A 113,187-nucleotide genomic window follows, 5' to 3' on the forward strand; every position below is an offset into this window, starting at 1 on the left:
CTATATTCCAATTGAATTTCATGTAAAATCGGGATATTATCATACCCAATACGCGGAATTTCTTTCTTTATTTTTCGGGCCTCTTCCACAGCATTCACATATAAATTTGTCATCAAAAAATTACGTTTTTGGTAAAAACGTAACGCATTCATATTATCATTCGTTGTAATGAGCCAAACCTGCTCGTACCGCTCTTCTTCTGCCATTTTTAATACACAATCTACAAGTTTTGTCCCTATTCCTTTTCTTTCTTCAAAGCTATCTAACGATACAATTTCGCACGTATTTCCGGTCACTTCATACGTTATAATTCCAATTATGCTGTCATCTGAGAGCGCAACAAATCCTGGTAACTCTTCTAATTGATGCCCCTTCCCACGTGAAACCATCAATGAACTCCCCCAGTTCTCACACATGAACATTCGGATTGTTTCTTTCATCGATGGCGTAATTTTTTGTATATAAACCATTTCCTCTTTCTCCCCTTTTCTATCATTGTGATACAATGTAAGTGTATCACATGTAACGGTATTTGGAGGATGAGGTAAAGTATGAAACGTTTTTTTGCAGCATTGTTTACTATACTAGGTGCAATAACTGCCCTTGGGATTTTCTTTACAAATAAAGTGATGTACTTAAAGAAAAAAACAGAGGAAGAAGTACTCGAAAGAGAAACGAAAAAACATTTTCGTATAGAAGATTTTGATGCTCTTCAGAAAGAAGAAATTCATATTCCTTCGCAATTCGGATATGATCTTCATGGATATTACATTCCGGCTGGCCATTCCAACAAATTTATGGTTTTCTGTCACGGTGTAACTGTAAATAAAATGAACTCTGTAAAATATGCAAACTTATTTTTAAACAGAGGATATAATGTCGTTATTTACGATCATCGTCGCCATGGTAAAACTGGCGGAAAAACAACAAGCTATGGGTACTATGAAAAACATGATTTAAAATCCGTAGTTGACTGGCTAAAAAGTCGCTTTGGAACAAATATAACACTCGGTATTCATGGTGAATCGATGGGAGCTGCAACACTGCTTCAATACGCAGGACTTGTAGAAGATGGTGCTGATTTCTATATTGCTGATTGTCCTTTTTCTGATTTCTACGGGCAATTACAACACCGTTTAAAAGTTGAATTCCATTTACCTAAATGGCCTTTATTACCTTTAGCAAATGCTTTTTTGAAAGTGCGTGACGGTTATACGATTCGTGAAGTTTCACCAATCGATTGTATAAAAAACATTAATAATCCCGTCCTCTTTATTCATAGTAAAGATGATGATTATATTTTAGCTGATATGACGAAAGCACTATATGAAGCAAAAGAAAACAATAAACAACTTTATATTGCAGAACACGGCGCACACGCTTGCTCTTATAACGAAAATAAAGAAGAATATGAAGCAGCCGTTGATCAATTTTTAAACTCATATGTAAAAGAAACAAAAAACAGGCTTGCATAAGCCTGTTTTTTTATTGCGCTAAAACGTCTGTAACTTGTTCCATATTTTCAGAAATCCATTGCATTGCTTCATCGAGTGTTGGAAATTCTGTCGTTTGAAATGTTACCTCATCTTGAAGTAACCAAACATCCTTTGACTCTTGTCCTACACCTGCAATGGACCAGTGTAACAAACTATATGGATGATTATCATTCAAAAATGATGCCCACGTGCGCTCATTTGCAATATTTCGTAATGTACGTAATTGTTTATCCATCTTTCGTCACCTTACTCTAGTCAGTTATAAAAAACATTATAACACTCTCTTCTCTCCCAAAGAAAGTGTTCATTTGATATTGTCAAGTACTTCTCTTGATTATATGATGAAATTAAGCGTTTGGGAAGGAGGGATAGCGTTGGCTAAAGTACAAATTAAAGTAAATGATAATGGCTCTTTTCGCGTTACAGGGGACGTGGAATTAGTTGATTCACAAGGGAATGTATTCCCAGCAAAACCAGCATTTTCTTTATGCCGTTGTGGTTTATCAAAAAACATGCCTTATTGCGATGCTTCGCATAAAGGAAAATTCGAGTCTGTCGTTAGAGCACCAGAAGCAGAATAATTTCACATGTGACATGCACATTTTTTGTGCATGTTTTTTCTTTTTTACAACTCCGTTACATCCCTTCTCCTTACAACATTTCTCATACTTTTGTCTCCATGCCAGGCCACCTATATTTTCACACAATTCTTCACATTCGAATATTTTTTACTAGCCTTTTTTCTTTTTTGTGCTATAATTTGAGCAAACAACATCCTTCGGGGTCGGGTGAAATTCCCAACCGGCGGTGATGAAGTGCAAACTTCTAAGTCCGTGACCCGTTTTCAACTCGAAAACGGTGGATCTAGTGAAACTCTAGGGCCGACAGTATAGTCTGGATGGGAGAAGGATATGTTTTCTAGTAATTTTATATAGCGAATACACTTTTATTTCAGTATGCATATTTTTATAGATTCAATTCAAATCTATATATATGTTTTATTTTGTATACTTTTCTTTCTATACTGAAATAAAAAGAGACGACTAGCGCTTGAAAAATTTGATATTTTGCTAGGTTTTTTCCTTATGCCCAAATATCAATCATCGTTAGGTTTCTTTCCTATACTTTCGTATTCGAACTATATTTCTAGAAATCACGTCTCCCAAACCTCAAGGATATTAAATCCTTGAGGTTTTTTGATTTTTTCAGGAGAGGTGAAGAGAATGACAGATCAAGAATATATGAGGATTGCCCTGCAGTTAGCAGAAGGAACTTCCGGACAAACAAGTCCAAATCCTATGGTTGGTGCTGTTGTTGTAAAAGACGGAAACATCGTCGGTATGGGTGCTCATTTACGTGCTGGTGAAGAACACGCAGAAGTTTATGCTCTTCATATGGCTGGTGAAAAAGCAAAAGGAGCTACCGTTTATGTAACACTTGAACCGTGTAGCCATTTTGGAAAAACACCACCTTGCTGTGAATCGCTCATCAAAAAAGGAGTCAAACGGGTTGTAATTGCTACTCTTGATTGCAATCCTCTCGTTTCTGGTAATGGAAAAAGAAAATTAGAGGAAGCTGGCATCGAAGTAACGACCGGTGTTCTGGAAGCAGAAGCAGTTTTATTAAATCGCTACTTTTTTCACTACATGAAAACGAAACGTCCATTTGTAACAATAAAAACAGCGATGAGCTTAGACGGAAAAACAGCAACTGTTACTGGTGAAAGTAAGTGGATTACAGGTGAAGAAGCTCGAGCTGATGTTCACCAATACCGCCATATACATGATGCAATTCTCGTTGGAGTGAATACAGTTATAGCTGATAATCCGCATTTAACAACAAGAATTCCTAACGGGGGTAAACATCCTATACGCGTTATTTTAGATACTCATTTACGAACGCCACCATCTTCTCATGTCATAACAGATGGTTTAGCACCGACATGGATTTTTGTCGGTAAGGATGTAAATAAAGAGAAAATAGCTTCTTATGAATCTGAAAATATAGTGATATCCCAAATGAAAACGAAGCAAATTGAAATTGAGGACCTCCTTTTCTTACTTGGGGAGAAGCAAATTCTTTCTCTATTCGTTGAAGGAGGACAATCGATTCATGCAAGCTTCCTACAAACAAAGTATTTCAATGAAATTGTAACTTATATAAGTCCCAAATTAATTGGCGGGAAAGATGCCCCTACTTTATTTGGCGGAAATGGTTTCACAGCATTACAAGATGCACTTTCCTTGAAAATTCAAGAGATGAAACAAATTGGCGATGATATAAAAATTGTTGCGAATGCCCGAAGTGAGGTGACGAAATGTTTACAGGAATTGTAGAAGAATTAGGAACGATTGCAAACATGCAACAAAGCGGAGAAGCAATGAAGTTAACGATCCACGCAAATAAAATTTTATCCGATGTTCACTTAGGTGATAGTATCTCGGTTAACGGTATTTGCTTAACTGTAACGAGTTTCACAACAACTTCATTCACGGTGGATGCAATGCCTGAAACGATGCAGTCTACGTCACTTCGCATGCTTAAACCGCACTGTAAAGTAAATTTAGAACGTGCAATGGCTGCAAACGGACGATTCGGTGGACATTTCGTTTCAGGACATATCGATGGCACCGGAACGATAGTATGTAAAAAACAACACTATAATGCCGTCTATTACAAAATAGCTATTGCTGATGAATTATTGCACTATTGTTTGCATAAAGGATCCGTTGCTGTTGATGGAACGAGTTTAACAATATTTGATATAGACGAATCTTCCATTACAATCTCACTCATCCCGCACACAGTAAGTGAATCTGTTATCGGAGAAAAAAATGCTGGTGACATCGTAAATATTGAGTGTGACATGATTGGTAAATATATCGAACGCTTTATTTCTAAACCTGTAAAACGAACAGGTTCAATGAGCGAAAGCTTTTTACAAGAAAACGGATTTTTATAAGGGGGAAGCATGATGTTTCATCGTATTGAAGAAGCTCTAGAAGATTTAAAAAAAGGGAAAGTCGTGATCGTATGTGATGATGAAAACCGTGAAAATGAAGGCGATTTTATCGCTTTAGCAGAGTATATTACGCCAGAAACAATTAACTTTATGATTACACATGGGCGCGGCCTCGTTTGTGTACCAATTACGGAAGAGTACGCAGAACGTCTACAATTAGAACCAATGGTCGCTCATAATACAGATTCGCATCATACTGCATTTACAGTGAGCATTGATCATGTTTCTACAACAACTGGGATTAGCGCTCACGAACGTGCAACTACGATACGAGAGTTGTTAAATCCTGCATCAAAAGGTGCTCATTTCAATCGTCCTGGACATATCTTTCCATTAATTGCGAAAGAAGGCGGTGTCCTGCGCCGTGCTGGTCATACAGAGGCTGCTGTCGATTTAGCACAGCTTTGCGGAGCAGAACCAGCTGGCGTCATTTGCGAAATTATTAATGAGGACGGTACGATGGCACGCGTACCTGATTTACTACAGTGTGCAAAACAATTTGATATAAAAATGATTACAATAGAAGATTTAATTGCTTATCGCCGCCACCATGAAACATTAGTGACGCGAGAAGTTGAAATTACATTACCTACAGATTTCGGTACTTTCCATGCAATTGGCTATTCTAATTCATCAGACTCGAAAGAACATATCGCACTCGTAAAAGGTGATATTTCAACAGGAGATCCTGTACTTGTACGCGTTCATTCAGAGTGCTTAACAGGAGATGTATTTGGCTCGTGCCGCTGTGATTGCGGACCACAACTCCATGCTGCACTTGCTCAAATTGAGCGTGAAGGAAAAGGCGTTCTTCTTTATATGAGACAAGAAGGACGAGGCATTGGGCTTCTGAATAAGCTTCGCGCTTATAAGTTACAAGAAGAAGGGTTCGATACTGTAGAAGCAAATGAAAAGCTTGGGTTCCCAGCGGATTTGCGTGATTATGGTATCGGCGCTCAAATTTTGAAAGATTTAGGTTTACAACATTTACGATTATTAACGAATAATCCGCGAAAAATTGCTGGCTTACAAGGTTACGATTTAGAAGTAATCGAGCGTGTCCCATTGCAAATGCCAGCAAAAGAAGAGAATAAAACATATTTACAAACGAAAGTAAAAAAATTAGGACATTTACTAAACTTATAATTAAGGGAGAGATTTATTATGGTATTCGAAGGTCATTTAGTTGGTACAGGATTAAAAGTTGGGGTTGTTGTTGGACGTTTTAATGAATTTATTACAAGTAAGTTACTTGGCGGAGCTTTAGACGGATTAAAGCGTCACGGTGTAGAAGAAGCTGATATCGATGTTGCTTGGGTGCCTGGCGCATTCGAAATTCCTTTAATCGCTAAAAAGATGGCGAATAGCGGGAAGTATGATGCTGTTATTACGTTAGGTACTGTCATTCGCGGCGCGACAACACATTATGATTACGTTTGTAATGAAGTTGCAAAAGGTGTTGCCTCTTTATCACTACAAACAGACATCCCAGTTATTTTCGGTGTATTAACGACTGAAACAATCGAGCAAGCGATTGAACGCGCAGGCACGAAAGCTGGTAATAAAGGCTATGAATCCGCCGTTGCTGCAATTGAAATGGCTCACTTATCAAAACAATGGGCATAAAAAAAGAGGCTGCGGCCTCTTTTTTTATTTCTTTACTTTTTTCCGTACATCTTTTATTAATTCGTCCATTGTTTTTCCTTCTGTTTGTATACGAAGCGTTTGTGCTGTTCTCCATACATTCTCTCTTTTCTTCGCTTCTTCTATAAGAGTAATTTCTTTTCGTACTTCCTTTAAATCTTTTCCTTCTGTTTTCAATCCAAAATGTTCAGCTTTCGTTCGAAAATGTTGTTCAATTCGTTGTTGCATCTCTTTTTGTTCAGGATTTTCGGCGGCCTTAACTGGATCAGCACTTATCGCTTTTAGTAAAATGAGACAAGTCATAATCGCTAATATATATTTGTGCATGTAAAATCCTCCAACCCAATATAAATTACATATTTACTATGTACAATTGGCGCTTGGAAAATTCGTCCACCAAAATTCTTTTTTTCACTCAAAAATCAATAGTATCAAGCTTTCACAACTATTTATTACATTTTATTTACAAAAAAGCAAACTCTTTTACAAGTTTGCTTTTTTCTATCTTATAGTGCACATTCCTCAATCTCAAATCCTAAATCTTCAATCATACCCCAGTCTGCAGTTGGTTCTTGTCCTGCTGTCGTTAAGTAGTCTCCAACAAAAATAGAGTTTGCTGCAAATAAACCGATTGGCTGTACAGAACGTAAATTAATTTCACGCCCTCCTGAAATACGAATTTCTTTCGTTGGGTTTACAAAGCGCATCATCGCCAGCACTTTTAAACATTCTACTGGAGTTAACTCCTTTTGCCCTTCAAGCGGCGTACCCTTTACAGCAACAAGGAAATTACATGGAATTGAATCTGCATCTATACGTTGTAATTCGAATGCAATTTCAGCACGCTCTTCTATTGTTTCTCCCATTCCGAAGATTGCGCCAGAGCATGGTGAAATACCTGCTTGTTTCGCTTTTTGAACTGTATCAACACGATCGTCATACGTATGAGTGGAGCAAATGCTTTCGTAATTATTCGCATGTGTATTTAAGTTGTGGTTATAACGATGTACCCCCGCTTCCGCTAAACGTCCTGCTTGATCTTCGTTTAAGAAACCTAAACAACAACAAATCTTCAAATCTGTCGTTTCACGAATCTCCTTAACTGCTCCAATTACGTGATTCACCTCTTTATCCGTCGGACGACGACCAGATGCCACAATACAATATGTACCCGCTTTACGGCGAATTGCTTCATGCGCTCCTTCTACAATCTTTTCCTGCGTTAGCCATGCATATTTATCAATCGGTGCTTCTGAAATAATAGACTGTGAACAATATCCGCAATCTTCAGGACATAAGCCAGATTTCGTATTAATAATCATATTTAATTTTACTTTCTTACCAAAGTGGTGATGGCGAATGATGTAAGCAGCATTCATAATTTCTAAAACTTCTGTCTCATCAGCTTCTAATATCGCTATTGCATCCTCTTTCGTAATCATTTTGTCTTCTACTACGTCATATGCAAGTTTTTTCCAATCCCTTTTTGTTTGTACTTGTTTCATTTCATCTCTTCCCCTCTTTTGTTATATGCATAAATAAAGCTTGATACGTCGCCATTATCCCTTCATTTTCCGTGAAGTCCCTTTCGTATATGCGAAGCATCGCACGAAAGAGTGAGGGACTTTGACAATATGATTCTTCATTACTATTGGTTGCTCCTACTTTACGAATAGAATGTAGAAACTCCCTAACTTCTGTAAATCTCTCTATGTAACATGTTTCAGAAACATGTACATCCCCTGTTTCTATCTCACAAATATGGCGCAACTGATTTTTCGAATAAAATCGTTGCCCAATCGATGTTTCATTTTGTATATTTTTTTCTTCTTTCGCCCGCTGGAACGAAGCATGCAATTCTTGAAATGTTTCCTGTCCAAACGTTGAAAAGAGTAATATTCCATCTATAGACAAATGATGAAATAAATTTCTTATCACTTGTTTTAAATCATTTAGCCATTGAAATGTGGCATTTGAAATAATGACATCATACGTTTCTTCTAGTCGTAATCTTTCGATATCCTCACAGTAAAATGTTACATTGTTTACATTTTTTCTAGTTTTCGCGACTGCAATCATACTTTCAGCAAAATCAATAGCTGTAATATGTGCTTTCGGAAATAAGTTTGATAATTGCTCTGTAACATATCCTGTCCCGCATCCAAGTTCTAAAATACGTATCGATGTATTTGCACTATATCGCCGATTCAATGTAGAAAGTAATGAATGTGCCATCTTTTTTTGTACATTTGCATATTGATCGTAGGATACAGATGCCACGTTAAACCGTTTTTGTAGTAACGTTTTGTTGATCATGTCGTATCCCCTCTACAAATTGAATTATCTCATTTCCGCAATATTCGAAATTCGTTACGCATATTGCGTGTCCAGCTTCATTTACTACCTTGAGCGTTGCAGTCTCATTCTCAGCCATACTACGCGCTGCAGAGAATGGACATATTACATCCTGCTCTCCGTGAATAAGTAGTATAGGTACTTTAACTTCTTTCAGTACTTCTCTCATATCTGTTCCTATTAAATAATCTAAACCTAATTGTAAGGACTGAATACAATCACCTTTAAAGTGTTTTATTATATCTTCAAACCTTTTATTCTCTTTCAACTCATCTTTCGTAAACATATTTTCATAAAAACGTTTGAGCGTATCTTCTTTCTTTCTCGCCAAATTCTTTTTCAGCCGTTCTACATGCAAAACATTCCATCCACTCGTATAGTCGCTCGTATTTGTAAATCTGGCAGTACCACCAATTAATACAATACCTTTTACATTAACCTTTTTATAAGCTTGAACTGCCGCTAACGCCCCTAATGACCATCCAACTAAAATTACATTTTCATCCTTTGCTACATCTATTATTCGCCCCGCGAATTCACTTTGTTCTTTCACATTACGCCAATTGATACATTGAACAGAATACCCTTTAAAATACGGCAGAACTAAAGTCCAAACGTCTTCTTCCATTCCCCACCCAGGAATAAAAATAATCTTTAGCTCTTTCATACTAAAAACCCCTCTTCTTTACCAATGCGTATAATATGCTGAATAGCCCAGTTCAAATCAGCTATTGTATGTTGGGACGTAACTGTAAAACGGATCCTTGAACTATTAACCGGAACCGTTGGTGGACGAATTGCAATTGCTGCAATCCCTACCTGTTGCAACCTTTTACTAAACCGTAAAGCTGTTTCATTTGAACCGACTACAATCGGTACAATATGAGTTGAGCTATTCCCAATATCAAAGCCAGCTTCTCGTAAATGGTTTCTGAAATACGCACCATTCTCTACAAGTCTCTCTCTTCTTTCTTTATCTTCTTTTACAATTTCAATTGCTTTTTGTACCGCTCCTAATGTTCCTGGCGGTAATGCAGTAGTAAAAATAAAGCTTCTCATCATATTTTGTAAATACTCTATATAAATTGCATCACCTGTCAAATACGCACCATAACACCCTAAAGCCTTACTAAACGTCCCCATATGTATATCTATTTTTTGAGCAAGATCTTCTTCTATATGAGATAATCCAGCTCCGTCGATTCCATATATCCCACTCGCATGTGCTTCATCAACTATAATGATTGCCCCGTATTTCTCTTTCAGCTCCACTAACTCCCTCAAATACGGAGTATCACCATCCATACTAAAAACAGTATCTGTTACGATTAATTTCCGCTTTTCAGGAGATGCTTTTTTTAACAACGTCTCCAGATGATTTAAATCGTTATGACGATACCTTTTATGCTCTGCCCCGCTTAATATAATTCCATCAACGATACTTGCATGATTTAATTTGTCACTAAACACAATATCGTGACGACTCGCTAATGAAGAAATCACTCCAACATTTGCGGTATATCCACTATTTACAACTAAGGCTTTTTCAGTGCCTTTCCAATCGCATATACTTCTCTCAACCTCTTCATACAGTGAATAATTCCCTACAACAAGCCTTGATGCCGTCGCCCCAGCTCCATATTTTCTTGTGCATGCAATAGCAGCTTCTTTTAACCTTTCATCTCCAGCTAACCCTAAATAATTATTTGATGCTAAATTTAGCATCCTTTTCTCATCTCGAATAAGCCATGTCTCTTCTGCTTTTTCTGTTACATGTAAATTACGATACTGCCCTTGCTCATTTAATTGTTGCAATTTAGATTGAAGATGTGTGCGCCACGTTTGATTCATTTCGGATAAGCTCCTCTAATTTTGAAATCATTATATATTCTTTAGCAGATTCCAAGACTTCTTCTTTTGTAAACTCACCTTCAAAGAATGGTAATAAACCTAAAACCGGTACCCCACTTAGCTCTTCAATCATTTCTTTATTTTCTTGTACTCTTTCCATTTCGCATTCTTTGCAGCCAGATAAAATGACACCTGCTACTGTTAAACCATGTGCCTTTGCATAAGCAATCGTTAAAACTGTATGATTTACTGTTCCTAATGTAGGACGTGCTACTACAATGAGAGGAAGCTGTAATTCTTTTGCGAAATCAATTACTAAAGCGTCCTCTGTATACGGAACAGCTAATCCACCTGCTCCTTCTACAAGCAGACTATTAAACTCTTTCAATCGTTCATTATAGTGATGAGTAATGTCTTTTAACGTTACCGTCCTTCCAGCTCTTTTCATGGCAAGTCTCGGAGCAAGCGGCTCTTCAATAGAATACGGGCAAATTTCATCTTCTTTTGTCGGTACACCTGATAATGCCTTTAACCTTGCTGCATCTCCCTCTGGATTGGATGCAACATGTCCACTTTGCAACGGTTTATATACCCCGATGTTATATCCCAATTCTCTAAATACACCGGCTAATGCACCGGCAACGACAGTTTTCCCCACTTCAGTATCCGTTGCTGTTATAAAAAAACCGCTCATTATTCTCCCTCCGTAACATCCGAGATTGCTTTATACAAAATACGCAACATATCATCAATCTCATCGATTGTAGAAGCAAGAGGTGGCATAAATACAATCGTATTACCAAGCGGTCGCAAGATCATGCCTAGCTCTCTTGAGCGTTTACATACTTGAACACCGACTCTCTCTGTCCATTCAAACGCTTCTTTCGTTTCCTTATTCTTCACAAGTTCAATTCCAACCATTAATCCGCACTGACGAATATCCCCTACATGTTTATATGCAAAGAGTTCTTCTAATTGCGTCGCCACATATTCTGTTTTACGTGCCACTTCTTCTATTAAATTTGTTTTCTCATATAATTCTAAATTCGCAATTGCTACCGCACACCCTAACGGATTCCCTGTATAACTATGACCGTGGAAAAACGTTTTTTGTTCTTCATAGCCTCCTAAAAAGGCATTATAAATTTCATCTGTCGTTACAGTGATTGCAACTGGTAAATATCCGCCCGTTAAACCTTTTCCGGCTGTTAAAATGTCCGGCGTTACATTTTCATGTTCACATGCAAACATTTTCCCGGTACGTCCAAATCCAGTCGCTACCTCATCTGTAATAAATAAAACGTTATATTTTGTACATAAATTACGTAGCCCTTTTAAGTATCCTTTTGGCATTGTAATCATACCGCCAGCACCTTGCATTAAAGGCTCTACAATAATCGCCGCAATTTCTTCATGTTTGTCTTTCAGCAACTCTTCCATTTCTTCTAAATGTTTTTTTACAATTTCCTCCTTATTATTTCCATAAGGAGAACGATATGTATATGGATAAGGCATTTTAATTGCTTCAAATAAAAGTGAACTATACACTTGGTGAAACAAGTCTATTGCTCCTACTGAAACAGCTCCAATTGTATCACCGTGATACGCTTCTTTTAATGTAACAAATCTTTGTTTCTTCCGTTTCCCTTTATGCTGCCAATATTGAAAGGCCATCTTAATTGCAATTTCAACAGCGCTAGAACCAGAGTCTGAATAAAATACTTTCTTCAACCCTTCTGGTACAACTTCAATTATTTTTTCTGCTAATAAAATAGATGGAACATTAGCAAGTCCTAGCATAGTAGAATGGGCAATTTTATTTAATTGGTTACGAATTGCCTCATCTAGTTCCGGTACTTGATGTCCATGAACATTTAACCAAATAGACGAAACACCGTCCCAATATTCATTTCCATTTACATCGTATAGCTTTCTTCCCTCTCCCCGTTCAATAATGACAGGATCTTCTTCTAAATAATCCTTCATTTGTGTAAATGGGTGCCATACATAGGCTTTGTTTTTCTCCGCTAATTCTTCATATGTATAAGATGGTTTGTCAGTCGTACTCTTACTAAAAGTCACAATTGTCACCCCTAATGTTAACTAGTTTATAAATATAGTTAACATTAAATCTAAATGACTGTCAATTATTTTTAAATCAAGTAGTTCTTAAAAAAGAACAACTTATCATACGATAAGTTGTTCTACTTTCCATGTTGTATCTTTCCAATTTCTAAAATAATCTCTTCATCTTTTTTTCCTTCTGTATCAATTCCAAGTTGTTTTGCATGTTCAATCAATAAATCATGGCGCTTCTCAAATCTCACGGTATTTACTTCTTTCGTAACCTCTTCTTTTGTTTTCCCTTCCGTAGAAACCCCTAGTTTCTCAGCTGCTTTTTCCATCAACTTCTTCTCTTCAGTTTCTTTCGCTTTCTTCACTTCTGACTGCTGCATTTGCTTTTGCTTCGCCTGCTCTGATTCAGCTGCAAAAGTCGTGTAAATTCCAGCACTTCCGCCAATGACTAGTAAGGTGATAAAAAGAATTATTTTTTTCTTCACTCTTTCCTCCCCTTTCAAATTCATTATAACGCACATTTTTCAGCGTTAAAACCTATCTCCTTTATTTCCCTAAAAAAATATTACACATTTTTATTGACATGTATGATGAATATATGATAAAAATTTAACTAACATCATATGAATCGGCATTGATAGGATTTAGTAGTATTTCGATTTCTGATTTCAGAGAGCTGGTGGTCGGTGCAAACCAGTACAGAGCGAATTATGAATTACCCCCTGGAGCTTCTTTTGCGAAACGTAAGGAGTAGTGAAAGACGGTTATAGACCGTTATATCTAAAGAGTGGTGAAACGAAACTGTTTCACAATTTAGGGTGGTACCGCGAATTTTTCGTCCCTGCATATATTGCAGGGGCGTTTTTATTTTATTAGCGTATATCATACGACCCTTTATTTCGTGATACATTCATTTCACAAGCTAGGGTGGTACCGCGATTACTTCGTCCCTGCATATTTATATGCAGGGACGTTTTTTTATCCAATCATTTCCTTATCATATTGAAGGATCAACAATTACCGGTAATTTATCACAAAATTCTAAATTTTAGAAGGAAACAAACAATATTGGCGAATTTTATATAAAAAAGAGCTATTTTAGATTACTTAGGAGGGAAAAACAATGGTTTCAAAAATTGAATCTGTTCTATTAACATTATTTATCTTTTTCTGTATTGGCTTTAGTGTTATTCAATTAGAAGTTTCACCACACATCCCAATTTTATTTGGTATCGTGCTTTTATTAGCATTTGGATTTATGAAAAAAATCTCTTGGTCTACTATGGAAAAAGGGATGATTAGTAGTATTTCAGCTGGTATTCCATCAATTTTTATTTTCTTACTTGTAGGCGTATTAATTAGTGTTTGGATCGCTGCTGGAACAATCCCAACTTTAATGGTGTACGGCTTCCAGCTTGTATCTCCTAAAATTTTCGTTCCAACTGTTTTTGTTGTTTGTGCAATTGTTGGAACAAGTATCGGTAGTGCCTTTACAACTGCCGCAACTGTAGGACTTGCCTTTATGGGTATGGGTAGTGCTCTCGGATACGATCCGGCTCTAATCGCTGGTGCAATTATTTCTGGTGCATTCTTTGGAGATAAAATGTCTCCTTTATCTGATACGACAAACTTAGCTCCTGCTGTAACGGGTGTAGATTTATTTGAGCATATTCGTAACATGCTTTGGACAACAGTTCCGGCTTTCATTATTGCTTTTATCGCATTTTTCATTTTAGGAAGCGGCACTGGTGGAGAAGTTGACTTTACAAACTTTATTAGCACATTAGAAAAAAACGCAACGATTTCTATCGTTACACTTATTCCAATCTTATTACTGTTCCTATTTGCATTTAAAAAAGTTCCAGCAGTTCCAACATTGCTTACTGGAATTGTAGTAGGAATTATTATTCTCTTTATTTTTAAACCTAGCACTTCTTTAGCTGATTTAATGAAAATTATGCAAGACGGCTACGTTTCTAAAACTGGTATAAAAGACATTGATAGCTTACTATCTCGCGGTGGTCTACAAAGTATGATGATGTCGATTGCCCTTATTTTCCTAGCTCTTTGTATGGGAGGATTATTACAAGGAATGGGTATTATTACGCAGCTGATGAATATCATCTCTAGCTTCGTTAAAAATAGCACACGCTTAATTATTTCTACTGCTTCAACTGCAATTGGTGTAAACTTCTTACTTGGTGAGCAATACTTATCCATCGTTTTAACAGGACAAGCATTTGCTAATAAATACGATGAAGTTGGTTTAGAGCGTCGTAATTTATCACGCGTATTAGAAGATGCAGGTACAGTTATTAACCCGCTCGTACCATGGGGTGTAAGTGGCGTATTCTTAACAAACGTCCTTAGCGTTCCAACATTCGATTACCTTCCATACGCAATTTTCTGTTTAGCTTGCCCAGTCGTAACGATTATCGTCGGCTTTACTGGATTTGGCCTTTCATGGAAGAAAGAAAAAGCAGTAACAATTTCATAATATACTAAAAAGGATTACCTGAATTGGTAATCCTTTTTATATTTCTCGACTATCTATTTGCTTTCTTTCTTCTAAATAACAGAAGTAATCCCGCTCCAACAAACGCTAAACCTGCCCCAATTGTAGAAACAACACTTGTACCTGTTTTCGGTAAATCACGTTCTTCTTGCTTTTCACTTACAGTTGTTGTTTCTTTTGAGTTTTCATTACCCGTCGTAGTTTGTCCAGCCCCTGCACTATTACCTTCATTTGTTGGTGGTGTCGTTGGATTTTCTCCATTACTACTTTCACCTGTTGGTGATGTCGTTGGATTTTCTCCATTATTTCCTTCACCTGGTGGTGGTGTTGGATTTCCTCCATTATTTCCTTCGCCTATTGGCGGTGGTGTTGGATTCTCTCCACCCGTTTCTTTACCCTCATCGTTCTTCTTCGTTATATCAATTGCATATTTAGCAAATTCATTTTCAGATGGTCCAACGTACGATATTTTCCCATCTTTCTTTATATACTTTTGTGCATTTGGTGAAGAATCGAATGTTGTATTTAATTTTTCCGCAACAATTGGTTTAAACGTCCAATTTTTATCTGCTGCTGGATCAATAACTGGTGTTTCTTGCATATACTTCACAATGATTTGACGTGTTTCATCTTGTGATTGGTATACAACTTCCCCTTTACTTACACCTGGGAACGTTTGGCTACTTCCACGATAGTTATTTGTAGCGACGATGAACTCTTGATTGTCAGCTACTGGTTTACCTTCATACGTCATATTTATAATACGATTCGTATTTGCATTTACAACTTTACCATCTTTATCGTATTTTGCCGGTTGTGTTACATCAATTTCGTATTTTAAGCCATCTAAAATATCGAAGTTATATGTAGGATAGCCTATATTTACTAACGGCTGTTCTTCTGTTTTCTTTGGATCAATTTGATTAAATTGACCTGCAGACATTTCAAGCCATTCTTTCACTTGTGCCCCATTTACTTTTACAGCATATAACGTATTTGGATATACATATAAATCTGCAACGTTTTTAATTGCTAACGTTCCAGCTGGAATGTCCGTATAATATGTAGCACCGTTTCGGCCACCTGCTTTAAATGGTGCTCCTGCAGATAAGACTGGAATTCCTTTATATTTGCTATACTGTCCATTTTCAGCAAATAACTTTTCTACATACCATTTCTGTGCATTTGTCACAAGTTGTACGGAAGGATCATCTTGTACTAATGAGAAATAACTATTAATTGGTGCCGTCGTTTTTCCTACAGCTGTATTTACATAATCAATTGTCGCTTGATGATCATCTTTAATTTCATTAACTAATTTTTCATCAGATTTTACTAATGGGTTCCCTTTACTATCAGCAATCGGACGAAGTTGCGGCTTTGATTGCTCTTTTTGTACTTCCCATTTTCCATTTACCTTTTTCAATTGCATATCAATAATACCTAAGTTACTTCCAAAGACACCAGGCATTACAACTGGAACACCATTAAATACATCCTTCATTTCAGTATGTGAATGGCCCATTAATACTGCATCTACACCAGGAACTTCTGTTAAATAATACGAAGCGTTTTCCATACCTACGTTGTAGCCACTCTTATCAACACCAGAATGTGCTAGTGCAACGATAACATCTGCACCTTCAGCTTTCATTTTTGGCACCATTTTCTTCGCTGTTTCAACTATATCTTTCGCTTTCACTTTTCCTTCTAAATTTGCTTTATCCCAGTTCATAACTTGAGGTGGAACAAATCCCATTACGCCAATTTTCACTTTTTGTTTTTGTCCTGATTCATCTTCTACTTCTTTTTCAAAAACATGATATGGTTTAAAGTAGTTTTGGTCGTTCTCTTCATTATTATCTTTATCATCTTTGTAGACGTTCGAGTTAATAACCGGGAACTCTGTTTTACTAATTACTTTGTTTAAATAGTCTAAACCGTAGTTAAATTCATGATTCCCAAGAGAAATGACGTCATACTTCATTAAATTCATTAAACGATATAATGGATGTGTATAACTAGTATCCACAGGCTTCTTCGGATCATTTATTTTATTCGCTACATAATCTCCAAGCGGTGTCCCTTGTAATGCATCCCCATCATCAAATAGGACAGAGTTCTTCGCTTCTTCACGTGCTTTATTAACAAGTGTTGCCGTTTGTACGAGACCTACTTTATTATCGGTTTTCGTTTGATAATAATCGTAATTCATTAAGTTAACATGAATATCTGATGTTTCTAGAATTCGTAAGTTAACCGTACTCTCCCCAGTTTGCTCATCCGCATGAGCTGTTGTTGGCAATACTTGCGGCGCTATTACACCTATAGCAAGAGTTGCTCCAGCTAGCATTTTTTTTGACTTTTTCACAAAAAATCCCCCTTATACAATTACCAAAAATAATGAAATGAATCTGTCTCTAATCACATACCTTTTTTCTTCTATTAAAGATAAGATTTTCATTTCACCCTGCGCTAATGAGTAGTCCCCTTAAACGCTCGATTGGTGAGACTTTACTTATCGGGAAATAAAGCCCTACTAATTAAAATTTCACCTTATCTGACATAATCATATATAATGTCCTTTCATATCGTCAATATTTTTTGACATACTTCTACAAATTTTCTGTAAAGTTATTGTAAACTTTTCATAAACATATAATATGCCCTTACATTGCTAATACTGCTGAATATGATACAATTACCAATTACAAGGAGGATGAATTATGAAAAAAGTCATCTTAACAATTGTTTGTCTCCTCCTTCTAATCATTTCTTATTCTTATTTTGAAAAGAACGATGAGACAAAACAAAATGAACCCGAAGAAAAAACAGAAAAAACATCTACTCCAAGTTGGATTGATAAGCAAACAAACGAGTCCTTTTATCATCTCGTACTAGGTGATTCACTTGCCAAAGGATATGGATCGACACAAGGGGGATTTGCTGAATTAGCCTCTAGACAAATAGAAGCACAAATTCATAAACCAATAACAGTAGAAAACCTTGGTATAAATGGTCTTACAACAGATCGTCTCGTTAAAAAAGTTCAATCAGAAGATGTAAAACAAAAAATTAGAGCGGCAAATATCATTACAATTAATATTGGAGGAAATAATTTATTTCGTTTAAATCGAGATGTCGGTGTTATAGATGGTATTAAAATGTTAAATAAAGAAAAGGCTCATTTTGAAGCGGATGTAAAAAGTATTGTAAAGACAGTTCGAGATCAAAATCCGGATGCTTTACTCATTCTTTCTGAACTCTATAACCCATTACAACTCGATGACTCCATCGCAAGTTATGCAGATATGTTTTTAGACGGCTGGAATGAATCCGTTTATTCCATTGCAAAAGCAAATCAACCATCTATCGTTTTACCAATTCGCAAATTAATATCTAATGATAAGAAAGAATTACTCTTTGACCAAGTACACCCTAATGACAAAGGCTATACGATTATTGCCGATTCATTTACAAAAAAAGTGTTGGCCTACAAATATTAAAATTCCCATGAAACAATTCTATTTTTATAACATGTCTTTTTTGTTACAATGAGAGTGGAAGGGGGCCTTTATATGGAATCACGCGAGTGGGAACGTATTGTTGATCATCTTCTTTCGCTAGTGCCTCTTTTTTATCGCAAATTTATGCTTCCTGGAGAATTTTCTTCTCAAAGACATATGCCGCCATCACATACACAAGTATTGCTACTTCTGCATGAAAATGGCACATTAGCAGTTTCCGAAATTGGCAAGCGGCTAGCGATTTCAAGGCCTAACATGACACCTCTATTAAACAAACTGATTCAAGAAGAACTAATAGAGCGTCATTATAGCGAAAAAGATCGACGGGTCATTTTAATTTCCCTAACAGCTGAAGGGAAATTGTTAGTAAATCAGTATCAACAATTCATTTTAGACAAATTAAAAGAAAATTTCCAAACATTATCTGAGGAAGAACGTGAAAAACTCATTCACTCTCTTCAAACCATTCAAAATTTAATTTTGAAAACAAACGCATAAAGCTGCTTCTAAATAGAAGCAGCTTTATGATTCGTAATAATTACCGTAATATACATTTGAATATGGCCATGTCGTTAAATATGGTTTTTGTTCTTGCGTAGGCTGTTGTTGTGGTATTTGTGATAATTGCTGTACTTGTTGTTGCCGATATAATTCGTATTGTCTATTCATATCATAAACCGGATAGTAATTTACATATGGATATACTTGAGGTACGTAATAATAATACATTCATTCTCTCCCCCTTTTTCTTAAACATATTCCAAGGAGAAAACGAGTGTGACACTCTTTATATTTGTACGAGCGGTTCTGTCACTCGTTTCTTTCTGTTCTTCAAACGTAACTTACGGTTCTTTTCGTATAGATAATGCACCACGAAATACGAAACTACACCAAACACAACTCCTAAAATCGTCATTCCGATTAATACATACACTTCACTCTGTAATAAACCCTTTAATATCGTAAAAATATGACTTGAAAACAAATCAGATATCGTAAATGGTTCATGATGTATTTTCTGTACATGAAATGGATATATCATTTTCCCTAACGCATACGCAAACGGGAATAAAAATACTGGTAGAAACGATATTTTCCCAATAATATTGCCAATAACCGCAGCAGGAAAAGATCCCTTTGCTAATCGAACAATCGGATAAAATATTACATATACGAGCGACGCCGTATATATGACCAACATCTCTAAACCAAAACCAATCGCAAAACCTAATGATACTTTCTTTGCACCTTCTGGTGATCGAAGCAACTTATAATATTGAAACTTTAATATTCTCCACATCCGCTGGAAAAGCGAATATCTTCTCTTAGTTGTTTTCAAATTCATCATCTCTTTAACTATATTTTTATATGTAGTATGTCCTTACACACTCTGAAAAACAATTTTAGTTTCTTCTTTTATTATAAATGAGATTAAAATGGTTAACTAAATATACATATGACATTTCAATGTAAAAAAGTGCACCTCAAATTGTTATTTATACATAACAAGTGAGGTGCACACCATTTAGGAAAGCTCTTCTACATTTTTAAATAAACTTACTAATAACGCTTTTTGCGCATGCAATCGATTACCAGCTTGCTCAAAAACGATAGACTGTGGTCCGTCTATAATTTCTCCTGTCACTTCCTCTTCGCGATGGGCAGGTAGACAGTGTAAGAAACGATATGTTTGTTTCGCATGCGTAACAAGTTCGTTATTGATTTGGTACGGTTGAAATAAAGTATATTTCTCTTCTTCGCCCTCTTGCCCCATGCTCATCCAAACGTCAGTATAAATGAAATCTGCTTCATTCACCGCTAGTTCAGGGTTATGCAAAATTTCAATTTTCGCTCCTGTTTCTTCAGCAATCGCTAATGCTTTTTTTACAATTTCCTCATTCGGTTCATACCCTACAGGCGTTGCAACAGTCATATGCATTCCGACTTTTGCACTCGCTAACAACAATGAATGACATACATTATTTCCGTCACCTACGTAAGCCAATTTTATTCCTTCAAATGTATTTACTTCTTCATATATTGTCATTAGATCTGCCAATGCTTGACAAGGATGATGATCATCCGTTAAACCGTTAATTACAGGTATACTCGATTCTTTTGCAAGCTCTTCTACATCCGCATGTGAAAATGTACGTATCATGATCCCGTCAATATAATGAGATAATACTTTCGCAGTATCTGAAACGGTTTCCCCTCTTCCAATCTGCATCTCTTTCCCACTTAAAAACATACCATGTCCCCCGAGCTGTACCATTCCCGCTTCAAAAGATACACGAGTACGAGTTGAATGTTTATCAAAGATAAGGCCTAATATTTTTCCTTGTAATAAAGGCTCCTGCTTATTCTTTTTTAAATATATAGCGAACTCAATTAAAGAAATAATTTCTTCTTGCGTCAGTTCTTCTAGTGTTAAAAGATCCTTCGTATTTAATTTCGGTACTTGTACAGTTGACATGAAACTTCCCCCTTATATAATTGATACATTTTTTGTACAAACTACTTTTTTTATCATATATACTGCCTGTTCTAACTCTTCATTCGTCACAATAAGTGGTGGTAATAGTCTTATCACATTAGGTCCTGCTTGTAATACGAGAAGCCCTTCTTTCTCTAGTTGTTCTATAAAACTTACAACTTCATGCTTACACTCAATCCCAATCATAAGCCCCTTACCACGTATATGTTGAATACATTCGGCATGTCGTAATTCCTCTTGCAACTTCTGTAATACGTACTCGCCCTTTTCCTTTACTTCTTTTAAAAACGATGGTTTCTTAGTTATTTGCAACACTTCTTTCGCCGCAGCCATTGCAATATAATTTCCACCAAACGTTGAACCGTGTGATCCTGCAGGAAACGATGTTTCAAGTTCTTTCCGGCCAATCATTGCTCCAACGGGAATGCCATTTCCAAGCGCCTTAGCGGTAGTAACGATATGAGGATGTATTTCCATTTGTTCGTAAGCAAATAATGTCCCAGTTCTTCCAATTCCAGTTTGTACTTCATCTATAATAAATAGGGAACCGGACTTCTTACATAATGTTTCAATCTCTTTCAAAAAGGCTAAGTTAGCAGGTACTACTCCTCCCTCACCTTGAACAACTTCTACCATTACTGCTGCTACTTCTTCATTCATTACCTCTTTCAATGCCTTAATATCATTAAAAGGAATATGTAAAAAAGATGGAAGTAATGGACCAAATCCTTCTTTCACTTTATTTTGCCCCGTCGCGCTCATCGTTCCGAATGTTCTACCGTGAAAAGACTGCTCGCATGTTACGACGAGAGATTTTCCAGTATGCTTGCGCGCTAGCTTCAAAGCTGCCTCATTCGCCTCTGCCCCGCTATTACAGAAAAAAACAGAATGTAACGCTGTATTTTCTGTTAATAATGACGCTACTTCTTCTTGTAAGCTGTTTGTAAACAGGTTAGATATATGCCATATATCATGAAGTTGCTCTTGGACAGCTTTCATAACAGTAGGATGACAATGTCCTAAATTACATACGCCAATTCCTGATGTGAAATCTAAATATTGCTTACCATTTTCATCAACGACTTTCGTTCCACTTCCCTTTACAAGCTCAATATTTCTTCTCCCATACGTTTGAAAAAGATGACTTGTCATACGATACTTACTCCTTTCGTTACCGTCGTTCCGATACACTCTCCCGTAACTTCAGTAAAATCTTTTGTACCGTTCACAATACTTATCTTTTTCACTCCCATTTTTAATGACGCTAGTGCCGCCTGTACTTTCGGAATCATCCCGCCTGTAATAACTCCTTTTTCTATTAAATTAACAATTTCAAATTCATCCGTTTTCTTTACTAACTTTCCTTCATGTAATATTCCATCTACATCTGTAATAAAAATGAGTTCTTTTGCGGATAATGCGGCCGCAATTCCAGCTGCGGCGGTATCCGCATTTATGTTATAAATCTCATTCTCATTTATGCCGACCGGAGCAATAACAGGAATATAATTCAAATGTATTAATCCTTTTAGTAAAGCTGTTTCGACATAACTTACTTCTCCCACATATCCTATTTCTTCGCTGACAGGTTGAACTTGAAGTAAATTGCCGTCACACCCAGAGCAACCTACCGCAAGTAAATTATGCCTTTGCAACTTCATTACAAACTTTTTATTCGTACTTCCGCATAGCACCATTTGAACAATATCCATAACTTCTTTCGGTGTTACTCGTAACCCATCTCTTTTTTCTACTTTGATGTTACAATCTTTTAGTTTGGCATCAATTTCTGGACCGCCACCATGGACAATCACTACTTTATAATTCTGTTGCAATTTCTTTATGCAATCAAAAAACACATCATTTAATTGGTCCAACATACTACCGCCGCATTTTACTACAATATAATCGCTCATCTTCCCTCTCCTTATGTACGATAACAAGCGTTTATTTTCACATATTCATAGCTTAAGTCACAGCCCCAAGCTGATCCCGACTCTTCTCCTAAATGTAAATACACATTAATCATAATTTCATGTTCTTTTAATTTCTTTTTCATTTCCTCTTCAGAAAATATTTGAGGCTCACTATTTTTTAACACAGTAATCGATTGAAGAGTAATATCAATTGTATTTGGATTAATCTCTACTTCACTTTGTCCAATACTGCTAATAATTCGCCCCCAGTTTGGGTCTTCACCATGTATTGCTGTTTTCACAAGACTCGAGCCGACTATTTGCTTTGCAAGTTTCTTTGCCTCTTCATTCGCTTTCGCTCCTAGCACATTTACTTCTATTAACTTCGTAGCACCTTCACCATCTTGTGCAATTTTTTTTGCTAAATCTTCACATACCTTCTGTAAAGCAAATACGAAAGTTTCCCAATCTGTATGTTCCATATTGATTGGTTTCGTTTCTGATAATCCACTTGCCATAACGATGACCATGTCATTCGTAGAAGTATCCCCATCTACCGTAATTTGATTAAATGTATGATTCGTTATTTGTGATAATGCTGTTTGCAATACGTCATGCTCTATATGAGCATCTGTCGTAATAAAACTTAGCATCGTTGCCATATTTGGATGAATCATTCCTGAACCTTTCGCAACACCAGCAATCGTCACTTTCTTCTCATCAATCATCATCTCATAGCAAGTTTCTTTCGTTATAAGATCCGTCGTTAAGATTGCTTCAGAAAAAGAATGAGCTTCATTTTCTTCCTTCGTCGGGATAAGAGTTGTAATTCCCTTTCGGATTATATCCATCGGGAGCGGAACACCAATTACACCTGTTGAAGCTACTGCAACGTAATGTTCTTTCACTCCAAAATGTTCCGCTCCTAATGTGCGCATCTCGTAAGCATCTTGTAACCCTTTCGTTCCTGTACAAGCATTTGCATTTCCACTATTGACGATAATTGCCTGCAATTTCCCCTCAGCTGTTATACTGTCTTTCGTTACTTGCAAGGGAGCTGCTTGTATTTGATTCGTTGTATAAACGGCGGCACATGATGCTGGCACTTCACAAATGATTACACCTAAATCCTTTTTGTCTTTTTTCAAACCATTTGCAGTACCGATTGCCGAAAAGCCTTTTGGCGTTACAATTGAACCATTGTCTAATTTTGTAATAGACTCTACTTTAATCATCATGTCCCCCCTTATAAATAAAGCGGCATATACTGTAAACCTGTTGTTTCTTCTAGTCCCGCTACTATATTTGCATTTTGAACCGCTTGCCCAGCCGCACCTTTCATCATATTGTCTATAACAGATACGACTGTCACTCTTCCTGTTCTTCCATCGTAAGCTATCCCCATATCACAATAATTTGAGCCTCTCACTTCTTTCGGACTTGGAAACTCTCCTTGCGTACGAATTCGAATGAAAGGTGATTGTTCATACGTTTCTTCATATAACTTTTGAAGCTGTTCTCTTTCCATTTCTCGTTTTACTTTCGCATAAAGTGTAATCATAATCCCTCGTGATATCGGTATTAAATGTGTACTAAATGTGATTGGCTTCGTTTCCCTATTACACTCCGCAAGCATTTGCTCAATCTCAGGAACGTGTTGATGCTCATTCACTTTATAAATACACAAGTTATCATATAACTCAGGGAAGTGAGTCATTGTTGTTGGTGTTTTGCCTGCTCCAGATACTCCTGATTTTGCATCAATAATAATAGAATCTTCATCAATTGTGCGGCTACGAACTAACGGTAATACCGCTAATAATGCAGCTGTAGCAAAACATCCTGGGTTTGCAATTAAATTTGCATTTTGTATCTCAGACCTTTTCCATTCACTTAACCCATATACAGCTTCACTAAGAACTTCTTCTTTTGCAGCTGCCCTTTTATACCACTGTTCATATATGAAAGGATCTTTCATACGAAAATCTCCAGATAGATCAATTACTTTTAAACCTACTTCTAATAATTTTGGAGTTAGCTCTGCTGATACTCCTGCCGGGGTTGCCAAAAATACAATTTCTGCTCCCTTCACTATTTCCTCCGCATCAATTTCTTGTAACGTATGAACAAGAACATTTTGAAAATGCGGATATACATTTGTTATACACTCGCCAACTTGCGAAAAAGAATGAAGAGATGCTATCGAAAAATATGGATGTTGCTCTAATAACCGAATTAACTCAATACCTCCATACCCAGTTGCTCCAATAATCGCGACTTTCATATGCCCCTCCTCATATCGATTCTTTAAATTAATTATGATTATAATATTGCATATTTATAAAGTCAATTAAATATTTATAAATTTAACAAACTTAAAAAACTTAATTTTACTAGAAAAACAATCTACACTACCGAATTTTTATACATAAATAGTGTATAGTAGTTTTTTCATTTCACTTAAAGTACAATGAAACAATACATGTATACATACAGGCGGGGAAAAACATGAATGAGAAATTAATTGAGAAAATGATTATAAAAAGTTTTCAGCAATATCAATGTAATCCTATGTCAAATGAGGATCAGGAAATACTTATTAAACATATTCAAACGATAATTCATTCAAATACTGAAATTGATGTATACGAGGCAGTTGAGGATATCGTTTACGATTATGTGACTGGAAAATAAAAAAATAGGAGATTTCCATATGGAAATCTCCTATTTTTTACTTAATGATTTACCTGCAACACGCTCAAATAAACCTGGGAATAGAGCATACAGTTTTGGACCAATGCCCATCCACTTCGGTAAGTTTACTTCACGCTTTTTCGTTTGCATCGATTTTACGATTTGCTCTGCTACATATGTTGGTTTTAACATGTATCGTCCCATATTTTTCACATATGTACCGGATTGATCAGCTATTTCAAAAAAGTTCGTATCTATCGGACCTGGATTAATCGCTGTTACGAAAACATTTGTATTAGACAACTCCATGCGTAAACTATTCGTAAATCCTAATACTGCATGTTTCGTCGCTGCATACGCACTTGATTTCGGAGTTGCAATTTTCCCAGCAAGTGAAGCAATATTAATAATATGCCCTTCGTTTCTTTTCACCATGTAAGGTAGTACCGCTTTCGTACAAGCTACTAGTCCAAATACATTTACTTGGAACATATTTTTCACTTCATCCATTGACGCATCTTCAAACGTTTTAAAAATACCAAATCCCGCATTGTTTACTAATATATCAATACGTCCCACTTCTTGTAATACCTTTGAAAAAACAGATTGTACTTCCGTCTCTTCACTTACATCTAATACATAATAATAGCAAGGCGTATTATAAGTTTCTTTAATTTTGTCCGCTAGCGCTTTTAATTTCTCTTCTGTTCTAGCCATTAATACTGGAGTCGCACCTAGCTCTGCAACTTGCATTGCAACTTGCTCTCCAATTCCACTAGAAGCACCTGTAATGACGATTACTTTATTTTGTAAACGTCCCGTCATTGCTGTCACCTACTTTGCATAATAAATCAATTGTTGCGAAGATTCATCAATCATCACTTGTTGATTATATGCTAAAAAGTCTAATTGTCCAACAGTTTCTGAAATAGTAAGTGGCAATTGCTCCTTATATAATACCGGAAATAGTTTCACACATACTTCAAATGCTGTCATTGGTTTTTCCTTTAATAACTCAAGCACTTTAAACGCACGTGTTTCTTGCTTTTGTAATCTCGTTTCAATAAGTTGTTTCACATTTAGAACATCTTCTCCATGTCCTGATAAAATGCGTGAAATATTCATTTCACTTAAACGCTTTAACGTTTGATTATATTGTAATAACGGGCGTGCCCTTTCTGTTTGTCCTTCATATGGTGGTTCTAATATTGGATTCGAAGAAATATGACTAATGAGAGCATCCCCTCCAATTAGTATTCCATCAGATTCTCTATATAATGAAATATGAGTGGAAGCATGACCTGGTGTTTCAATTACTGTAAATCCAGGCATGGAATCAATACAATCGCCCTCTCTTACAGTATGCGTTAATGATCTATTACAAGAATATTTCAGTGTCTTTGTCGTCAATAACGCCTCGTCTTTCAAAAATGCTGCTGGAACACCAAATTGCAAAGCCGTCTCTCTAAAAAACTCATGATACCACTTTAAAAATTCTGGATTTTGTGTGATCCAAGGCTCGTTCCAAGGATGTCCAATAATGTTCGTCTTCTCAGAAAATATATTTAAAAGCCCACAATGATCAGCATGATGATGCGTAATGACTACTGTTTCAATATCTTCTATCGTATATCCTAATGTACCTAATTGCCTTTCTAACGCATTTCTTGCCTCTTCTGTATTCGTCCCTGTATCAATTAATGTTAACGTCTCCCCCTCAACTAAAAACACATTCACAGTTTCAACTGCAAATGGCACAGGAATCTCCATTCGGTGAATCGCCGTCATGCTTAGCCCCCCTGTCTCTTTCCGGTTCAAAAATGAATACTTCTTCAGTTTACAACTTCTATATATATTTGTCATTATTTTCAGATAAAAAGAGGTGTTTCCTATAAAAAAACGAATGTATGTACATTTATAAGAATTTTAACCAAATTTAAAGGAGGAACATCATGTCTATTCAAAATATTTCCTTTCTCGGTGCAGGCTCTATTGCTGAAGCTATTATCGGTGGCTTGTTACATGCAAATGTTGTAAAAGGCGAACAAATTACTGTAAGTAATCGCTCTAACGAGACAAGGTTGCAGGAGCTACATAACAAATACGGAGTCAAAGGTACACACAATAAAAAAGAACTACTTACTAATACAAATATTCTTTTTCTAGCAATGAAACCGAAAGATGTTGCAGAAGCGCTTACCCCTTTTAAAGAAGACATACATAATAACCTGCTTATTATTTCGTTATTAGCAGGCGTTTCTACTCACTCGATTAGAAGCCTACTTCAAAAAGACGTTCCGATTATTCGTGCAATGCCAAATACATCTGCAGCTATTTTAAAATCAGCTACTGCTATCTCACCTTCAAAACATGCAACAGCGGAACATATTCAAACTGCCATAGCTTTATTTGAAACGATCGGTCTCGTCTCTGTTGTTGAGGAAGAAGATATGCATGCTGTCACTGCATTATCTGGAAGTGGGCCTGCTTATATTTATTACGTAGTAGAAGCGATGGAAGAAGCTGCAAAAAAAATTGGTTTAAAAGAAGATGTTGCAAAGTCACTTATTCTTCAAACGATGATTGGTGCTGCCGAGATGCTAAAAGCAAGTGAAAAACATCCTTCTATTTTACGAAAGGAAATTACTTCTCCTGGCGGAACGACCGAAGCAGGTATTGAAGTATTACAAGAATATAAATTTCAACAAGCACTTATTTCTTGTATTACACAGGCTACACAACGATCACATAATCTTGGGAAAACATTAGAACAACTAACAAAAGAAAAATAAAAAACGGAGCTCAATCTTACTTGAGCTCCGTTTTTTTATAAACATATATTATTTAGTTATTAGTCTTCCCAAAAATCTCTTCTTGCAGACGGCGACCAGTCGGTGTTGCTGCAAGTCCACCTTCAGCTGTTTCACGAAGTGCTACTGGCATCGTTTGTCCGATTCTAAACATCGCCTCAATTACTTCATCACATGGAATGGTACTCGTTACACCAGCTAATGCTAAATCAGCCGAAATCATTGCATTTGCAGCTCCTGCTGCATTACGTTTTACGCAAGGTACTTCTACAAGTCCTGCAACAGGATCGCATACTAAACCAAGCATGTTCTTTAATGAAATTGCCATCGCTGTAGCTGCTTGGTCTTGTGTTCCACCAGCCATTTCAACTGCAGCTGCAGCTGCCATCCCACTTGCTGAACCAACCTCAGCTTGGCATCCTCCCGCTGCACCAGAAATACAAGCATTATTTGCAACAACCATACCGAAAGCTCCTGCTGTAAATAAGAATTCAATCATTTCTTCACGTGTAGGCTGCAATTTTTCTCTTAGTGCAAATAGTACACCTGGCACTGTTCCAGCAGATCCTGCTGTTGGCGTTGCACAAATAATTCCCATCGCTGCGTTTACTTCATTTGTTGCAACAGCTTTACTCACCGCGTCCAAAATTGTATCTCCAGATAAACCTTTTCCGCTATTCATATACGTTTGAACTTTTACAGCATCTCCACCAGTTAAACCAGTTGGTGATTTCACTCCGCGAATACCACGTTCTACTGCTTGCTCCATTACGACTAAGTTCTTTTCCATACCAGCAATTACTTCTTCACGTGAAATACTTCTTGTTTCCATTTCACATTGAATCATAATTTCTGCGATTTTTACATTTTGTTCTTTAGCTTGCGCCACTAGTTCCGCTGCGTTCCGAAACATGGTGTGTCCCCCCTGCAATTATTCCATAATAGTTACTTGACAAATATTTTGTTGCGCGTTTATTTCTTCAATTACTTCATCTGCTAATAATTCATCTGTTTCGATGACCATAAGCGCTCTTCTTCCTTTTTCTTTACGAGAAACACTCATTGTACTAATGTTAATCTCGTGTTTCGCTAGGATTGAAGCTACTGCTGCAATAGCACCGAAGCGATCGTTATTTACAATAAGTAGTGCTGGACTTGTGCCTGTTAATTGAAGATCGAATCCGTTTAATTCTACAACTTCAATTTTACCGCCACCAATTGAGCAAGCAACAACTTCAATTTCTTCTTCACCTTTATACAAACGAATTCTCGCTGTATTTGGGTGAGGTGCATTTGCATCTTCTTCAATGAATTCCACTTCAATTTCGCGCTCTTTTGCTATGTCTAGCGCCTCTGGAATACGTAAGTCATCTGTTTCAAACCCTAATATCCCACCGATCAGTGCTACATCTGTACCATGCCCACGATACGTCTTTGCAAATGATCCATATAATGAAATGCTTACTCTTTCTGGTTCATGACGAAACAGCTGGCGAGCAACTTGCCCCATTCTTGCTGCGCCTGCTGTATGTGAACTTGATGGACCAATCATAACTGGACCAATAATATCAAATACTGAGCGATACTTCATCATAACTCCCCCTAAACCTCTATGAAAAAATTTTTTTACTATTCTATTAAGCTACCAATTCGGTTGCTTTTCCAGTTGTACTACGAATTTATTCTACTGTACGAATTGGATTGTTTTTGAATAATAGTGAAACAATATATCCTGAAATAATACTAGTGACCATAATAAATAAGAAACTTCGCATTACCTTCATTTAAAAATAATATAAGCTAATCCACAATAAAGTCTGGTAGCAATCCAAAGTTTAACACAGAACCACTTACAAGGATAGCATAAACAAGTGAAACTTTAATTAGTAGGGATTTTGTCCATCCCACTAATTATTAGCCCGCAAATAGCGGATAAATTATAATCTGCCCTCATTATAGCTTGTTTTTAATAAAACGCTTACTTTTATTGAATTTTAAAATTTCTGAATAACAATCTGTTTTTACCATTTGTACTACTCGTATGTCGTCTGACTTGTATAACAGTTTTTCTAAATAATCGCTACTATGCATCTTTATCCTATATCTTCCCATCATTAAAACTTTCTGTTTCACCCCAAATAAGTATAAAATGATAACAGTTTTGTTTTTAATTTTTTTAGAAATAAAAAAATGGCAACCTCTTGTCGCCATTTTTTCATACCATTCTTATCTTTCCACTGGAAATAATTTCAAATCCGTAGCTATTTCTGTATTAGAAAATAGCTCTCTTGCCTCTTTCAATAATTCCTTATACGTATCTCCTTGATAACGAGAACTAATATGAGTTAATATTAAACGTTTCGCATTTGCCTGAAGTGCAATACTCGCAGCTTGCTTAGATGTGGAATGGAAATAATCATACGCTTGTTGTTCATCTTCTGCCGCGAAAGTTGCTTCATGAACAAGTACGTCAGCGTCTTGTGCTAGCTCTCTACTCGCTTCACAATATCTTGTATCACCTAAAATGGTAATAACTCTTCCCTTTTGAGGTGGGCCGATAAAATCTTTTCCGTTTAGTATCGTACCATTTTCTAATTCAACTACTTCCCCATCCTTTAAACGTTTAAAGAGTGGACCTGGTTTCACACCCATCTCCAGTAATTTATCGACTAAAAGGGCACCTTGTATATCTTTCTCTATAATACGATACCCAAAACATTCAATACCATGTGACAATCTTTTCGTTTCCACATGAAATTCATTGTCTTCAAACACAGTACCTTCTTCTGTTATCTCAACAATTTCAAGTGGATATTTTACATGTGTCGTACTTACTGATAATGCCACTTCAATAAATTGTTTAATTCCTTTTGGTCCGTACACTGTTAAAGGTGTAGTCCCTCCTTGAAATGAACGGCTTCCTAATAAACCAGGCAAGCCAAAAATATGATCACCATGTAAATGCGTAATAAATATTTTTTCAATGCGGCGTGGGCGTACTGATGTATGTAATATTTGATGTTGCGTCGCCTCGCCACAATCAAATAACCAAGTCTGTCCTCGTTCTTCTAACAATTGCAAAGCAATTGCTGAAACATTCCTTCCTTTCGAAGGAACACCTGCACCAGTTCCTAAAAATACAAATTCCACTTTCTTTCCTCCAGCTCTTTATATAATCTACCTTTCATCTTACGGAATGTTATTTCAAATGGCAAATCGAATTTACATAACCAATCATCTAGACAACTATATAACACGAACATTATACTCAAAAAACTTATCCATCGTTCGTGTTTTGTGTTAAAATGATTATACTACATGTTAAGGGAGCGTTTTATTATGAAAGAAGCATTTCGTTTACAAACTGATTTTTCATCTTCATTTGATCGCTGGGTAAGTTCTTTCGTGTCAGATCACCCAGCACAATTAGAATGGACGACTTTGAAAGAATTAATCCATGAATATACAACAACACATACAAATGATTCGTTACCAACATATATTTCTTCAGCTTTAACATATTACGCACAACGCGTTTCAACAACAAACAGTTCAGAAATTGTTATTTTTGAAAATGCTACAATCTCATAATCTATTATAAAAAGCACTGTAATCAGTGCTTTTTATTTATACTTATTTAGCAAATCATCATATTCCGTCCAAAAATCTGTATACATACTTTGATCGAACTCATCTAAAATTATCTTTTCACTTGAGTTATTAAATAATTTTTTTGCTTGTAGTGCAAAAGAAACAATTTGTGTTCTATAAAAACTTTATAGTAAAAAATTTCACAATTAATTTTAAAAATAAAAGGTGTCATGATATTTACTACGTCATGACACCTCCTACATAAACTTATTTTCTAATTTTTGCTGAAAGGACTTTTCTTGCTTACGTAATAATTGACTACCTCGTTGTAAAATCGGCATTCCATACTTATCATTAATTTGATCAATGACAGCAAGTAGCGGCTCTTCTTTCGCATCTTCTTCAAATGAAAACAAATCTAATTGTTTCACCGATTCTGTCTTCCACTCTATTTCAGTAGCTGTCACACCTAGTAAACGAACGGAATCCCCGTCCCAATGTTGCTTCCATAAACGGGATGCTGCCTGAAAAATATCTCGTTCTGCCCAAATGGCATTTTTCAATTGCTTACTCCTCGTTACTGTGCGTCTATCATGGTATTTAATCATAATTTGAATATTATAGCTGACAAGGGTTCGCTTTTGTAATCTTTTACTCACTGACTTGGATAGCCGTTCTAACATATCAAGTAATTCTTTCTCTTCATCCATATCCTTTGAAAAGGTCATCGAATTACCAACGCTTTTATGTAGTCCCATTTGACTCGGATCAACTTCCCTATCATCCACACCTTTTGCCCGCTGTTGTAAATCAACACCATGCTTTCCAATTTTAGCGCGAATGATATGTTCGTTCCCTTTTGCTAACTGCTCAATTGTTTGTATATGAATATCATTTAATTTTTCAGCTGTTTTTTCCCCAATTCCATGCATCGCTCCAACTGGAAGTGGCCAAATCATTTCTGGAATATCTCGTTTTCGAAGCACCGTAATCCCGAGGGGCTTTTTCATATCAGAAGCTGTTTTTGCTAGGAAAAGGTTTGGAGCAATTCCGATGCTACACGGAAGCTGTAACTCTGCTAATAATGCTTGTTGAATCATCTTTGCTATTTCAAGAGGCGAACCGAGCCCGTAACAATCTGTAATATCTAGATACCCCTCATCTATTGAGACTGGTTGTATTTTGTCCGTAAAACGAGAAAGGATTTGAAACATTTGAAATGAAGCTTCACGATATAATGTAAAGTTAGGACGCCTTACAACTAATTGCGGACATAACCTTTTTGCTTCCCAAAGAGGCATCGTTGTACGTATTCCATATTCTCTCGCCTCATAACTACATGTTATGATAATTCCTTTTCTTTCTTTTTCATTTCCAGCAACCGCTAACGGCTTCCCTTGTAATGATGGGTCATGAGCAATTTCAACAGATGCGAAAAAACAATTCATATCTACATGTAAAATAACACGACCTTTTTTTGGATACATTTCTCGCACAGTACTCACCCCTAATCAGAACGTTCGTTCTTTTATTATATCAAATTTTACACAATAATTATAATAATTACTTGTTCTTTTCTATCATATTCATTGCTATAATTTAAACAAATGGATATATTTGTAATTAGGGGTGATTATTATGAATTCAACTGATAAACTCAATTATACGTTTCTCGTAATTATACTAATCATCGCCATCAATTATTTACTTCTTCCTATTTTTGATATTAACATAGCTGGTTTCCTCCCTCGGCTAGTCCATGTAGTAACAACTTACATACTGCCATGGATTTTCTTGTATTGGCTTATCCGTCTTGTAAAAGCAATTGAATCAAAATAAAAAGCGTGTAAATCACAATGGATTTACACGCTTTTTCTATTATATTACTTCGCTACTTCTTCAATAATTGAAACAACTAATTCTGCTGTTTTCGCTAATTCTTCAACAGGAATCTTTTCATTTGTTGTATGAATTTCTTCATAACCAACCGCTAAGTTAACTGTTGGAATACCGTGTCCTGCAATTACGTTCGCATCACTTCCGCCACCACTTTGGTGAAGAGAAGGTGTACGACCAATTTTTTCAGCTGCACGTTTTGCAACCTCTACAACGTGGTCGCCATCAGCAAATTTAAATCCTGGGTACATAACGTTTACTTCAACGTCTGCGTGACCGCCCATTTCTTTTGCAGTTGTTTCAAATGCTTCTTTCATTTTCGCAACTTGTACTTCCATTTTTTCATTGATTAATGAACGCGCTTCTGCAAAGATTTGTACATGATCGCAAACGATATTCGTTTGTGTACCACCTTCAAAACGTCCAATATTTGCAGTTGTTTCAGAATCAATACGACCAAGAGGCATCTTCGCAATTGCTTTCGCTGCGATCGTAATTGCAGATACACCTTTTTCTGGTGCTACACCAGCGTGAGCTGTTTTCCCGCGAATAATTGCATTCACTTTCGCTTGTGTTGGAGCTGCAACAACGATTTCACCAACTTTTCCATCGCTATCTAATGCATAACCGTATTTCGCTGTAATGCGCTCACGATCTAATGCTTTTGCACCAACAAGACCAGATTCTTCTCCAACTGTAATAATAAATTCAATTGTACCATGAGGGATATTTTTCTCTTTTAAAACACGGATTGCTTCGAACATCGATGCCAATCCTGCTTTATCATCCGCACCTAAAATCGTAGTACCATCTGATACGATATATCCATCTTTAATAGAAGGCTTAATTCCATTACCAGGAACTACTGTATCCATATGAGAAGTAAAGTAAATTGTATCAACACCATCTTTTGTTGCTGGTAATGTACAAATTAAGTTACCTGCACCATGACCAGTAACAGCCATTGTGTCATCTTCAAATACTTCTACACCTAAATCTGTGAATTTCTTTGTTAATACTTTGCAAATTTCTGCTTCAAATTTCGTTTCAGAATCTACTTGTACTAATTCCATAAATTCATTTACTAAACGTTCTTGATTAATCATAAGACTGCGCCTCCTGCACTACCATTATGTATGTAACACTATCAATTATAACAGAATTTCGCAAAAGTTTCGAAATACAAGACAAAAAACAGACGGTTTATATGTCTAGATAACCATCTGCTTTCTATTACTCATTTAACAATACCCAGCGCATATGATCTTCCCACACTCCATTAACCATTAACATCTTCCGAGACACGCCTTCATATTGAAAGCCTATTTTCGTCACTACTTGTATAGATGCTAAATTTCGCGGCATAATCGGCGCTTCTATACGATGTAATTGAAATTCCTCAAAAGCAACTTGAATGGCTTTTCTAAGCGCTTCTGTCGTATAACCTTTGTTTAACTCTGCCTTATCTAATTTATAGCCGAGTACACAAGATTGATAAATTCCGCGAACAATTAAATTAAATGAAATACATCCAATTATTTTCGTATCATCACCCTTTTTAAAAATCCAAAGCCTGATGATTTTCCCTTCTGCGAACTCTTTTCTATCCTTTTGTAACTTTTTCTTTTGATAATCTAACGTAAAAAAATCATTTGGTCTATACTCTTCCCAAGCTTTTAAAAATTCACGATTTCTGTCGTAATATTGAAGAACTTTTTCAGCATACGACTCATCGATTTCCCTTAAATATAAACGATTTGTTTCATATATTTTCATCATCGTATCTCCATTCTTCAGCTTGCATAACAAAAAACTTACACTCCATCATTTTATATATTCTCTACATGCATACAAATTTCCTGTTATACTTTACACACACTTCTCGAATTTTGTCATTTCTCTCCCCTTGTCCACAATATCATTTCTCGTTACAATGATATTGTACTGATTTGCAAGGAGGTATAACGATGCATAAAAAAGCTCAAAAAGTTATGATTTATGTAATGCTAATTTCTATGCTTGTAACAACATTACTTGCTGGCGCGAGTATGTTTTGGTAAAAAGGACGATGTGTTCGTCCTTTTTTTACTTTTTACATATAACAAAATAAACCATCTCGATATCGAGATGGTTTATTTTATATAAAGCACAATCGCTACAATACTAAAGGAAAATGACATTACAAGTGCTATTACAAAACTTGTATATTGTTTCTGCTGAAATGCTCCAATAACAAAAGTAAGATTAAGTAATGCCATACATACAATCGCTACAAGATAAGAACATATATTAAAAGTTGCCAACATGAATGTAATAACAAATAGAAATCCCATAAAAAACTGCATATATGAAAGTTTTGGATTCAAGTACATATGAGCAACCCCTTTATTTAATTTTTATCTTTCTATACTCTCATTAACGCACGGTTATGTACACATGTCAAGACAACTTATTACAATAGAAAAAGCCAACCTTTTCGTTGGCTATTTCATATGCAATGGCTCCTTTTTCTTTTGCCAATTGCTGAAATGATTTTTTCGATTTCACAATCCATACTTTCGTTCCAATTGGAATGCGATCAAACAAATATTCCACATCGTTTTTCTTCATTCTTATACACCCTTGTGAAATATACTTTCCAATTGAACTCGGTTGGTTTGTTCCATGTATTCCATATTTACTTCCATCAGTTCCTCTTGCATTAAATCCAATCCACCTTGACCCAAGTGGATTTTTTGGCGATCCACCTGGAATATCCTTCGCAATGTAATACGGATCCTTTGCTTTCATTACAACATCAAAAGTTCCTTCTGGAGTTAATTCATTCGTTTTCCCTGTCGCTACTGGAAAAACCTTTTGAATCTTTCCATCGTCAATATAAGCTAATTTATTCGTCGCTTTATTTACAATAATAAAAGGATCCCCGGCACGTGGATTATCACCAAGAGGCCAAATAGGCGATAAAGAAAGACATAATATGAAAGAGAGAAGATACGGCATAAATAATTCCTACCTTCTATATAAGTTCTTTTATATTATCCTTTCCCTTAAAACGACTTTTAATGAGTAAATATTGCTCCATTTCATATACAAGTTGAACAAGTTTCGCACGTATCTCAAATTCTTCGCGTGTAACTGGCAATGGCATGTCCCTAAATAATTCTCTCATTTCTTGAAGCTGTCTTAAAGAGATAACCCCAGTACTCTCAGGACTAATGGCATTTCCAATGTTTTCAACTACATCCGCAATCATGTCAGCTTGTTCGTATGTCCATGATAAAGAAGCTGCTAATGGTATCATCCGCTCTAAAATTTCGAACTGTTGCATGCGCATATTAAAGTAACGATAGTAATAGCCATCTTCTCGCATGAATGCATTCTCAAGCTTCTTAAACGATAAATCTCTTGCTTCATTTAGCATATTTTCAGTTTCAATAAGTTCTGCTCCGCTCCAACTACTTTCCCTGTTTCGTAAATAAACGACCATTTCAAACAAAATCGTTTTAAAATTACTTTCTATTTTGTCCTGATACTCTTTCAACTTATTTTCACTACTTGGCATATACATATTCACTAATAAAGCCACGCTAATCCCTATCGTTAATATCGCAATTTCATTTCCAACAATAAGCCATGTAATTTGTTTCAATGAATATAGATGCATCACAATAACTGAACTCGTGACAATACCTTCTTGAATTTTAAGCATTACTGCAGTCGGAATAAATGTAAGTAATAATACACTAATTGCTAGCGGTGTATATCCAATTGTTTCAAAAATACAAAACGCGAATACCATTGATAATACACAAGCTAAAAAACGATGTAACGATACTTGAAGTGATTTACGTTTCGTATTTTGTACACATAATATAACTAAAATACCCGCTGAACTATAAAATTCTAATCCTAATAACTGAGCAATAAAAACTGCTGCGCCTGTCCCTATTGCTGTTTTTACTGTACGGTATCCAATTTTGAACATAGCATTGCTCCTATATGTATAAACGTATTTACAGTTAGTATAAAAAAAGGATGACACAATGTCATCCTTTTCTACTTATTATTCACGTAACCGTTACAGATTACAATATTTTTTGTAAAAATTGTTGCGCACGTTCACTTTTCGGTGCTGCAAAAAATTCTGCTGGCGCACTATCTTCTACAAGTTTTCCACCATCTAAAAAGAGAACACGATCTGCTACTTCTTTTGCGAATCCCATTTCATGTGTAACAATCGCCATTGTCATTCCTGTCGTAACTAATGATTTCATAACTTCTAGCACTTCTTTCACCATCTCTGGATCAAGTGCTGATGTAGGTTCATCAAATAACATCACTTCTGGTTCCATCGCTAACGCTCTCGCAATTGCTACACGTTGCTTTTGTCCACCCGAAAGACGATTCGGGTACGTATCTTTTTTATCTAATAAACCGACCTTTTCTAAAAGTTTTTCGGCTTTCTTTTCAGCTTCTTGTTTCGTTACCCCTTTTACATTGATAGGAGCATACGTAATATTTTCTAATACAGTCATATGAGGAAATAGGTGAAAATGCTGAAATACCATTCCGACATTTTCACGAACGTGCATAATATTCGTTTTTGGATTCGTTACTTCTTCCGTTCCAATCCAAATGTGACCATTTGTCGGTGCTTCTAGCACATTCATACAACGTAAAAATGTTGATTTCCCTGATCCAGACGGTCCAATAATTGCTACTACTTCCCCTTTTTCAATCGTTGTTGTAATTCCTTTTAATACTTCGTTTTTTCCAAATGATTTATGAAGGTTTTCAATTTTAATCACTTTTCTTCATTCTCCCTTCAATTGCCTTCCCAACTAATGTAAGAATAATGACTAACATATAATAAATGAGTCCAACAAAAAGTAATGGTTCAAGATATTTAAACGTCTCGCCACCTACAATGTAAGCACGGCGCATTAAATCCGTCGCTCCTATTACTGTTACTACAGCCGATTCTTTCGTAAGTGTCGCAAACTCGTTCACAAGCGCTGGTAATATATTTTTTAATGCTTGAGGGAAAATGATATTTCGCATCATTTTTCCATATGGTACCCCTAAAGCCATTGCTGCTTCTGTTTGTCCTTTATCAACAGCTTGAATGCCCGCACGGATTACTTCTGACATATATGCACCTGAATTCAAACTAAATGCTAATACAGCTGCTACGAATGCTGGTATTTCATAACCAATTATTTGCGGGACACCGAAATAAATAATCATTAATTGCAATACAAGTGGTGTACCACGGAAAATTGATGTATAAAGATCTGCCGCTATATTTAACGCTCGTATTCTAGCAATTTTGCAAAGTGCTAATAGCGTTCCTAAAATAAATCCTGCTAAAGCTGATACTGCTACAATTTTCAAAGTAACTTCTAAACCTTTTAGTATATATGGTATCGAAGGCGTAATCGCCGAAAAATCTAAGTTCATTCTTTTCATTCCCCTCACAGAAAAGTGAAAGGCAGCTTATTTTCCGCTGCCAAACCATTTCTTCACTAATTTATCCATTTCTCCATTTTCTTGCATTTTTTTAATTACTTTATTAAATTCAGCTGTTTTATCACTGTTTTTCGGAAGGGCAATTGCTGCTCCAACTTCTTCTGGTGCTTCTTTAATTTCAATTCCTTGTAAATCTTTCATTTTCTCTAAATAATTTTTAGCAACTGTGTCTTCTATAATTGCAGCGTCAAAACGACCAGCTTTAATTTCTTGTACGATTTCTGGTATACGGTCACGTCCCTCAACTTGGAAATCTACTTGTTTTTTAAATTCTGCTGCTTTCTCTTCTTGAATAGACCCTGTTTGTACTCCTACTTTTTTCCCTTTTAAATCCTCTACAGATTTAATGTTAGAATCCTTTTTAGAAACGACCATATTTTTCGCAACGAAATAAATATCTGTAAAATCAACATTATTTTTACGCTCTGCAGTTGGCGTCATGCCTGCCATTACGAAATCAACTTTTCCTGAACTAAGAGATGCTAATAAACCACCAAAATCCATATCTTTCACTTTCACTTCATAACCAAGTTCTTTTCCGATATATTTAGCAACATCAACATCAAAGCCGATGATTTCATCACTTTTTGAAGCTTCTACGTATTCATATGGTTTATAATCTGCTGAAGTCCCCATTACGAGTACTTTCTTATTTCCTTTTGTTTCTTTCGACTCCCCATTACTACAAGCGCTGAATATACTTACAATTAAAATAAGTGCAAACGATATTGATAATAACTTCTTCATCTTTCTTCCCCCTAATGATGTATATTTAAAAGTTTAATAGAATATTTATTCGATGTTTGTATTGTATCAGCACTTTTATTTTTATGCAATATATAAAATAAAAATAAATTAAATAACAATATTAATAACGTTTTTTATGTATAAAATGATGCATAAAACAACAGGTCTATGCATATCCCATAAAGTGAAACTTTAATCAGTGGGGGTTTTGTTCATCCCCCACTGATTATTAGCCCTCACCAATCGGGCTTTTACGGGCAGCCCGACCCCCACCTAACTTCTTTGCTTTCGCTGAATTTTGAGATGGGGGTCTTACTGCCCGTTAAATGCGGGATAAATTTTAATACTAAATAAAAAAGGCGGTACACCCACTTCATTGTGGACGTACCGCCTTTTCGTTTATTTTATACTTCTTCGCAATTCTCTTCGAAATAAGATTGTAGTTTTGCAATAACTTGCATCGGTTCATGACCTTCAATTTCATGACGCTCTACCATCGTTACAATTTTCCCATCTTTTAATAAAGCAAATGATGGAGAAGAAGGTGGATACCCTTCGAAATATTCACGAGCTCTTGCTGTTGCTTCTTTATCTTGACCTGCAAACACCGTTACAAGGTGGTTAGGACGTTTATCATAATGTACAGAATGCGCAGCAGCAGGACGAGCAATACCGCCTGCACAACCACATACAGAGTTTACCATTACAAGTGTTGTTCCATTTCTTTTAAACGCTTCTTCTACTGCTTCTGGCGTCGTTAATTCTGTATATCCAGCAGAGACAATCTCTTCACGCGCTTGGCGGACAACATCATTCATAAAAAAGTTAAAATTAATCAATCTTTTCCCTCCTCTAAAACTACCTATTTGTATCTTACCAGTTAATGTTTATGAAATACAAGTAAGTTTACTTGTATTTCAGCATAGAAAAGGTGTTAGAGCAGGGCTCTAACACCTTTTCTTAATGACCACGATGTTTTTGCTTTGCTTTTTGTACTTTAATTAAACGTCTTCTTTGTTTTTCAGCCTCACGCTTCTCCTTAGATTGCACTTTCTTTTCTTGTTTATGCAATTCATAAGATAAGCTAATTGCCTCTTGTGCCTTAGTAAAACGTTTTTCATTTCCTTCTTTTGCCGCTTGTCGTATGATACGTTTTATATTTTTTGGACGTTGTTTTTCTTTCACTTCCACACCGCATTTCGCAACGTGCTGGAAATACGCTAACATTGGACCATTCACAAATATAAGTACTTCTTCATCTGAAGGTTCCAATCCAAAAATATACCTTGCTCCATACAATTTCCCTTTTTCTTTATGCGTAATAATTCCTACGAAAAATTGACCATCATGATATACTGTCAAATCCATTGACAGCCCCTCCTTTAAAAAAATTAGAAATACTGGACATCCCGGAGGGGAAGGTTACTGACATGTAATCATGCGTCTGGACTACCGACCAGAACTGTGTTTTTGTATTTCTTTCACTATCATTATATCTTTTTTTCCATAATTTTCATATATTCAACAATCATTTTTTTATGCGATCCCACAATATAGTCAGGTAGTTCTGTTAGTGGGAAGAATGTAAGCTGAACCGCTTCTTCTTTATTCATAACAAAATCTCCGTCGTATTCATCCGTATAATAAGCGGTCGTTACAGATTGAAATTCATCACCGTTTGCTAATTTTGTGAAATAGTTCGCTCCAGAAAACACATTGATTAATCGCAGGTTCTTCACTTCTATTCCTGTTTCTTCGTATACTTCACGGCAAGCTGTTTCTTCTGGTGATTCGCTAAGCTCCATTAATCCGCCAGGCAGCCCCCATTTTCCGTAAGGCTCTGTTCTTTGTTGTAGTAATACATATCCATTTTCATTTATAACGAGTACAACAGCACCAACTAAAATTAAAGGGCGATGACCAACTATTTTTCGTAATTCTTCTACATATCCCATCGTATCGCCTCCTTTTTCGTTGTCCACACTATTGTATCATATGTATGAAACGACAAAATGCGTATATTTTTCATTTTTTTAACAAAATATTTATTTTATGTGCTTCATCTACTGTAGCTAACATAATGGATTCGACTTCTGCATTCTTCTCTAGAAATTCTCTCGCCCACTCTTCTGTTTTCCCTAATAAAGCAAGAACATCTTTCTGAATGCTCCCATTCTTTACTAATACAAAAGAAACTGGAGATTTTTTTCCCGCGACTTTCAGATCCAGCCGCGAAACTGTCTCATATTCTGGATACTGAAATATAGAAACAACACCGTTCGCTTCCCATAATGCTAATTTAATCTTTTGAATGTCACTCACGTTTCGCATGCGAAGTTCGGAAAATAAATATTCCACTGTAATTCTCGCTTTTTTCAAATTGCTAAAATCAATGGAACCATTGTGTATAAGAATAATAGGTGCTGGCTCTAAAAAACGTCTCCATCTATCCCATTTCAACATTAAGACTGAGCTTATAATATGAAGTACAACGAGTATGAACGTTGTAATCATTGATCCGAGTAATCCTACTTTTTCATCAGATAATGCGTTAGAAATATTCCCTCCAAGCAATAACACTAATACAACATCTAAAAAACGAAGTTGCGCGATGGATCTTTGTCCCATCGCTTTCGCAACTAATATTAAAAATATGTATGCTATAATAGCCCGAATAACCCATTCATTATTGGAAAGATGCCGTGCCCCTTCAAAAATATGCATATGCATCACTTTGCACTCCTTACCCGTCTCAAACTGCTACTTTGTTTTAGTTTGCAACGTTTAAGAGCATATATGTAAAAAAGCTGGTTCGTATTTACACGAACCAGCTTTTTTACTTAACAGAAAACATATACTTTTTATACGTTTTCCGTACCGATAATATGAGACCCATCATAATCATATTTGAGAATAAGGAACTTCCCCCATACGATAAGAAAGGTAATGCAATCCCTTTTACAGGCATTAATCCAACGATCATACCGATGTTTTGGAATATTTGAACCGTTAATATTCCAATTGCTCCAGCACATAATAATGTACCGAATAAATTATCAGCAGAATAACCGATAATAATTGTTCGATATAGTAGTAATAGGAACAAGAATACAACTAACGCGGCTACGATAAATCCACCTTCTTCGGCAATTGTAGCGAAAATAAAGTCAGTATGCTTCTCAGGGATATAGACGTTCCCTTCGCCAAACCCTTTCCCTTCCATACCACCACTACCTACAGCTAAAATCGATTGCTGTGTTTGATAACCTTGATCTGCATTTTCAAATGGATTTAACCAACCTACAATACGTGATTGTTGGTGAGGTTTTAGTAACGTAACTAAATTATTAAAGAAGAAATCCTCATACCTTACGTAAATAAATATTAACGTAGATAATACGGTCACCGGAATAACTGTACATAACGCTATCAATTTCTTCTGAATACCTGACATAAATAAAATACATGCTATTGCAGCAGCGTATAAGAACACCATCCCTGTATCTGGTTGGCTATATACAACGGCCATAGGTGGGAGGGATACTAGCACAATTTTACCTACTAATTTTAAGTCCGTTTGGAATGTCCTTGCCATATACTGCGCATTATGTTTCACTGCTATACTTGCTACTACGAGAAGCAATGAAATTTTGAAAAACTCCGATGGTTGAATTTGGCCAACTAACGGAAATACAAACCATCTTTTTGCACCTAATTTTTCAGGTGTGAAAGTGGAAACCGGTAGTATTTTCAAAAGAATAAGTGACGCAAATCCAACGATATAAAGTGGCCAAGACAATTTTTGTAATTGATCTAAGTCAATGCTTGCAACAAGCAATAACAATACGACCCCAATTATGTAGTTCAAACCCTGTTTCATCGCAAAGTTTGCCTCTCCATATTGGCCAGTTTGCTGACTGCTATATATAGCAGCTATACTCGTAACACATAATGCAAACAAAATTAATATTAATTTTACATCTAAACTTTTTAAAAACTCGGTACTTCTTTTCATGACATCCTCCTGAAACATTGTTACAGCAAAATAAAAAACCAGGAGTCAACATTCTTCATGTTTTGACGACTGATTACACATTATCTATAAAACACTTATATAGAATAACTCTCTTTTTCATACAATACAATATATTATACTACAGTTTCATCAGTAAGATTTGCCAAAAAAATTATTCTTTTCTTATTTTATATCTATATACCATATATCAGCAATGTATTTTCGTAAATTCCTAATACATACTCGTTCATTGTAAGATTGCTGGGAAAAGTGATGTACATATAGAAGGATGAAAATGAAGAAATAAGATGATAAAAAGCCCGCATAAGCGAGCTTTTTACTAGTATACAGATGTATTATTTTCTGACGTATTTTCTAAAATTTCTTTTACACGTCCTAAGAACTTACCACAAATTAAGCCATCTAGTACACGGTGATCAAGTGATAAACATAAGTTAACCATGTCACGAGCACCGAACATACCATTATCCATAATTACTGGACGTTTTACAATTGATTCAACTTGTAAAATAGCCGCTTGTGGGTAATTAATAATACCCATAGATTGAACAGAACCGAATGATCCTGTGTTATTAATTGTAAATGTTCCGCCTTGCATTTCGTCCGCTTTTAACGATTTCGTACGTACTTTTCCTGCAAGTTCTGTAATTTCACGAGCGATGCCTTTAATTGTCTTCTCGTCTGCGTGTTTAATTACTGGTACAAATAATTCGTCCTCTGTTGCAACAGCGATAGAAAGGTTAATATCTTTCTTCTGAACGATTTTATCGCCGGCCCACATTGAATTAATTTGAGGATACTCTTTTAACGCTTGTGCTACTGCTTTTACGAAGAAAGCAAAGAACGTTAAGTTAAAGCCTTCACGCTTTTTGAAATCACCTTTAATTGAATTACGGTATGACACAAGGTTTGTCACATCTACTTCAATCATCATCCAAGCGTGCGGTGCTTCGTGTTTGCTACGTAACATGTTCGCTGCGATTGCTTTACGTACACCTGTTACTGGAATTTCGATATCGCCAGGCATTGTTGGTACAGAAACTGATTTCGCAGCTTCTACTTTTTGTGCTACTGGTGCTGCTTTTGGTGCTTCCGGACGCGCTTCTACTACTGCTGCTACCGCTTCCTCTTTCTTCGCACCTGCTTGCGGAATGTTTCCAGATTCCACTAGCTTTAAAATATCTTTACGAGTGATACGGCCATTTGCTCCCGTACCTTCCACTAGATCTAAATCAACGTTATGCTCACCCGCAAGTTTTAACACAGCTGGTGAAAAACGAGGTTTTCCATCAGTTGGTTGTTTTGCTTTCGGTGCTTTTTCAGGTGTAGCTACTTCTGCCTTTGGTTCTTCTTTTGTTTTTTCTTCAACAGCTGTTGCTGCTACTTCATCTGCGCCTTCTACTTGAATCACACAAACTACTTCACCTACAGCTAACGTATCACCTTCACCAGCGATTAACTCTTTCACAATACCAGTGAAAGAAGATGGTACTTCAGCATTTACTTTATCAGTCATTACTTCTGCAAGCGGATCATACTTATTTACGTGATCGCCAACATTAACAAGCCATTTACTAATTGTACCCTCTGTAACGCTCTCCCCGAGCTGAGGCATTATAATATTTTCTACAGCCATGTATAGTCCCCCCGATTAAAATTCCGCAAGTTCACGCATTGCTTTTTCAACTTTATCTGGATTTACCATGAAGAATTTTTCCATTGTTGGAGCATAAGGCATTGCTGGAACGTCTGGACCTGCAAGACGTGCGATTGGCGCATCTAAATCAAACAGACAGTTTTCAGCAATAATCGCTGCCACTTCACTCATAATACTTCCTTCTTTATTGTCTTCTGTTACAAGAAGAACTTTACCTGTTTTAGAAGCAGCTTCAATGATTGCTTCTTTATCTAATGGATATACAGTACGTAAATCAAGAATGTGTGCAGAAATGCCATCTTGTGCTAACTTTTCAGCTGCTTGAAGAGCAAAATGAACACATAATCCGTATGTGATAACAGTAATATCATCACCTTCACGTTTTACATCTGCTTTTCCGATTGGTAATACGTAATCATCTTCTGGCACTTCACCCTTAATTAAGCGATATGCACGTTTATGCTCAAAGAATAATACTGGATCTTCATCACGAATTGCAGCTTTTAGTAAGCCCTTTGCATCATATGGTGTAGAAGGGATAACGATTTTTAAACCAGGTTGGTTTGCAAACATCGCTTCCACAGATTGTGAATGATACAATGCACCGTGAACACCTCCGCCAAATGGCGCACGAATTGTAACTGGACAAGTCCAATCGTTATTAGAACGATAACGAATTTTTGCTGCTTCAGAAACAATTTGGTTTACTGCTGGCATGATGAAATCAGCAAACTGCATTTCAGCGATTGGACGCATACCATACATTGCCGCACCAATTGCTACCCCAGCAATTGCAGATTCTGCAAGTGGTGCATCAAGCGCACGATCTTCACCAAACTGATCATATAAACCGTGTGTCGCTTTAAATACGCCACCTTTTTTACCAACATCTTCACCTAAAACGAATACTTTCTCATCGCGTTCCATTTCTTCGCGCATTGCTAATGTAATAGCATCAATATAAGACATTACAGCCATGAAACGTTCCCCCCTATTCTGCGTATACGTGCTTCAATGCATCTTCAGGTGCTGCATACGGAGCATTTTCTGCATATTCTGTTGCTTCATTTACGATATGCATAATTTCGTCTAACATTTGTTTTTCAGATTCCTCAGTTAACACGCCAGCTTCTTTTAAATAAGCAGCAAATGTTATAATTGAATCTTTTTTCTTCGCTTCTTCTACTTCTTCTTTATCACGATAAACACGATCATCGTCGTCACTAGAATGTGCTGTTAAACGATATGATACTGTTTCAATTAAAGTTGGGCCTTCACCACGACGGCCGCGGTCTGCCGCTTCTTTTACAGCTTTATATACTGCAAGCGGATCATTTCCGTCTATTGTATATCCAGGCATACCGTAACCAATTGCACGGTCTGATACATTTTTACATGCTAATTGTTTTTCAACTGGAATAGAGATTGCGTATTTGTTATTTTCACACATGAAAATAACAGGTAGTTTGTGTACGCCAGCAAAGTTTGCACCTTCATGGAAATCACCTTGGTTAGAAGAGCCTTCCCCGAATGTAACAAACGTTACTAAATCTTTCTTTTCCATTTTTCCAGCTAATGCAATACCAACTGCATGTGGTACTTGCGTTGTTACTGGAGATGATCCTGTCACAATACGATTTTTCTTTTGACCGAAGTGACCAGGCATTTGACGACCACCAGAGTTTGGATCTCCAGCTTTCGCGAAAGCAGACAACATAAGTTCTTTAGCTGTCATACCAAACGCTAGTACAACACCCATATCACGGTAGTACGGTAATGCATAATCTTTCTCTCTATCAAGAGCGAATGCTGCTCCAACTTGCGCAGCCTCTTGTCCTTGACAAGAAATTACGAATGGAATTTTACCAGCGCGGTTTAATAACCACATACGTTCGTCAATTTTACGTGCAAGTAACATCGTACGGAACATTTCTAATACTTGCTCATCACTTAAGCCAAGCTCTTCATGGCGCTTTTCTTTTACTTCTGCCATTTTTCATAACCTCCTAAATCCACATTTTTATGCGTGTAACGCTTTTCCATCTACAGCTAACGCTGCTTCACCAATCGCCTCAGATAATGATGGATGCGGATGAATTGTATGTGCTACTTCCCAAGGTGTTGCATCAAGTACTCTTGCAAGACCAGCTTCAGAAATCATATCTGTTACATGTGGTCCAATCATATGAACACCGAGAATGTCATTTGTTTCTTCATCAACTACAAGTTTTACGAAACCATCTGATTCGCCGTATACAAGTGCTTTTCCGATTGCACGGAATGAGAACTTCCCTACTTTTAACTTATAGCCTTTTTCTTTCGCTTCTTGTTCCGTTAAACCGACAGAAGCAACTTCCGGACTGCTATATACACATTTTGATACCATAGAATAATCAATTGGTGTAACTTCTTTACCAGCAATATGTTCTACTGCAACAATTCCTTCATGAGAAGCAACGTGAGCAAGCTGTAAACCACCGATTACATCACCGATTGCGTAAATATGAGATTCTTTCGTTTGATAAAACTCATTTGTTTGAATGTATCCTTTTTCCACAACGATATCCGTATTCTCTAAACCAATATTTTGCGTATTGGCTTGTCGTCCTACAGATACAAGCATTTTTTCTGCTTTAAATTCTTTATTCTCACCGTTATGTTCAGCTTGAATTGTTACTCCATTATCTTTTACCAATGTTTCTGGTAATACTTTTGCACCAGTTACCACTTTAATACCTTTTTTCTTGAATAGACGTTGCATCTCTTTTGAAACGTCTTGATCTTCTAGTGGTAGTATCGTTTTCGCATACTCTAATACTGTAACTTCTACACCGAAGTCAGCAAGCATAGATGCCCACTCAATACCGATTACACCGCCACCTACGATAATAATCGAGCTAGGAAGCGTTTCCATTTTTAGAGCATGATCGGAAGACATTACGTACTCTCCGTCTAATTCTAAACCTGGTAATGAATTCGGACGAGAACCTGTTGCAACAAGCACATTTTTTGGAATTAACATTTCATTCTCTTCTCCACTTGCAAGTTCAACTGAAATTGTCCCTGGCATCGGAGAGAAAATAGATGGACCAAGAATACGGCCAATACCTTCAAACACATCAATTTTACCTTGTTTCATTAAGTGTTGAACACCTTTATGAAGTTGCGTTACAATCTTCTCTTTACGCTCTTGTACTTTCGCAAAGTTTAGTTCTACATTACTTGCAATAACCCCGAACTCTTCGCTTTTTTTAGCAGTTGCGTATACTTCCGCACTACGTAAAAGGGCTTTACTAGGAATACATCCTTTGTGTAAACAAGTACCACCAAGATTTTCTTTTTCGACTAGTGCAGTTTTTAACCCTAGTTGTGATGCACGAATTGCAGCAACATATCCACCAGTACCGCCGCCAACGATGACTAAATCATATTCTTTTGCCATTATCTCAACCCCTAGCTACCGTTTCTTTTTCACGTACAACGTATTCTTTTGGAGCTTCTTCTTCACGTAATACACGAAGTGCTCCTTCTGCTAACGCTTCTAACTCATCTTCGCCTGGATGTACGATAACATCTGCAATCCAGTCCACTCGTTCTTTAATTTCATCAACAAGAATTTTACTGTAAGCAAGTCCACCAGTTAATACGATTGCATCGATTTTCCCGTGAAGTACAGCGCTAGCTCCGCCAATTTCTTTTGCAACTTGATAAGCCATTGCTTTATAAATAAGAGTTGCTTCAGGATCACCTTTTTCAACCATCTGCTCTACTTTAATCGCATCATTTGTACCGATTAAACTTACAAGTCCACCTTGTCCGACAAGTTTTTTAATCATTTCATCACGGTAATACTCGCCAGAGAAACACATTTCTACTAATTGCCCTACTGGTACTGTGCCAGCACGCTCTGGACTAAATGGTCCTTCTCCGTTTAAACCATTATTCACATCGATTACTCTTCCTTTTTTATGGGCACCAACTGTAATACCGCCACCCATATGTGTAACTAATAAATTTAAATCCTTGTATTTGTGATTTAACTGTTTAGCTACTTTACGAGCAACTGCTTTTTGATTTAATGCATGGAAGATACTTTTACGTTCCATACCAGCAATACCACTTATACGAGCAACCGGCTCCATCTCATCTACAACGACAGGATCCACAATGAATGCATGAATGTTTAATCCAGAAGCAATTTCATAAGCTAAAATGCCCCCAAGGTTTGAAGCGTGATGACCGCTAAATCCATTTTTTAAATCTTCTAACATCGCATCGTTTACTGTATACGTACCGCCTTCGATTGGACGAAGTAATCCCCCGCGTCCACAAACAGCGTTTAATTTTGAAATGTTAATACCGTGAGAATGTAGAACTTCTAAAATCGTTTCTTTTCGAAACTCATATTGGTCGATAATTCGCTTATATTTTCCAATCTGTTCTACGTCATGACGAATCGTTTCTTCTAGAACAGGTCTTTCATTATCAAAAACACCAATTTTTGTGGATGTACTACCCGGATTAATAACAAGAATTCGATTTAAAGACACTGTTGCTACCTCCACTTATAAATTCAAAAGGAGGTGGAAACCTCATAAGAGGTAACCACACCTTTTGTAAAAGTAATATATGAATGATTAGCGACGGCTAATAATGTCGTGACCGTTGCGTAAGTATGTGCTACGAGAGTTTTTCAAGCTTGCAATGCGCTCTTCAGCTAAACGATCTGCTGCTACATAAGTTGCAATGCCATCGCGTTTTGAAATTTCGATTACTTTTGCAATTGTGTCATAAATTGACTCAACGCGTTTTAATGCACGTTCTCTATTGTATCCATATAACTCGTCTGCTACGTTAATTACGCCACCTGCATTAATTACATAGTCTGGTGCGTATACAATACCCATTTCATGAATGATGTCGCCGTGACGATCTTCTTTTAATTGGTTATTTGCAGAACCTGCGATTACTTTTGCTTTAAGTTGTGGAATAGTTTCGTCATTAACTGTTGCGCCTAATGCACATGGTGCGTAAATATCACATTCAACACCGTAAATTTCATTTGGCTCAACTGCTGTTGCACCGAATTCTTCTACTGCACGTTGTACAGCTTCTTTATTAATATCTGTAACGATTAGTTTTGCTCCTTCAGCGTGTAAATGTTTGCATAGGTGATATGCTACGTTACCAACACCTTGAACAGAAATTACTTTTCCTTCTAAATTATCAGTACCGAAAGCTTCTTTCGCAGCAGCTTTCATACCACGATACACACCGTATGCAGTTACTGGAGATGGGTTACCAGAAGAACCGAATGATGGTGAAATACCTGTTACAAAGTCAGTTTCTTCATGGATAATATCCATATCATCTACTGTTGTACCAACATCTTCAGCTGTAATGTAACGTCCGTTTAGTCCTTGAATGTAACGTCCTAACGCACGGAACATCGCTTCGCTCTTATCTTTACGTGGATCACCGATAATTACTGTTTTCGCACCACCTAGGTTTAAACCAGCAGCTGCGTTTTTGTATGTCATCCCTTTTGCAAGACGCAATGCATCTTCAATCGCCGCTTCTTCAGAATCATATGTCCACATTCTTGTTCCACCAAGAGCTGGTCCAAGTGTTGTATCATGAATTGCAATGATTGCTTTTAAACCAGATTCTTTATCTTGACAAAATACTACTTGCTCATAATCATATTTTTCTAAGTATTCGAAGATTTCTAATGTCATTGTCGTTTCCCCCTAATGTTTTACCCTATTTGGTTTATTTTGAAGCAGTCGCAACTGCCAATGCTAATGAATATACTTTTGTTTCTGCTGAATCAGCACGAGATGTTAAAACAATCGGTGCTTTTGCGCCAGCAATCATTGCTCCTACTTTTGCATCAGCAAAGTAGACGAGTGATTTATATAGCACATTTCCAGCTTCAATCGTTGGGACGAGTAAAATGTCTGCCTTACCTGCTACATCACTTACTATGCCTTTATGTTCTGCTGCAATTTGTGATACTGCATTATCTAAAGCAAGTGGTCCATCAACGACACAATTTTTAATTTGTCCGCGGCGATTCATTTGAGTTAACATCGCTGCATCAATTGTTGCTTGCATCGCAGGATTCACAACCTCTACCGCTGCAATTGGTGCTACCTTTGGCGAATCAATTCCTATTGCCTGGGCAACTTCTACAGTATTCTGTATAATAGCAGCTTTCTGTGTTACATCAGGTGCAATGTTCATCGCTGCATCCGTAACAAAAATGAGACGATCGTAATTCGGAACTTCAAATGCTGCAACGTGTGAAAGTACGCTACCTTTACGAAGTCCCCACTCTTTATTTAATACAGCTTTCAAAATATTTGCTGTTGGGATGTTCCCCTTCATAAGCACATCTGCTTCGCCATTTCTTACAGCTTTCACAGAAAGTTCTGCAGCCTCAGCACTTGACTGTGCTGCAATTACTTCAATATGTTCTGAAGTTTGTAAGCTATGTTCTTGTAGCATCCCCATTATTTTTTCTTGATTTCCATATAGACGAAATTGAGCTAGCTGTAATGTAATTGCTTTTGCTACAGCTTCAATTACTTCATGATCTTCAGCTATTGCTACAGCCACAGTTTTTTTAGGCTGTCCTGCTGCTTGATCAATTAAGTGTTCTAACTTCATATTTTGTAATCAACCCTTTCCGTCGTCCCTCGTCTTTTTATAAAGCAAATACCGTGCCAACTTTTAAAAGTGGTCTTACCAATAATGAAAACGCATTCAAAATGCAGTAAAATCAATACTTTGGAAAATAACAAAAGATTCTGTCTTGTTTTGTCGTAATTTGTATACCATGCAATAAATTGCACGGTACGCAATTTATTGCATGCTATTTTTTGCACACTCATACTTTTCTAGCTTGTAATATAAATTTCGAACCGAAATTCCTAACGCTCTTGCCGTTTGTGTTTTATTTCCGCCAAACCGCTCTAAATATTCATGAATGATATTCCCTTCAAACTCCGTCACTAAATGTTCAAGTGGCTTTTCTTCTAACTCTGGCAATAAATGAGCTTGCTTTGATTCCACCTGCTCTTCGTTATGTAATGGTGGTAAATGGTGTACATCGATATAGGTCTCGTTATAATTCATAAAGATAATAGCTCTCCCCAAAATATTTTCAAGTTCCCTCACATTCCCTGGCCATTCATATGATTGTAAATACGAAATAGCTGAATTAGTGAGTCCCTCTATATTTCGGCCATAATCTTGATTAATTTTTTGAATTAATCTTTCTGCAATTGATGGTATGTCCTCTTTACGCTGACGCAGAGACGGGATTTGAATTGGAATTTTATTTAATCGATAATATAAATCCTCCCTAAACTCTCCTTCTAGAATAGCCTTTTCTAAATTCACGTGCGTTGCTGCAATTACTCGGACATTAATAGGGATTGCTTTCGTTCCACCTACTTTTACAATCTCTTTTTCTTGCAACACACGAAGGAGTTTCGCTTGTGTATTTGCAGACAATTCTCCTATTTCATCTAAAAAGATACTACCGTTATTCGCTTCCTCAAAGAATCCACGTTTTCCGCCTCTTTTCGCACCAGAAAATGCACCTTCCTCATAGCCGAATAATTCACTTTCTAACAACGTCTCCGAAATAGCTGCACAGTTTACACGAACGAACTTATTATATTTTCGGTTACTTCCATTATGGATAGCATGTGCAAACAATTCTTTACCCGTTCCAGATTCTCCGCGTAGCAATACTGTTGCTGGTGTATTCGCGCCAAGTTTCGCCTGTTCAATAGCGGCCGTTGTTTCATCTGAATTTCCGACAATGTCATCAAAAGAATACTTCGCTTCTAACGTTCGAATAATTTGCCTTGCTCGATTCAATTCATTTGTTAACTTTTGAATTTCTGATACGTCACGAATTACACCGACGCTACCTTTTAATATTCCATCCACAATGACCGGTGCTACGTTTACAATTACATCCCGCTTTTTTTGTCCAATCTTCATATGTATTCCTCGTACCGCCCTACGCGTTCGAAGTACTTTCATATGCATACTTTCACCTTCTACAATATCAGTTGTAGCTGGTTTCCCAATAATATCCTCTTCTGTTAAACCTGTTAATTTCGTATACGCAGGGTTAATTACTAATCCTCGTCCTTTTTCATCCACGACCGAAATGGCTTCCTCAGACGAGTTGATAATCGCCTCAAGTAACGTTTGAATCTCTTTTAAATCTGTAACTTCTTCCGCAAGATCTACAACCTCTGTTATATCTTTAAAAATCGCAAATGCCCCTTGTACTTCTCCTCCCTCTTTTAATATCGGAATACGGGTTGTAATAATTTTCTTTTCATTCTCTAATGTCAGTTCATAATTCACTTCTATTTGTTTCGTTCGTATAATACGAAGCAACTTACTCGTCGGAATGACTTCTAAAATATATTTCCCTACCGCATCTTCTTTTTTATACCCGATAATACGCTCTGCACTTTTATTAAATAGACGAACTTGTCCATCTCGATCGATTACAATCATACCGTCATGCGTAGAATTTAAAATTAAATCACCTTGTTGCGTTTGTTCTTCTAACTTTCCAATTAAATCTTCCTTCTCATGTGCTAATCTCGTAACAATTTTCGCAATATCACCTGGTATAAGAAGAGTATCTTTATGCTTTTTCTTTAATAAATCTTTATGTAAATCAGAGTCACCTGTCATATCAAACATTACATCAATGTGCATAGAAAGAAATGGTGTTACACTCTCTCCAATTGTAATCCCGTATTCTTTAGCCATTTGTAATCCTTTTGCTATCGGATTTATATCAATAATCCCTATAATTTGAAATATATTCGAACTTTGTAACAGATTCAGCAATGTACTACCACCTTCACCTGCACCAACAATTAAAACTTTTTGTCTCATATATTACACTTCCTCTCGAAGTATCTCTGCAAAATTTTTCACACCCTTATCTTACTCGTTCAGCCCCCTCTTGACAAACCCCCTTTTCATATAACATCATTAAAATAAACGAAATAATCTGAAAAGGAGAGTTTATATGCAGCGTTACCTCGCTCTATTATTAGCACTCATCCCTATTTCATTAGCTGTGTTTGGCATTAAGTTAATGAGAGATACTGTATTCGGGATTCTATTTCCTCCACTCTCTATACTATGGTTACAATTTTTAATTGGCGCTCTCTGCTTCGGGCTCGGGTTTTATATTTTTGGTGGTTTCGTCTTACACCGAGACCGTAAACGAAATAAAGTACAAGCTCGCTTTAGAAGATAGGAAATCCCCTCTATTTATCAATAAAAAAATGAGACCGTTACACGCGGTCTCATTTTTTTATTGGCAATAACGTTCGTGCCGTTTCAGGGTAATCAGTAATAATTGCTGAAATATTCATATCAAAATATTTCAGCATAAGTGTTTCTTCATTAATGGTATAGGGGCGAACCTCTACATCACTTTCCATCGTTAGTTCAGCAATAGCATCTTGAAGATAACGATAATTAGGGTGTACTGCTGTAGCGCCCATTTTTTTCGCATATGCCCACGGACTATGCAAACCTTCGCGATATAAAATCGCTGTTTGAATATCAGGAGCCATCATATGACACCTTTTCATACTGTAGTGATTAAATGAAGAAAATATAACACGATCTTCTAAATTAAATTTACGTACAAGCGTTATAACTTCTTCCTCTAAGCCTCTGTATGGAATTTTATTATTTTTAAGTTCAATATTAAGTAGCAACTCTGTTTTTTCAATCCATTGTAATACTTCTTCTAAAAGAGGTATTTTACAAAACCCTACTTTATCACCAAATTTGTAGCTCGCATCTAATTTACATAAATCCTCGTATACATAATTTCGAACCGCACCTTTTCCATTTGTTGTCCGGTCCACTGTTTCATCATGGATGACAACAACTTTTCCATCTTTCGTTAATTGAACATCAAGTTCAATCCCATCTGCTCTAAAAGATTCCGCTGCTTCAAATGAAATCATCGTATTTTCTGGGTATGTTCCTGCTGCACCACGATGTGCAAATATAAGAGTCATCCTCACTCCCCCAATCTTATGCTATACTATACGAAAAAGGAGGTACTTCTATGAGACCATTACAAATTTCTCCAGACACTGCAGTCCGCCTATCAAAAGCATTAGGTGTTCCACTTGAACAACTTATGCATATGCCGCAGCACATTTTAATTCAAAAGTTAGTTGAATTAGAAAAACAAAATAAAGACGAAGAATAATACAGTCCTGTTTTGCAGGACTTTTTATTATTTTCTATTATATCATGGATGACTTCCCTGCTAAAATTCTTTAACGGATATACTATGATTCCATGTAATCTTTTCCCAAAACATTTATATTCAATTAAATGAAACCCCTTCTTTTAATAAAAGAAGGGGTTTCTTACTACTTGTTTCAATTACTCAAATTATGCATTTTTCTTTTCTTTGTTAAAAATCATGAACAATTTATACAACCCTAAAGAAGCTGGAATATTCATAAATGCAAATGCTTCATACGTATAATGAGGAGCTGTTTCCCATAGTAACAAGAAAGTAAATACTCCTAATGTACTAATCATCGCAATTCGTATAACTTCCGATTCATTTTCATCTTTCTTTTTATAAAGAATAATAGCCGCCAGAACAGCTACATAAACGAATAATTTGATAACATACGAATATATAGTAACGACTTCATAATTCGTTGTACTATAGTCCGATACATACTTCGTTATCGTGTCATCCTTCTGCTCAAACCATTGTCCAATACGGTACATGGAGAACTGACTTGATACCCATTCTCTAGTTATTTTTTCATTTAAATGTTGCACATAACCCGTTACACCAAGTTCACTGAAACGCTGCACTATAACTTCTTTATTGTTTTCATTCAAATCCTTCGTATTCTTTATATTTTCATCATCAATATAATCTGCATCTGCCTGATTCCACACACCATACGTATCTTTGTTCAGTCCCATTTTCACCCAATGAGTGAATGGGATTTTTTCAATTTCATTATCGGTACTGAGATTTAACTTTGCCGTTATACCTTTAAAACTTACAATAAGGATTAAACAAAATAAAACACTACTTAAAACCTTTACAGAATACGCCTTACGAAACTTCAAAATATTTTCAATTAAAATTGCTAAAGCTACAGCTAATGCTGTTGGTCTTATAATATAAGTACAAGCCGCGAAAACCCCTAATAAAATCCATAAAATAATCTTCATTCTTTTTGTTTCCGCCGTTTTCAAGCACAAATATGTATACATCGTTGCTGAAATAAAAAATATTACTAGTGTATGCGTATAGAAAACTGGTGCCTGCCAATATATAAAAATGTTTAGCACAGATAACACGATCGATATGTGAGCAACTTTAAAGTTTGTAATTTTCCTTACAATCAATACATTTAAAATAATACTACCTGTTATACAGGCTATTGGTAATATTTTCATCGCTAAATCTACACTTCCTACCAATTTAGCAAAATACCCTCCTAATAATACGATATGTGTATTATACGGATAAAATAGAAGCTGTCCCATTTCTAAAAATTGATTATCTCCATTAAACACAGAGACAATTCCTTGTTTAAGGATGGCATAATCTCCTATAACAGGGTTAAATGCTATGGAAGTAATAAATATTTCCATCAGCAAAATGATTATACTACCTAAAGTAATCATAATATTTGTGCGCGTTCTTTTCATTTTATAAATAACCCACTTATAATACATAAAGAAGAGCGCAAATAAAAGCAACGTTGCCGCTATAACAGCACCAATTTTTTCAGGAGTATACTCCTCAGTTGGATAAGGAAATTCACCACTCATCAAAATTGTTTTCGGAATAAAAAATTTACTTACTATCATTGAAAATATAGATAAAAACACCGTCATAACAATGATTGGGTATGCTCGGTTCACTATTTTCTTAAAAGCCATTCATCCATTCTCCTATATCTCTATCTTTCTCAAAACAATGATACGTTATAGATAGTATGATGTCAAACCCACGTGTTTCCTGTACATATCCTTATTTTCACTGCATTTTTCAATATAAATATGTATTCCTTCAAACTCCTTAAATCAAAGCAAATAAAAAGACCAACGAATTCTAACATTCATTGGTCATTAAATAAAAAGTTCATTGGTTTTAAATTTAATATCGAGTATCAATTTCAAGAATTATTAAGCTTTACTAAAACTTAAATTCCTTACTATATTCACTCTCAGCTAGCCTTATGTTCAAGTCTAAGCTTATCCGCAACCATTGCAATGAACTCGGAGTTCGTAGGTTTTGCTTTTGACATAGATACTGTATAACCGAATAAAGACGAAATAGAATCAATATTCCCACGACTCCATGCTACTTCAATCGCATGACGGATTGCTCGCTCAACACGGCTTGCTGTTGTATTATATTTCTTTGCAATATCTGGATACAATACTTTCGTAATAGATCCAAGTAATTCGATATCGTTGTACACCATAGAGATCGCTTCCCTTAAGTACATATACCCTTTAATATGAGCAGGCACACCAATTTCATGAATGATACTCGTAATGCTTGCATCTAAGTTTTTCGGCTTTCCATCTATTGTCGTTGCTGAACGGAAAGATGGAAGTGGACGTTTAATAGTAGCGTTCGCTTTACCGCTTACTTGACGAATATGACTCGTTAAATTCTCCATATCAAATGGCTTTAATATGAAATATGAAGCACCTAAGTCAACTGCTTTTTTCGTCACATCTTCTTGTCCAAATGCTGTCAACATAATTACGCTAGGCTGTCTTAGCCTTTCAATATGTCGCATTTTCTCTAATACAGCTAAACCATCTAAATGTGGCATAATAATGTCTAAAACAAGTACATCCGGCTGCTTGTCTTTTAATAAATTTAAACACTCTTGACCATTATAAGCAGTACCGATTACTTCCATATCATCTTGAGCAGCAACATAACTCTCTAGCATTGATACTAATTCTTTATTATCATCCACAAGACATACTTTAATTTTCTCCACAGCTTTTCCTCCCTTACCGAATCGATTCTCCGACATGTGTATCCTTCTAGGCTACATGAATTGTTCGACAATTGTGTGAAAATTCCCTTTTAAAGTTTGTTACTTTCCGATAAAATCACAAAAAAATATGTTTATCGTTCATTTATTCCCTTTCGCAACACATTCCATCATAGAAATACAACGAAACGTTCAACCCTTTCCTTTTATTTTACAACAAAAAACACCTCTTGCGGAGCTTTTACAAAATTTCAACGAATTTTTCAACAGAAAAACGAGCTAATTATTAATTAGCTCGCTTTTCTTTCTTGTTCATAAATGTTAATTCCAGCCTCATGTAACATCCATTCAATATGGACACCATATCCTGATGTTGGATCATTTACAAATACATGTGTAACAGCACCAATTACTTTCCCGTTTTGTACAATCGGACTTCCGCTCATCCCTTGTACGATACCACCCGTTTTTGCTAATAAACGTTTATCTGTTACCTTTATTACCATGCCCTTTGTCGCCGGAAACTTTTGCGGTACTGTACTAACAACTTCAATATCAAACGATTCCACTTTATCTTGATCAATGACTGTTAATATTTTTGCAGGTCCCTCTTTTACTTGATGAGATAGTGCAATAGGCATTGCTTTATCCATTACGCCATTTGTCATATTTGTATTCAATTTGCCAAAAATACCAAATGGACTATTTATTGTAATATTGCCAATCACTTCACGATCTGGTGAGAATCTCGCTAATTTCTCTCCTGGATTCCCATGACTACCTCTTTCAATTGATGTAACTGTCGAGCGCATAATTTGTCCATCTTCGACTTGAATTGGTTTTTTCGTATCGTTATCAGAAATGACATGACCAAGCGCTCCATATTTCATAGAATCCGGATGAACAAATGTCATTGTTCCGATTCCAGCTGCCGAATCACGAATATATAAACCAATACGATAAGACGATTCTCCACTGTCTTTTTGTGGTGTTAACTTCGTGCGAATATATTTTCCATCTCTTAACAAAACAAGATTAAGCGGTTCACCTGTTTCACCACTATTATGAATAAATGGCGCTACATCACTCATTCTTTCAATTGTTTTCCCATTAATTTCAGTAATCATATCCCCAATTTGCACACCAGCCGTTTCACCAGGAGATACTTTCCCTTTTTCAGTTTGAATTAAATGATGGCCTACAACAAGTACTCCTTTTGTGTTTAACTTCACACCAATTGATTGTCCACCTGGAATAACTTTGAAATCTTTTAATACTTTCACATTTACTTTTTTTACTGGAAAACCAGCAAGTTGAAACACCATATCCGCTTCACCATTTTGATGAGAATTTACCATAAGTCCTTGTTTTTGTTCATTTGAACTTACTGTAAACACATGACGATCTGTAGATGAAGCTTGAAACACTGGTAATGAAGCTATTTCTGATTGTTGCCCTTCAAAAACAACAAGTTGCTTCGGGGACGAAATAAATGTCCTAAGCGGTTTAAAACACCCTATAAAAACTAAAGAAACAAGGAGAAAAATACCTATTATTTTGCGAAATCTTTCTAATTTCAATTTGTTCACTCTCCTCGCTCCTACCCCACATTCAGCCTCTTGGCTTCACTTTTTAATCTCTCCTTGCAGTGCTTTATTTATAACCGGAAGAATTAAGAAATCATTTTTTGAGAAAAAAAGCTATCCATTACTGGATAGCCTCTGCTGTCTGTTTAAAATGATGCGCTTGCGTAAGTAATTCTTTCGCATGTTCTGTCGTTAAATCTGTAATTTCCACACCAGAAATCATTCGAGCTATTTCTGTTACTTTATCCTCCATAGTTAAAACAGTAACTGACGTAATTGTTCGATCATTCGCTACTTGTTTTCGAATAAATAAATGTGAATCCGCCATTGAAGCGACTTGAGGTAAGTGCGTAATACAAAGCACTTGTGAGTTTACTGATACTCGATAAATTTTTTCCGCAATAGCCTGTGCGACGCGGCCACTTACACCAGTATCCACCTCATCAAAAATAACTGATGCAACACCTTGATGCTTAGAAAAAATGCTTTTTAAAGCTAAAATAATACGAGATAACTCTCCGCCAGAAGCGACCTTTGAAAGTGGTTTTAACGGTTCGCCTGGATTGGTTGAAATATAAAATTCCACATGATCGTAGCCATCCGCTGTAAGTCTTACCGGTGCTCCCTCCACAAGAGGCTCTTCCACATTTCCTTCTCTCTTCATAATTCTCACTTCAAATTTTGTTTTTTCCATATATAATTCTTTTAATTCCTGATGAATGGCATTTGTAAGATGCTCTGCAAGTTCATGACGCATATTACTTAACAACGTTGCTTCTTTCAGAATAACACTTTCTAATTCCTTTAACTGCTTCTTCGTCGTTTCAATATGAACGTCTTTATTTTCAATCGTAAAAATTTCTTGTTCAATTTTATCAGCATACGCTAAAATCTCTTCTACAGTATTTCCATATTTTCTCTTTAGCATACGAATTTCATTTAAACGCGTTTCGATTTCATCTAAACGATTCGGATCATATTCCATCATATCGAGCTTTTCTCTTAGTTGATACGCAACTTCTTCTAATAAGTAATAGCTATTTGCAATTGAATCATGATTTTCTTGATACACTTCATCTAAATGTGTAATACTTTCCATTTGTCCCATTGCGCTTCTTACATTATCTAATCCTTGTCCGTCCGCGCTTAACGATCGATATGCATCGCCTAATGCTTTATAAATTTTTTCGAAATTAGAAATTTGCAATCGTTCTTCAGTTAATTCATTTTCTTCATCCATCTTTAAATCCGCCTTACGGATTTCTTCATGCTGGAATTGAATTAAATCTAAGCGATGCGCCATTTGTTGTTCATTTTCACTTAACGATTTTAACTGTTTTTTTAACTTCTCATAATCAGCGTATACGTTTTGATATATATCCAATTGTTTAACAATACGATCTCCATCAAAATGATCAAGCATAAATAAGTGACGCTCTTCATTCATTAAGTCTTGCGTTTCGTGCTGCCCATGAATATCAACAAGTGTTTTTCCAATTTCTTTTAATATACTAAGGGTGACTAATTTCCCATTTACACGACATACGCTTTTTCCATTTGCAGCGATATCACGCTTCAAAATAATCATGCCGTCTTCGATTTCTATGTCCAATTCTTCTGCCTTTTCAATGCACGGATGCTTATCATCTTCTACATAAAATAGTCCCTCTATCTCAGCTTTTTCTGTTCCGTATCGAACGAATTCCGCTGAACCACGACCACCTACAAGTAAACTAATCGCATCAATAATAATCGATTTTCCAGCTCCTGTTTCCCCACTTAAAACCGTTAATCCTTTTTGAAAAGAAATATTTAATGCCTCAATAATAGCAAAGTTTCTAATCGATAATTCCGATAACAATGCCCCATTCACCTCGTTATAAACTAATCCCCTATTCAGGGCTTTTCTCAGTTCTTTATTCAAATAGTCATACTATATGTTTGTATGTATAAATTACTTTTCTAACCGCTCCATTGTACCAAACATTTGTTTTACGGGTCAATCCACCTATTTCCTAATTTTATTCAAAGAAAATATTATATTACAATTAAGAATTCATGTTTTTAACCAATAAAAATATCCTGTTCACTTTCCACTTTACAGAGGAAAGCAAACAAGATTTTTTTGTTACAGCATATTTAAGAAACGATCAGAGACAACACCTGTATCTTCAGGTGTGCGGCAAATAATTAAGCAAGTATCATCACCACAGATGGTTCCGATGATCTCATCCCACTCTAAATGATCAATAAGTGCCCCAAGTGAATGAGCGTTACCAGGCAATGTTTTTAGCACAAGCATATGTCCTGCCGTGTCTAATTTTACAAATGAATCCACTAGATTGCGTTTTAATTTTTGTAACGGGTTAAATCGTTGATCTGCTGGCAAGCTATATTTATAGCGCCCATCATGTAATGGTACTTTCACTAAGTGCAGTTCTTTAATATCGCGCGATACTGTTGCTTGCGTTACATTAAATCCCTCATTACGTAAAATATCAACTAATTCATCTTGTGTTTCAATTTCTTTGTTCGCAATAATTTCCCTGATTTTAATATGGCGCTGACCTTTATTCATACATTTGCACCTCACACTATCTCTTACCATAGTTTAAACATTGGTATACTTCACTTATTTATGTTAACTTATAATTCGTTACTTGTACACAATTGTTTTTACAATCATTATACAATTACAACAAAAAGAGGAACAACGTATGTTATTCCCCTTTCCCTTTTTGTTTTAGGACATCATGCGCCTCTGTAACTACTTGCTCAACAGAAACCGGAGAATGATTTTCGCCATTCTCGCGTTCACCATGCCATTTCAGATGAATTAAAAATTCAATATTACCATCCCCGCCCGTAATTGGTGAGAATGTTAAACCTTCTACGTCGTATCCTTCTTTTATAGCAAAGTCGACAATCATTTCCACGACAGCCTCATGTACTTTTCGATCACGAACGATACCTTTTCTACCAACTTGCTCTCTTCCAGCTTCAAACTGCGGTTTAATTAACGCTGCTACATCTCCATTTGGCATAAGCATTGTTTTTAAAACCGGCAGTATAAGCTTTAATGATATAAATGACACATCGATACTAGCAAATTGCGGTAAACCACGTTCTAAATCTGCTGGCGTTACGTAACGGAAGTTTGTTCGTTCCATTACGACAACACGCTCATCTTGACGCAATTTCCACGCAAGTTGATTGTATCCTACATCTAATGCATAAGATAATTTCGCTCCATTTTGAAGCGCACAATCGGTAAAGCCACCAGTTGATGAACCAATATCTATCATAACTTTATCTTGTAAATTCAGATGAAATGACTCTAATGCCTTTTCAAGTTTATAACCACCACGGCTTACATACGGCATAACTTGTCCCTTCACCGTAATCACTGTATCTTGTGGGATTTTCTCTCCTGGCTTATCCAGTCTCATTTCGTTTGCATATACAAGTCCGGCCATAATGGCGCGTTTTGCTTTCTCACGTGTTTCTATAAGCCCTCGCTCTACTAATAGTACATCTACTCTTTCTTTTTTTGCACTCATTTGTTACGCCCTTTTTTGTTTTGATGGAATCATTGTATGAATACGGTCTACAACAGCATCTGTCGTTAAACCAATTTCTTCTAATAATTTTGTTACACTTCCGTGCTCTATGAAACGGTCTGGAATACCCATTCGTTCAATTAACGCACTATGGTACCCGTTCTCAGACGCAAATTCAACTACTCCCGTTCCAAAACCACCGATTAAACAAGCTTCTTCAATCGTTAAAATCGGTATATTTTTTCCTAAGAGATCATGTAAATATGCTTCATCCATCGGTTTAATAAAGCGAGCGTTCACTACTTTCACTGAAACTCCAGCCTTTTCAAGACGCTCAGCCGCTTCCATTGCCATTGGTATTGTCGTACCAAATGTTAAAATAGCCGCTTGTGTACCTTCTTTTAACGTTTCCCATGAACCGATTGGAATCGTCTTTAATTCCTCATCCATATGAACACCAAGTCCATTGCCACGCGCATAACGTAACGCGATTGGTCCATCTTCATATTGCATCGCCGTATATACTAAATGTTGCCCTTCATTTTCGTCTTTCGGCATCATAAGTACCATATTCGGTAAATGACGTAAGAATGAGATATCAAATACACCTTGATGTGTCTCACCATCTGCTCCTACTAAACCAGAACGATCGATTCCAATGAAAACATTTAAATTTTGGCGGCATATATCATGAACAACTTGGTCATATGCTCTTTGTAAGAATGTTGAATAAATCGCTAAGAATGGCTTCATACCTTGCGTTGCCATACCTGCTGCCATTGTTGTAGCATGCTGTTCTGCAATACCTACATCAATCATACGATTTGGGAATTCTTTTTGGAATTTCTCAAGTTTCGACCCAACAGGCATTGCAGGTGTAATTGCAACGATACGCTCATCCGTTCTCGCCAATTTAAGTACTGTTTCACTAACAACAGCACTCCATGCTGGTGCAACTTCTTTCGGTTTAACAAAGTCACCTGATTCAATTTTATAAGGTCCTGTTCCATGCCAAGTGCCAATAACATCACTCTCAGCTGGTTTGTAACCTTTTCCTTTTTTCGTAATAACATGAACAAGCACTGGGCCTTTTGTTTTCTTTGCATATTGCAACGTTTCGAATAGCTTTTCATAATCGTGCCCATCGACTGGACCTAAATACGTAAAGCCTAACTCTTCGAAAAAGACACCGGATACTAGTAAATATTTAAGACTATCTTTTATTTTCTCTGCTGTTGCAGCAACTTTCCCACCAACTGCCGGGATTTTCTTCAATATATACTCTAATTCGTCTTTTACCCAATGGTATTTTCCTGCGGTACGTAGGCGTCCAAGTACATTATGAAGCGCACCAACGTTTGGTGCAATTGACATTTCATTATCATTCAAAATAACAATCATGTCTGTTTTTTCATGTCCAATATGGTTTAATGCCTCTAAAGCCATTCCGCCTGTTAAAGCACCATCACCAATGATTGGTATAACATATTCTTTCGTTTTCTTTAAATCACGTGCTAGAGCCATTCCCATTGCAGCAGATAATGATGTCGAGCTATGGCCAGTCTCCCATACATCGTGCTCACTCTCGCAACGTTTTGGGAAACCACATAGACCTTGATATTGCCTTAATGTACCGAATTCTTTTGCACGCCCAGTTAAAATTTTATGTACATAGGATTGATGTCCTACGTCCCATAAAAATTTATCTTTCGGACTATCAAATAATTTATGCAGAGCAATTGTGAGTTCTACTACACCTAAATTAGGTGCAATATGTCCACCTGTTTGAGAGAGCTCTTCAATTAAAAACTTACGAATATCCTCACTCAATCCCTCTAGTTCACCGATAGACATATCTTTCAAAAAACTAGGGTTTTGAATTTGCGTTAGATCCACATGGATCACTCACTTTCATTTCATAATCTGTCAACATGTCAAATATTATAAAAAACATTTACACAAAACAAGAAATTCTCTTTTTTTATTTTTCACCTTGTCCTGCTATTAACCAGTCTATTGCGCCCTAATCCTATTATAAACCATATTTCTTAAGGCGATGAAAAAAATAGCCGCTAACACGAAGTGATAACGGCAATGTAATCTACATATATTTTTGCCAATAACAAGAAAAGAAAAACCTTTTCCTACATTTATATCATAAAATGATGAATGACTCAACAAATGAAAACGCTGTTATATTAGTTATTACGTTTTGCAATCAAATCGCAAATAGATAATAAATATTCATCTTGTAATTGCAAGGAACCAATAGCATCTTTTGCTTTTGCAATAGTTTCTTCTAAAATATCCTTTGCTCTATCTACAGTAAATAACGTCGTATATGTGCTCTTTTCGTTGGAAACATCACTACCAATCGGTTTTCCAATCTCTTCTTCGGTTCCTTCCACATCTAAAATATCATCTCGAATTTGGAAAGCTAGGCCGATATATTTTGCAAACGCAAGTAACTGTTCTTCTTGTTCTTTTGTGGCATCAGAAAGAATCGATCCGGCAAGTACAGCGAATTCAAGTAGTTTCCCAGTCTTATGCTTATGAATATACTCCAACTCATCAATCGTAAGTTGTTTTCCTTCCGCTTCCATATCTGCCACTTGTCCGCCAACCATTCCTTCTGGGCCCGCTGCTTTTGCAAGCTCAAGTACAAGTCTTACCTTTTTCTCAGCAGAGATTTCCTTTTGTTCATATGCCATAATAACTTGAAAAGCATACGTCAACAAACCATCGCCTGCTAAAACTGCCATCGCTTCACCAAATACTTTATGATTTGTGGGCTTCCCTCTTCTTAAATCATCATCATCCATACAAGGTAAATCATCATGAACTAACGAGTATGTATGTATCATTTCAAGAGCACAAGCTGCACCTACTCCAAGATTTCTTTCTTTACCAAATGCTTGTAATGTCGCAAATAAAAGTAACGGGCGGAGACGCTTTCCACCCGCTTCCAAAGAATATGCCATCGCTTCACGAAGTACATTTGGACATTGTAATTCATTTGCATAGCTTACAAGCTTCTCTTCTACGAAAGTTTTACTTTCTTTCAAAAAAGTATCAAAAGCAACAGTCACTATGCTTCATCTCCTAAAGCAGTAAACGGTTCAAGCTCTCCATCTTCCCCAAGAATAACTGCCATTTGTTCTTGTACGTTCTTCAACTTCTCATCACAAAGCTTAGATAACTCCATACCTTCTTTAAAATAAGAAATTGCTTCTTCTAAAGGTACGTCACCTTGCTCTAGCTTAGAAACGAGATGCTCAAGTTGCGAAATTGCCTCTTCAAAGCTTAATTTATTTTCCATTATTCAATTCACGCTCCTCTATGCCTGATACGCTACAATCTAGTATTCCATCTTGTAATTGAACTGAAACAGCATCTCCAAGGCTGACATCTTTCACACTTTTTAACACTTGCTTCTCTTCATCATATACAAGCCCGTACCCTCTCATCATTACTTTAAGCGGACTTAACGCTTCAAGTTTTTGAGCAGCTCTTACAAAGGCAAATTCTTTCGTTTGAAGTAATGTTTGCATTTCTCGTTGCAATTGCTTTTGCAACGTTTCAACCGCTACCTTCGTTTGCATAATCTTTTGAGATGGGTGGTGCTTCTCTAAATAAAATGAAAGCTGTTTTAACTGATTTACCTTTTTATCAATATAGCGCTCTTTCGCTAAAACAAGCTGTTCTAACGCTCTATCCAATTGCTCTTCTTTTTGCTCATAGACTTGTCTTGGATAACGGAACGCATAAGATTTTTGCAATACTTGTAGTTTTTCTTCTTTTTTATGTACTAACTCTCTCATTGCTCTTTGCAATCTTAGAGTTCTTTGTAATACCTTCTCTTTTAACTCAATAATATTCGGCGCTGCCAGCTCAGCCGCTGCAGTTGGTGTTGGCGCTCGTAAATCGGCAACAAAATCCGCAATTGTAAAGTCCGTTTCATGGCCTACTGCTGAAATAATAGGGATTTCACTCTTAAAAATGGCCCTTGCAACCATTTCTTCATTAAACGCCCATAATTCCTCAATAGAGCCTCCACCGCGCCCAACTATTAGAACATCTATCTCTTCCATTTCATTCGCTGTACGAATCGCTTGTACAATTGAGGGAGCTGCTGACTCCCCCTGTACAAGTACCGGAAACACAATAACATTTCCAATTGGATAACGACGTTTAATCGTTGTTATAATATCACGAATCGCTGCCCCTGTTGGCGACGTAATCACACCTATTGTTTTCGCATAAGGAGGAATTATTTTTTTATAAACTTGAGAAAACAATCCTTCTTCCTCTAAACGAACCTTTAATTGTTCGTAAGCTAAATGTAGGTTTCCAATTCCGTCAGGCTGCATATCTTGAATGTAAATTTGATAAGAACCACTCGCCTCGTAAACAGAGATTTTCCCTTTCACGAGTACCTTCATCCCATTTTCAGGTCTGAATTTAATATTACGATTATGACCCGCAAACATAACCGCTGCGATTCTTGCATTTTCATCTTTTAATGTAAAATACATGTGGCCACGGCTATGATTTTTAAAGTTGGAAATTTCACCTTTTAACCAAACAGACTGCAAATGCGGATCATATTCTATTTTTGTTTTTATATAGCGTGTTAACGCTGTAACGGTTAAATATTGTTTCTCCATTTCTCTCTCCTCATAGCCGACTCAAATTATTTACAAACAACACCTGCACGTTTAGCCGATTCAACAGTATTATGAAGAAGCATTGTGATTGTCATTGGACCAACACCCTTTGGCACAGGTGTAATGTAACCAGCAACATCTAACACGTTGTCAAAGTCAACATCACCACAAAGTTTACCTGTTTCTAAACGGTTTACACCAACGTCGATTACAACCGCTCCTTCTTTCATATAGTCAGCTGTTATCATCTTAGGTCGTCCAACAGCTACGATTAAAATATCAGCTAGCTTCGTTAACTCTTTCATATTTTGCGTCTTAGAATGACAGTATGTGACAGTTGCATTTTCATTTAAGAACAATTGTCCCACTGGCTTGCCGACAATATTACTTCTTCCGATTACTACAACATGTTTTCCCGAGATATCAAGATTTGTTTCTTTTACTAATTCTACAATACCGTGCGGTGTACATGGAAGGAATGTATCTTGTCCCGTCATCATACGTCCCACGCTGATTGGGTGAAATCCATCTACATCTTTTTCTGGTGAAATTCTTTCAATGATAGCTTTTTCTTCAATATGTTTTGGTAAAGGTAATTGCACTAATATGCCATTTATACGGTCATCGCTATTTAAGCGATCGATTTCAGCAAGCAAACGCTCCTCCGTAATTGTTTCAGGAAGTTCAATTAGCTCTGAATAGATTCCTACTTGTTCACAGCCCTTTTCTTTTCCTTTTACATAAGAACGAGATGCTGGATCTTCTCCAACTAGAATAACTGCTAATCCTGGTACAATCCCTTGCTCTTTCAACTTCACAACTTCTTCTGTTAATTGTGCTCGTTTTTTCTCCGCAACTTCATTTCCTTTGATGATTACTGCTACCATTTTAAGATTCCCCCTTAAAGAAATTACATTGTATCTTTTATATTAGATAAAACGCCGTTAATAAAACGACGAGATTCCTCATCCCCAAATGTTTTAGCAATTTCAATTGCCTCGTTAATTGTTACGTTGTGTGGAATTTCTTCCATGTATTTCATTTCATACACAGCTACACGTAAAATACTGCGATCCACAATACTAATACGCTCAAGCTTCCATTTTTTTAAGTTTTGACGAATCGCTTCATCAATCACTTCTTTATTTTCTACAAAACCTACTACAAGTGATTCTAGAAACTCATTTGTTTCTTCACCTTCATCTAGCGTGTTTTCCACCGCTACTTTCGGTTCTAATTCACCTGTAATATCCATTTGATATAATGCTTGCATCGCTCTTTCTCTAGCCGTCCTACGTTTCATTGTAACTCTCCTTTATGCTTCAAGTCTTTCCTTATGCTTTGTTATATTATTATAATTTATAAGCCGTCAATTCACTTACTCTTACAGTTTTCATTGATTTTCCAACCTTATAATACAATGATAATAACACAATTTATCATTTGACACACGGGTTACAAGGCTGAAAAATAATAAAAAGATTAACTTCAAGTTCCATATCTTATCACAATGTACGTTTTTTGGAAAAACGAAACATTTTCTTTTTAATTTCTTTTTTTTTGAAATAGTATAATAATTAGAGGGTTTTAATTTGTGAAGAAATGAAACGTTAAAAAAGATGCCTATGTTACTAGGCACCTTTTTCATTCTTACACTGGTTCGATTTCTGTTTTTTGTGTTTCGAATGTTACGCCAACGATGTGAACATTCACTTCTTTTGGCTCAAGTCCTGTCATTGTAAAGAGTGCTTGGCGAATGTTGTCTTGAATCTTTTGTGCAACAACTGGAATTGCTACGCCAAAATACATTACAACATAAAGGTCAACGATAATATCTTCGTTTGCTAATTCAACCTTTACACCTTTACCATGATTTTTCTTACCTAACTTCTCAACAACGTCTGTAGCAAAATTACCACGCATTGCCGCTACACCTTCTACCTCAGCAGCTGCAATACCTGCGATTACTTCAATTACTTCTGGTGCAATTTCTACTTTACCAAGAGTTGTATCTTGACCCATATCTAACATATGTTCAGCCATGAAAAAAACCTCCTTTAATGTATCACTGCGTCACAAGTTCATGCTCTTCCAAAAATTTCGTATTAAACTCACCTTTTACAAAATCAGGATGATCTAACAATTGCAAATGGAACGGGATTGTTGTATGTACGCCTTCAACGACAAACTCACTGAGTGCACGCTTCATTTTTGCAATTGCCTCTTCACGTGTTTTTCCGTGAACAATTAATTTAGCAACCATCGAATCATAGAAAGGTGGGATTGAATATCCCGGATATACAGCTGAATCGACGCGAATACCAAATCCGCCTGGTGGCAAGTACATTTCTACTTTACCTGGAGATGGCATAAATTTTTTGGCAGGGTTTTCCGCATTAATTCGGCATTCAATTGCCCAACCATTAAATTGTACTTCTTCTTGCTGTAACGATAACTTTTCTCCAGAAGCAACACGAATTTGTTCTTTAATTAAATCCATCCCTGTTACCATTTCAGTAACTGGATGCTCAACTTGAATTCTCGTATTCATCTCCATGAAATAAAAGCTTTTCGTTCTATATTCATAAATAAACTCAACCGTACCAGCACCTGTATAATCAACCGCTACCGCCGCTTTAACTGCCGCCTCACCCATCTGCTTGCGAACATTTTCATCAAGTGCAGGTGATGGACTTTCTTCTAATAGTTTTTGCAAGCGGCGCTGAATTGTACAATCACGCTCTCCTAAATGAATGGCATTTCCGTGTGTATCTGCCATTATTTGAATCTCAACATGGCGGAAATCTTCAACGTACTTTTCTAAGTATACACCAGGGTTCCCAAAAGCGGTACTAGCTTCTTGCTGTGTAATTTGAATTCCTTTTACAAGCTCTTCTTCATGGCGCGCAACACGAATACCTTTTCCGCCACCACCAGCAGTCGCTTTAATAATAACTGGATATCCAATTTGATTAGCAAGTTCGATCGCTTCTTCGGTATTTTTAATAATCCCTTGTGAACCTGGTACAATCGGAACCCCTGCTTCTTTCATTGTATCACGAGCAACGTCTTTTGTGCCCATCTTTGAAATAGCTTCTGGACTTGGACCGATAAAAATCAAGTTACATTCACGACATAACTCTGCAAAATCTGCATTTTCTGCTAAAAATCCGTATCCCGGATGAATAGCATCGCAGCCTGTTAACTTCGCAACGCTAATAATGTTCGTCAAATTTAAATAACTTTCTTTCGAAATCGTTGGTCCTACACAATACGCCTCATCAGCAATTTGTACGTGAAGTGACTCTTTATCTGCTTCTGAATAAATTGCAACTGTTTCAATATCCATTTCTTTACAAGCACGAATAATTCGTACAGCAATTTCCCCACGATTGGCTATTAATACTTTTTTTATCATCACAAAGACTCCCTTATTACGCTTTTACAAGAAATAGCGGTTGTCCATACTCCACAAGCTGTCCATTATTAACAAGAATCTCAACAATTTCGCCATCTACATCAGCATCGATTTCGTTAAATAATTTCATAGCCTCGACAATACATACGATAGAATCTTTCGATACTCTATCCCCTACACTTACATATGCAGGTGTATCAGGCGAAGAGGAAGAATAGAATGTACCTACCATCGGTGAAGTAATTTTATGTAGGTTTTCATTTTGAACAGCTTTTTTCTCTTCTTGTTTTGGTACTTCCACTTGTGCTGCCGCTACTGTTGTTTCAACTTCAACAGGCGCTACTGGTTGCACGGCTTGTTTCGCTACAGGTGCTTGCACCGCAACAACTTCATTACCACGCTTTTTCATTTTGATTGTTGTACCATCTTTTTTGTATTCAAATTCATCAATATTAGAGCTATCAATTAATTTAATTAATTCACGAACTTCTTGAATTTTAAACATGTAAAATCCACTCCCATACTCTTGTTTGTCCCGTTTTTACAGATTCTCGTCAATAAAAACTAGATTGACTGTAAAAATACGATGTACTCTATTAGAAAATGTATTTTATTTACTAATAGAAATAGTTACTATTTCCATCTTACGATAAATTTTTTAAACATTCCAATTTATATTTCTTTATAATAAATCGAAATTCCTGTAAAAATATTATTCCAATAAAAATTTATTACCTAGTAATAATACCAAGTTTCACACAAAATTGGCAAGACCACTTCCTAAAAAACATTCTTTACTTTTTCAAAATGCTATAAATTAACCATATCATTACCGCTCTATTCTTCACCTCATCTATAGTCAATAATATATTTTTACCAAACATTATTTTTTTGTTTACACGTCGTTCATCATTCCTTCATATAAGAATAGTATGTTCAAAGTGTAGAAAATATATCGTATCGAGGTGTGGACATATGATATGGCTCATTCTCTTCTTACCTGCCGTAATGGTCTGGGCATTCGTTCTCTTCATCCACGTCAAATCTGGAAAAAGTAATCATCGTTACCATGAACCACTAATCTTTTACTCACAACGTATTTCTCCATTCCGAGTTGAGCATAATAAAAGCAACTACAAAGACGAAACAGAAAAAAGCTATCGAAAATGATAGCTTTTTTCTATTATTATTTTCATCTAATTATTTTCAAACAATCCGATTCGCAAAAAATTAATAATCCGCGGGGGATGTCCCCGCGGATTATTAATTTTTATTTTGTTGGTGGATCAAATTTCACACCTACATCTTTTGATCCGCCTTCACTTCTTACAAGCTGTATAATTTTATTTGCTTCTTTTTGTGAATGTTTTGCTGCTTTCACAGTGACTCTAATGTCAGTTCCATCCGCTCTTACAAGAGCATCTTTATATCCACCTTGAGATTTAATTACTGTCTCAAGTAGTTCTTGCTTCGTTTCCATTGTAGTGATTGCATCAAAGTTATCTTTCGCTTTACTCTTTTCTGTTGCTGAAGATTTTGCTGAATTCATCACTTCTTGTAATCTTGCTTTTTGTTCACTTCGCTGATCTTCCATTTGCATACGTAGCGCTGTGAAATTTTCATCACTTGATTGAACTGTTACGTTAGCATCTTTTTTACTTGTTTCTTTGTTTGATGTTTCCTTGTTTGCATTCTCTTTTTTGTCTGTTTCTTTGTTTGTTTCTTTATTTGATGTTTCCATATTTGTAGTCTCTTTTTTCGGCGTTTCTTTCGGTGCTTCATTTGTAACAGCTTTATCAGTACCTTGTTTTTCTTGTCCAATCTTTTCACCTGTTGCTGGTGATGCTGTATTCATTTTGTCAGGAGTTGTTACGTAATAAACAGATAGTACAACAACTAAACTTAACATCGTTAATAACCAAACCGTTTGTTTTTTTAACACTTTATTTCCTCCCTATCAATTTTTCGGTGATACTGAAACGCGATGAGCTGGTACATCTAGCAGCCGGATGACTGCTTCTTTTACCATCGCTTTAACTTGTATATTATCCACTCCTTTTGCTACGACAAGGACACCTCGCACTTTCGGTTTCTCTGTTCGTAAAACAACGGGAGTTTCTTTATCCCCTTCACGTATAATGACTGTCTTTTCATCAAGAGACTCATCTTCCACTTCTCTTTTACCACCTGTTTTATCTGTTTCACCTGTTGTTTGTGAACGTTTCACAGTATTTTTCTCTAATATTTTTTCTTCTGATGAATCTAAATTCACTTTAATCGTTACATCTTTTACTCCTGCTATTTCTTCTAAAGCTGCTTTTAATTCTTGTTCATACGCTTTTTCATACTTTTCTACATTTGACATATTATCATTATTTTTTTGTCCAAAAGTTGGTACGTCTTTTTCTTGATTTTGAGTTTTTTGTTCTTTAAATACAGGTACTTCTTCTTTTTTACTCGATAATAAACTACTAGAAAACATAAGCAAAATTCCAAGTATGAGTAGGACAAGTAAAAACTTAGGTGTCACCTTTTTTCCCTTCTCATTGCTTTCTTTTTCATCCCCATTCAATAAGTTTCGAAAAAATGAGAACTTCGAATTTTTATCTTTATTGTCCATTTACTCTACCTGTCCTCCCTTCCATTTGAACTTGGATTTGTTTATTCTCTAGTTGCCACCTGCTTGAAAAGAAATCTTTCATTTCTACATTCGCTTCCTCTACTTTTTTCGGTGGTTCTTTCGTATTAATTTCAACTGGTTTTACTGTTTCGATTGCATCATTTTTACTACGTTCTTTTTCTTTCAACGTCACAACAACAGATTGAATATCTTTCGCTGACTTTACTTCCGCTGTGCTTTCCGCTGCGACTATTTGTATTTCAGAGACTGTCATACCATACTGTTTCTCAAACTCTTTTCCTACTTCTTTTTTCATTTTGGTAGCCATCTCTTCTAAACTATATGCACGTGTTAAAGCTTGTATTTCTTTTTTCTTCGAATCTATTGAATTTTTTACAGATCCTTCTGCTACGTACTTCTCTTCATTAAAATTTGCGATTACTTCATTTACATCTGTTTGTAATAATTTAAATAGAGGCGTTAAAATTAAAACAACTAATAATAGACTTACAACAAATTTAACGTACTTTTGCAAATTAGAATTTGGAAGAATAAGATGAAGCATTGTCGCTAAGAGTAAAAAAACGATAATATTTCGAATCCACTCTGTAACAAATTGCATACCCTTCACCTCCTACCGCATCATAAGTGTAATATTCCCCGCAGCAATAATAATTGTGATACTTAAAAAGAACATAAACGATACGATAGCTAAGCAAGCAAATACATAAATGATGCTTCGGCCAATGATATCTAAACATTGAATAATTGCTCCGCTGCCAACTGGTTGCAATACTGCTGCTGCGAACTTATAAATAAATGCGATACAAAAAATTTGAATCGCTGGAAAAGCGACAATTAAGCATAGAATGACGAGCCCGATAATTCCGACTGTATTTTTTAATAATCCCGATGCACTAATAACAGTATCCGCTGCCTCGGTAAACATTCTTCCTACTACGGGAATAAAGTTCCCTGTTACAAATTTAGCTGTTTTCACAGCGATTCCATCAGCAACAGCTGTCGCTGTTCCTTGTACAGATAATACCCCTAAAAAAATTGTTAAAAAGATACCTATAATCCCAACGCTAACGTTTTGCAGAAGCTTGGACAATTTCGTAACTTTATATTGATCGCTCATCGTACTTACAATGCTTAATATCGTTGCAAGTAATAAAAGTGGTAGAACGATATAATTCATCAAAAGCCCACTCGTATTCATTAAGAAGATGATAATCGGATGAAAAAACGATACAGATACAACGCCGCCCCCTGTCGCTATGAGTGCAAGCAAGATTGGCAATAACGCTAATATGAAATCTACCATTGTTTGTATCGTTTCTCTTGCATATGTCATGACGACATAAAAGCTGTTTAAAGCGAAAATAATGAGTACCATATATACAACTGCATCGGCAATTTTGCTTACACTACTCTTTGAAAATGCCGATTGTAGTGATTGCAACAATGCACTAAAAATTGTAAGCATAATAAGCGTCCCAAGTAGTTTCCCATTTGCAACAAGTTCGTGAAATAAATATTTTAATAAACCGAGCATCCACTCTTTTATAGAAATTTCTTTTTCTCCCTTTACAAACTCCATAAAACTACCTTTTTGACTCTCTGGTAAGTAACCTCCATATTTTGTAACAAGCCCGTCCCAAAATTGCTTCACATCTTCAATTCCGAGCTTATCCAATTGTTGATCAACGACGTTTGTTTCTACAGGAGAAGCTTGTACAACAACCGGTAAAGAAAAGAAAAGGAAGCAAGCAAATAGCAGCTTAGCTCCAAAGCCCCTCAACATTCACTCCCCCTTATCCCGTCGGTAAAAATCCGAGAATAGTTTCAATTACAACCGTCAAAATAGGAATCGCCATAACGAGAATTAAAATCTTTCCAGCTAATTCAATTTTCGAAGCAATTGCACCTTGCCCTGCATCCTTTGTAATTTGCGCTCCAAACTCAGCGATATAAGCAATCCCAATAATTTTTAGCAACGTTTCTACATATACGTTGCTTACTTTCGCTTCACTCGCTACTCTCTCAATCATTTGTAAAATAGCGTGAATTTGATCAATTAAAATAAGAAACATCACGCTACCTACAAACACAATAAATAATGACGTAATGCTAGATTTATGCTGATTCAATACAGCTGCTAAAAACGTAGCAACGAGGCCTAATCCGACAATTTGTATAATTTCGATGCGAACCGCCCCCTTTACTGGAAGAGAAAGACACTTTTAATCTTGTCGAATAACGTATTAATTAAAAATGCGACGTGAAATAAAATAACAACAAAACCGACAAGGATAACCCAATTTGCAATATCCTCACGCTTTAATTCTTTTAGTACGGTATGAATGAAAGCTAAAACAATGCCGATTCCGGCGATTTGAAATATTAATCCAACATCAATGGACATCGCCTTTCTCCCTCCTATAGCAGTAAAATTACGATAAGTAGCCCTGCTAGTACCCCTAAGCTCTTAATCATTTTTTCATATTGTAGTTGTAATGCTTTCGCTTCTTCTTCTTCTCTCTCTAAATGTGTAATACATAAGCGAATATGTTTTTGTTGTGACTCACGATCATGTTGTCCGAGCGTTTCACCAAATTGCTGCAAAATCTCATACTCAGTTTGTTGAAATGCTGTTAGCTTCCAATTTTCTTTCAAACTATCTATCCAAGCTTCTCTTACTGTTTGTTCTCCGCTTTCTAGCCTTCTGGCGAAACTTTGAAATATCCAATTTAACGGCTTCGGCATTTGTTTCACTAACCGCTCTGCAGCTTCAGACAAAGGTGTATGCCCATACATAATTTCTGCCTCTAATGATTGAAGCGCCGCTTTTAATAATCTAAGTTGCCTCGGTCTCTCACTATATCTTTTAGCATATGAAAACCCGAAAAAGGTGCTGACCGCAACGATTAACACTGCACCAAAGATTTTCACCATACGCCCTCAGCCTTTCTATGAGGTAATACCGATTTTCCATTCTTATCTTTCACTTGCATAACTGTTCCCGGCCCTCTTGCTTTTGATAGCTCCACAAATCTATCAAATATGCCGAGCTCCAGCACCGCCTTTAGTGATGGACGTTTCACAACATCATCATAAGAAAATCCATGTGCACTTATAAAAAGCTGAACCCCAGCATGCACCGCTTCCATAATTGCTTCACTATCTTCTTTACGTCCGATTTCATCTACGATCAAAATATCTGGACTCATAGAACGGATCATCATCATCATTCCTTCAGCTTTTGGACATGCGTCTAACACATCTACTCTTGTGCCAAAGTCATATTGCGGAATGCCTTTCACACAGCCAGCAATCTCTGACCGCTCATCAACAATTCCCACTTTACAAGAAGGAATTTTCGACTCACTTACACCTTGACTCATGCATCGTGCTACGTCTCTTAAAAGAGTTGTTTTCCCCGTTTGCGGCGGGCCAATTACCATCGTGTTTAACCATCGTGATTTATATAAATACGGCAAAAGTGGTTCTGCAATTCCGATTTTTTGACGAGCAATACGAATATTAAAGGAAGAGACATCTCGAATCATTTTCACTGCGCTTTTTTCTGTAATGACTTTTCCTGCTAAGCCGATTCTATGCCCACCTCGAAGTGTTACATACCCACGCTTTAATTCTTCTTCCATCGTATAAATTGAGAATTGACTTAACTTATTCAATAAGTAAATCGCATCCTCTGCTGTAACGACATAGTCATAAAAAAACACTTCACCATGAGCAATACACTCTAGCGGTCTTCCAATTCGAACACGGATTTCCTCTAGAGCATCGTACTGCTTACAACTTTCCACTAACTGCTTCATCGTTTTCGGTAAAACTTCTAATACTTCTTTCATCAGCTTCTCCCCACTATACTCGACTTACTTATTTCAACAACGCGATAAAAATGCAGCCAATTCCAAGCGCTAGAAAAAAGAGTTTCAAGAAAGAAATCTCACTTGCCACACTCGCTATGCCTATTGTCATTGTTAAAATTAATACGGTCGGTCCAACAAACGCCAACATACCATTTATAAACAATGCTTTCTTCGCATCATTCACATAGAGCATAAGCAAAGCGGCGAATATTTCCGCGCTACCTGAAAACAACCGAAGTAATCCCATTACAAGCACAGATGTTTCCATTGCCGCTAGCCACTGTTTCATTCTCCCACCTTCTCCCATAACGGTTACTAGTGTGTGTGCTAAAAAAGAATATATTTGTACAACCATATGCAGAGGTTGTCTATTTCAGAATTAAAAACATAATTTTTATCTAACGCCTTCACATAATCTGAACATTCTTATTATTTAATGGTATATTATGGTATATTTAATTTAAAAGGGGTATAGTCGATGCAGCATGAGCGACAGAACTAAAGTCATCTCGCGTACGATCGTATCTCGCCATTTTTTTAATTAGCTATATGTACAAAATGAGGGGGGAAAATATGAAGGTATTAAAAATTAGTTTAACGATTGTAGTAGAATTAGCTCTTATTTATCTTTTTTCATTGTTGGTCAGTTGGTCATTTATGGAGGCCTTTTTCCTTGGTAGTTTAGCGATATTCGGTGCAATTTGGCTCATTGCTTTAAATATAAACCGAAACGCCAACATTGATCATACTATATATAAAACAGATACGGTAAAACCTTTTCAAATGACATGGGGTCCTTACACAACAGGTGCTGCTAGTCTTACAGCTTTCAGTTTTATAATAACCACTATTTATTATCTGCCCTATTTCCTATAAAAAAAGCACTCGTGATAATCACGAGTGCTTTTCTACTATGCACGAGAAACGTATTTACCTTCACCAGTGTTGATGATAAGCATTTCGCCTTCGTTAATGAAGATTGGTACTTGTACAACAAGACCAGTTTCTAATGTAGCTGGTTTTGTTACGTTAGAAGCAGTATCCCCTTTAATACCTGGCTCTGTTTCTGTAACTTGTAATTCAACTGTGTTTGGAAGTTCAACACCAAGTACTTCGCCTTGGTAAGTCATAATAGATACTTCCATGTTTTCTTTTAGGAATTTAAGCTCGCGCTCGATTTGGTTTTCACCAAGTTCGATTTGCTCGTAAGTTCCGTTATCCATAAATACGTGAGCCTCACCGCTTGCGTATAAGTATTGCATACGACGGTTTTCGATGTGTGCTTTTTCTACTTTCTCACCTGCACGGAATGTTTTCTCTTGAACAGAACCTGTGCGAAGGTTACGTAGTTTAGAACGTACGAATGCAGCACCTTTACCTGGCTTTACGTGTTGGAAATCAAGTACTTGCCAAAGGCTATTATCCACTGAAATTGTTAAACCTGTACGAAAATCGTTTACTGAAATCATGTAAAAAAATCCTCCTGTGTATTACAAAATAATAAGTTCTTTTGGTGATTTCGTAATTACTTCATTACCTTCACTTGTTACAATGATATCATCTTCAATACGTACGCCGCCAATACCTGGAATATAAATACCTGGTTCTACTGTTACAGCCATACCTGGTTCAAGAACTGTATCAGAACGGAACGCTAAACCTGGTGCTTCATGGATTTCAAGACCGATTCCATGACCAGTAGAGTGTCCGAAGTATTCACCGTATCCTTTTTCCGTTATGTAATCGCGCGTTAACGCATCCGCTTCACGGCCTGTTAAACCAGCTTTAATACCGTTCACACCACGTAATTGTGCTTCTAAAACGATATTATAAATTTCTTTCAATTTATCAGATGGTTCACCAACTGCGATCGTACGAGTAATATCAGAGCAATACCCTTTGTAATAAGCGCCGAAGTCTAATGTAACGAAATCTCCTGTTTCTATCACTTTTTCAGATGCCACGCCGTGCGGTAATGCCGAACGAAGACCTGAAGCAACGATACTATCAAACGAAGAAGATGTTGCTCCTTGTTTTCTCATGAAAAATTCAAGTTCATTTGACACTTCAATTTCAGATACTCCCGGGCGAATGAATGATAGAATATGTTCAAAGGCAGCATCTGCAATCTGTGCAGCTTCCTTTAATATCTTAATCTCTGAATCAGTCTTTATCAAGCGTAACTTTTCTACAAGCCCAGAAGTTGGGATAAATTCAGCATCGATCGCTTCTTTATGAGCTGAATAAGAACTATATGTAAGAGTATCTTGCTCAAAGCCAAGCTTTTGAATTCCTAGTTCCTTCACTTGCTTTGCAACTTCATCGATAATTAATCCTGCATGCTGTACAATCTCATATCCAACAGCTTGTTTAGTAGCCTGCTCTACGTAACGGAAGTCTGTAATAAATTGAGCACGATTTTTCGAAATCAGTACAACACCAGCTGTTCCTGTAAAGTTAGCCATATATCTACGACTATGTTCATTTGTTAACAAAATACCATCAATACCAGCCTCATCAAATGCACTTCTTAATCTTTCGATTTTCTCCACTACTTTATGCCTCCCTCAATTTCTCCATTAATGCAAATAACGCTAACTTATAGCCATAAAAACCAAATCCAACAATTTGTCCTGCACAAACAGCTGCCGTCACAGATTCATGACGGAACGACTCACGCTGGTGAATGTTAGAAATATGTACTTCAATAACAGGAATCGAAATGCTCGCAATTGCATCTCGAATCGCATAGCTATAATGCGTAAATGCTCCAGGATTTAAAATGATCCCTTCATATATATCTTCCGCCTCATGAATACGATCGATAATCGCACCTTCATGATTCGATTGGAAACATTCTAACTCCACTCCCATTGTTTCTGCTTCTTGCTTCATATCTGCTTCAAGTGTCGCTAGCGTGCCCTTTCCATATACATTTACCTCCCTGACACCGAGGCGATTTAGGTTAGGACCGTTTACGAGGAGTACCTTTTTCATATGCTTAAAACTCCTTAATATTAAATATCTATACAACATTTTAACATAGGAGTTACTTATTTGAATAGTTTGTCTTCTCTTCTCCCTCTCGCTCGGCCTTATTCGTATTTACGGCGTAGGAAACAGAGTATGCTATAAACACACCATATAGTATAAAAATGCATATCGTCGTCACAATCGTTTCTTTCGGTAAATGGAGTGCACTTTTAATAGCAGGCGCTATTAACCCCATTCCGAAAAATAGTAACGCCCACCAAAAAAGACCATAAATCATCCCTGGAAGAATTCCTTCAAACTTTGCCAAAAACGCTTTATACAAAAAGGCAATTAAAATCGAAAGTAGTGCCATACAAACAATTCCTGACACATTGCCCCATACACCTTCTTTCCAGCTTCCAAAGGCAAATGGTAATAATAAATAGTTCGGTCCCGCTTCCGTAAATGAAAATATATGAAGGAAATACCATATCCCTCCCCAAAAGAGTCCACCAAATAAACCAATTTGTACAAAATTCCTTGTTCCTAATTGTTCTTGACTCACATCGACACCTCCGCTCAATAGTATGCCCGAAACTATTTTGAACCATGTTTAAATACTGCGAAATTTGTCTATAAAAAGAATAAGAAATGTCCGACTCTCGTAACATTTTTCCTTGTCATATACTTGTATTTGTCGATAAAATAAAGGAAACTCGGTGATTGTCTTATTTCAAAACGACAGAACCCAGTATGACAATTGCCTCTTTTTCTACATAAGAGAGAAACAAATACAGGTTGGTGTTAACATGGCAGAAGAGTCAAAACAAATATATGGCGGGCAAGCAGTCATAGAAGGAGTTATGTTTGGCGGTAGAGAATATACTGTTACAGCAGTTCGTCGTAAAGATAAATCAATTGAATTTTATCGATTACCACGCGTTCGTAATAAAGCATTATCTATCCTGAAAAAAATTCCATTTTTACGAGGGATTGCCGCTATTGTGGATGCAAGTGCGAACGGAGCAAAACATTTGAACTTTGCTTCAGAACGATTTGATGTCCACCCAGAAGAAGACGAACAAATTGCAAATAAAAAAGAAGAACAATCGAAATTAACGATGGTACTAGGAGTTGCAGCAGTTGGTGTTTTATCTTTCATATTCGGTAAAGTCATTTTCACAGCAATTCCTGCACTACTAGCTGAATTAACGAGACCGATTTTCCCCTCTCATACAGGGCAAATCATTGTCGAAAGTGTCATTAAGCTCATGCTATTATTGAGCTATATATACTTTATTTCTTTAACCCCACTTATCAAGCGGGTCTTTCAGTACCATGGTGCGGAGCATAAAGTAATTAATGCCCATGAGAATAATCTTCCGATGACTGTAGAAAATGTTCAAAAACAAACTCGCCTTCATTATCGTTGTGGCAGTAGCTTTATTATATTTACAGTCATTATTGGAATGTTTGTTTACTTCCTTGTCCCTACAGATCCACTTTGGGCCAGAGTCGTAAACCGAATTTTATTAATTCCAGTCGTTCTCGGCATTTCTTTCGAAGTGTTACAGTTTACGAATCGATTACGCGATATTCCAGTATTACGCATACTTGGATATCCCGGATTATGGCTGCAACTATTAACAACGAAAGAACCAACAGATGATCAAGTGGAAGTAGCCATTGCATCGTTTGAAGAATTATTACGTTTAGAAAACAAACAATAATTATTTAAAAATGGTGTTCAACTCCTTTCCTCATCGTTAATATACTATTTTTAATATATGTTTTTAGGAGGTGTTCCTTATGAACGGTCGTTCGTTTACTTTCGCTATATTTGTGCTTATTATCGGATTAGCAATATTCGGCCTTGTTTCATCTGTCATTACAGATCCAATGGGAGTGTTAAAAAATATTGGTATCATGTTGGCTGTCTTTGGTATCTTTTATTTACTCTACAAAATGTTTACAAACTCTAGTGGTTCTGCAAATTCGCAAAGCTCTTATAAGCGTGCTGCAAAACAATCGAACCGCAAACATGGGAAACAAAATGTAGCACCCCTAAGCAATTCTTTCTTTAAATCAAACGCTTCTAACGACAAAGGGAAAAAAGGCACTCCTTCCACTTTGAAGCGTAAAAGAAAACAATCTCATTTAACTGTCATTGAAGGTAAAAAAACAAAAAAGAAAGACCGTGCTTCCTTTTAGGAAATACGGTCTTTTTTTATATTTTGCAGTACTTCTTTCAGACTTTTATCTTTCATACTTTCAATTCGAAGGTGATGATTTTCAAAGGGTAAATTGCGCGTTACATCATTTGGTACAACAACGCACTTTAATCCTGCCGCAATCGCTGCTTTCAATCCGTTTAATGAATCTTCAAATACAACAGCTTCAGACGGATCAATCCCTAAATCTTCTATCGCAATTCGATAAAGTGCTGGATCTGGTTTTACCTTTTCAACATCTTCTCTCGTTTTAATGACTTCAAAATAATCTCGAATTTGTAGCTCTTCCAAAAAAGAAACAACCCATTCTCTAGATGAACTGGAAGCTAATGCGATTTTTAATCCCATTTCTTTCGCTTCTTCTAAATATTCTTTTACCCCGTCACGAGCTTCTGGTACTTTCATTTTCTCTTTATGTAAAGTTTTCACTTTTTCTTTTAATGCATGCTTGTTAAACTTCTCTTTTAATTGCTCATTTAAATACGTATACAGTACATCATCTGTCGTTCCAATACATTTTGCAAATTCCTCTAAGGGTAACTCCCCGCCATACTCACGAACGGCGTCTCTGAAAGAGTGAAACCATATTGTTTCTGTGTCCACAATTAATCCATCAAAATCAAAAATAATTGCTTTCATAATTCTCCCATCCTTTTCGATTGAAATAAAAAAGGAAACGACATACGTTCCCCTTAATTACTTTTCTCTTCATTTGCTTTTTGAACGCCACGAAGGGTTTCTACTCGAACCTCATCTTGTTCAAAGTATTGCACTAAATCACCAATGCGGTCAATTGCTTCCCAACTTAAATGATGTTCAATTCCTTCTACATCATTGTAAATCTTACTTTCATCCAAACCGATAATACGCATAAATTGCTCTAGCAAGTCATGACGGTATACGAGACGTTCTCCGATTTTTTTACCTTTTGATGTTAATACAAGCCCTCTATATTTTTCATAAATTAGATATTCATCTTTGTCTAATTTTTGCACCATTTTTGTTACAGAGGATGGATGTACACTCAGCGCTTCAGCAATATCAGATACGCGGGCATAACCCTTTTCATCAATCAACAAATAAATTTGTTCAATATAATCTTCCATACTAGGGGTAGGCATCGGTTTCCTCCATCCAATTTCATTTTGCTCATTCCGTACGAAGCAATCAATAAAATGATACACCAGAAAGAATAACGTGACAAGTTGAAAACAAGCCTAAATATATAAAACAAAAAAGAATCTGTATTTGTATACAGACTCTCCTTAAGTAAAGTATTGTATTTCTGCATCAGGAAAAAACTCATGTATATAACCTCTTATTGTTTCTTCTAATACTTCTGCATCATCTTTTTTATAAACGTATTTCCCGATTCCGTATCGCCCCCATTTATATTTACGCTTCTCTTCATCCATTTCAAGTTTCGTATTTGGATAGCGCTCTTGAATGACCTTTTTTGCCGGTTTTGTAAAGCGATGTTGAATTAATTCAAACGTTAAATTCGGTATCGACAAATCTTTTAGCGCATTGTACAGTCGCTCAAATAGTTCACGGTATCCTTCTTCCCACCCTTCATGCATATAAAGTGGCGCAACTATAAACCCAAGTGGATAACCCGCGCCTGCTACTTTACGAGCCGCTTCAATTCGTTCTTCAAACGGCGACGTCCCCGGCTCAAAATTTTTAATCACATACCGTGAATTAATACTAAACCTGAAACGAGTTTTTCCGTTATGTTTTGCGTCTAACAAATGATCAACGTGCGAATATTTCGTAACGAAACGTAAACGCCCGTATTCACTTTCTCCAATAAACTCTATCGCCCGCTTTAATGCATGTGTTAAATGATCAATCCCAACGATATCTGATGTACAAGCCGCTTCAAATCTTGTTATTTCAGGTGCTCTTTCATCCATGTATTGCTGTGCCTTCTCAAATATTTCATCAAGATTAACGTACACGCGAACGTAAGGCTTACTCCCAAGTGTCGTTTGCAAATAACAATAATGACAATGCCCCATACACCCTGTTGCAAGTGGAATTGCATATTCAGCTGACGGTTTTGACGTATCGAACTTTAATGTTTTCCTCACTCCAACGACAAGCGTTGCCTTTGCATTGCGATACTTTTGCAAATCATTTTCGCCTGGCAAATTTCTAATTTGATTATGAGATGTCGTTTCACGAATTTCTAGTCCCATCTTCGTAAACTTCTCATACAGCTCTTTTCCAAGTGGATATTCAAGTGCTTTCGGTTCAAAGTAAACAAGTTTTGGCATAAATGGTTTCATACGCTTCCCTCCTCTCGTTAGTATGAGAAATGAGGAACATTTAACACGCATTAAAGTTTTCCACTTCAGTAACTTGCGTTGCAAGTTACTTAATGTTATAATTTGGATAACATCTACCTTGCAAGGCAAGTTACCTGAATAAAAGGCGGTGAAATCATGCACAGCCAAATGTTAAAAGGCGTGCTCGAAGGTTGCATCCTATACATCATTTCACAAGAAGAAGTGTACGGATATGAACTGAGTACAAAATTAAATAAACACGGATTTACATTCGTAAGCGAAGGAAGCATATATCCATTATTGTTACGTATGCAAAAAGAAAAATTAATTGAAGGAACATTAAAAGCCTCCTCACTCGGTCCAAAGCGTAAATATTATCATGTAACCGCTAAAGGGTTAGAGCAACTTGAAGAATTTAAAAAAAGCTGGGGAATGGTTTCAACGACCGTAAACAACTTATTACAAGGGGAGTGATAGGGATGAATGCACAAGACATGATTGAATTGAATAATAAAAAACGTGAGCTTCTAACTTCCGAAAACGAAGCTGCTTATGGTGATATGCTAGTATATCTTCGGTTATCTAATGTACCCGAACATCAAGTAGAAGAACTTTTGTTAGAAATATTAGACCACCTTATCGAAGCACAAGCAGAAAATAAAAATGCTTATGACATTTTCGGAAATGATTTACAATCTTACTGCGATGAAATTATATCCGCTTTACCCGCCCAAACAAAATTAGAAAAAACTTCTTTAATTGGTTTTGTTATTAGTTTACTTCTTGCTATACAGTTTGGAATGGATACCCTTGCTTCTCTTTTCATTTTCCTGTTTGAAAAAGATACCGATATAATAAGTCCACCTTTTAGCATCCCTGGAACTACTTTGTCTATTTCATTAATTGTACTAGGAATACTACTTATTTTATATTTATTAAAGCGTTATTCTTTTAATAAAAAGATAAATTGGAAAAAACGAATTCTATTCGGGTTCGCTTTTGCTACTCCATTTTTTTCAGCTATATTCGTAAATATTTATTTTAGAAAACAACCTTATCTCATTTATCATTTAACATTTTGGCAAAACGCCTTAATCGCTATTTTATTTTTTGCTTTATATAAATTATTATATAAAAAATCAAATTTTTAACAGCCTTTCAAAAGGCTGTTTTTCTTCTGTCTAATTTTACAAATTGAAAAATTTCATAAAGAAAATAAGAAAAATGCAAAATAATTAAAGTTAATTGTTGACGTGATGCTTTTATTATCGGTATCATAAATCTTCGTGAGCAATTATTTTTCGTTATACGATTTTTTTATTATTACTGAATTTTTGAGAGGAGAAATTAGATGTCAGTTAAGAAGAAAACGCAAGTACGCACCGGCAAAATGGTACGTGAACTAATGTTAGCAGACGAAGATGTAAATGCTTCGCTAATTATGGTATATAGTGAAAACGGTGTAAACGCAGAAATTAAAATCGAGGGCTTAACGCCGAAATGTAACGAAGAATTATTTTTGAGCGGAAACGTGGATTGGAACAAGAGTGTTATTTATAAAATTGTTGATTTCACTGGGAACGCTGAAGTTGGTAAAGTTACATTAACAGCGATGAATAAAAACAATGTTTCTCTAGAAGTTGAACGCGTTATGTGGAGCAAAGAGAATAAAGAAGCTGCTGAGCAAGAAGAAACTGTTGTAGAAGCTACTCCGAAAAAAGAAGTAGTTGTAGAAGTTCCAAAAGCAGTTACACCGGCTCCAAAACCTGTTACGCGAGTAGAAACACCTGTAGCACCTAAACCTACTTCGGTACCAACGCCGAAGCCAGTAAGTGTAGAAGCAGCTGTGGAATTATCTACTCCAGCACCTGTGAAAAAAGCAGTACCAACTCCAGTTACAAAGCAAGAGACAGCACCGGTTGCGCCTGCAAAACCGAAGCAACCTGCTTTGACTGAAACAAATACAAAACTACAAGAAAATTATGTGAAACTCGTGAAAAAGACAATTGAAGTTTGTCAAGATTACGAGCTTGGCATCGACATAGATGATTCTATTGAAGGATTAAAACAAGAACTACAAAGCCAAGGTATTAGCGTTACATTCGACAAAGAAATTATGGACGTTGTAAATCGCCTTCGTTCTTTACAAGATAAAGGAATCAAAGTAGAAAAAGTACTTAATTTACTATAAAAAAATAAGAGGTGGCAATTGCCACCTCTTATTTTTTATAATTCCATTCGTTACTTTCATACTTTTCTTTTGCTAACGTTTGTACTTCATGTAATTGTTCTTCTGTTAATTCATACGGAACAAGCTCTACATCTAATCCTTTTTCAAACCCAACCTCAAACGCTTTAATTAACTGATCGATTGTAAACGTACGGTCTGTTAATTCATTAATTGCTACCGCTTTAGAAGAGAACATACTCTTCATACGTTCTTTTACACGTTCATTCGGGAATAAAAACAGGTCATATAACTCATCTAAATCTATTTCTAACGGAATCGACCCGTGCTGTAAAATAACACCTTTTTGACGTGTTTGAGCACTACCTGCGATTTTTCTTCCTTCTACTACGATTTCATACCAAGATGGTGCATCAAAACATACGCCTGAGCGTGGATTTTTTAAATTTTCACGATCTGCTTCTGTTTTTGGAACTGCATAATACGCTTCTAACCCTAATGCTTTAAAACCGTCTAGTAAACCTTGCGAAATAATACGATACGCTTCTGTAACTGTTTTTGGCATATTTGGATGATCTTCAGACACAATAACACTGTACGTTAATTCTTTATCATGTAGTACACCCCTGCCGCCTGTTTGACGACGAACGAATCCATATTTCTTTTCGTTAACTACATCCATATTAATATCTTTTTCAACACGCTGGAAATACCCGACTGTTAATGTTGGTACTTCCCATTCGTAAAAACGAATAGTTGGTGGCATTTTCTTTTCACTTTGCCAATTTAATAAACATTCATCTAACGCCATATTAAATGCCGGTGAACATTGACCAGAGTTAATATAACACCATTTTTCTTTTCCCATCCTGCACCTCATATAACCAATTATTTTTCACATTCTCTAGTCTACCAAATTCGACAAAATTTGTGAAAGAATACGAAATTTCTTCTTATATACAAATGAATCTGTTGCATAAATACATACGGGCATTATAATATTGAAAGTAGGATAAGAAAAAAGGGAGCGATAGAATCGTGTCAACAACTTGGATTATTTTATTAGCCGTAATCGTAGCGTTTATCGGTTACACTGTATGGATGTATTTCTATCAGAAAAAATTAATTAAAACACTTTCAGAAGAAGAGTTTCGTGCTGGCTACCGTAAAGCACAGCTTATCGATATTCGCGAAGCAGACGAATATACTGCAGGGCATATTTTAGGCGCACGTAACATTCCGTTATCACAAATTCGCCTTCGTCATAAAGAACTTCGTAAAGATCAACCAGTTTACTTATACTGCCAAAGCGGATTCCGTACTGGTCGTGCGGCTCAATACTTAAAGAAACAAGGCTACAAAGATTTCTACCAATTACAAGGTGGATTCAAAACGTGGACTGGAAAAATTAAAAAGAAATAATAACATACAAAAACTAGCTGAATGATTCAGCTAGTTTTTTCATTCCATATTATTTGCAATGTATAATAAATTTTTCTTAATCACATCTTGATCATTCTCTTGTGCATTACGATACAAGAGCTGATATTCAAGTCCTTTCTCTTTCCATATAAGCGTAGCAAATTCATCTCCTTGCCCAGAGTCATCCTTATTTTTAAAATAAGCGAATGCTCCATTATTCAATTTCATTTGTTCTTGAAATCGCTTCTCTTTCACGAGATTTGGAAAACTATAAGGAAAGTTTGCAACATTTAACTCAATATACTCATTTCTCCCCGGCTCCCGCTGCTTATATTTAATCATTAAGACAGCGTTCTTTTTTCCAATCGTTCTGACTTCCCCCTTCACATCACTCGTAATGTCATACGGTAAAAACGCCGGAACTTTAAATTTCACTGGAAAATATTTTGGAAGCTCCTTCAGCGGAATAGGATCCGTAACACGATCCATAGCTCCTCCTGTTGTTCCCACAAAGTGTTTTTCTTCTTGCATCGTTTGCTGAAACGAACATGAACTTAGCACGAAACTAGAAAACACGAAACAAATGATTCTTTTTTTCAATTTGTTTCCGCCCTTTCATACCGCTCTCTTAACGAACGAAGCGTTTATATGCTCTTCATATTCGCTTCGCTACCAAACTCCACCTTTGAAAACTTTCCACGTTATTCTCACACATTTTGACAAAACTATTTTGCAAACAAAAAGACTCCTATCATTCTTACGCCCAAGTGAAAAGGTTACGCGAATAAAAAGAAGCCTTATTCATACCATAGTTTGTGAAAAGCTTTTCAGGTCAAGATTTTTTCATTCTTATTATTTTCCCTTTATAATAAGGGGAAGAGGTGATACATATGGCCAATATAAAACAAATTGCAAAAAACGCTGGTGTATCCATATCAACTGTTTCCCGCGTCCTTAATAATCACCCTTACGTAAAAGAAGAAAAACGTAAGCGTGTTCTCGATGCTGTTGAAGAATTGAACTACGCAAAAAATATAAATGCTATTCATTTAATAAAGGGAAAAACATATACGATCGGTGTAATGCTCCCTTTCATTAACCTTCCATACTTCAGTACCATTATTGAAGGAATTGGAAACGAAGCGTTAGCTGCTGGATATCACATTAATTTATGTCAAACAAATTACGATAGCATTGAAGAAATTCGTGTTCTTGAAATGATGAAAATGAAACAATTCGACGGGATGATTATTTGCTCTCGAACGAGTTCATGGGAACAAATTGAACCTTTCGCAAAATTTGCTCCTATTATTTCATGTGAAAAAATGAACCACCCCCTCATTTCATCTGTCTACGTAGATCATTATGAAGGCTTCCGTCTCGGCACCGCCTATTTACTCAGTAAAGGTCATGAAAAAATCGGGATTTGTTTAGCAAGAAAAACAAGTGTAAATTCTATGGAACGTGAAAAAGCATTTGCTGATACACTTCGTAACGAAGGCAAAACGTTACATCCCGAATGGATTTTTCATCAATGCTATACAATGCAGGACGGTGCAAGAATACTCCACCGTATTTTAAACATGAAAAATCGTCCAACTGCTATTTTTACAGCGAACGATCAAGTTGCAGCTGGTTTATTAACAGAGGCTCGAAAACATGGCATTCGCGTTCCTGAAGACATTGCTATCCTTGGATTTGATAATCATGAAATTTCAAAGGCGTTAGAAATTTCCACAATTGAGCATCCCGGTCTCACAATGGGCTCACATGCTTTTTCTTTATTCCATAAGCAGATTCAGAGCGAGCAAATTGCCGGGAACGCAAAAGAGCTTTCATTCCATTTAATTGAACGAGATACTGTCTAAAAAGAGCGTTACCTATAACGCTCTTTTTTCAGCTCTTCCCCTATTGACTTTATATTTCCCATCTCATATAATGAACCTAACGAACGGTAGGTAGGGGATGAAAATGACAGCAAACCGCATTAAAGCTGTAGCACTTTCTCATTTCGCACGCTACGGCTACGAAGGAACTTCATTAGCAAATATTGCTCAAGAAGTTGGGATTAAAAAGCCATCAATTTACGCACACTTTAAAGGAAAAGAAGAGCTATATTTTATATGCTTAGAATCCGCTCTTCAAAAAGATTTACAGAGCTTCACAGACGATATCGAAAAATTTTCAAATTCGTCTACTGAAGAATTGCTCTTACAGTTACTAAAGGGCTATGCAAGACGATTTGGTGAAAGTGAAGAATCAATGTTTTGGTTACGAACTTCTTATTTTCCGCCTGATGCATTTCGCGAACAAATTATCGAAAAAGCGAATGCGCATATTGAAAACGTCGGAAAACTTTTATTCCCTATATTTAAACAGGCAAACGAGCAAAGTGAACTGCATAACATTGAAGTGAAAGACGCTCTAGAAGCTTTCCTATGCTTACTAGACGGACTTATGGTTGAGCTACTATTCGCAGGTTTAAATCGCTTTGAGACTCGTTTAAACGCCTCTTGGCAAGTATTTTGGCGAGGTCTTTCAAACTGACGGATTGCTCCTTTGCAATGCGTCGTTTTTAAGCCCTTTACCTAACGACTGGTAGGAAGGAGAAATGACATATGGCATGGATTTATGTAATCATAGCTGGTATTATTGAAATCTTTTGGGTCATTGGACTAAAAAAAGCGGAGGCACCACTTGAATGGGCTGGTGTTGCGTTATTAATTACAATTAGTTTCGTTTTATTATTTAGAGCTTATAAAGATTTACCTGTCGGCACTGTATACGCCGTCTTTACAGGAATTGGAGCTGGTGGGATCGTTCTGACAGAAATTTTGATCTTTGGAGAACCTTTCTCTATTGTAAAAGTTTTATTAATCGGCTTAATCTTCTTCGGCGTAATTGGTTTAAAACGAGTAACAGAAGAAAAAGAAGCGAAGGAGGCCGCATAAAATGGCTTGGTTATTTTTAATTCTAGCTGGTATTTGTGAAATTATTGGTGTACTCTTTATGAAAGTAGCCACTGAAAAGAAAGGCTGGGCACCAAAAGTTATTTTAATCGCCAACTTCGGCGTAAGCTTTTTCTTCTTATCACTTGCGATGAATACATTACCGATGGGAACTGCTTATGCGATTTGGACTGGAATCGGAACTGCCGGAAGTGCACTTCTAGGTATTCTTATTTTCCGTGAATCAGCGGATTGGCGTCGTCTTGCCTTCTTAAGCTGCATTCTATGCGGCGCTGTTGGCTTAAAACTATTAAGCTAACGTGAGGTGAATGTCATGTGGAAAGAAAAAGGGAAGCAACTGTTAGCATGGATTACGCTTGGGACTGTCATTCTACTGCAAATCAGTTTTCATATAATACAATGGTTGTTTCATAAAATAGTATCCATTCTCACGTTCCTTCCTAACATGACACTTGAAATTATATCAATCGTTTGGTCCATCATTGCCTCCATTGCAATCGTCATTATATGGAGTATCGCCAAACTATGGAATAAAACATTTAAAAAGGACAGTACTTCTGAAAAAGAGTAACTGTCCTTTTTTATATTTATTCAGACTTTCTGTAGAAGTTTGATGTGATAAGACAAAGAAGACCAACTATGACAATACTTATACCAATTCCTTTATGTAAATTAGGAAATGGTGATGGTATATCTGAATAGAAATTTGCTAATATGAGACCGATTGAAAATAGAAATATCCCTATTCTATATAACCATTTTCTTTTGTTCATCATTCTCCCCCTAACATTTTTCATACATTCCTTTCTGTTGGACATACTACCTAAAAAAGGAGTGGATAATATGCAAAATTCCGTACATAAGCAGATCCTATTTTTATTTTTCCTCTTTCTCATTCTCGTTATCGTTTTCAGCTTTATATTACATACTCCAAAAGATGTTGTACCGAATAGTCTCTCTGTTTATAAACTTTTACTTTCATATTGTCGTTATTGAAGAAGGTGCCTTACATAAGGCACCTTTTAAAATTCTCTCTTCTCATACAATTTCACTGAAACGAAGATAGATATTATGAACATGCATATTGAACTAACGAATAACATGCTGTTATATAGTTGAATTTGTTCTAGGTTGATTCCAAAGAAAATAGAAGAAACAGCCATAGGCACTATCAATATAAAAATCGCAATAAAAATAGTTTTTTTATATGCTAACCAAAACGATATTGGTAAAACAAAACTTAAATACATTAAAATCAAGCTAATACTAGCAACCATTGTCGTTTCAATAAATTCAAATAGGTTAACCCCACTCTTCATTCCCATCGTGAAACAACCGACCGTTACGCTTATAAAAAGAATAATAATTGCTACTATATATTTCGCATACACAATTTGTTTTCTCAATATTGGTAAACTATTTACTATAACTTCACTCTCATTTTTACTTTCTGCTTCAAATGTTTTTACTGTTGCTCCAATTGTAATAATTACTGACATAATGATGAACAAATTTTCCGTATCTGTTAAGGCCATATAAAAGAAAACAGGATACAGTATGTACCAAATTAAAAATTTCCATTGAATGATGAAATCTTTTAAAATTAGTTGTTTCAAAACTATTCCCCTCTCTCTTACAAATCACGTTCACTATACAAATTAATTGAGAGTAACATAGACATGATATATAAAAGAAGCAGCCCAGCCATAAAACAAACATTTACGGCTAAACTCGTGCTCCAAGCATTCTCTACATCTAACCATACTTTACTTACAATCAGTCCACTTAAATAACCAAATGCAATTCCGATGAAGGGAGCAATTTGTTTTGCACTGCTATATCCTACTGAAAATTCAATTGGGAGTACAATTATGCTACAAACAAACCCACCTGTTATACCTCCGAGCATTTCTCGCCACAGCATAAATCCAGTCATCTGTTCATTTTGTAACTGTATTAAACCAACCACTAGTGAGAAGCATCCACCTAGAGCAACTAAAATACTTACAAATATGTACTTCCCTATGACAATATCTTTACGGTCAAACGGTAAACTATTTACTATCATTTCACTTTTATTTTTCCCCTCATAACTCATTGACAGTACCGTGCCAAGAAAAGGTATAGATACGCTAATCGTCATAAGGAAGCTATCACTACGAAAATCAACAATAGAAAGGAAAACCAAACATATAAGATAAACAAACCCTAATTTTCTTTGCAACATCATATCTTTTAAGACGAGTTGCTTGACCATGTATTACACCTCCTAATATGAAAATGTCCCTTCTATAACTCTGCCTCCTGAAACATTTTCACTGAGAGGAACATTGATACGAATATACTCACTAACACTCCGATACCAAGAACACCCATTGCTTGTGTAGCCTCTTGAGAGTGGAGTACTTTTAGCATAATTGTTTTATCACCAAAAACATTGCACATAAGACCAATCATACCGGTTAAAGGCAAAACCATAATAACATTCAAGACAGAAGTAGCTTTATATCCCCCAATGTAATTAGTCGGTATCGTTACTACACAATAAATCAAAGTTGCTACTATTGCTGAAAATATTGCATATCCAGGCATAACTATATCTCTGTTCAATAGAATATTTCCTAATATTATGACTATAAAAGTTGTACTCAAACCAGCCATAATAAATAATGAACTTGAAATATATTTAGCTATAACTATCTCTGTTCTCGTTATAGGCAAACTCACTAATATTTTTTCTGTTTTACTTTTCTCTTCATAATAAAAAGAAATATATATAATCGTACTACATGTTATAAATAACCCTATTGCGATCCCCATTGGTTCTACAGAATTTCTAAAAACAGATAAAATAGGTATTAAAAAATAGAAAAGAAACATCTTCTTCTGTAAGAAAAACTCCTTCAAAATCAACTGTTGCATATGAATTCTCCTCTCTATAAATCACGTGTTTCATAAATTTTAATTGTAAGGAACATAGAAACGATATAAATACTAACTAATGTAATAAATCCAACTATAAATACAGCAACATGCATAGGATTCATAATCCATTCAATGAATGAAAGCGCTGTTTCATTTAGCCCATCACTAATAAATATCCAAAGAATTACACCCACTCCTATTGATGCTGCTGATACTATACTTCTTACTACCTTCGATTTTGTACCATAATAACTAGGGAAAAACGTGACAACAAAAAATGTGGCATAAACAGCTCCATTTATGATTTCATACCATGGAATTTCAATGTATAAATTAGGATGATATACACCGATATCACCAATAACCGCAATGCCCCTTATAAGAAAAACAACTAACATAGTAGAGAGCATGCCACCAACAATAAATATTACACAGGAAATATATCTAGCAATTATGATATCCTTTCGACTTACCGGCAAACTATTTATAATAATGTCACTTTTATTTCTTTCATCCATAACGGTTAACGTCATAACCGATGAAAAGGTTATAAATAGACAACTCATTGGAAATAACAATTCACCACTTGCATCTAACATAAAGAACAAAAGGGGCATAACAAGATTCACTAACCAAATTACCCGAAAAAAGAACAAATCTTTATAGATTAGCTGACGCATAGGCATCTCTCCCTTTCGCAGTGTAAACGATGATATCGTCTAATGTAGGCTTTTCTAGTACAACCTCATTTCCAAACCAATCGACAATTGCTTGTTTATCCTTCGCTAAACCTTCAAAACCAAATTTATTTTTTCTTAGTCCAACAAATAGCTCTTTTCCTTCTCGGTCTAATAAATCATTACTCCCTTTTACGATTACGTAGTTCTCCATTAGTTCATCTTTCTCACCAGTAAATATAATTTCTCCATCGTTGATGAACGTAATATAATCTGCGATACGCTCTAAGTCTGTTGTAATATGAGTTGAGAATAATACAGATACTTCATCTTCCATTACAATTTCTTGCAACATATCAAGTAATTCACTTCGAACAACTGGATCTAGTCCTGCTGTCGGTTCATCCATAATGATAAACTCTGCGTGATGTGAAAGTGCGATAGCAATCGCAAATTTCATTTTCATCCCTTTTGATAGTTCTTTAATTTTTTTATACTTCGGAACTTGTAGTCTATGCATATACGATTGATACTGCTCTTCGTCCCATTCTTTATATAACGGTGCGATAATACGCTTCATTTGCTCACACGTTAAATCTTCGTAGTAATGATTTTCATCATATACAAAACCAATATTTTGTTTTATTTCCTTTTCGGCTTTCTTATTGTCCTTGCCAAAAATTTTTATATCGCCGCTATCTTTTCGAATTAAGTTCATAATCATTTTGATCGTCGTACTTTTCCCTGCCCCATTTGGCCCGACAAATCCCATAATATATCCGCGTGTTAACGTAAAACTTATATTTTTTACTGCAAAATCTTGATAACTTTTACAAACGTTTTTTAGCTCTAACATCCCTTATTCCCCCTCATATAAACACGCAATCATCTGCTGTAAATCTTCAAGTGAAAGCTGCAACGCTTTACTTTCATTTACAATCTCTTCTGCTTTACTTTCCAATAGACGAATTCGCTGTTCTTTTAGTAGTTCATTATTTTTACGTGAAACATAAGTCCCCTTCCCAGCAACAGTTTCTATATATCCTTCTTTTTCAAGCTCCTCATACGCACGCTTCGTTGTAATTACACTAATTTGTAATTCTTTTGCTAAGCTACGAATAGACGGTAATTGGTCTCCACCCTTTAAGCCACCATTTAAAATAAGCTGGCTTAATTGTTTTCTTATTTGTACATAAATAGGATCTTGGGAAGAATTCGAAATAATAATATTCATGTTTTCCTCCAGTGTGTGTATATACTGTGTATACCTTATATATACAGTATATACACACCATCCTATTTTTGGCAAGAAAAAAAGACCAACATTTTCCTGTTGGTCTTTCGTATATGTATCACTTTTCAAAGCGATCTAACATCTCATCTCTCATTCCGAAACTCACTACCGCAATTCCTACGTACATAAACAGAAGGAACGCAGGATGAACTGTGTTGTACCAAGTGCTATCAACAATTAAATAAATCGTTAATGCGACAACAAGAACAAACGCTAAGATAAACATATAAAAGTGTCTTGTACTACCCATGATAAACTCCTCTCTTCTCACTTCACCATTCAACAGTATATTTTATCGAATAATTCGATATGACTCAAGGTTAACTTTCTGTTATGTAATCAAGTTCCACCTTTACAATGTCCTCACATGCTATTGAAATAATCGTTCCTTGCTTATCAATTGCCGTCACTTCTCTATTATCCATCACGCGATGTGCTACTCTTTCTAGTACTTTTCCTTGATCTCTATAACAAAATTCTTTTACATCTTTAATCGTTTTTCCGTTTTCTAAATGGTATATCATTCTATAACACCGATATCCCACATTTTCACCCCCAGCTTGCTCGTTTTTTCACATATACATAAAAATGAGTCATTTCTATCTCATTACATCTTCTTAATTTCAATAAAATTCTAACAAAAATAAATACTTTTATCAAACTGACTTTTTCAACAAAATCACCTATGAAACTGCTTCTTTACACCATTATGAAACAAAAAATATAAATTTTTAACATTTTCTTCACTAATTCTGCACAGATTCTCCATACAAAAAAAGAACTCGCATATAGCGAGTTCTTCCTTTGTTATTCTAATCAAACTTGTACAGGAGCTGGCTTTTCATAACGTAAAACTGGTTTACGTGCAGCCATCGTTTCGTCTAAACGTTTAATGACTGTTGTATGAGGTGCTTCTTGTACAACTTCTGGATTTTCTTCTACTTCTTTAGCGATTTGAATCATCTTATCAATGAAACCGTCTAATGTTTCTTTTGATTCTGTTTCTGTCGGCTCAATCATAATACATTCTTCCACATTTAATGGGAAGTAAATTGTTGGTGGATGGTAACCGAAATCAAGCAGACGTTTTGCAATATCTAATGTACGTACACCAAGTTTCTTTTGACGACGACCTGATAATACAAACTCATGCTTACAATGTCTATCGAATGGAAGATCATAGAATGGTGCTAATCTTCTCATCATATAATTCGCATTTAATACCGCGTACTCCGTTACTGCACGTAGTCCATCTGGACCCATAGAACGAATGTATGTGTATGCACGAACGTTAATTCCGAAGTTACCGTAGAATGGTTTTACGCGCCCAATTGCTTCTGGACGATCATAGTTAAAGCGATAGCCATCTTCCGTTTTCTCTAAAATTGGTTTTGGTAAGTACGGAATTAAATCAGCTTTCACACCTACTGGACCAGAACCTGGGCCACCGCCGCCGTGAGGACCTGTAAATGTTTTATGAAGGTTTAAATGCACAACGTCAAATCCCATATCTCCTGGGCGCGCTTGGCTTAATACCGCATTTAAGTTTGCACCATCATAGTATAATTTACCGCCTGCGTTATGGACGATTTCTGCCATTTCTAAAATGTTTTCTTCGAATAGACCTAATGTATTAGGGTTTGTTAACATAAGTGCTGCTGTTTCTTCGTTTACAACACGTTTTAAATCTTCTAAGTCAACAAGACCATGTTCATTTGATTTTACTGTAATTGTTTCAAAACCAGCTACAGTTGCAGATGCTGGATTCGTTCCGTGAGCAGAGTCAGGAACAATTACTTTCGTACGGTTAAAGTCACCATTTGCTTCATGGTATGCACGAATTAACATTAAGCCTGTCCATTCTCCGTGTGCACCAGCTGCTGGTTGTAATGTAACAGTATCCATACCTGTAATTTCAATTAAATGCTCTTGTAAGTCGTACATTAATTCCATTGCACCTTGTACTGTCTTTTCGTCTTGTAACGGATGAATATTTGCAAATCCTGCGAAACGAGCTACACTTTCATTAATTTTCGGATTATATTTCATTGTACAAGATCCAAGTGGATAGAATCCAGAATCTACACCGTGGTTACGGTTTGAAAGTGCTGTATAATGGCGCATAATATCAAGTTCAGATACTTCTGGTAGCTCTGCATCTTCTACTCGAATATAATCGCTCTCAAATACATCTTCTAGTTTCACTTCTTCTACATCTAATTTTGGTAGGCTATATCCTATGCGTCCTTCTTTACTCACTTCAAAGATAAGTGCTTGGTCTTGGTTCTTCATTGGATAGCCCCCATTTCGTTTACAAGTGTGTCAATTTCCTCTTTTGTACGAAGCTCAGTTACTGCTACAAGCATATGGTTTTCATGCTCTTTATAATCACGGCCTAGGTCGTAACCGCCGATAATATTCTTTTGTAATAATGCATCGTTTACTTCTTTCACTGGACGCTTGCAATCTACAACGAACTCATTGAAGAATGGTCCAGCAAATGTTACAGTGAAGCCTTTCGCTTCAAATTGACGTTTTGCATATTGTGCTTTAGAAATGTTTTGTCGTGCCATTTCTTTCACGCCTTGTTTACCAAGTGCCGTCATTGCAACTGATGCTGCTAATGCATTTAACGCTTGGTTTGAACAAATGTTAGACGTCGCTTTATCACGGCGAATATGCTGTTCACGAGCTTGTAACGTTAATACGAATCCACGTTTACCATCTGAATCTACAGTTTGTCCGACAAGACGTCCTGGAATTTTACGCATAAATGCTTTCGTTGTTGCAAAGTAACCACAGTGTGGTCCACCAAACTGCGTTGGGATACCAAATGGTTGTGCATCACCGATTACAATATCAGCACCAAATTTTCCTGGTGGTGTTAATGCGCCTAATGATAACGGATTTGAAGAAACGATAAATAATGATTTTTGTTGATGAACGATTTTTTCAATATCAGCTAATTTTTCAACTTGTCCGAAGAAATTTGGATATTGAACGATTACACAAGCAACTGTATCATCTACTTCACTTTGTAATACGTCTAAATCAGTTACACCATCTTTATGGTTAATTTCAACAACTTCAAGATGTTGACCTTTTGCATACGTTTCAAGTACTGCTCTTGATTCTGGATGAACTGCACTAGATACAAGAATTTTCTTTTTACGAGTATGGCCAGCTGCTAGCATTGCCGCTTCAGCTAAAGCTGTACCTCCGTCGTACATAGAAGAGTTTGCTACATCCATTCCTGTTAATTCACAAATCATTGTTTGGAATTCAAAGATTGCTTGTAATTCCCCTTGTGAAATTTCTGGTTGGTATGGCGTGTAAGCTGTATAAAATTCTGAGCGAGAGATAACGTGATCTACAATTACTGGAGCGTAATGATCGTATACGCCTGCTCCTAAGAAAGAAGCGTATTCTTTTAAGTTAGCATTTTTACTAGCCATTTGAGTTAACTCTTTTAACAGCTCTGGCTCTGATTTTGCTTCTTTAATTTTTAAATCCCCTTTAAAACGAACACTCTCTGGAATATCAGAGAATAACTCATCGATCGTTTGAACGCCGATCGTTTGTAACATTTCTTTTTTGTCTTCTTCTGTCATTGGAAGATAACGATGCAACATGAAATCTACCCCTCTCCCCGTTACTTTGAACGTTTATAAAATGGTGTTGGAACAACTACTGCTTTGACGCGTTTATTACGAATTTCAATTTCTACTTCTGTATCAACTGCTGCGTATTTTACATCAATTAGTGCTAAACCAATGCTTTTCTTTAACGTTGGAGATTGTGTGCCACTCGTTACTTCCCCGATTTTTTCTTCTCCAATAAATACAGGATAATGCGTACGAGGAATTCCACGTTCGATTACTTCGATGCCGACTAACTTACGAGGCGCACCGTTTTCTTTTTGCTCTTTTAACGTTGCTTTTCCAAAGAAGTCTGCTTCTTTATTTGGTTTTACCGCAAAGCCAATTCCAGCTTCAATCGGTGTAATATCTTTTGATAACTCTTGACCGTAAAGTGGTAATGTCGCTTCGAATCGAAGTGTATCACGAGCACCTAAACCACATGCTTTTAAGCCTTCTTCTGCTCCAACTTCAAGAAGTTTCTCCCAAAGTTTTGCAGCATCTTCACTCTTACAGTAAATTTCAAATCCATCTTCACCTGTGTAACCTGTACGAGATACAAGTGCTGGAATTCCATCTACAAGAATATCGTTTTTAAATTTAAAGAACTTAATTTCTTTCAAATCTTCTGACACAACTTTTTGTAAAATGCCTTCTGCTTTTGGTCCTTGAATTGCAAGCTGTGCAACTTCACTAGAAACATTGACTACTTTTGCATCGCCAATTACATGGCTAGCTAACCATTCGTAATCTTTCTCGATATTTGATGCGTTGATTACTAATAAATAGTCTTCTTCACCACGTTTGTAGATTAATAAATCATCTACTGTACCACCATTTTCGTAGCACATAGCTGTATATTGTGCGCCTCCTACCTTTAAGGTAGAAACGTCATTTGTAACAACACGTTGTAAGAATGCTAAACTATCTACACCTTTTACCTCAACTTCTCCCATATGAGACACATCGAACAAACCTGCCGCTGTACGTACAGCTTCATGTTCTTCTTTAATGCTTGAAAATTGAACTGGTAACTCCCAACCACCGAAGTCGATTGTTTTCCCACCATACTTCGCGTATACATCAAATAACGGTGTACGTTGTAATGTAATCATGCTCTCTCCCCCTTATGCTCTGACAAATCAATAAAAGTTGTTTTCCCTTATCTAAACATTTTCACTCTGAAAAGATAGGATATACGGAATCTCCTTATATTTTTTTATGAAAGCGTAAATAAAAAATCACTTTCTTGGATAAAATACGAAAGATTCCACACATTTCACACCATTATCCTAACATTATTCGCTATATTTCATCAATATTCTAGCATAAAAAATAATTTAGAATTTTTTATTCTTAATCTAATTAAATACAACTTTCAAAATTTAGCCCTTTATCTTTACCTATTCTTTAACTTTTAGTATGTGTAATAGTGCCTTATTACAAGGTTTATATAATAAAGATTTTTTAATAATTACTTTAGTTTATAAAAGGTGGGAGAGTCGTAATGAATGTCGATATTTCCGTAGATCGAACGTGGCAAAACAATTTTTTAAATAGAATTGACGAAGATGGCCCTTGGACAAACTGGGATTTATATCATTTAGCTTATGAAACAGAAAAATCGTTACTTGTTCCTACTTTCGATGGATTACAAGCACCGAAGCATTTATCCCATTTCACACCACTTCCTCATCAATTAGAAGTCGCTCAAAATGTTATTGAACAAATGAATGGTAAAGCGATACTAGCAGATGAAGTAGGACTTGGGAAAACGATTGAAGCTGGGCTTATTTTAAAAGAATATATGGTCCGCGGCCTTGTGAAAAAAGTACTTATACTCGTCCCTGCCTCCCTCGTTTCACAATGGGCATACGAACTAAATACAAAGTTTTTCATTCCTGCTGTAGCCCAGAAGAAAAGCTATTCATGGGAACAAGCTGATGTGATTGTATCATCAATTGATACTGCAAAACGTTCACCGCATCGCGATATCGTTTTGAATTTAGAATATGACCTTATTATTATCGATGAAGCACATAAACTTAAAAATAATAAAACAAAAAACTATGAATTTGCACAGCGATTAAAAAAGAAATTTTGTTTATTATTAACCGCTACTCCTGTTCAAAATAAGATTGATGAAATTTTCAACCTTGTTTCTTTATTAAAACCAGGACATTTAGGCAATCAATCCAATTTTGAAGAATATTACGCTTCAAAAAATCGCTCTGCCGAATCTGATGAAGATTTAAAAGCTCTTATTAACAAAGTGATGGTCCGAAATCGACGGCATAATACCGGAATTGATTGGCCAAAGAGACATGTACGTACAATTTTTGTTGAGTTTAATGAACAAGAACAAGCTCTATATAATGATATTGAAAATTGGCGAGGACAAGACGCCTTCACATCTGCTTTCTCATCATTAACTTTAAAACGGGAAGCGTGTAGTAGTCGCGAGGCTGTTTACTATTCATTAAAAAAACATGTAGAAAAACGACAGAAGGAAAATGAGAATTACATAAAAGACCCGCATATTGATGTGCTAATGGACAAAATTAATCAAATTCCTTTCAACTCAAAAGCGAATAAAGCTCTTGAGCTTATTAAAGAAATTGACGATAAAGTCGTCATCTTCACAGAATACCGAGCGTCACAAATGTACTTACAATGGTTTTTACAACAACACGGTATTTCTTCCGTTCCATTCCGCGGTGGATTTAAGCGCGGGAAGAAAGATTGGATGAAGGAGCTTTTCCAAAATCATGCGCAAGTGCTAATCGCAACGGAAGCTGGCGGTGAAGGAATTAACTTACAGTTTTGTAGCCATATGATCAATTATGATTTGCCATGGAATCCAATGCGTCTTGAGCAAAGAATCGGACGTATTCACCGTCTTGGTCAAAAGAATGATGTTCATATTTATAACTTAGCTACAAAGCACACTGTTGAAGAACATATTTTGAAACTGTTATATGAAAAAATCAATTTATTTGAGCGTGTTATCGGTGAACTTGATGAAATTTTAACGAGAATTAATATGAAAAACATCGATGCACACATTCAAGAAATATTTGCGCAATCAAAAAGCGAAGGAGAAATCCGAATTAAGATGGAAAACTTAACATCTATTATCGACTTTGCGAAGCGAAATGAAGCTGAGGTGCAAGGCTATGCAGCAACATGAAATCCATAATTACTTGTACAATTTCTTTGAGGCGAATAACTGTGAAATTTTAGAACGTTCTCCTCATTTATTAGATGTGCAGTTAACAATTGAGATGGATAAATTATTAATGAATCGCCCTTTTTATTGGCACTATCTTGAGAAAACAGGAGGCGTACCGAATCCGATGCGCCTTACTCTTATTACAAATCCAGAAAATGAAGAAAACGACGGCGAGCTTATTCACTACGGTTCCCCACGTCTTCATCAAATTTTCCAAACGACAAAAGAATTAGGCTCTTACATACGTTTATATGAGGAAGTAAGGCATAGCGGGGCAACACATACACCGCTCCATCCGTGGCTCGGTGTAAATATTAAAGTTTCCTATCAATGTGATCGAAAAAAAGACATCCTTCACTCCATTGGGATTCATCTCATTTCTGGCACAATGATCGCAAACTTTCATGAAACATTAGCTAAAATTAAACTTACGCCGAAAATACCTGACTTTTGTTTTACGCTCTCGCCTATCATTAAACCGCAAAGCGGTTTACAACGTATAGAGGACGCTTTAAAAAATATTATTGCAGAAGATGACCATACGTGGGCGAAAGAAGCAAGAGTGCGCTGGAATCACGATTTAGACCTTTTAAATCGTTTTTATGAAGAAAGTGATGAACTTCCCGAAAGCTATGAAATTGAAAAGCAAGCCTTGCAAGAACAATATGAACCACGCATTACAGTGCAAATTATTAACGGTGGACTTTTTTATGTTACCGCGAATCATTTTCTACCTTAAAAAGCCCCTTCTATTTAGAAGGAGCTTTTTTGAGTTATCCTTTATCGCCATTACGCTCTTGTTGTTTTTGCTTTGCCATGCGTTTTTGATACGCGCGATCTTTTGCACTCACATGATTTGCATCAGTAGGAAGGTTTTCTTTTGAACGGCCAATTCCATTACTCATCTTTTCCACTCCTTCTTATGTCTTTCAAAGTACACCCTTATTTTCAGCTAGAGATACAATCCTTATACAAAAAAATAAGAGCAGCCATTGGCTACTCTTACTCGCTCACGTATTTTTGAAACATATCATGGATGCCTTTATTTACTAGGTTCGAGATCTGCTCGTCAGATTTATTCGGATAACGATCACGCAATCTGATAGATGCCTTCACCATTAAATTTTCTAATACAGAACGGCCACCTTCTCCATAAATAATTTCAGCATATTTAACAAGCCTTCCATCCTCTACTGTTGCTGGATTATGATTGAAGAAAAATTTACTCATTGTCTCCACCTCTCTCTTTTGATAACGTTTACATTTATATAAATTATTTATGTTATTTATTTCACAATATTGTATGCATGTATATTTAATTAGTTTCATTATAAAGCAACATATCGATAGTAAATATGTGATTTTCCGTCCATTTTGTGAACAAAATAAAAATGAAAGCGTTTCCTTTATTATATACTAAAAAAACTTACTACGCTAGGGGCAATTTTTTTTCAATCTACTAATCCCTCAAAAACTGATATATTTTTCCTTTTCCTATTAAACCTTATACAATTTTCAGAAATTATATTATAAAATATATGTATGACTTAAGGAGGATTTGTATGAATCAAAATAAAAAAGCTATATTAGATCTTGTCTTTTATCTCGTAATCCCGTTCCTCATTTGGAAATTTGCAAAACCTTATATCGACCCTTATTACGCGATGTTACTTTCCTCTGTTCCGGGGATTATTTATACACTGTATACCTTTAAAAAAGAAAAACAGTTTAACGTGACAGGGTTCTTTATTTTAATTACACTCATTTCTAATACAACGGTAGATCTATTATCTGGATCAGCTGAACGAATGTTATGGAACGATGCGTATTATCACATCGTACTCGGCATTATCGTCATATGTACAATCTTTATAAAAAAACCACTTATGTTATATTTCGCAGCAGATATTGCCGCACTCCAAGGCCATGACCGTGATAAAAGTCGTGAACTGTATCGTGATAGTCGTATCTATCCAGCACTACAATATTTAACACTATTTTTCGGTCTACAATTCATATTAAAAAGCTTCCTAAAAATTTATTTCATCTCTGTTTTCGGTGTAGATGGCTATGGTGAAATGAGAGCGATTATGACCGCTGTTGGATGGGGCATTTCAATTTGTATCGGAATTGGATTTGTTTGGGTAAATAATAAAATACATGCCGTTACGGAAGAAAAGGAAACTGTGCAGTAAATAAAAAATCCCCTAGTAGTATGATGCTACTAGGGGATTTTCACTTTGCTACACATATTACGAAATCGTTAACTTGATTTTTTTCTTTTATTTTTTACGTTTCGATAAAACAAAGCAGCACTAAGCGGCATAACACCAAACCACTTATTCATAAATGGCTCTTTTTCAGCACGGCGTTGTTCTTTCTTCTGTTTACGATCTTCTTTTGGAGCATCCATATATGACACAAACTGCTGCGTCACAAAGCGAACATAATCATTAGTAGACATATTATCATCACCTCTACTTGATTAGTATGTCCACTTTTTTATTCATTAATCTTTTCTTTTAATTCATTCATAATTTGCTTTACAGACTTATTCGTCGTATCAATATGAATATGAGCCTCTTCATAATAAGCTCGGCGTGATTCAAATTTTGCCACAAATGCCTCTATATCTTTCTTCTGAAATAGTGGACGTGTCGTATCTTCACGAAGTCTTTCTGCAATTACATGTGGATCACAATATAAATATACGACAGTTCCATTTTCCTTCATCCACTTTCGGTTTTCCTCTCGTTCAACGATGCCGCCACCAGTTGTAATAATTACATTACAACTCGGTAGTGAACGTAACATTTCACTTTCATATTCGCGAAAAGCCATTTCACCTTCTTCGGCAAAAATATCACGAATTGCCTTCCCCTGCTTCTCTTCAATTTTTTGGTCTGTATCGACAACATCCATATGAAGTTCTTTACTTAATGCTTTTCCAATTGTTGTTTTCCCAGCTCCCATATAACCGGTTATGTATATAGATTTCATGTTCGTTCCTCTCAATCATTCGTTATTATTTGTTATTATAACGAATGATTCCATTATTTAATAAAAAAACGTTTTGTTCTTCTTATACAATGAAGAACAAAACGTTTCATACACGCTTTTACTTATAAGCGCCTCTTCTCACCCACTGCGTTGCAATCCATTTCTCACCTTTCGTTACAGGTGCCCCTCCATGTAACGTAAGCTCATTTAATGATTGGTCTTGATAAAAATACTCAAAGTATACTGCCATTCCCTTTCTAGGGTGCACAGAAAGATTCAATTTGGGGAAGAACGTTTCTCCGCCCTCTTCTACATCATTTAAATACATGACAAGCGTACTAATACGATTATTAGCAGCTGATCTACTATGCTCTGCAAAGTAATCATAATGCGCTTTATATTGTTGATCCACTTCATAATTTAAAATGTGTAATCCTTCTCCATGCGACGCAGGAACATTCATGATAGATGAAATTCGTTTTTCAATCTTCGCAGTAAGTTCATTATCGTCTAAAAATGCACCCTTACTCGTTCGAATATCATTTACATCACGTGATGAACCAACTTTAGAACGTGCCAGCTTATTTTTAGACAATTCGATTAATTCGTCGCATTCTTCATCGCTTAATACATTTCCTAACACGACAATAAGAGGTTCTTCGAATTTTGAAATAATGTGTATTTCCCTATCTTCCGTCATAATTGCATTTCCTTTATGATCAAAAATAGTTTGTTCCTTGTTTTCACCTATTTGGTTGTTATTTGTCATTTTCCCTATTCTCCCTAAAAAATAATGATTGGATAGCATGAATATATCATATTCTTTCTACCTTTCTCTTTTTTGAGAAAATTTAAACTTTTGGTTGTTTTATTTATCCATTTTCTTTGAAAAAACAACCTATTTTCAAAGGGGAAATTATGGTTTTTCATCCTTATATTTTACATACTATCCTTCTATCCAATCGAATATTTTCTCATCCTTTTTTCTATACCGAAAGCTTACTTTATAGAAAATTTCTTGTTTGATTTTGCACTGTAACGAAACAAAAATGACATCATTTTCAAAGACATAATTTCCACTTGCTTCGCCCTTTTCATATGGAAAGAAAAAAGTACCTTCCTGTTCTTTTTGTTGTAAATCCTGTTTTATATTTGTGATCGATTGACTCAGTAGCTCCTCCAGTACAAACTTTTGCTCTATTTCAATATAAAAATTTTTATCTATAAGTAACATATTCGTTTCGTATACAAAAAACGAAGTTAATATTACAAGAAAAATGATTGTTCCTGGCATCGTAAATCCATCTTGTTTTCTCATATATTTATGTCCATCTCGCTATACCTTACAGCTACACCTTCATATGTTTTCCCACTCATATCTTTCACATTTATAAAGAGCAAATGAGGGGTTACTTCATATGAAACCATTTCAATATTTTGTAATATAACTTCTCTTCCGCGCATATTCACTTTTCTTATAAGATGATTATTCAATTTTTCGTACGTCACTTCATCTCCAGTACGAAGGCGGAAACGCAAAAGATTATCTTTATTTTCAGGGACTATTTTTTCTACAAATGATACTTCACGAAATTCTAATTGTACTTGTCCTATAAACACATCCCATTCCCAATTATTTAATCCTTTCGATTGTTTGTTTTCTATTCCGATAAAGTTTAAACGTGGCAAGAGTAAAAAGAACAGTGATAACAGAAAAAAACAGACGATCATTTCTATTAATGTAAATCCAACTTCTAATTTGTTTTTTCTCCTGCATAAAAGCATTGTTCCATCATTCTTCCTTTCACATCTTTCCACATAGCACAAACTTCATTTCCTCCCCAATATGTGTAATATACATTTCCATTTATGACTTTTTCTTTCTGTTGTTTCGCCTCATTCTCATACATATATAAAGCTACTTCCCTTTTTAATAATACAAATGCATTATAACGAATCTGTATGTTCTTTCGTTCTTGCATAATTAATACTGTTTGCGGAAGTAGTAAAGATACCGCCATCATTACTATACTTAATGCCACAAGCATTTCAGCCATCACTGACCCTTTTTGACATTTCACGATACGTAAATCTCCCTCTTCCAAGCTGAAATACAACCTCATATTTAAAACTTCGATACGAAAGTAAAATTGTACCACCTCTATTAATATTTCCACTCGGATTATATGTCATCGGATTTGGAAAAGTATTCAAATCAATTTGTATATCGCTATCATATTCTCTTTTAATGATAGCAAGATTCGTACTCGATTCCCCTATATAGTACATATGTCTATCTTTATACCATCGTAATGTATAATGTTTTTGACGGTTTATCGCTAATTGTTGCATATACAAAATATCATTTGAAAACTGCCTCAAAAATTGTTCGATTTTTTGTTTTTCATATAATGAATGTACATTGTAATACATGACCATACTTAGTACAGAAATTGCAAAGAGAACGAGTAGCATTTCTAAAAGAGTAAAACCTTTTTCTTTCACAGTTTCCCACTTGATACTGTGCCATCATTTGAAATATGAATGGATTCACCATTCGGACACTTATCAGATGTAATATACTTTTCATCACTTAGCTCTTTTAGCGAGGGAATTTTATTATGTTGTAATTGGTATACTTGTATTTGCGCTTCTATAGATTTCACATAGGCTTTACATCCTTTTCCTTCAACGGATGAACGCTGTGTAACTACATTAGGAATAATTAATAGTAATAATACAGTTATCACGACCATAACTAATAACATTTCTAAAAGGGTAAATCCCTCCTCATTTTGCATGTAAATACCTCCTAAATAGAATTCATCATTTGAAACATTGGCATAATCATCGCTAAATACATAAGAACGACTATTCCTCCAATACACGTAAATAAAATCGGTTGAATAATCACTAACATACGTTTAACTTTTTGCTCCATCTTCTCCATGATAAGATCGCTATAGTCACCTAATTCAATCGCCAAATTACCGTTTGCTTGTCCATGCGTAATAATATAAGATAGCTCTTCCTCGTAATATCCACTTTTTGCAATAATAGCTTGCAACGGTTCTCCCGCAATTAATTGGTGTTTAATTCGGCCCGCTTCATACTGAAAGAATGGATGATATTTTTGCTCCATCATTATTGTTAGAGCCTCAAGTACCGATAGTCCTCCGTGTAATAAGCCGCTCAATTGAGTAGCGAAATAATGCGAATGCTTTAAAATAAGAAATGTTTTTATGAGGGGAATACGAAGCATAATTTTTATCTGCTTCATATACGGGAGTTTCCGAAAGTAAAATATATATACACTACAGCCAATTAAGACGATAAAAATAGTGCTCATAATAAGATAGGGTAGCAGCTTAATTGCACTTAATATTTGTTCTGTAAGTAAAGGTGCTGTAGAACCAAACGAACTATATACCATGTCAACCTGCGGTAATAAAATGCGGTTAAAAACAAAAATCATGATTATTAAAAAGAACGCCAAAAACATAGGATACTGCATTATTTTCATCATATCTTTCCTATACTTATCCTTTTTATAAAGCAGTGAGCTCCCTTGTTGCAACGCAAAAGAAATATCACCATGCTGCTCGGCATAAAATAAATAGCTTAACATCTCCTGATGAAACTTTAATTGATGAAAAGAATCGTGTAGACTTTTTCCATCTTTTAACCCATCAATCATGAGCTGCAATTGTACTTTCTTTTCTAAAGGTAATTGAAAACGTAAAAATTCTAATGCCTGCAAAAGGGAGTATCCTTTTTCTAATAGTTCTCCTAATCGTTTCAGTAATACTACTTGATCACTTAAACTCCATATTTTCTTAAACATACACATCCTCTTCTAAAAATCCTAAAGCGTATCCTTTTCGTAGCGAAGATTCTAATGTCTCATGCTCGTATGTGACACATTCCCCGTTTGCTTCTTTAATCGCTTGTTTTAACTCATATCCATATAACAACTCATAAATACTCGCTTGTCTTACCTGCCTCATTGATTTACATAAAGTTGAGCACTTTCTTTTGCAAAACGGACACTTCAATTCGACAAGTCGCTGTGCAGCTATAGCCAATAAAGATTGTTCAATCTCTTGCCTTGTTATGCCAAAGTCCATAAACCGAAGTATCGCTCCTTTCGCATCATTCGTATGCAATGTCGTCATTACTAAATGTCCAGTCAAACTTGCTCTTATAGCAATTTTTGCTGTTTCTTCATCACGAATTTCACCGACTAAAATAATATCTGGATCATGGCGTAAAATAGCCTTCAGTCCCGCCTCATATGTGATACCTGCTTTTTCATTTATTTGGATTTGTAATACATCGTCATTTCTTTTTTCAACTGGATCTTCCAGTGTAACGATGCGACGTGTTTTCTTTTTTCTAATTACCTCTAATAATGCATACATTGTTGTTGTCTTTCCTGAACCAGTCGGTCCCGTAAAGACGAGTAACCCATGCGAATAATGTAAAAAGGAAAGAAGTTTCTTCGCTGTACTTGGAAATAACGAAAGATGAGATAACGGCTGAATAGATGCTTGTAAATGAAGACGAATAACGAGACTTTCTTGATATACGGTTGGAAGCGTGGAAAGGCGCAAATACACTTCTTGTCCATCCATTTGTAAATACAATGAACCATTTTGTGGCTTCCGCCTCTCCCCTATATCCATGGATGCTAAAAATTTAAAGTGTGAAACAAGTTTTTCTCCAAATTCCTTTTCAATGTATTGTTTCGTCATTAAATCTTTTCCTATACGTAGTTGAACCGCAACATCCTTCTTCCGGGGCACGATGTGTAAATCCGAAGCTTGTACCCTACACGCCTCTTTCAAAATCATATTCGCAAAACTTTCAATTCCATTCATCATTTTTCCCTCCCCACTATGTATATAGCATGAAAAAATTCATAAGAAAAATCGGTATTTTTGTATTTTCACTAGAACAAAAAGGAAAAATATGTTTGTGAAATTATGAACAATTTCCGAATTATTGTCTGAAATTACCTATATGGAAGTTTATCTGTATTATAATGTTATTATCTTGGATAAAGTGATAAAGGTGGAGATCCTCATGGAACAAGCTTTAAAAATTACAGGTGTATTATCTGATCCAACTCGTTATTACATTTATAAATATATTTCTCAAAAACATAGTTACGTAACGGTACAAGAAATTGCAGATGAGTTTGACATTCATCCAAACGTAGCGCGTTTACATTTATCTAAATTAGAAGATGTTCATATGTTGAAATCTGAAACGAAGAAAACTGGAAAAGGCGGACGCCCAAGCAGATTATATGTATTATCTGATGATGTGATTCAATTACAATTTCCATTCCGTGATTATCAATTGCTAGCAAGAATCGCATTTAATTCTTTACTTAGCCTTGGCGCTGCTGGTGAAAAAGCGCTATACGAAACTGGAAAACAATTCGGAGCCGAATTAATGCAACAACATATGCTGCGTTTAAATGTAAGTGAAGATGCTTTAACAGTGGAACAAAAAGTTCAAATTGCAAAAGAAGCTTTCTCAACAGCTGGCTTATCACCTGCATTTGAATTAAGTGCAGATGGAACGAAAATTTTCTATGATGTACACAATTGTCCATTTAAAGAAGTTGCTGTTCATCACCCAACTGAAATTT

General features: G+C 36.1%; 137 protein-coding genes, 1 riboswitch and 1 other annotated feature (2 of these 139 only partly in view). Of the genes, 34 read left to right on the forward strand and 103 right to left on the reverse strand.

Translation table 11 applies throughout. The features are described from left to right. Window positions 1-470: the 5' portion of a GNAT family N-acetyltransferase gene (locus AC3WVA_RS02055; RefSeq protein WP_098344920.1), read on the reverse strand. Its footprint begins 13 nt before the window's first position; only the first 470 of its 483 coding nucleotides appear in the window; the start codon lies at window positions 468-470; its stop codon lies beyond the left edge, outside the window. An 81-nt stretch (window positions 471-551) separates the two neighbouring features. On the opposite strand from AC3WVA_RS02055, the gene AC3WVA_RS02060 reads away from it, so the two are divergent. Beyond that, the gene (locus AC3WVA_RS02060) at window positions 552-1,475 is read left to right on the forward strand and encodes an alpha/beta hydrolase (protein ID WP_048530944.1); all 924 of its coding nucleotides are present in this window, start codon (window positions 552-554) and stop codon (window positions 1,473-1,475) included. 10 nt (window positions 1,476-1,485) lie between these two features. Here AC3WVA_RS02060 and AC3WVA_RS02065 read toward each other — a convergent pair whose 3' ends face one another. Then, window positions 1,486-1,731, reverse strand: coding sequence for a YqkC family protein (locus AC3WVA_RS02065; RefSeq protein ID WP_048530946.1), 246 nt, complete (start codon window positions 1,729-1,731; stop codon window positions 1,486-1,488). Between the two features lie 139 nt (window positions 1,732-1,870). Between AC3WVA_RS02065 and AC3WVA_RS02070 the strand changes: the two genes are divergently transcribed. The 5 genes from AC3WVA_RS02070 to ribH all read left to right on the forward strand — a co-directional run bounded on the left by AC3WVA_RS02070 (window position 1,871) and on the right by ribH (window position 6,144). Next, window positions 1,871-2,077 carry a CDGSH iron-sulfur domain-containing protein gene (locus AC3WVA_RS02070; protein ID WP_001151582.1) on the forward strand — a complete coding sequence of 69 codons (207 nt, stop codon included), beginning with the start codon at window positions 1,871-1,873 and terminating at the stop codon, window positions 2,075-2,077. Between the two features lie 189 nt (window positions 2,078-2,266). Further along, window positions 2,267-2,410: riboswitch (FMN riboswitch) on the forward strand. Window positions 2,411-2,719: 309 nt separating this feature from the next. Next, a complete protein-coding gene (ribD, locus tag AC3WVA_RS02075; protein ID WP_098344919.1) occupies window positions 2,720-3,832 on the forward strand; it encodes a bifunctional diaminohydroxyphosphoribosylaminopyrimidine deaminase/5-amino-6-(5-phosphoribosylamino)uracil reductase RibD in 1,113 nt (370 codons plus the stop codon). Further along, window positions 3,814-4,458, forward strand: a complete 645-nt coding sequence (gene ribE / locus AC3WVA_RS02080) for a riboflavin synthase (protein WP_492321763.1) — start codon at window positions 3,814-3,816, stop codon at window positions 4,456-4,458. The genes ribD and ribE overlap by 19 nt, the downstream gene beginning before the upstream one ends. A gap of 12 nt (window positions 4,459-4,470) precedes the next feature. Beyond that, window positions 4,471-5,664, forward strand: coding sequence for a bifunctional 3,4-dihydroxy-2-butanone 4-phosphate synthase/GTP cyclohydrolase II (gene ribBA, locus AC3WVA_RS02085; RefSeq protein ID WP_098344917.1), 1,194 nt, complete (start codon window positions 4,471-4,473; stop codon window positions 5,662-5,664). Window positions 5,665-5,682: 18 nt separating this feature from the next. Then, window positions 5,683-6,144 carry a 6,7-dimethyl-8-ribityllumazine synthase gene (gene ribH / locus AC3WVA_RS02090; protein WP_000230889.1) on the forward strand — a complete coding sequence of 154 codons (462 nt, stop codon included), beginning with the start codon at window positions 5,683-5,685 and terminating at the stop codon, window positions 6,142-6,144. A gap of 24 nt (window positions 6,145-6,168) precedes the next feature. Here ribH and AC3WVA_RS02095 read toward each other — a convergent pair whose 3' ends face one another. The 8 genes from AC3WVA_RS02095 to AC3WVA_RS02130 form a co-directional block, all read right to left on the reverse strand. Continuing rightward, on the reverse strand, window positions 6,169-6,489 hold the full coding sequence (locus AC3WVA_RS02095; RefSeq protein ID WP_048530957.1) for a hypothetical protein: 321 nt from the start codon (window positions 6,487-6,489) through the stop codon (window positions 6,169-6,171). A 179-nt stretch (window positions 6,490-6,668) separates the two neighbouring features. Continuing rightward, window positions 6,669-7,667, reverse strand: coding sequence for a biotin synthase (bioB, locus tag AC3WVA_RS02100; RefSeq protein ID WP_098344916.1), 999 nt, complete (start codon window positions 7,665-7,667; stop codon window positions 6,669-6,671). A 1-nt stretch (window position 7,668) separates the two neighbouring features. Continuing rightward, window positions 7,669-8,478 carry a malonyl-ACP O-methyltransferase BioC gene (gene bioC, locus AC3WVA_RS02105; RefSeq protein ID WP_492321764.1) on the reverse strand — a complete coding sequence of 270 codons (810 nt, stop codon included), beginning with the start codon at window positions 8,476-8,478 and terminating at the stop codon, window positions 7,669-7,671. After that, window positions 8,444-9,184 carry an alpha/beta fold hydrolase gene (locus AC3WVA_RS02110; protein ID WP_098344914.1) on the reverse strand — a complete coding sequence of 247 codons (741 nt, stop codon included), beginning with the start codon at window positions 9,182-9,184 and terminating at the stop codon, window positions 8,444-8,446. The genes bioC and AC3WVA_RS02110 overlap by 35 nt, the downstream gene beginning before the upstream one ends. Further along, complete coding sequence (gene bioF, locus AC3WVA_RS02115; RefSeq protein WP_098344913.1) at window positions 9,181-10,368, reverse strand: 8-amino-7-oxononanoate synthase; 1,188 nt, start codon at window positions 10,366-10,368, stop codon at window positions 9,181-9,183. Before bioF ends, AC3WVA_RS02110 begins: the two co-directional genes overlap by 4 nt. Beyond that, window positions 10,334-11,062: an ATP-dependent dethiobiotin synthetase BioD gene (gene bioD, locus AC3WVA_RS02120; RefSeq protein ID WP_098344912.1), complete on the reverse strand. Its 729-nt coding sequence runs from the start codon at window positions 11,060-11,062 to the stop codon at window positions 10,334-10,336. The genes bioF and bioD overlap by 35 nt, the downstream gene beginning before the upstream one ends. After that, the gene (gene bioA / locus AC3WVA_RS02125; RefSeq protein ID WP_098344911.1) at window positions 11,062-12,450 is read right to left on the reverse strand and encodes an adenosylmethionine--8-amino-7-oxononanoate transaminase; all 1,389 of its coding nucleotides are present in this window, start codon (window positions 12,448-12,450) and stop codon (window positions 11,062-11,064) included. The genes bioD and bioA overlap by 1 nt, the downstream gene beginning before the upstream one ends. Before the next feature lie 122 nt (window positions 12,451-12,572). Next, complete coding sequence (locus AC3WVA_RS02130; protein ID WP_141539411.1) at window positions 12,573-12,929, reverse strand: hypothetical protein; 357 nt, start codon at window positions 12,927-12,929, stop codon at window positions 12,573-12,575. A gap of 140 nt (window positions 12,930-13,069) precedes the next feature. Beyond that, window positions 13,070-13,290: a binding site (T-box leader), on the forward strand. Window positions 13,291-13,567: 277 nt separating this feature from the next. Between AC3WVA_RS02130 and nhaC the strand changes: the two genes are divergently transcribed. Continuing rightward, window positions 13,568-14,941: a Na+/H+ antiporter NhaC gene (gene nhaC, locus AC3WVA_RS02135; protein WP_098344909.1), complete on the forward strand. Its 1,374-nt coding sequence runs from the start codon at window positions 13,568-13,570 to the stop codon at window positions 14,939-14,941. Between the two features lie 49 nt (window positions 14,942-14,990). On the opposite strand, the gene cpdB is transcribed toward nhaC, so the two are convergent. Continuing rightward, window positions 14,991-17,330: a bifunctional 2',3'-cyclic-nucleotide 2'-phosphodiesterase/3'-nucleotidase gene (cpdB, locus tag AC3WVA_RS02140; RefSeq protein WP_492321765.1), complete on the reverse strand. Its 2,340-nt coding sequence runs from the start codon at window positions 17,328-17,330 to the stop codon at window positions 14,991-14,993. Window positions 17,331-17,685: 355 nt separating this feature from the next. On the opposite strand from cpdB, the gene AC3WVA_RS02145 reads away from it, so the two are divergent. Beyond that, window positions 17,686-18,465, forward strand: a complete 780-nt coding sequence (locus tag AC3WVA_RS02145) for a GDSL-type esterase/lipase family protein (protein ID WP_098344907.1) — start codon at window positions 17,686-17,688, stop codon at window positions 18,463-18,465. 72 nt (window positions 18,466-18,537) lie between these two features. Then, window positions 18,538-18,984 carry a MarR family winged helix-turn-helix transcriptional regulator gene (locus AC3WVA_RS02150; protein ID WP_000445817.1) on the forward strand — a complete coding sequence of 149 codons (447 nt, stop codon included), beginning with the start codon at window positions 18,538-18,540 and terminating at the stop codon, window positions 18,982-18,984. Window positions 18,985-19,008: 24 nt separating this feature from the next. On the opposite strand, the gene AC3WVA_RS02155 is transcribed toward AC3WVA_RS02150, so the two are convergent. From AC3WVA_RS02155 to argC, 7 genes are all read right to left on the reverse strand, one after another. Continuing rightward, window positions 19,009-19,215 (reverse strand): hypothetical protein, encoded by a 207-nt coding sequence (locus AC3WVA_RS02155; RefSeq protein WP_000291947.1) that lies wholly within the window; start codon window positions 19,213-19,215, stop codon window positions 19,009-19,011. Window positions 19,216-19,273: 58 nt separating this feature from the next. After that, window positions 19,274-19,834: a DUF2062 domain-containing protein gene (locus AC3WVA_RS02160; protein WP_098344906.1), complete on the reverse strand. Its 561-nt coding sequence runs from the start codon at window positions 19,832-19,834 to the stop codon at window positions 19,274-19,276. A gap of 177 nt (window positions 19,835-20,011) precedes the next feature. Then, window positions 20,012-20,962 (reverse strand): ornithine carbamoyltransferase, encoded by a 951-nt coding sequence (gene argF, locus AC3WVA_RS02165; protein WP_098344905.1) that lies wholly within the window; start codon window positions 20,960-20,962, stop codon window positions 20,012-20,014. 12 nt (window positions 20,963-20,974) lie between these two features. After that, on the reverse strand, window positions 20,975-22,135 hold the full coding sequence (argD, locus tag AC3WVA_RS02170; RefSeq protein WP_492321766.1) for an acetylornithine transaminase: 1,161 nt from the start codon (window positions 22,133-22,135) through the stop codon (window positions 20,975-20,977). Beyond that, window positions 22,132-22,899 (reverse strand): acetylglutamate kinase, encoded by a 768-nt coding sequence (gene argB, locus AC3WVA_RS02175; protein WP_098344903.1) that lies wholly within the window; start codon window positions 22,897-22,899, stop codon window positions 22,132-22,134. The genes argD and argB overlap by 4 nt, the downstream gene beginning before the upstream one ends. Window positions 22,900-22,910: 11 nt before the next feature. After that, window positions 22,911-24,134, reverse strand: coding sequence for a bifunctional glutamate N-acetyltransferase/amino-acid acetyltransferase ArgJ (gene argJ, locus AC3WVA_RS02180; RefSeq protein WP_141539412.1), 1,224 nt, complete (start codon window positions 24,132-24,134; stop codon window positions 22,911-22,913). A gap of 11 nt (window positions 24,135-24,145) precedes the next feature. After that, window positions 24,146-25,183, reverse strand: coding sequence for an N-acetyl-gamma-glutamyl-phosphate reductase (argC, locus tag AC3WVA_RS02185; protein ID WP_492321767.1), 1,038 nt, complete (start codon window positions 25,181-25,183; stop codon window positions 24,146-24,148). A 224-nt stretch (window positions 25,184-25,407) separates the two neighbouring features. On the opposite strand from argC, the gene AC3WVA_RS02190 reads away from it, so the two are divergent. Further along, the gene (locus AC3WVA_RS02190; protein ID WP_048530994.1) at window positions 25,408-25,593 is read left to right on the forward strand and encodes a YqzH family protein; all 186 of its coding nucleotides are present in this window, start codon (window positions 25,408-25,410) and stop codon (window positions 25,591-25,593) included. Between the two features lie 30 nt (window positions 25,594-25,623). On the opposite strand, the gene AC3WVA_RS02195 is transcribed toward AC3WVA_RS02190, so the two are convergent. Beyond that, window positions 25,624-26,418, reverse strand: a complete 795-nt coding sequence (locus AC3WVA_RS02195; RefSeq protein ID WP_088314300.1) for an SDR family oxidoreductase — start codon at window positions 26,416-26,418, stop codon at window positions 25,624-25,626. Between the two features lie 9 nt (window positions 26,419-26,427). Further along, the gene (locus AC3WVA_RS02200) at window positions 26,428-27,381 is read right to left on the reverse strand and encodes an MBL fold metallo-hydrolase (RefSeq protein WP_087956880.1); all 954 of its coding nucleotides are present in this window, start codon (window positions 27,379-27,381) and stop codon (window positions 26,428-26,430) included. A 164-nt stretch (window positions 27,382-27,545) separates the two neighbouring features. Here AC3WVA_RS02200 and proI point away from each other — a divergent pair, with 164 nt between their 5' ends. Continuing rightward, window positions 27,546-28,385: a pyrroline-5-carboxylate reductase ProI gene (gene proI / locus AC3WVA_RS02205; protein ID WP_071757313.1), complete on the forward strand. Its 840-nt coding sequence runs from the start codon at window positions 27,546-27,548 to the stop codon at window positions 28,383-28,385. 52 nt (window positions 28,386-28,437) lie between these two features. Here the strand turns inward: proI and sdaAA are convergent, their stop codons facing one another. The 3 genes from sdaAA to rnz all read right to left on the reverse strand — a co-directional run bounded on the left by sdaAA (window position 28,438) and on the right by rnz (window position 31,553). Then, entirely contained in the window at window positions 28,438-29,316 is an 879-nt protein-coding gene (gene sdaAA, locus AC3WVA_RS02210; protein ID WP_048531002.1) for an L-serine ammonia-lyase, iron-sulfur-dependent, subunit alpha, read from the reverse strand. Between the two features lie 18 nt (window positions 29,317-29,334). Then, on the reverse strand, window positions 29,335-29,994 hold the full coding sequence (gene sdaAB, locus AC3WVA_RS02215) for an L-serine ammonia-lyase, iron-sulfur-dependent subunit beta (RefSeq protein WP_048531003.1): 660 nt from the start codon (window positions 29,992-29,994) through the stop codon (window positions 29,335-29,337). Between the two features lie 635 nt (window positions 29,995-30,629). After that, on the reverse strand, window positions 30,630-31,553 hold the full coding sequence (rnz, locus tag AC3WVA_RS02220; protein ID WP_492321768.1) for a ribonuclease Z: 924 nt from the start codon (window positions 31,551-31,553) through the stop codon (window positions 30,630-30,632). Window positions 31,554-31,742: 189 nt separating this feature from the next. Here rnz and AC3WVA_RS02225 point away from each other — a divergent pair, with 189 nt between their 5' ends. Then, window positions 31,743-31,994 carry a DUF3932 family protein gene (locus AC3WVA_RS02225; protein WP_000656495.1) on the forward strand — a complete coding sequence of 84 codons (252 nt, stop codon included), beginning with the start codon at window positions 31,743-31,745 and terminating at the stop codon, window positions 31,992-31,994. A gap of 257 nt (window positions 31,995-32,251) precedes the next feature. Here the strand turns inward: AC3WVA_RS02225 and AC3WVA_RS02230 are convergent, their stop codons facing one another. Further along, window positions 32,252-33,490: a DNA polymerase IV gene (locus tag AC3WVA_RS02230; RefSeq protein ID WP_098880820.1), complete on the reverse strand. Its 1,239-nt coding sequence runs from the start codon at window positions 33,488-33,490 to the stop codon at window positions 32,252-32,254. Between the two features lie 142 nt (window positions 33,491-33,632). Between AC3WVA_RS02230 and AC3WVA_RS02235 the strand changes: the two genes are divergently transcribed. Next, complete coding sequence (locus AC3WVA_RS02235; protein WP_048531009.1) at window positions 33,633-33,833, forward strand: hypothetical protein; 201 nt, start codon at window positions 33,633-33,635, stop codon at window positions 33,831-33,833. Window positions 33,834-33,877: 44 nt separating this feature from the next. Here the strand turns inward: AC3WVA_RS02235 and AC3WVA_RS02240 are convergent, their stop codons facing one another. Next, window positions 33,878-34,996, reverse strand: a complete 1,119-nt coding sequence (locus AC3WVA_RS02240; RefSeq protein ID WP_048531011.1) for a tripeptidase T — start codon at window positions 34,994-34,996, stop codon at window positions 33,878-33,880. 127 nt (window positions 34,997-35,123) lie between these two features. Further along, window positions 35,124-35,669, reverse strand: a complete 546-nt coding sequence (locus AC3WVA_RS02245; RefSeq protein WP_142341999.1) for a GNAT family N-acetyltransferase — start codon at window positions 35,667-35,669, stop codon at window positions 35,124-35,126. A gap of 188 nt (window positions 35,670-35,857) precedes the next feature. Between AC3WVA_RS02245 and prli42 the strand changes: the two genes are divergently transcribed. After that, a complete protein-coding gene (gene prli42 / locus AC3WVA_RS02250; protein ID WP_000549038.1) occupies window positions 35,858-35,950 on the forward strand; it encodes a stressosome-associated protein Prli42 in 93 nt (30 codons plus the stop codon). Window positions 35,951-36,022: 72 nt separating this feature from the next. Here the strand turns inward: prli42 and AC3WVA_RS02255 are convergent, their stop codons facing one another. The 19 genes from AC3WVA_RS02255 to AC3WVA_RS02345 form a co-directional block, all read right to left on the reverse strand. After that, the gene (locus AC3WVA_RS02255) at window positions 36,023-36,262 is read right to left on the reverse strand and encodes a DUF3894 domain-containing protein (RefSeq protein ID WP_098880818.1); all 240 of its coding nucleotides are present in this window, start codon (window positions 36,260-36,262) and stop codon (window positions 36,023-36,025) included. A gap of 67 nt (window positions 36,263-36,329) precedes the next feature. After that, window positions 36,330-36,890 (reverse strand): L,D-transpeptidase, encoded by a 561-nt coding sequence (locus AC3WVA_RS02260; RefSeq protein ID WP_098880817.1) that lies wholly within the window; start codon window positions 36,888-36,890, stop codon window positions 36,330-36,332. Window positions 36,891-36,906: 16 nt separating this feature from the next. Then, window positions 36,907-37,875, reverse strand: a complete 969-nt coding sequence (locus AC3WVA_RS02265; RefSeq protein ID WP_048531019.1) for an aromatic acid exporter family protein — start codon at window positions 37,873-37,875, stop codon at window positions 36,907-36,909. Between the two features lie 100 nt (window positions 37,876-37,975). Continuing rightward, a complete protein-coding gene (locus tag AC3WVA_RS02270; RefSeq protein ID WP_000590218.1) occupies window positions 37,976-38,698 on the reverse strand; it encodes an amino acid ABC transporter ATP-binding protein in 723 nt (240 codons plus the stop codon). Further along, window positions 38,691-39,350, reverse strand: a complete 660-nt coding sequence (locus AC3WVA_RS02275; protein ID WP_048531023.1) for an amino acid ABC transporter permease — start codon at window positions 39,348-39,350, stop codon at window positions 38,691-38,693. Before AC3WVA_RS02275 ends, AC3WVA_RS02270 begins: the two co-directional genes overlap by 8 nt. A gap of 36 nt (window positions 39,351-39,386) precedes the next feature. Next, a complete protein-coding gene (locus AC3WVA_RS02280) occupies window positions 39,387-40,166 on the reverse strand; it encodes a transporter substrate-binding domain-containing protein (protein ID WP_098391086.1) in 780 nt (259 codons plus the stop codon). A gap of 404 nt (window positions 40,167-40,570) precedes the next feature. Next, window positions 40,571-40,984: a BrxA/BrxB family bacilliredoxin gene (locus tag AC3WVA_RS02285; RefSeq protein WP_492321826.1), complete on the reverse strand. Its 414-nt coding sequence runs from the start codon at window positions 40,982-40,984 to the stop codon at window positions 40,571-40,573. A 142-nt stretch (window positions 40,985-41,126) separates the two neighbouring features. Continuing rightward, window positions 41,127-41,534 (reverse strand): YjdF family protein, encoded by a 408-nt coding sequence (locus AC3WVA_RS02290; RefSeq protein WP_098519977.1) that lies wholly within the window; start codon window positions 41,532-41,534, stop codon window positions 41,127-41,129. A gap of 122 nt (window positions 41,535-41,656) precedes the next feature. Continuing rightward, window positions 41,657-42,121, reverse strand: coding sequence for an NUDIX hydrolase (locus AC3WVA_RS02295; protein WP_098519978.1), 465 nt, complete (start codon window positions 42,119-42,121; stop codon window positions 41,657-41,659). Window positions 42,122-42,191: 70 nt separating this feature from the next. Further along, window positions 42,192-42,896 (reverse strand): DUF421 domain-containing protein, encoded by a 705-nt coding sequence (locus tag AC3WVA_RS02300; RefSeq protein ID WP_098519979.1) that lies wholly within the window; start codon window positions 42,894-42,896, stop codon window positions 42,192-42,194. 106 nt (window positions 42,897-43,002) lie between these two features. After that, window positions 43,003-44,181, reverse strand: coding sequence for an FtsW/RodA/SpoVE family cell cycle protein (locus AC3WVA_RS02305; RefSeq protein ID WP_048531028.1), 1,179 nt, complete (start codon window positions 44,179-44,181; stop codon window positions 43,003-43,005). A gap of 340 nt (window positions 44,182-44,521) precedes the next feature. Then, window positions 44,522-45,838 carry a dihydrolipoamide acetyltransferase family protein gene (locus tag AC3WVA_RS02310; RefSeq protein ID WP_098519980.1) on the reverse strand — a complete coding sequence of 439 codons (1,317 nt, stop codon included), beginning with the start codon at window positions 45,836-45,838 and terminating at the stop codon, window positions 44,522-44,524. A 15-nt stretch (window positions 45,839-45,853) separates the two neighbouring features. Further along, window positions 45,854-46,837 carry a 3-methyl-2-oxobutanoate dehydrogenase subunit beta gene (gene bfmBAB / locus AC3WVA_RS02315; RefSeq protein ID WP_000290071.1) on the reverse strand — a complete coding sequence of 328 codons (984 nt, stop codon included), beginning with the start codon at window positions 46,835-46,837 and terminating at the stop codon, window positions 45,854-45,856. Between the two features lie 13 nt (window positions 46,838-46,850). After that, window positions 46,851-47,852 (reverse strand): 3-methyl-2-oxobutanoate dehydrogenase subunit alpha, encoded by a 1,002-nt coding sequence (gene bfmBAA / locus AC3WVA_RS02320; RefSeq protein WP_000852551.1) that lies wholly within the window; start codon window positions 47,850-47,852, stop codon window positions 46,851-46,853. A gap of 27 nt (window positions 47,853-47,879) precedes the next feature. Further along, the gene (lpdA, locus tag AC3WVA_RS02325) at window positions 47,880-49,301 is read right to left on the reverse strand and encodes a dihydrolipoyl dehydrogenase (protein WP_001051296.1); all 1,422 of its coding nucleotides are present in this window, start codon (window positions 49,299-49,301) and stop codon (window positions 47,880-47,882) included. A gap of 4 nt (window positions 49,302-49,305) precedes the next feature. Further along, on the reverse strand, window positions 49,306-50,409 hold the full coding sequence (buk, locus tag AC3WVA_RS02330) for a butyrate kinase (RefSeq protein ID WP_492321769.1): 1,104 nt from the start codon (window positions 50,407-50,409) through the stop codon (window positions 49,306-49,308). An 87-nt stretch (window positions 50,410-50,496) separates the two neighbouring features. Beyond that, complete coding sequence (locus AC3WVA_RS02335; RefSeq protein ID WP_000171363.1) at window positions 50,497-51,597, reverse strand: leucine dehydrogenase; 1,101 nt, start codon at window positions 51,595-51,597, stop codon at window positions 50,497-50,499. 34 nt (window positions 51,598-51,631) lie between these two features. Beyond that, window positions 51,632-52,531, reverse strand: a complete 900-nt coding sequence (yqiS, locus tag AC3WVA_RS02340) for a phosphate butyryltransferase (protein ID WP_098519982.1) — start codon at window positions 52,529-52,531, stop codon at window positions 51,632-51,634. Window positions 52,532-52,726: 195 nt separating this feature from the next. After that, window positions 52,727-54,799 (reverse strand): sigma-54 interaction domain-containing protein, encoded by a 2,073-nt coding sequence (locus AC3WVA_RS02345; RefSeq protein WP_071757304.1) that lies wholly within the window; start codon window positions 54,797-54,799, stop codon window positions 52,727-52,729. Between the two features lie 136 nt (window positions 54,800-54,935). On the opposite strand from AC3WVA_RS02345, the gene AC3WVA_RS02350 reads away from it, so the two are divergent. Beyond that, on the forward strand, window positions 54,936-55,169 hold the full coding sequence (locus AC3WVA_RS02350) for a DUF2627 domain-containing protein (RefSeq protein ID WP_001190188.1): 234 nt from the start codon (window positions 54,936-54,938) through the stop codon (window positions 55,167-55,169). A 49-nt stretch (window positions 55,170-55,218) separates the two neighbouring features. Here AC3WVA_RS02350 and AC3WVA_RS02355 read toward each other — a convergent pair whose 3' ends face one another. Next, entirely contained in the window at window positions 55,219-55,947 is a 729-nt protein-coding gene (locus AC3WVA_RS02355; protein WP_048531043.1) for a glycerophosphodiester phosphodiesterase, read from the reverse strand. Between the two features lie 50 nt (window positions 55,948-55,997). Between AC3WVA_RS02355 and AC3WVA_RS02360 the strand changes: the two genes are divergently transcribed. Further along, window positions 55,998-56,144 carry a YycC family protein gene (locus AC3WVA_RS02360; protein ID WP_001247671.1) on the forward strand — a complete coding sequence of 49 codons (147 nt, stop codon included), beginning with the start codon at window positions 55,998-56,000 and terminating at the stop codon, window positions 56,142-56,144. 188 nt (window positions 56,145-56,332) lie between these two features. Here the strand turns inward: AC3WVA_RS02360 and AC3WVA_RS02365 are convergent, their stop codons facing one another. The 15 genes from AC3WVA_RS02365 to accB all read right to left on the reverse strand — a co-directional run bounded on the left by AC3WVA_RS02365 (window position 56,333) and on the right by accB (window position 72,674). Then, complete coding sequence (locus tag AC3WVA_RS02365) at window positions 56,333-57,859, reverse strand: glycosyltransferase family protein (RefSeq protein ID WP_492321770.1); 1,527 nt, start codon at window positions 57,857-57,859, stop codon at window positions 56,333-56,335. 287 nt (window positions 57,860-58,146) lie between these two features. Further along, entirely contained in the window at window positions 58,147-58,941 is a 795-nt protein-coding gene (gene spo0A / locus AC3WVA_RS02370; RefSeq protein WP_033686380.1) for a sporulation transcription factor Spo0A, read from the reverse strand. 287 nt (window positions 58,942-59,228) lie between these two features. Beyond that, complete coding sequence (gene spoIVB / locus AC3WVA_RS02375) at window positions 59,229-60,527, reverse strand: SpoIVB peptidase (RefSeq protein WP_048531049.1); 1,299 nt, start codon at window positions 60,525-60,527, stop codon at window positions 59,229-59,231. Window positions 60,528-60,645: 118 nt separating this feature from the next. Then, window positions 60,646-62,385 (reverse strand): DNA repair protein RecN, encoded by a 1,740-nt coding sequence (recN, locus tag AC3WVA_RS02380; RefSeq protein ID WP_048531051.1) that lies wholly within the window; start codon window positions 62,383-62,385, stop codon window positions 60,646-60,648. 267 nt (window positions 62,386-62,652) lie between these two features. Then, a complete protein-coding gene (gene argR, locus AC3WVA_RS02385; RefSeq protein ID WP_001032581.1) occupies window positions 62,653-63,102 on the reverse strand; it encodes an arginine repressor ArgR in 450 nt (149 codons plus the stop codon). A 142-nt stretch (window positions 63,103-63,244) separates the two neighbouring features. Beyond that, window positions 63,245-64,084: a TlyA family RNA methyltransferase gene (locus AC3WVA_RS02390; protein ID WP_048531053.1), complete on the reverse strand. Its 840-nt coding sequence runs from the start codon at window positions 64,082-64,084 to the stop codon at window positions 63,245-63,247. Window positions 64,085-64,087: 3 nt separating this feature from the next. Next, window positions 64,088-65,980 (reverse strand): 1-deoxy-D-xylulose-5-phosphate synthase, encoded by a 1,893-nt coding sequence (gene dxs / locus AC3WVA_RS02395; RefSeq protein WP_048531055.1) that lies wholly within the window; start codon window positions 65,978-65,980, stop codon window positions 64,088-64,090. Between the two features lie 302 nt (window positions 65,981-66,282). Next, entirely contained in the window at window positions 66,283-67,173 is an 891-nt protein-coding gene (gene ispA, locus AC3WVA_RS02400) for a (2E,6E)-farnesyl diphosphate synthase (RefSeq protein ID WP_098344890.1), read from the reverse strand. Then, window positions 67,173-67,403: an exodeoxyribonuclease VII small subunit gene (gene xseB, locus AC3WVA_RS02405; RefSeq protein WP_000428423.1), complete on the reverse strand. Its 231-nt coding sequence runs from the start codon at window positions 67,401-67,403 to the stop codon at window positions 67,173-67,175. Before xseB ends, ispA begins: the two co-directional genes overlap by 1 nt. Further along, entirely contained in the window at window positions 67,393-68,751 is a 1,359-nt protein-coding gene (gene xseA / locus AC3WVA_RS02410; RefSeq protein ID WP_098344889.1) for an exodeoxyribonuclease VII large subunit, read from the reverse strand. The genes xseB and xseA overlap by 11 nt, the downstream gene beginning before the upstream one ends. A gap of 26 nt (window positions 68,752-68,777) precedes the next feature. Next, the gene (gene folD / locus AC3WVA_RS02415; protein WP_061677468.1) at window positions 68,778-69,638 is read right to left on the reverse strand and encodes a bifunctional methylenetetrahydrofolate dehydrogenase/methenyltetrahydrofolate cyclohydrolase FolD; all 861 of its coding nucleotides are present in this window, start codon (window positions 69,636-69,638) and stop codon (window positions 68,778-68,780) included. Between the two features lie 23 nt (window positions 69,639-69,661). Beyond that, window positions 69,662-70,054 (reverse strand): N utilization substance protein NusB, encoded by a 393-nt coding sequence (nusB, locus tag AC3WVA_RS02420; RefSeq protein ID WP_098344888.1) that lies wholly within the window; start codon window positions 70,052-70,054, stop codon window positions 69,662-69,664. Window positions 70,055-70,401: 347 nt separating this feature from the next. Continuing rightward, window positions 70,402-70,794 (reverse strand): Asp23/Gls24 family envelope stress response protein, encoded by a 393-nt coding sequence (locus AC3WVA_RS02425; RefSeq protein WP_000807630.1) that lies wholly within the window; start codon window positions 70,792-70,794, stop codon window positions 70,402-70,404. Window positions 70,795-70,816: 22 nt separating this feature from the next. Further along, window positions 70,817-72,169, reverse strand: a complete 1,353-nt coding sequence (gene accC, locus AC3WVA_RS02430) for an acetyl-CoA carboxylase biotin carboxylase subunit (RefSeq protein ID WP_048531063.1) — start codon at window positions 72,167-72,169, stop codon at window positions 70,817-70,819. 16 nt (window positions 72,170-72,185) lie between these two features. Next, window positions 72,186-72,674, reverse strand: a complete 489-nt coding sequence (accB, locus tag AC3WVA_RS02435; RefSeq protein ID WP_048531065.1) for an acetyl-CoA carboxylase biotin carboxyl carrier protein — start codon at window positions 72,672-72,674, stop codon at window positions 72,186-72,188. A 470-nt stretch (window positions 72,675-73,144) separates the two neighbouring features. Between accB and AC3WVA_RS02440 the strand changes: the two genes are divergently transcribed. Beyond that, window positions 73,145-73,339 carry a hypothetical protein gene (locus AC3WVA_RS02440; protein ID WP_048531067.1) on the forward strand — a complete coding sequence of 65 codons (195 nt, stop codon included), beginning with the start codon at window positions 73,145-73,147 and terminating at the stop codon, window positions 73,337-73,339. Window positions 73,340-73,439: 100 nt separating this feature from the next. Here the strand turns inward: AC3WVA_RS02440 and AC3WVA_RS02445 are convergent, their stop codons facing one another. From AC3WVA_RS02445 to AC3WVA_RS02485, 9 genes are read right to left on the reverse strand one after another with little or no spacing between them, the layout of a single operon-like run. Beyond that, the gene (locus AC3WVA_RS02445; RefSeq protein WP_048531069.1) at window positions 73,440-74,111 is read right to left on the reverse strand and encodes a SpoIIIAH-like family protein; all 672 of its coding nucleotides are present in this window, start codon (window positions 74,109-74,111) and stop codon (window positions 73,440-73,442) included. A 15-nt stretch (window positions 74,112-74,126) separates the two neighbouring features. Continuing rightward, complete coding sequence (gene spoIIIAG / locus AC3WVA_RS02450; RefSeq protein WP_048531071.1) at window positions 74,127-74,789, reverse strand: stage III sporulation protein AG; 663 nt, start codon at window positions 74,787-74,789, stop codon at window positions 74,127-74,129. Next, window positions 74,779-75,411, reverse strand: a complete 633-nt coding sequence (spoIIIAF, locus tag AC3WVA_RS02455; protein WP_048531074.1) for a stage III sporulation protein AF — start codon at window positions 75,409-75,411, stop codon at window positions 74,779-74,781. Before spoIIIAF ends, spoIIIAG begins: the two co-directional genes overlap by 11 nt. 12 nt (window positions 75,412-75,423) lie before the next feature. Continuing rightward, the gene (gene spoIIIAE / locus AC3WVA_RS02460) at window positions 75,424-76,596 is read right to left on the reverse strand and encodes a stage III sporulation protein AE (protein ID WP_000943696.1); all 1,173 of its coding nucleotides are present in this window, start codon (window positions 76,594-76,596) and stop codon (window positions 75,424-75,426) included. Window positions 76,597-76,606: 10 nt separating this feature from the next. After that, window positions 76,607-76,990: a stage III sporulation protein AD gene (spoIIIAD, locus tag AC3WVA_RS02465; RefSeq protein ID WP_079245909.1), complete on the reverse strand. Its 384-nt coding sequence runs from the start codon at window positions 76,988-76,990 to the stop codon at window positions 76,607-76,609. A gap of 23 nt (window positions 76,991-77,013) precedes the next feature. Beyond that, window positions 77,014-77,217: a stage III sporulation protein AC gene (spoIIIAC, locus tag AC3WVA_RS02470; RefSeq protein ID WP_000020914.1), complete on the reverse strand. Its 204-nt coding sequence runs from the start codon at window positions 77,215-77,217 to the stop codon at window positions 77,014-77,016. 14 nt (window positions 77,218-77,231) lie between these two features. Further along, the gene (spoIIIAB, locus tag AC3WVA_RS02475) at window positions 77,232-77,747 is read right to left on the reverse strand and encodes a stage III sporulation protein SpoIIIAB (RefSeq protein WP_016086319.1); all 516 of its coding nucleotides are present in this window, start codon (window positions 77,745-77,747) and stop codon (window positions 77,232-77,234) included. Continuing rightward, complete coding sequence (spoIIIAA, locus tag AC3WVA_RS02480; RefSeq protein WP_098519985.1) at window positions 77,741-78,667, reverse strand: stage III sporulation protein AA; 927 nt, start codon at window positions 78,665-78,667, stop codon at window positions 77,741-77,743. The genes spoIIIAB and spoIIIAA overlap by 7 nt, the downstream gene beginning before the upstream one ends. A 28-nt stretch (window positions 78,668-78,695) precedes the next feature. Next, window positions 78,696-78,977 (reverse strand): YqhV family protein, encoded by a 282-nt coding sequence (locus AC3WVA_RS02485; RefSeq protein ID WP_000816054.1) that lies wholly within the window; start codon window positions 78,975-78,977, stop codon window positions 78,696-78,698. Window positions 78,978-79,261: 284 nt separating this feature from the next. On the opposite strand from AC3WVA_RS02485, the gene AC3WVA_RS02490 reads away from it, so the two are divergent. Continuing rightward, complete coding sequence (locus tag AC3WVA_RS02490; protein ID WP_098344886.1) at window positions 79,262-79,564, forward strand: hypothetical protein; 303 nt, start codon at window positions 79,262-79,264, stop codon at window positions 79,562-79,564. A 35-nt stretch (window positions 79,565-79,599) separates the two neighbouring features. Here AC3WVA_RS02490 and efp read toward each other — a convergent pair whose 3' ends face one another. Genes efp through AC3WVA_RS02510 form a run of 4 tightly spaced genes read right to left on the reverse strand, consistent with a single transcriptional unit; the run spans window position 79,600 to window position 82,226 of the window. Continuing rightward, on the reverse strand, window positions 79,600-80,157 hold the full coding sequence (gene efp / locus AC3WVA_RS02495; protein ID WP_029439892.1) for an elongation factor P: 558 nt from the start codon (window positions 80,155-80,157) through the stop codon (window positions 79,600-79,602). Window positions 80,158-80,178: 21 nt separating this feature from the next. Next, a complete protein-coding gene (pepQ, locus tag AC3WVA_RS02500) occupies window positions 80,179-81,240 on the reverse strand; it encodes a Xaa-Pro dipeptidase (protein WP_492321771.1) in 1,062 nt (353 codons plus the stop codon). 4 nt (window positions 81,241-81,244) lie between these two features. After that, window positions 81,245-81,685, reverse strand: coding sequence for a type II 3-dehydroquinate dehydratase (aroQ, locus tag AC3WVA_RS02505; RefSeq protein ID WP_000757087.1), 441 nt, complete (start codon window positions 81,683-81,685; stop codon window positions 81,245-81,247). A gap of 52 nt (window positions 81,686-81,737) precedes the next feature. After that, the gene (locus AC3WVA_RS02510; RefSeq protein ID WP_048531086.1) at window positions 81,738-82,226 is read right to left on the reverse strand and encodes a YqhR family membrane protein; all 489 of its coding nucleotides are present in this window, start codon (window positions 82,224-82,226) and stop codon (window positions 81,738-81,740) included. 244 nt (window positions 82,227-82,470) lie between these two features. Here AC3WVA_RS02510 and AC3WVA_RS02515 point away from each other — a divergent pair, with 244 nt between their 5' ends. Then, window positions 82,471-83,391 (forward strand): DUF1385 domain-containing protein, encoded by a 921-nt coding sequence (locus AC3WVA_RS02515; protein ID WP_098344885.1) that lies wholly within the window; start codon window positions 82,471-82,473, stop codon window positions 83,389-83,391. 79 nt (window positions 83,392-83,470) lie between these two features. Continuing rightward, window positions 83,471-83,872: an SA1362 family protein gene (locus AC3WVA_RS02520; protein ID WP_098344884.1), complete on the forward strand. Its 402-nt coding sequence runs from the start codon at window positions 83,471-83,473 to the stop codon at window positions 83,870-83,872. Here the strand turns inward: AC3WVA_RS02520 and AC3WVA_RS02525 are convergent. The 3 genes from AC3WVA_RS02525 to splB form a co-directional block, all read right to left on the reverse strand. Further along, window positions 83,869-84,531, reverse strand: a complete 663-nt coding sequence (locus AC3WVA_RS02525) for an HAD family hydrolase (RefSeq protein ID WP_048531092.1) — start codon at window positions 84,529-84,531, stop codon at window positions 83,869-83,871. The genes AC3WVA_RS02520 and AC3WVA_RS02525 overlap by 4 nt on opposite strands. A 53-nt stretch (window positions 84,532-84,584) precedes the next feature. Further along, window positions 84,585-85,013: a transcriptional regulator MntR gene (gene mntR / locus AC3WVA_RS02530; protein ID WP_001143071.1), complete on the reverse strand. Its 429-nt coding sequence runs from the start codon at window positions 85,011-85,013 to the stop codon at window positions 84,585-84,587. Window positions 85,014-85,157: 144 nt separating this feature from the next. After that, window positions 85,158-86,183 carry a spore photoproduct lyase gene (gene splB / locus AC3WVA_RS02535; protein WP_071757296.1) on the reverse strand — a complete coding sequence of 342 codons (1,026 nt, stop codon included), beginning with the start codon at window positions 86,181-86,183 and terminating at the stop codon, window positions 85,158-85,160. A gap of 156 nt (window positions 86,184-86,339) precedes the next feature. Between splB and AC3WVA_RS02540 the strand changes: the two genes are divergently transcribed. The 3 genes from AC3WVA_RS02540 to AC3WVA_RS02550 all read left to right on the forward strand — a co-directional run bounded on the left by AC3WVA_RS02540 (window position 86,340) and on the right by AC3WVA_RS02550 (window position 88,374). After that, on the forward strand, window positions 86,340-86,657 hold the full coding sequence (locus AC3WVA_RS02540) for a PadR family transcriptional regulator (RefSeq protein WP_098344883.1): 318 nt from the start codon (window positions 86,340-86,342) through the stop codon (window positions 86,655-86,657). Window positions 86,658-86,662: 5 nt separating this feature from the next. After that, complete coding sequence (locus tag AC3WVA_RS02545) at window positions 86,663-87,334, forward strand: DUF1129 family protein (RefSeq protein ID WP_141539414.1); 672 nt, start codon at window positions 86,663-86,665, stop codon at window positions 87,332-87,334. Window positions 87,335-87,534: 200 nt separating this feature from the next. After that, the gene (locus AC3WVA_RS02550) at window positions 87,535-88,374 is read left to right on the forward strand and encodes a hypothetical protein (RefSeq protein WP_048531098.1); all 840 of its coding nucleotides are present in this window, start codon (window positions 87,535-87,537) and stop codon (window positions 88,372-88,374) included. A gap of 28 nt (window positions 88,375-88,402) precedes the next feature. On the opposite strand, the gene AC3WVA_RS02555 is transcribed toward AC3WVA_RS02550, so the two are convergent. Beyond that, the gene (locus tag AC3WVA_RS02555) at window positions 88,403-89,239 is read right to left on the reverse strand and encodes a lipoate--protein ligase family protein (RefSeq protein ID WP_048531100.1); all 837 of its coding nucleotides are present in this window, start codon (window positions 89,237-89,239) and stop codon (window positions 88,403-88,405) included. 170 nt (window positions 89,240-89,409) lie between these two features. On the opposite strand from AC3WVA_RS02555, the gene AC3WVA_RS02560 reads away from it, so the two are divergent. Continuing rightward, entirely contained in the window at window positions 89,410-89,793 is a 384-nt protein-coding gene (locus tag AC3WVA_RS02560; protein ID WP_048531103.1) for a rhodanese-like domain-containing protein, read from the forward strand. 39 nt (window positions 89,794-89,832) lie between these two features. Here the strand turns inward: AC3WVA_RS02560 and AC3WVA_RS02565 are convergent, their stop codons facing one another. Beyond that, window positions 89,833-90,369: a hypothetical protein gene (locus AC3WVA_RS02565; RefSeq protein WP_048531874.1), complete on the reverse strand. Its 537-nt coding sequence runs from the start codon at window positions 90,367-90,369 to the stop codon at window positions 89,833-89,835. 314 nt (window positions 90,370-90,683) lie between these two features. Between AC3WVA_RS02565 and AC3WVA_RS02570 the strand changes: the two genes are divergently transcribed. From AC3WVA_RS02570 to AC3WVA_RS02590, 5 genes are all read left to right on the forward strand, one after another. Further along, a complete protein-coding gene (locus AC3WVA_RS02570) occupies window positions 90,684-91,661 on the forward strand; it encodes a LacI family DNA-binding transcriptional regulator (protein WP_098344881.1) in 978 nt (325 codons plus the stop codon). Between the two features lie 97 nt (window positions 91,662-91,758). Then, on the forward strand, window positions 91,759-92,340 hold the full coding sequence (locus AC3WVA_RS02575) for a TetR/AcrR family transcriptional regulator (RefSeq protein WP_141539415.1): 582 nt from the start codon (window positions 91,759-91,761) through the stop codon (window positions 92,338-92,340). Between the two features lie 71 nt (window positions 92,341-92,411). Then, window positions 92,412-92,744 carry a DMT family transporter gene (locus AC3WVA_RS02580; RefSeq protein WP_048531106.1) on the forward strand — a complete coding sequence of 111 codons (333 nt, stop codon included), beginning with the start codon at window positions 92,412-92,414 and terminating at the stop codon, window positions 92,742-92,744. A gap of 1 nt (window position 92,745) precedes the next feature. Next, window positions 92,746-93,060 (forward strand): DMT family transporter, encoded by a 315-nt coding sequence (locus AC3WVA_RS02585; protein ID WP_046956356.1) that lies wholly within the window; start codon window positions 92,746-92,748, stop codon window positions 93,058-93,060. 15 nt (window positions 93,061-93,075) lie between these two features. Continuing rightward, the gene (locus AC3WVA_RS02590; protein ID WP_492321772.1) at window positions 93,076-93,333 is read left to right on the forward strand and encodes a DUF3975 family protein; all 258 of its coding nucleotides are present in this window, start codon (window positions 93,076-93,078) and stop codon (window positions 93,331-93,333) included. A gap of 16 nt (window positions 93,334-93,349) precedes the next feature. Here AC3WVA_RS02590 and AC3WVA_RS02595 read toward each other — a convergent pair whose 3' ends face one another. The 12 genes from AC3WVA_RS02595 to gcvT form a co-directional block, all read right to left on the reverse strand. Continuing rightward, window positions 93,350-93,535, reverse strand: coding sequence for a hypothetical protein (locus AC3WVA_RS02595; protein WP_048531110.1), 186 nt, complete (start codon window positions 93,533-93,535; stop codon window positions 93,350-93,352). A 249-nt stretch (window positions 93,536-93,784) separates the two neighbouring features. Continuing rightward, window positions 93,785-94,378, reverse strand: coding sequence for an ABC-2 transporter permease (locus AC3WVA_RS02600; RefSeq protein WP_098344878.1), 594 nt, complete (start codon window positions 94,376-94,378; stop codon window positions 93,785-93,787). Window positions 94,379-94,395: 17 nt separating this feature from the next. Continuing rightward, window positions 94,396-95,019: an ABC-2 transporter permease gene (locus AC3WVA_RS02605; RefSeq protein WP_098344877.1), complete on the reverse strand. Its 624-nt coding sequence runs from the start codon at window positions 95,017-95,019 to the stop codon at window positions 94,396-94,398. 32 nt (window positions 95,020-95,051) lie between these two features. Continuing rightward, window positions 95,052-95,684: an ABC-2 transporter permease gene (locus tag AC3WVA_RS02610; RefSeq protein ID WP_098344876.1), complete on the reverse strand. Its 633-nt coding sequence runs from the start codon at window positions 95,682-95,684 to the stop codon at window positions 95,052-95,054. A gap of 14 nt (window positions 95,685-95,698) precedes the next feature. Next, window positions 95,699-96,367 (reverse strand): ABC-2 transporter permease, encoded by a 669-nt coding sequence (locus tag AC3WVA_RS02615; protein WP_098344875.1) that lies wholly within the window; start codon window positions 96,365-96,367, stop codon window positions 95,699-95,701. Further along, window positions 96,348-97,220 (reverse strand): ABC transporter ATP-binding protein, encoded by an 873-nt coding sequence (locus tag AC3WVA_RS02620; protein ID WP_098344874.1) that lies wholly within the window; start codon window positions 97,218-97,220, stop codon window positions 96,348-96,350. Before AC3WVA_RS02620 ends, AC3WVA_RS02615 begins: the two co-directional genes overlap by 20 nt. 3 nt (window positions 97,221-97,223) lie before the next feature. Further along, window positions 97,224-97,598, reverse strand: a complete 375-nt coding sequence (locus AC3WVA_RS02625; RefSeq protein WP_048531120.1) for a GntR family transcriptional regulator — start codon at window positions 97,596-97,598, stop codon at window positions 97,224-97,226. 118 nt (window positions 97,599-97,716) lie between these two features. After that, the gene (locus AC3WVA_RS02630) at window positions 97,717-97,908 is read right to left on the reverse strand and encodes a hypothetical protein (protein ID WP_000535935.1); all 192 of its coding nucleotides are present in this window, start codon (window positions 97,906-97,908) and stop codon (window positions 97,717-97,719) included. A 70-nt stretch (window positions 97,909-97,978) separates the two neighbouring features. Further along, window positions 97,979-98,182, reverse strand: a complete 204-nt coding sequence (locus tag AC3WVA_RS02635; protein ID WP_000639160.1) for a DUF3929 family protein — start codon at window positions 98,180-98,182, stop codon at window positions 97,979-97,981. A gap of 292 nt (window positions 98,183-98,474) precedes the next feature. Next, window positions 98,475-99,950 carry an aminomethyl-transferring glycine dehydrogenase subunit 2 gene (gcvPB, locus tag AC3WVA_RS02640; RefSeq protein ID WP_000795696.1) on the reverse strand — a complete coding sequence of 492 codons (1,476 nt, stop codon included), beginning with the start codon at window positions 99,948-99,950 and terminating at the stop codon, window positions 98,475-98,477. Next, window positions 99,947-101,290, reverse strand: a complete 1,344-nt coding sequence (gene gcvPA / locus AC3WVA_RS02645) for an aminomethyl-transferring glycine dehydrogenase subunit 1 (RefSeq protein WP_048531122.1) — start codon at window positions 101,288-101,290, stop codon at window positions 99,947-99,949. Before gcvPA ends, gcvPB begins: the two co-directional genes overlap by 4 nt. A gap of 20 nt (window positions 101,291-101,310) precedes the next feature. After that, window positions 101,311-102,411 (reverse strand): glycine cleavage system aminomethyltransferase GcvT, encoded by a 1,101-nt coding sequence (gene gcvT / locus AC3WVA_RS02650; protein ID WP_087956936.1) that lies wholly within the window; start codon window positions 102,409-102,411, stop codon window positions 101,311-101,313. Window positions 102,412-102,803: 392 nt separating this feature from the next. Here gcvT and AC3WVA_RS02655 point away from each other — a divergent pair, with 392 nt between their 5' ends. Then, complete coding sequence (locus tag AC3WVA_RS02655; protein ID WP_098344873.1) at window positions 102,804-104,486, forward strand: DEAD/DEAH box helicase; 1,683 nt, start codon at window positions 102,804-102,806, stop codon at window positions 104,484-104,486. Beyond that, complete coding sequence (locus tag AC3WVA_RS02660; protein WP_048531128.1) at window positions 104,473-105,267, forward strand: YqhG family protein; 795 nt, start codon at window positions 104,473-104,475, stop codon at window positions 105,265-105,267. The genes AC3WVA_RS02655 and AC3WVA_RS02660 overlap by 14 nt, the downstream gene beginning before the upstream one ends. Window positions 105,268-105,301: 34 nt before the next feature. On the opposite strand, the gene AC3WVA_RS02665 is transcribed toward AC3WVA_RS02660, so the two are convergent. Then, window positions 105,302-105,433 (reverse strand): hypothetical protein, encoded by a 132-nt coding sequence (locus tag AC3WVA_RS02665; RefSeq protein ID WP_048531130.1) that lies wholly within the window; start codon window positions 105,431-105,433, stop codon window positions 105,302-105,304. Window positions 105,434-105,530: 97 nt separating this feature from the next. Continuing rightward, on the reverse strand, window positions 105,531-105,758 hold the full coding sequence (locus AC3WVA_RS02670; RefSeq protein WP_000032702.1) for a hypothetical protein: 228 nt from the start codon (window positions 105,756-105,758) through the stop codon (window positions 105,531-105,533). 73 nt (window positions 105,759-105,831) lie between these two features. Here AC3WVA_RS02670 and AC3WVA_RS02675 point away from each other — a divergent pair, with 73 nt between their 5' ends. Both AC3WVA_RS02675 and AC3WVA_RS02680 read left to right on the forward strand, forming a co-directional pair. Continuing rightward, entirely contained in the window at window positions 105,832-105,948 is a 117-nt protein-coding gene (locus AC3WVA_RS02675) for a GTP pyrophosphokinase (RefSeq protein ID WP_071721462.1), read from the forward strand. Window positions 105,949-106,090: 142 nt separating this feature from the next. Further along, window positions 106,091-106,723 (forward strand): VC0807 family protein, encoded by a 633-nt coding sequence (locus AC3WVA_RS02680; RefSeq protein ID WP_071757288.1) that lies wholly within the window; start codon window positions 106,091-106,093, stop codon window positions 106,721-106,723. 68 nt (window positions 106,724-106,791) lie between these two features. On the opposite strand, the gene AC3WVA_RS02685 is transcribed toward AC3WVA_RS02680, so the two are convergent. The 10 genes from AC3WVA_RS02685 to comGA form a co-directional block, all read right to left on the reverse strand. Further along, window positions 106,792-106,992, reverse strand: a complete 201-nt coding sequence (locus AC3WVA_RS02685) for a YqzE family protein (RefSeq protein WP_000106081.1) — start codon at window positions 106,990-106,992, stop codon at window positions 106,792-106,794. 38 nt (window positions 106,993-107,030) lie between these two features. Continuing rightward, window positions 107,031-107,528 carry a shikimate kinase AroK gene (aroK, locus tag AC3WVA_RS02690; protein WP_492321773.1) on the reverse strand — a complete coding sequence of 166 codons (498 nt, stop codon included), beginning with the start codon at window positions 107,526-107,528 and terminating at the stop codon, window positions 107,031-107,033. A gap of 118 nt (window positions 107,529-107,646) precedes the next feature. Next, window positions 107,647-108,297, reverse strand: a complete 651-nt coding sequence (locus tag AC3WVA_RS02695) for a 2OG-Fe(II) oxygenase (RefSeq protein ID WP_048531136.1) — start codon at window positions 108,295-108,297, stop codon at window positions 107,647-107,649. A 177-nt stretch (window positions 108,298-108,474) separates the two neighbouring features. Then, the gene (comGG, locus tag AC3WVA_RS02700) at window positions 108,475-108,846 is read right to left on the reverse strand and encodes a competence type IV pilus minor pilin ComGG (RefSeq protein ID WP_492321774.1); all 372 of its coding nucleotides are present in this window, start codon (window positions 108,844-108,846) and stop codon (window positions 108,475-108,477) included. Beyond that, window positions 108,843-109,313 carry a competence type IV pilus minor pilin ComGF gene (gene comGF / locus AC3WVA_RS02705; RefSeq protein ID WP_048531140.1) on the reverse strand — a complete coding sequence of 157 codons (471 nt, stop codon included), beginning with the start codon at window positions 109,311-109,313 and terminating at the stop codon, window positions 108,843-108,845. Before comGF ends, comGG begins: the two co-directional genes overlap by 4 nt. Beyond that, entirely contained in the window at window positions 109,283-109,585 is a 303-nt protein-coding gene (gene comGE / locus AC3WVA_RS02710; protein ID WP_141539420.1) for a competence type IV pilus minor pilin ComGE, read from the reverse strand. The genes comGF and comGE overlap by 31 nt, the downstream gene beginning before the upstream one ends. Continuing rightward, complete coding sequence (comGD, locus tag AC3WVA_RS02715) at window positions 109,578-110,033, reverse strand: comG operon protein ComGD (RefSeq protein ID WP_098344872.1); 456 nt, start codon at window positions 110,031-110,033, stop codon at window positions 109,578-109,580. The genes comGE and comGD overlap by 8 nt, the downstream gene beginning before the upstream one ends. After that, window positions 110,030-110,329 (reverse strand): comG operon protein ComGC, encoded by a 300-nt coding sequence (comGC, locus tag AC3WVA_RS02720; protein ID WP_016086289.1) that lies wholly within the window; start codon window positions 110,327-110,329, stop codon window positions 110,030-110,032. The genes comGD and comGC overlap by 4 nt, the downstream gene beginning before the upstream one ends. Before the next feature lie 11 nt (window positions 110,330-110,340). Continuing rightward, the gene (comGB, locus tag AC3WVA_RS02725; protein WP_053082876.1) at window positions 110,341-111,372 is read right to left on the reverse strand and encodes a competence type IV pilus assembly protein ComGB; all 1,032 of its coding nucleotides are present in this window, start codon (window positions 111,370-111,372) and stop codon (window positions 110,341-110,343) included. Then, window positions 111,365-112,408: a competence protein ComGA gene (gene comGA, locus AC3WVA_RS02730; RefSeq protein WP_048531150.1), complete on the reverse strand. Its 1,044-nt coding sequence runs from the start codon at window positions 112,406-112,408 to the stop codon at window positions 111,365-111,367. Before comGA ends, comGB begins: the two co-directional genes overlap by 8 nt. A gap of 205 nt (window positions 112,409-112,613) precedes the next feature. Between comGA and AC3WVA_RS02735 the strand changes: the two genes are divergently transcribed. Continuing rightward, window positions 112,614-113,187, forward strand: the 5' portion of a protein-coding gene (locus AC3WVA_RS02735; protein ID WP_098088693.1) for a helix-turn-helix transcriptional regulator. The gene runs 122 nt beyond the window's last position; 574 of the gene's 696 nt are visible here — the first part of the coding sequence; it begins with the start codon at window positions 112,614-112,616; the stop codon falls past the right edge of the window.

Source organism: Bacillus sp. EB106-04-02-XG92 (genome assembly GCF_058791995.1).

Bases quoted from the DNA above. Each gene is read 5' to 3' on its own strand.
- gcvPA (WP_048531122.1), bottom strand. From the start codon at position 101,290: ATGTTGCATCGTTATCTTCCAATGACAGAAGAAGACAAAAAAGAAATG.
- AC3WVA_RS02195 (WP_088314300.1), bottom strand. From the start codon at position 26,418: ATGACGGGACGTTTACAAAATAAAGTAATCGTCATTACAGGTGCTTCT.
- gcvPB (WP_000795696.1), bottom strand. From the start codon at position 99,950: ATGAAGAACCAAGACCAAGCACTTATCTTTGAAGTGAGTAAAGAAGGA.
- AC3WVA_RS02260 (WP_098880817.1), bottom strand. From the start codon at position 36,890: ATGCCGTATCTTCTCTCTTTCATATTATGTCTTTCTTTATCGCCTATT.
- bioC (WP_492321764.1), bottom strand. From the start codon at position 8,478: ATGATCAACAAAACGTTACTACAAAAACGGTTTAACGTGGCATCTGTA.
- AC3WVA_RS02620 (WP_098344874.1), bottom strand. From the start codon at position 97,220: ATGTTAGAGCTAAAAAACGTTTGTAAAAGTTATCAAGATTTTGCAGTA.
- nusB (WP_098344888.1), bottom strand. From the start codon at position 70,054: ATGAAACGTAGGACGGCTAGAGAAAGAGCGATGCAAGCATTATATCAA.
- AC3WVA_RS02660 (WP_048531128.1), top strand. From the start codon at position 104,473: ATGCAGCAACATGAAATCCATAATTACTTGTACAATTTCTTTGAGGCG.
- AC3WVA_RS02665 (WP_048531130.1), bottom strand. From the start codon at position 105,433: ATGAGTAATGGAATTGGCCGTTCAAAAGAAAACCTTCCTACTGATGCA.
- ribD (WP_098344919.1), top strand. From the start codon at position 2,720: ATGACAGATCAAGAATATATGAGGATTGCCCTGCAGTTAGCAGAAGGA.
- AC3WVA_RS02065 (WP_048530946.1), bottom strand. From the start codon at position 1,731: ATGGATAAACAATTACGTACATTACGAAATATTGCAAATGAGCGCACG.
- accB (WP_048531065.1), bottom strand. From the start codon at position 72,674: ATGTTTAAAATTCAAGAAGTTCGTGAATTAATTAAATTAATTGATAGC.
- AC3WVA_RS02570 (WP_098344881.1), top strand. From the start codon at position 90,684: ATGGCCAATATAAAACAAATTGCAAAAAACGCTGGTGTATCCATATCA.
- AC3WVA_RS02190 (WP_048530994.1), top strand. From the start codon at position 25,408: ATGAATGAGAAATTAATTGAGAAAATGATTATAAAAAGTTTTCAGCAA.
- AC3WVA_RS02300 (WP_098519979.1), bottom strand. From the start codon at position 42,896: ATGCATATGCATATTTTTGAAGGGGCACGGCATCTTTCCAATAATGAA.
- comGF (WP_048531140.1), bottom strand. From the start codon at position 109,313: ATGCTTTTATGCAGGAGAAAAAACAAATTAGAAGTTGGATTTACATTA.
- aroK (WP_492321773.1), bottom strand. From the start codon at position 107,528: ATGAAATCTATATACATAACCGGTTATATGGGAGCTGGGAAAACAACA.
- AC3WVA_RS02110 (WP_098344914.1), bottom strand. From the start codon at position 9,184: ATGAAAGAGCTAAAGATTATTTTTATTCCTGGGTGGGGAATGGAAGAA.
- splB (WP_071757296.1), bottom strand. From the start codon at position 86,183: ATGAAACCATTTATGCCAAAACTTGTTTACTTTGAACCGAAAGCACTT.
- AC3WVA_RS02545 (WP_141539414.1), top strand. From the start codon at position 86,663: ATGAATGCACAAGACATGATTGAATTGAATAATAAAAAACGTGAGCTT.
- AC3WVA_RS02160 (WP_098344906.1), bottom strand. From the start codon at position 19,834: ATGATGAATTTGAAAACAACTAAGAGAAGATATTCGCTTTTCCAGCGG.
- sdaAB (WP_048531003.1), bottom strand. From the start codon at position 29,994: ATGAAGTATCGCTCAGTATTTGATATTATTGGTCCAGTTATGATTGGT.
- AC3WVA_RS02240 (WP_048531011.1), bottom strand. From the start codon at position 34,996: ATGATTAATCAAGAACGTTTAGTAAATGAATTTATGGAATTAGTACAA.
- AC3WVA_RS02515 (WP_098344885.1), top strand. From the start codon at position 82,471: ATGGCAGAAGAGTCAAAACAAATATATGGCGGGCAAGCAGTCATAGAA.
- prli42 (WP_000549038.1), top strand. From the start codon at position 35,858: ATGCATAAAAAAGCTCAAAAAGTTATGATTTATGTAATGCTAATTTCT.
- argF (WP_098344905.1), bottom strand. From the start codon at position 20,962: ATGTCAACTGTACAAGTACCGAAATTAAATACGAAGGATCTTTTAACA.
- AC3WVA_RS02310 (WP_098519980.1), bottom strand. From the start codon at position 45,838: ATGGCTGTAGAAAATATTATAATGCCTCAGCTCGGGGAGAGCGTTACA.
- comGC (WP_016086289.1), bottom strand. From the start codon at position 110,329: ATGCAAAATGAGGAGGGATTTACCCTTTTAGAAATGTTATTAGTTATG.
- argR (WP_001032581.1), bottom strand. From the start codon at position 63,102: ATGAATAAAGGTCAGCGCCATATTAAAATCAGGGAAATTATTGCGAAC.
- AC3WVA_RS02235 (WP_048531009.1), top strand. From the start codon at position 33,633: ATGAATTCAACTGATAAACTCAATTATACGTTTCTCGTAATTATACTA.
- AC3WVA_RS02255 (WP_098880818.1), bottom strand. From the start codon at position 36,262: ATGTACTTGAATCCAAAACTTTCATATATGCAGTTTTTTATGGGATTT.
- AC3WVA_RS02390 (WP_048531053.1), bottom strand. From the start codon at position 64,084: ATGAGTGCAAAAAAAGAAAGAGTAGATGTACTATTAGTAGAGCGAGGG.
- AC3WVA_RS02635 (WP_000639160.1), bottom strand. From the start codon at position 98,182: ATGATATACCATTTAGAAAACGGAAAAACGATTAAAGATGTAAAAGAA.
- AC3WVA_RS02685 (WP_000106081.1), bottom strand. From the start codon at position 106,992: ATGTCTACTAATGATTATGTTCGCTTTGTGACGCAGCAGTTTGTGTCA.
- folD (WP_061677468.1), bottom strand. From the start codon at position 69,638: ATGGTAGCAGTAATCATCAAAGGAAATGAAGTTGCGGAGAAAAAACGA.
- xseB (WP_000428423.1), bottom strand. From the start codon at position 67,403: ATGGAAAATAAATTAAGCTTTGAAGAGGCAATTTCGCAACTTGAGCAT.
- comGB (WP_053082876.1), bottom strand. From the start codon at position 111,372: ATGTTTAAGAAAATATGGAGTTTAAGTGATCAAGTAGTATTACTGAAA.
- argB (WP_098344903.1), bottom strand. From the start codon at position 22,899: ATGAGCGATTATATTGTAGTAAAATGCGGCGGTAGTATGTTGGACCAA.
- ribBA (WP_098344917.1), top strand. From the start codon at position 4,471: ATGTTTCATCGTATTGAAGAAGCTCTAGAAGATTTAAAAAAAGGGAAA.
- AC3WVA_RS02675 (WP_071721462.1), top strand. From the start codon at position 105,832: ATGCATGTATATTTAATTAGTTTCATTATAAAGCAACATATCGATAGT.
- AC3WVA_RS02630 (WP_000535935.1), bottom strand. From the start codon at position 97,908: ATGGGTAGTACAAGACACTTTTATATGTTTATCTTAGCGTTTGTTCTT.
- AC3WVA_RS02295 (WP_098519978.1), bottom strand. From the start codon at position 42,121: ATGGGATATGTAGAAGAATTACGAAAAATAGTTGGTCATCGCCCTTTA.
- AC3WVA_RS02520 (WP_098344884.1), top strand. From the start codon at position 83,471: ATGAACGGTCGTTCGTTTACTTTCGCTATATTTGTGCTTATTATCGGA.
- mntR (WP_001143071.1), bottom strand. From the start codon at position 85,013: ATGCCTACCCCTAGTATGGAAGATTATATTGAACAAATTTATTTGTTG.
- AC3WVA_RS02485 (WP_000816054.1), bottom strand. From the start codon at position 78,977: ATGAAACAGTGGCTAGCGGCAATGGAAACATCTGTGCTTGTAATGGGA.
- AC3WVA_RS02095 (WP_048530957.1), bottom strand. From the start codon at position 6,489: ATGCACAAATATATATTAGCGATTATGACTTGTCTCATTTTACTAAAA.
- AC3WVA_RS02265 (WP_048531019.1), bottom strand. From the start codon at position 37,875: ATGTTCAAAATTGGATACCGTACAGTAAAAACAGCAATAGGGACAGGC.
- spoIIIAG (WP_048531071.1), bottom strand. From the start codon at position 74,789: ATGGACAATAAAGATAAAAATTCGAAGTTCTCATTTTTTCGAAACTTA.
- AC3WVA_RS02425 (WP_000807630.1), bottom strand. From the start codon at position 70,794: ATGGCTGAACATATGTTAGATATGGGTCAAGATACAACTCTTGGTAAA.
- AC3WVA_RS02580 (WP_048531106.1), top strand. From the start codon at position 92,412: ATGGCATGGATTTATGTAATCATAGCTGGTATTATTGAAATCTTTTGG.
- AC3WVA_RS02575 (WP_141539415.1), top strand. From the start codon at position 91,759: ATGAAAATGACAGCAAACCGCATTAAAGCTGTAGCACTTTCTCATTTC.
- AC3WVA_RS02245 (WP_142341999.1), bottom strand. From the start codon at position 35,669: ATGATGAAAATATATGAAACAAATCGTTTATATTTAAGGGAAATCGAT.
- comGE (WP_141539420.1), bottom strand. From the start codon at position 109,585: ATGGCTGAAATGCTTGTGGCATTAAGTATAGTAATGATGGCGGTATCT.
- AC3WVA_RS02555 (WP_048531100.1), bottom strand. From the start codon at position 89,239: ATGGGAAAAGAAAAATGGTGTTATATTAACTCTGGTCAATGTTCACCG.
- AC3WVA_RS02595 (WP_048531110.1), bottom strand. From the start codon at position 93,535: ATGAACAAAAGAAAATGGTTATATAGAATAGGGATATTTCTATTTTCA.
- AC3WVA_RS02350 (WP_001190188.1), top strand. From the start codon at position 54,936: ATGCAGCGTTACCTCGCTCTATTATTAGCACTCATCCCTATTTCATTA.
- aroQ (WP_000757087.1), bottom strand. From the start codon at position 81,685: ATGAAAAAGGTACTCCTCGTAAACGGTCCTAACCTAAATCGCCTCGGT.
- AC3WVA_RS02680 (WP_071757288.1), top strand. From the start codon at position 106,091: ATGAATCAAAATAAAAAAGCTATATTAGATCTTGTCTTTTATCTCGTA.
- argJ (WP_141539412.1), bottom strand. From the start codon at position 24,134: ATGATTAAAGTAGAGTCTATTACAAAATTAGACAATGGTTCAATTGTA.
- AC3WVA_RS02655 (WP_098344873.1), top strand. From the start codon at position 102,804: ATGAATGTCGATATTTCCGTAGATCGAACGTGGCAAAACAATTTTTTA.
- AC3WVA_RS02670 (WP_000032702.1), bottom strand. From the start codon at position 105,758: ATGAGTAAATTTTTCTTCAATCATAATCCAGCAACAGTAGAGGATGGA.
- bioB (WP_098344916.1), bottom strand. From the start codon at position 7,667: ATGAAACAAGTACAAACAAAAAGGGATTGGAAAAAACTTGCATATGAC.
- AC3WVA_RS02345 (WP_071757304.1), bottom strand. From the start codon at position 54,799: ATGAGACAAAAAGTTTTAATTGTTGGTGCAGGTGAAGGTGGTAGTACA.
- AC3WVA_RS02275 (WP_048531023.1), bottom strand. From the start codon at position 39,350: ATGAACTTAGATTTTTCGGCGATTACGCCTTCGATACCATATATACTA.
- comGG (WP_492321774.1), bottom strand. From the start codon at position 108,846: ATGAGAAAACAAGATGGATTTACGATGCCAGGAACAATCATTTTTCTT.
- AC3WVA_RS02615 (WP_098344875.1), bottom strand. From the start codon at position 96,367: ATGCGTCAGCTAATCTATAAAGATTTGTTCTTTTTTCGGGTAATTTGG.
- AC3WVA_RS02150 (WP_000445817.1), top strand. From the start codon at position 18,538: ATGGAATCACGCGAGTGGGAACGTATTGTTGATCATCTTCTTTCGCTA.
- lpdA (WP_001051296.1), bottom strand. From the start codon at position 49,301: ATGGCAAAAGAATATGATTTAGTCATCGTTGGCGGCGGTACTGGTGGA.
- AC3WVA_RS02605 (WP_098344877.1), bottom strand. From the start codon at position 95,019: ATGGTCAAGCAACTCGTCTTAAAAGATATGATGTTGCAAAGAAAATTA.
- AC3WVA_RS02625 (WP_048531120.1), bottom strand. From the start codon at position 97,598: ATGAATATTATTATTTCGAATTCTTCCCAAGATCCTATTTATGTACAA.
- bfmBAA (WP_000852551.1), bottom strand. From the start codon at position 47,852: ATGGCAGAAGTAAAAGAAAAGCGCCATGAAGAGCTTGGCTTAAGTGAT.
- AC3WVA_RS02360 (WP_001247671.1), top strand. From the start codon at position 55,998: ATGAGACCATTACAAATTTCTCCAGACACTGCAGTCCGCCTATCAAAA.
- AC3WVA_RS02060 (WP_048530944.1), top strand. From the start codon at position 552: ATGAAACGTTTTTTTGCAGCATTGTTTACTATACTAGGTGCAATAACT.
- proI (WP_071757313.1), top strand. From the start codon at position 27,546: ATGTCTATTCAAAATATTTCCTTTCTCGGTGCAGGCTCTATTGCTGAA.
- spoIIIAC (WP_000020914.1), bottom strand. From the start codon at position 77,217: ATGTCCATTGATGTTGGATTAATATTTCAAATCGCCGGAATCGGCATT.
- AC3WVA_RS02365 (WP_492321770.1), bottom strand. From the start codon at position 57,859: ATGGCTTTTAAGAAAATAGTGAACCGAGCATACCCAATCATTGTTATG.
- ribH (WP_000230889.1), top strand. From the start codon at position 5,683: ATGGTATTCGAAGGTCATTTAGTTGGTACAGGATTAAAAGTTGGGGTT.
- accC (WP_048531063.1), bottom strand. From the start codon at position 72,169: ATGATAAAAAAAGTATTAATAGCCAATCGTGGGGAAATTGCTGTACGA.
- argC (WP_492321767.1), bottom strand. From the start codon at position 25,183: ATGAAAGTCGCGATTATTGGAGCAACTGGGTATGGAGGTATTGAGTTA.
- AC3WVA_RS02200 (WP_087956880.1), bottom strand. From the start codon at position 27,381: ATGACGGCGATTCACCGAATGGAGATTCCTGTGCCATTTGCAGTTGAA.
- spoIIIAF (WP_048531074.1), bottom strand. From the start codon at position 75,411: ATGCAATTTGTTACAGAGTGGATTCGAAATATTATCGTTTTTTTACTC.
- AC3WVA_RS02280 (WP_098391086.1), bottom strand. From the start codon at position 40,166: ATGAAGAAGTTATTATCAATATCGTTTGCACTTATTTTAATTGTAAGT.
- AC3WVA_RS02225 (WP_000656495.1), top strand. From the start codon at position 31,743: ATGAAAGAAGCATTTCGTTTACAAACTGATTTTTCATCTTCATTTGAT.
- ribE (WP_492321763.1), top strand. From the start codon at position 3,814: ATGTTTACAGGAATTGTAGAAGAATTAGGAACGATTGCAAACATGCAA.
- AC3WVA_RS02550 (WP_048531098.1), top strand. From the start codon at position 87,535: ATGTCAGTTAAGAAGAAAACGCAAGTACGCACCGGCAAAATGGTACGT.
- bioD (WP_098344912.1), bottom strand. From the start codon at position 11,062: ATGAGCGGTTTTTTTATAACAGCAACGGATACTGAAGTGGGGAAAACT.
- comGA (WP_048531150.1), bottom strand. From the start codon at position 112,408: ATGAATGGAATTGAAAGTTTTGCGAATATGATTTTGAAAGAGGCGTGT.
- AC3WVA_RS02355 (WP_048531043.1), bottom strand. From the start codon at position 55,947: ATGACTCTTATATTTGCACATCGTGGTGCAGCAGGAACATACCCAGAA.
- yqiS (WP_098519982.1), bottom strand. From the start codon at position 52,531: ATGAAGTTAGAACACTTAATTGATCAAGCAGCAGGACAGCCTAAAAAA.
- AC3WVA_RS02285 (WP_492321826.1), bottom strand. From the start codon at position 40,984: ATGAATGATGTTGTCCGCCAAGCGCGTGAAGAGATTGTCTCTGCTGGA.
- xseA (WP_098344889.1), bottom strand. From the start codon at position 68,751: ATGGAGAAACAATATTTAACCGTTACAGCGTTAACACGCTATATAAAA.
- AC3WVA_RS02305 (WP_048531028.1), bottom strand. From the start codon at position 44,181: ATGAAAAGAAGTACCGAGTTTTTAAAAAGTTTAGATGTAAAATTAATA.
- spoIIIAB (WP_016086319.1), bottom strand. From the start codon at position 77,747: ATGGTGAAAATCTTTGGTGCAGTGTTAATCGTTGCGGTCAGCACCTTT.
- argD (WP_492321766.1), bottom strand. From the start codon at position 22,135: ATGACAAGTCATCTTTTTCAAACGTATGGGAGAAGAAATATTGAGCTT.
- sdaAA (WP_048531002.1), bottom strand. From the start codon at position 29,316: ATGTTTCGGAACGCAGCGGAACTAGTGGCGCAAGCTAAAGAACAAAAT.
- bioF (WP_098344913.1), bottom strand. From the start codon at position 10,368: ATGAATCAAACGTGGCGCACACATCTTCAATCTAAATTGCAACAATTA.
- AC3WVA_RS02335 (WP_000171363.1), bottom strand. From the start codon at position 51,597: ATGACATTAGAAATCTTCGAATACTTAGAAAAATATGATTATGAGCAA.
- efp (WP_029439892.1), bottom strand. From the start codon at position 80,157: ATGATTTCAGTAAACGATTTTCGTACAGGTTTAACAATTTCAGTGGAT.
- AC3WVA_RS02695 (WP_048531136.1), bottom strand. From the start codon at position 108,297: ATGACAAATAACAACCAAATAGGTGAAAACAAGGAACAAACTATTTTT.
- AC3WVA_RS02290 (WP_098519977.1), bottom strand. From the start codon at position 41,534: ATGGATTTGACAGTATATCATGATGGTCAATTTTTCGTAGGAATTATT.
- AC3WVA_RS02540 (WP_098344883.1), top strand. From the start codon at position 86,340: ATGCACAGCCAAATGTTAAAAGGCGTGCTCGAAGGTTGCATCCTATAC.
- AC3WVA_RS02585 (WP_046956356.1), top strand. From the start codon at position 92,746: ATGGCTTGGTTATTTTTAATTCTAGCTGGTATTTGTGAAATTATTGGT.
- spoIIIAE (WP_000943696.1), bottom strand. From the start codon at position 76,596: ATGTTGAGGGGCTTTGGAGCTAAGCTGCTATTTGCTTGCTTCCTTTTC.
- AC3WVA_RS02145 (WP_098344907.1), top strand. From the start codon at position 17,686: ATGAAAAAAGTCATCTTAACAATTGTTTGTCTCCTCCTTCTAATCATT.
- spoIIIAA (WP_098519985.1), bottom strand. From the start codon at position 78,667: ATGAAAGAAGTATTAGAAGTTTTACCGAAAACGATGAAGCAGTTAGTG.
- AC3WVA_RS02525 (WP_048531092.1), bottom strand. From the start codon at position 84,531: ATGAAAGCAATTATTTTTGATTTTGATGGATTAATTGTGGACACAGAA.
- AC3WVA_RS02590 (WP_492321772.1), top strand. From the start codon at position 93,076: ATGTGGAAAGAAAAAGGGAAGCAACTGTTAGCATGGATTACGCTTGGG.
- AC3WVA_RS02490 (WP_098344886.1), top strand. From the start codon at position 79,262: ATGAAGGTATTAAAAATTAGTTTAACGATTGTAGTAGAATTAGCTCTT.
- nhaC (WP_098344909.1), top strand. From the start codon at position 13,568: ATGGTTTCAAAAATTGAATCTGTTCTATTAACATTATTTATCTTTTTC.
- bfmBAB (WP_000290071.1), bottom strand. From the start codon at position 46,837: ATGGCTGTAATGTCTTATATTGATGCTATTACATTAGCAATGCGCGAA.
- gcvT (WP_087956936.1), bottom strand. From the start codon at position 102,411: ATGATTACATTACAACGTACACCGTTATTTGATGTATACGCGAAGTAT.
- AC3WVA_RS02155 (WP_000291947.1), bottom strand. From the start codon at position 19,215: ATGTATTATTATTACGTACCTCAAGTATATCCATATGTAAATTACTAT.
- AC3WVA_RS02440 (WP_048531067.1), top strand. From the start codon at position 73,145: ATGATATGGCTCATTCTCTTCTTACCTGCCGTAATGGTCTGGGCATTC.
- AC3WVA_RS02610 (WP_098344876.1), bottom strand. From the start codon at position 95,684: ATGCAACAGTTGATTTTGAAGGAGTTTTTCTTACAGAAGAAGATGTTT.